Below are 111,033 nucleotides of genomic sequence, written 5' to 3' on the forward strand. Positions count from 1 at the left end.
ACCACCACGTTTACGCCAACGTCGAACATTACGACCTGGATACCGAAGAGAACGGCTTTTTCCGCCAGACACCGTTCCAGCGCTGGCGACCGCATATGCGCTATCAGCATCTGTACTGGCCGCTGATCGCCGCGCTCTCGCTGCCCTATATCGCGTGGATTTTCGATTGGTCCGATCGGCTCGATAAAACGCCGCTGCGGGAAAAACGCGTGCTGGCCGGGCGCGGCGGTTGGGCGCTGTTCGTGCTGTGCAAGCTCGCGCATTTGGCGCTGGTGCTGGTGGCGCCGCTGGTCGTGGGCCACTTGCACGGCATCGGCTGGGGCTGGGTGTTGCTGGCCTACGCGCTCAGCCAGATGTGCGCCTCGCTGCTGGTGGTGTTCTTGCTGCTGGGCACCCATTGGGCGCAGGCCGAGTTTTACCCGGCGCCGACGGGCGACAGCATGCCGCAAGGCTGGTATCGGCACAATTTCGCCACCGCCTGTGACTGGCAGCCCGAGCCGCGCTGGCTGGAGCACCTGACCGGCGGGCTGAACTATCACCTGACGCATCACCTGTTCCCCGGCTGGAATCATCGCCATTACCCGGCGCTGGCCGCTGCGGTGGCGGAGGTGGCGCAGCGGCACGACATGGCGTACCGCTGCATCGGCTATCGCGAACTGCTGGCGCAGCAACAGCGCTTCTTGCGCCTTATGGGACAGCCATGAAACCGCTGCGTCCGTTAGCCTATCGGCGCGACGACAACGGGTTGCACCGCGCGCTGATGCAGGCCGCCCAGCATTATCTGGCGACCCACGGCGATCACCGTTTCGCCGACGGCGGCATGCTGGCGAAGGTGGCGCTGCTGTTGGCGCTGTGCGGTCTGTGTTACGGGCTGAGCCTGCAGCAGCATAACGGCTGGGCGTTTTTCGCCTGCTATTTCGGTTTTATCTTTATCGGCATGTTCCTGACGGTGAACGTGGTGCACGATGCCTCGCACAACGCGTTTTTCCGTCGCCCCTGGGCCAACCGCGGGTTGAACGCCCTGGTGAGCGTGCCACTGGGGTTGGATCCCGACTGTTGGCGCGTGCGGCACGTGCTGTTCCATCATGCCCATAACAACATCGAACATTACGATCCCGACATCGACGCCAACGGCGTGCTGCGGCAAACGCCGTTCCAGCGCTGGCGGCCCTTTATGCGCGCGCAGCGTTACTATTGGCCGCTGGTGGCGGCGTTGACTTTTCCGTACTACATCTGGCTGTTCGATTGGTTGGACAGGGCGGGCCGCACCCGCGTGGCGGCGCGCATGGCGCAGCAGGGCGTACGCGGCTGGATCGGGTTTCTGGCGGGGAAGGCGGCGCACCTGCTGCTGGCGCTGGCGATCCCATGTTGGCTGTTGCCGCCGGCTATCGGCATCGGGCAAATTCTGCTGGTCTATTTGCTGAGCCAGATGCTTTCTTCACTGCTGTTCGTGATGCTCATCATCGGCACCCACTGGGCCAAGGCCAACTTCTACCAGGCGCCAGAACAAGGCGCAATGCCGCACGGCTGGTATCATCATGTGTTCGCCACTACCTTCGACTGGCTGACCCGGCCGCGCTGGCTGGGGTACTGGCTCGGCGGGGCGAACCTGCATTTGACGCATCATCTGTTCCCGCACTGGAGCCACCGCCATTACCCGGCGTTGAGCCGCATTATCGGCGAGGTGGCGCCGCGTTTCGGCATCGACTACCGGCTGCTTGAGCTAGAGGAAATGTTGCGTCTGCAGCAACGCTTCCTCAGCGCGATGGGGCGCAAGCCGCACTAGCGTTGCATGCGGGTTATGCGAGGCGTTACGCAGTTCACTAATTGAACGATATTTACCCTTCCAGTAGACTTTCCCCTGGTGAATCAACGGCCACAGGAGGTGGAGTATGCGGAGTTTACCGATTCGGTTATCCAATGAAATCGACGACAGTTTGAACGATATTGCCCGGCGTCACGGGATGGCCAAAACCGACGTCATACGCCTGGCGTTTGCTTTAATGACGATTGCCGACCGTGAGTGGATGAAACAGGATGGTTCCCGCCTCGGTATCGTGCGTGAAAGCGACGAGGGGCTGGAGGCAGTCGCCGTGGTGGTGGGGATTTTTCCATGAAGCCGCAACATGAGCGCCCGCAGCTCGATGCTGAAAGGTTGTATTTGGATCCTTCGCTGGTCTTCGACGAAATGGAGCGGCTGCGCCTGGCGCGCCAGGTACTGTGCGGGATATTTGCGGTCAGCGTGGGCGTATTCGCCGCCCACGCGTATTGGGACAAAAACGAAGCGCTCGGTCAAGTGTTCGAGCTGGTGAAGATCGGCGCCTTGCCGCTGGTCACGCTGGTGGTCTCTTTTTACTTTCCCAACAGCGCGTCCAGATAAGGCGCCGCGTTAATGCGATTTCATGCCCGCCGCGGTCATCAGCAGGCGGAACAGTGAGGCGACCACGAACAGCCCCAGCACGCTGGCGCTCCAGATGATCACCAGCCAACCGATGCGTTTCCACCAGGGCGCCGGAGCGGCGGCTGCCGTTTTATCTTGCATAGCGTCCTCCCTCCTCAGTGATAGCCGTGCTCATGGCTGATCTTGCCGCGGAACACGTAGTAGCTCCAGAAGGTGTAGACCAGGATGATCGGGATGATGAACAGCGCGCCCACCAGCATAAAGCCGAGGCTCTGCGGCGGCGCGGCGGCGTCCCACAGGCTGATGGCCGGCGGGATCAGGTGCGGCCAGATGCTGATGCCAAGCCCGCTCAGGCCGAGGAACACCAGCAACAGCGTCAGCATGAACGGCGAGTAGTGCGCGCCGCGTTTCACCCCGCGCTGAATGCCCCAGGCGCTGAGCAGCACCAGCAGCGGCACCGGCAGCAGCCAGAACAGGTTCGGCAGCGTAAACCAGCGGGCGGCGATTTCCGGATGCGCGATCGGCGTCCAGATACTGACTGCGGCCAGCACCAGCAACAGGATCGCCAGCAGCGGCGTCGCCAGGTAATACATGCGCGCCTGCAGATCGCCGGCGGTTTTCATCACCAACCAGGTGCAACCGAGCAGGGCGTAGGTTACCACCAGCCCCAGCCCGCAGAACAGCGCGAACGGCGTCAGCCAGTCCAGCGCGCCGCCGGCGTAGGTGCGGCCTTCGACCGGGAAACCGTTGATCACGGCGCCCACCACCACACCCTGGCTGAAGGTGGCGAAGAGAGAGCCCCAGATGAACGCTTTGTCCCAGATATGGCGCTTCTGCGGCGTCGCCTTGAAGCGAAACTCGAAGGCCACGCCGCGGAAAATCAGCCCGATCAGCATCAGCGTCAGCGGGATCGCCAGCGCGTCAAGGATCACCGAGTAGGCCAGCGGGAAGGCGCCGAACAGCGCCGCACCGCCCAGCACCAGCCAGGTCTCATTGCCGTCCCACACTGGGGCGACGGTGTTCATCATCAGATCGCGATCGCCGCTCTCTTTCACCCACGGAAACAGGATGCCGATGCCCAAATCGAAACCGTCCATCACCACATACATCATGGTGCTGAACACGATGATCACAAACCAAATCAGCGGAAGATCGATACCCATGTTCAGCTCCTGTCGTCCAGAGTGTCGTTGACCGCGGACAGCGGACGCGCCGGGCGGCCCTCGGTATTGTCTTCTTGGTGCTCATGCGGCTGCGGCCCTTTGCGGATCAGACGCATCATGTAGGAGTAGCCCACGCCGAATACCGAGCAATAGACGATGATAAACGCCAGCAGGCTGATGCTCATGTGCAGATCGCCGTGCGCGGAGACCGCATCCTTGGTGCGCAGCAGGCCATACACCACCCACGGCTGGCGGCCGATCTCGGTGGTGAACCAGCCCGCCAGCAGCGCCAGCAGTCCGGATGGGCCCATCCACAGAATGAAGTACAGGAACGGGCGCGACTGATAGAGCCCGCCGCGCCAGCGCAGCCACAGGCTCCACACCCCGGCCAGGATCATCAGCATGCCCAGCCCGACCATGATGCGGAACGACCAGAACACCACGGTGGAGTTGGGGCGATCCTCCGGCGGGAAGGATTTGAGCGCCGGCACCTGCTCGGTCAGGCTGTGCGTCAGGATCAGGCTGCCGAGATAGGGCACCTCCAGCTTGAAGCGGGTCTCTTCACGCTGCATGTCCGGCCAACCGACCAAGATCAGCGGCGTGGCTTCGCCCGGCGGGTTTTCCCAGTGGCCTTCGATGGCGGCGATCTTCGCCGGCTGGTGTTTCAGCGTATTCAGGCCGTGCGCATCGCCGATCAGCGCCTGCACCGGCGCGACGATCAGCGCCATCCACATCGCCATCGACAGCATCTTGCGCATCGCCGGCGTATCGCGGCCGCGCAGCAGGTGCCAGGCGGCCGACGCGCCGACGAAGAACGCCGAGGAGAGGAAGGCGGCGGTGGACATATGCAGCAGGCGATACGGGAAGGACGGGTTGAAGATCACCTTCAGCCAGTCGACTGGCACCACCTGGCCGTTGATGATTTCGTGTCCCTGCGGGGTCTGCATCCAGCTGTTGGAGGCCAGGATCCAGAAGGTGGAGATCAGCGTGCCGAGCGCCACCATGCAGGTGGCGAAGAAGTGCAGCCCTGGGCCGACGCGGTTCCAGCCGAACAGCATCACGCCGAGGAAACCGGCTTCGAGGAAGAAGGCGGTCAGCACTTCGTAGGTCAGCAGCGGCCCGGTAATGCTGCCGGCGAACTCGGAGAAGAAGCTCCAGTTGGTGCCGAACTGGTAGGCCATCACCAACCCGGAAACCACGCCCATGCCGAAGTTAACGGCGAAAATCTTTGACCAGAAATGGTAAAGCTCACGATAGGCTTCATTGTGCGTTTTCAACCATAATCCCTCCAGCACCGCCAGATAGCTGGCTAAGCCGATGGTGATGGCGGGGAAGATGATATGGAAAGACACGGTGAAGGCGAACTGTATTCTGGCGAGTTCCAGTGCATCAAGACCCAGCATGGCGCCTCCTAGGGTTGAACATAAATTAACCTCTTGAGTATAGCTGTCATTTTTATGTGAAAAGCTTGGCGTGAAGTTAATCACGAAGTACAGTGACTATAATAGTGACAGTTATTTTACTTTTTCATATAACAGTTAATGGTTATGACCCGATACGAACAGCTTGCGCAGCAGATTAGAGAACAGATCCAGAACCGGGTGTGGCGGGCGGGCGACAAGCTGCCTTCGCTGCGCGAGAGCGGCAAACGCGCCGGATTAAGCTTGATGACGGTGGTGCAGTCTTACCAACTGCTGGAGAGCCAGGGGTGGATCGTCGCCCGGCCGCAGTCGGGTTACTACGTGGCGGCGCGCCCGCAGCCGCTGCCTCAGCCTTCGCGCGGCGAGAAACTGTTGCTGAGCGAGCAGGTGGACATCAACGCCTTTATTTTTGACGTGCTGCAGGCCTGCAAGGATCCGGACATCGTGCCTTTCGGTTCGGCCTTTCCCGACGCCACGCTGTTCGCCCAGCCGAAGCTGGCGCGGGCGCTGAGCAGCGTAGCGCGCAAGTTCACGCCGCACAGTTCGCTGGCCAACCTGCCGCCGGGCAACGACGCGCTGCGGCGGCACATTGCCCAACGTTATGCGCTGAGCGGCATGCAGGTTGCGCCGGACGAAATCGTTATCACCGCCGGGGCGATGGAGTCGCTCAGCCTCAGCCTGCAGGCGGTGACCCAACCGGGCGACTATGTGGCGATCGAGTCGCCGGCGTTTTACGGTGCGCTGCAGGCGCTGGAACGGCTGCGGCTGAAGGCGGTGGCGATCGCCACCCATCCGCAGGACGGCATCGATCTGGACGCGTTGCAACAGGCGGTGGAGCAGTATCCGATCAAAGCCTGCTGGCTGATGACCCACTTCCAGAACCCGCAGGGCGCCACCCTGCCGGAGGCCAACAAACAGCGTCTGGTGGCGCTGCTGCGCGAGCGGCAGATCTCGCTGATCGAAGATGATGTCTACGGCGAGCTGTACTTCAGCGCCGAACGGCCGCTGCCGGCCAAGGCGCTCGACAGCGGCGGCCAAATCCTGCACTGCTCGTCGTTTTCCAAATGCCTGGCGCCGGGTTTTCGCGTCGGCTGGGTGGCGGCGGGGCGTTATGCGCAGCAGATCCAGCGTTTGCAGCTGATGAGCACCGTTTCCACCAGCGTGCCGACCCAGATGGCGCTGGCGGATTATCTGCTGCACGGCGGCTACGACACTCACCTGCGGCGGTTGCGCCGCCTGCTGGCCCAGCGCCAAAGCGCGATGCGTCAGGCGATTGCCCACCATTTCCCGCCGACTGTGAAAGTCAGTCAGCCCGACGGCGGTTACTTCCTGTGGCTGGAGCTGGATCCGGCGCTGTCGTCGATGGAGCTGTACCGGCGGGCCCTTTCCCGGGGTATCAGCATCGCGCCGGGGCGCATGTTCACCACCGGCGACCATTTCAACCACTGCTTCCGTCTCAACGCCTCTTTTGAATGGAATGATCGCTTTGAAGAGGCGATCAAAACCTTAGCCAAACTTATCCGGGGGCTGGCGGCGGCCGGTTGAGCCGCGTTTTCCACGCCGCTTCGCCCCAGAAAAATTCATAATGCTTTTTTCGGCAATGGAATGCCGGTTTCGTTGTTAGACAGCCCTCCAGCCGCCCATTACTCTGCGATAAATTTTGTCACATTTTTATCAACGGGTAGACGAGGGGCAGTGGGTGAGTAGAATAAAAAACAAGCTAAACAAACTGTTGCGTTATCGGTTGACGCCGCTGGCGTTGATCTGCGCGCTGGGATTGAGCGCCGGCGCGCAGGCGGAAACGCTGGCCGAAGGCATCACGCCGGCCAGCGACGCCAGCCGGGTGCCAGCCGCCGCCAAGCTGCGCAAAGACACCGTGGTGGCGGGCATCTCGGAACCGCAGGGGATTTTCAACCCGTATCTGTTCACCAACGGCTGGGACGAGAACGTGACCGACGTGATCTTCAGCCGCCTGATCGGCCTGGACAGCCAGGGCAAGCCGGAAGGGCGTCTGGCGGAGTCCTGGCAGGTCAGCCCCGATAATCTGACCTACACCATCAAGCTGCGGCCGAATCTGGTCTACAGCGACGGCTCGCCGCTGAAGGCTGACGATATCGCCTTTACCCTGACGCTGTTGCACGATCCGGCCTATGACGGCGACACTGACATCACGCCGGCGCACATTCAGGGTGGCGCCGAGTATAAAAACGGCACCGCCGCCGGCATCAGCGGCCTGAAGGTGATCGACGATCGCACCATTCAGATCGTCACCACGCAACCGGGCGCTACCACGCTGCAACTGATCGGCGGCCCGGTGCTGTCGCGGGCTTACTACGGCAAAAACTATCAGCGGGGCAAGCTCGACGGCGTGCGCGCCTTGAACGGCAAACCGCTCGGTAACGGCCCCTATATTTACGACAAGTACGTGCCGGGGCAGGAGATCCGCTTCCATGCCAACCCGAACTTCTACCTCGGCCCGCCGCCGATGGCGCGCTTTATCTATCGCGTCACCAACCCGGCCACCAACTTCCAGCTGTTCCAGACCGGTGAGACCGACTACGACGCCTTTACCGCCAAGCCGGACGATATCGAACAGCTCAAGCTGCTCGGCTTCGCCAATATCAACCTTTACAGCTCGAGCGATTACAGCCGCATCGACTTCAACCTCAAGCGTCCGGCGCTGCAGGACAAGCGGGTGCGCCAGGCGTTGATTTACGGCCTGGATCGGCAAAAGCTGATCGCCGTGGTGTATCAGGGGTACGGCAAGGTCGCCAACCAGCCGATTTCGCCGATCTCCTGGGCCTATGACGCGAATGGCATCAATCCTTACGCTTACGATCTCGATAAGGCCAAAAAGCTGTTGGACGAGGCCGGTTGGCAGGTGGGCGCTGACGGCATCCGGCAGAAAGACGGTAAAAAGCTGGAGCTGACGCTGCTGGTGACCAAAAAGCTGATCAACGACGCGCTGGTGCCGATCGCCAAGGATAACTACCGCCGGCTCGGCGTGGTGCTGAAACCGCAGGTATTGGATTTCAACGCGCTGCTGGCGCAGCGCAAGGCGGGCAATTACGACCTGGCGTCTCTCAGCACCAGCACGCTGAACGATCCGCACGACGGCGTACGCGATTTCATCAGCCGCGAGAGCGAGACCGGCTATCACAACCCTCAGGTGGACGGGCTGATCGCCAAAGCCAATGCCACGCTGGATATCGCGCAGCGTAAGCCGCTGTACCATCAGCTGTATCAGGCGCTGGCGGACGATCCGCCGGTGATCCTGCTCGGCAACCGCGAGATTTTGAGCGCCAGCAGCGCGCGCGTCACCGGCTTTAAACCGGATATCTACAACGGACTGGTCGGCAGCCTGCCGAACGTCAAACCGGCGCCGTAACGCCCTGACGCCGCCGCGCCATTCCGGGCGGCGGCGATGGAACCCGCGATGAGAAATTTTATCCTGCGTCGTCTGCTGCAGACGATCCCGATGCTGCTGTTGGCTTCCTTGCTGATTTTTTGCATTTTCGCCCTGGCGCCCGGCGATTTTATCGACGGCAACATCAATCTGACCGCGCAACGCGCCGCCGAGCTGCGGGCGCTGTACGGGCTGGATCAGCCGTTGTTCAGCCGCTATCTGCACTGGCTTGGCCGGCTGCTGCAGGGCGACCTCGGCTTTTCACTGCAGTACCAGATCCCGGTCAGCACGCTGCTGAACCAATACATCTGGAATTCGTTCCTGCTGGCGGCGGTGGCGATGGTGTTGTATTGGGGCATCGCGCTGGCGGTGGGAGTGATCTCGGCGATGAAACCCTATTCGCTGTTCGATCATCTGATCACCGTGGCGGTGTTCGCCGCCATGTCGTTTCCGACGTTCTTCCTGTGCCTGTTGCTGATCAAATGGTTCGCCGTCGATCTGCACTGGCTGCCGGCGGGCGGCATGCTGCGCACCGGCAGTGAGGCGAGCGGGTTGGCCTGGGCGCTGGAGGTGGCGGCGCACCTGCTGTTGCCGGTGCTGGCGCTGGTGATGCTGCAGGCCGGCAGCCTGACGCGCTATTTCCGCGCCAGCATGCTGGAGGTGATCCGCATGGACTATATTCGCACCGCGCGCGCCAAAGGGCTCAGGGAGAAAACGGTGATCCTCAAACACGCGCTGCGCAATGCGCTATTGCCGATCATCACCCTGCTGGGGTTCGAGCTGCCGGGATTGTTCTCCGGCGCGCTGATCACCGAAAAAATCTTCAACTGGCCGGGCGCCGGACACATCCATATCGATTCGCTGGCGGCACGTGATTACCCGGTATTGATGGGGTTCACGCTGTTTCTGGCCGCCTTGACCATTCTCGGCAATCTGCTGGCGGATATTCTGTACGCCTACGCCGATCCACGCATTCGCTTGAGGTAACACGATGTTGGCTACGTTGTTTTTCGGCCGCCGTCGCCGCTGGCGCCAGGCGCAACTGCCGGCGCTGGCGCAACTGTCGCCACCGCCCGCAGCGCAGGCCTGGCGGCGGCTGCGCCGCCACCGGCCGGCGATGATTTCGCTGGCGTTGCTGGTGCTGTTGGCGTTGCTGTGCCTGATTGGGCCGTCGTTGTCGCCGTGGCGCGACGATGCCGGCGATGTGCTGAATATCAATCAGGCGCCGAGCGGCGCGCACTGGTTGGGCACCGACTTTCTCGGCCGCGATATCTGCACCCGGCTGCTGCTGGCGGGGCGGATATCGCTGACCATCGGCCTGGTGTCGATGTTGCTGTCGGTGACGCTGGGCTACGTGCTGGGGGCGCTTTCCGGTTATCTGGGCGGCGTGGCGGACCGGCTGATCATGCGCTTCGCCGATCTGCTGATGACCATTCCCGGCCTGCCGCTGTTGATCATCATGGGCGCGATGCTGACCGAACTCGACGTGTCGCCGGACTACCGCATCTACATGGTGATGATCATGCTTAGCCTGCTGGGATGGCCGTCATTGGCGCGGCTGGTGCGCGGCCAGATCCTGTCGCTGCGCGAGCGGGATTTCATGCTGGCCACCGAGGTGCTGGGTCTCTCCACCCGGCGACGCCTCTTCGGCCATCTGCTGCCCAACACCGTACCGATTCTGGTGGTGGTGGCCACCATGGCGGTGGCCAACGCCATTCTCAGCGAATCGGCGCTGAGTTACCTCGGGCTGGGCGTGGTGCCGCCGACACCGTCGTGGGGCAACATGATGGACGCCGCCAACAGCCTGATCGACTTTCAGCGCCGGCCCTGGCTGTGGATGCCGCCGGGGCTGGCGATCTTCGTCACCGTGGTGGCGATCAATATCCTGGGCGACGGCCTGCGGGACGCGCTCGATCCGAAAATGAACGGAGTAACACGATGAGTCAACCGCTGGTGGCGTTCGACCGACTGTCGGTGTCGTTTCAGGGCGAGCAGGGGCCGGTGCGGGCGGTGCAGCAGGTCAGTCTGGAACTGCAGGCCGGGCAAACGCTGGGGATCGTCGGCGAATCGGGCTGCGGCAAAAGCGTGACCGCCATGGCGCTGATGGGGCTGTTGCCGCAGCCGCTGGCGCAGGTAGACGGCGGCGAGATTCGTTTTGAAGGACAAAACCTGCTGTCGCTGCGGGCGGCGCAGATGGCTGATTTGCGCGGCAACCGGCTGGCGATGATCTTTCAGGAGCCGATGAGCGCGCTCAATCCGGTGCTGACGCTCGGCGAACAGCTGCTGGAGCCGCTGATTCGTCATCTGGCCCTGTCGCCGAAAGCGGCCTGGCGTCAGGCGGTGCAACTGCTGGAGGAAGTGGGATTGGCGCGCGCGGAGGCGCTGATGCGCTGCTACCCGCACCAGCTTTCCGGCGGCATGCTGCAGCGCGTGATGATCGCCATGGCGATAGGGTGCCGGCCGGCGCTGCTGATCGCCGATGAACCGACCACGGCGCTCGACGTCACGGTACAGGCGCAAATCCTGGCGTTGCTGCGCGAGCAGAGCCGGCGACACAATATGGCGATGATCTTGATCACCCACGATCTTGGGGTGATCGCACAAATGGCGGATCGGCTGGCGGTGATGTACGCCGGGCGCGTCGTCGAGCAGGGAACGACGCGGGAAGTGCTGGCCGAACCGCGGCACCCTTATACTCAGGGGCTGATCGCCTCGCGGCCGGTGCCGGGGCAGCGGCGTCGCCGTTTGTACTCCATTCCCGGCCAGGTGCCGGATCTGGCGCGGCTGCCTGAACACTGTGCGTTTGCCGAGCGTTGCGCGCAGGCCACCGCGCGCTGCCGCGACGGCATCCCGCCGCTGTACGGGACTCAGCAGCGCCAATCCGCCTGCTTCCTCAACGCCGGAGGGCGACTGCATGTCGACTGAACCCTTGGTGGAAGTGAAAGGATTAAAGAAATATTTCCCGCTGCGCGACGGGCTGTTCGGGCGAACCACCGGCCAACTGAAGGCGGTGGACGACGTCAGCTTCAGCATTCGCAAGGGCCGCGTTTTCGGGCTGGTGGGCGAGTCCGGCAGTGGCAAAACCACCGTCGGCCGCACGCTGCTCGGCCTGCACGATAAAACCGCCGGCGAGGTGATGTTCAAAGGGCAGGCGCTGGATAGCCTCAGCAAAGACGCGCTGCGCGCCCTGCGGCCGAAAATGCAGCTGGTGTTTCAGGATCCGTACAGCTCGCTGAATCCGCGTCTGCGCGTGGGCGACGCCATCGGCGAAGCGCTGTTGCAGCATGGCCTGGCAAGCAAGGCGGAACTGCGTGAACGGGTGCTCGATACCCTGGCGATCTGCGGGCTGTCGCCGCAGCATTACGGGCGGTTTCCACATGAGTTTTCCGGCGGCCAGCGGCAGCGCGTCGGCATCGCGCGCGCGCTGATCCTGCAACCGGAATTTATCGTCGCCGATGAACCGATATCGGCGCTCGACGTGTCGATTCAGGCGCAGATCATCAATCTGTTTTCCGATTTGCAGGAAAGGCAGGGGGTGACGCTGCTGTTTATTTCGCACGATCTCGGCGTGGTGGAGCATCTGTGCCAGGACGTGGCGGTGATGTATCTGGGGCAGATCGTCGAGAGCGCCGACCGCGATTCGCTGTTTCGCCAACCGCTGCATCCCTACACGCAGGCCTTGTTGGCGGCGGTGCCGACGCTGGATACGCACCGTTCGCCGGCGTGGGTGGCCGGGGGCGAAGCGCCCAATCCCGCCAACCCGCCGCGCGGCTGCCGTTTCCATCCCCGCTGTCCGCTGGCCACGGCGCAATGCCGTGAACAGGCGCCGCATCTGCGCAGCGTGGCGCCCGGCCATCAGGTGGCTTGCCACGTGGTTGGCTAGCGTCAGGACAGGTAGTGCTTCAACGCGCGCCCGGCCTGGTGGATCGCCGAATGCACCGCCGGGACGTGGGCGAGCGGGTTCAACAGGCCGTAGTCGTGGATCAGGCCGTTGTAGCGGGTGGCGGTGACCTCGACGCCGGCGGCGTCAAGCAGACGCGCGTAGGCTTCGCCCTCATCGCGCAACACGTCCAGTTCGGCGGTCTGCACCAGCGCCGGCGGCAAGCCCCGCAGCTGTTCCGGCGTGGCGTTGAGCGGCGAGGCGTAGATCTCTTTGCGCTGCGCCTTATCGGGCGCATAGCTGTCCCAAAACCACTTCATCATGTTGCGAGTCAGGAAATGGCCTTCGGCAAACTGATGATAGGAATCGGTATCAAAGTGGGCGTGCGTGACGGGCCACAGCAGGATCTGGCAACGCAATGCCGGTATGCCTTTCTCTTTGGCCATCAGGCTGACCACCGCCGCCATATTGCCGCCGACGCTGTTGCCGACCACCGCCAGCCGTGACCCATCGACATTGATTTTTTCGCCGTACTCGGCCACCCATTCCGTGGCGGCGTAGGCCAGATTAATCGCCTGAGGGTAATGCGCTTCCGGGGAGCGGGGGTAGTTGACGAATACCGCCGCCGCGCCGGAGCTGTAAACCAGATCGCGTACCAGTCGTTCATGAGTGGGGAAATCGCCCAGCACCCAGCCGCCGCCGTGAAAGAACATGAATACCGGCAACGCCTCCTTGACCCTGGCCGGCCGCACCAACTGCAGCAGAATATCCTGGCCCTCAACGTGGATGGTTTTCTCGCTGATTTCCACCTCGCGCAGCGGCACCTCGACGCTGCGTTGCACGTCCTCCAAAACCCTGCGCGCTTCTTTGGGCTTCAGCTGATCCATGGGTTTACCGCCACCGGCATTCAGCGCGTCGAGAAACGCGCGGATGTCGTGTTGGGCGTGCGGCTGGCTGAGATCGACGGTTTTCTTGGGCATGGTGGCTCCTTGTGCGCAGAAGAGAAGGGGCGGTCAGGATCACAGTGTAGTCGCTGGCGTACAAAGCACGAATCGCGGTCAGCGCGGCTCCTTTTTCGCGAGTATGGCGGGTGGCGCCTCTGCGTCGCTGCCGCGTTGCACCATGCTGGCGCGCCGCTGCACCCGATGGGGGCAAAAAGTGTGATAGCGAGCAAATTGGGGGAAATTATTTTTGCGAGCCCGATCAGAAATCCTGAAGTTTTTCGTAATTGAATAGGATTTCGCACGCAATGATGATTTTAGGCCTTATTTTTTAATTTATGCATTACCAATGCATAGAAAATGAATAAATATTCATTATAAGCCGTTGTTTTAACGTAAAAAATAGCAAAATCCGGCAAAAATCCCGTTTTGGCACGATAGCTGCTCTACACTCTTTATCAAACGACATGTATTTTAACTGCTCGTTAACATTTACTCCCCGCTCAGGGACCGGATATACGCCATAAATAGTGAAAAACCGATTTTATGTAACAGATTTGTTTCTAAATCAGCGGTAAGGGACAGCATTTTCTCCGCCGCGAAAGTCGGTTTTGAACAACGGTTTTTTTGCATTGTGGCGGTCTAACCGGGCTTGAGCGGCCCTTACAGTCAAAATTCAGCCTTTGCTGAGATTATGAGGTCACTATGGAACAGCCAATCGCAGTTACCCGCCAGTCTTTCGATGACTGGATGGTCCCGGTTTATGCCCCTGCCGATTTTATTCTGGTGCGTGGCGAAGGATCGCAGGTGTGGGATCAGCAGGGTAAGTCTTACATCGATTTCGCCGGCGGCATCGCGGTTAACGCGCTGGGCCATGCGCACCCGGCGGTCAAGGCGGCGCTGGTGGAACAGGCGGGCAAACTGTGGCATCTGGGCAATGGCTATACCAACGAACCGGTGCTGCGTCTGGCCAAAAAACTGATCGACGCCACCTTCGCCGACAAGGTGTTTTTCTGTAACTCGGGTGCAGAAGCCAACGAGGCGGCGCTGAAACTGGCGCGTAAACACGCGCACGACCAGCACGGCGCCGGTAAAGATCAGATTGTGGCGTTCAACAACGCGTTCCACGGCCGCACGCTGTTCACCGTTTCCGCCGGCGGCCAGCCGAAGTATTCGCAGGATTTTGCGCCGCTGCCGGGCGGAATCACCCACACGCCGTATAACGATCTGGCCGCAGCGGCCGAGCTTATCAACGATCGCACCTGCGCGGTGATCGTCGAGCCTATTCAGGGCGAGGGCGGCGTGCTGCCGGCGGAGGCCAGTTTCCTGCAGGGGCTGCGTGAACTGTGCGATCGTCATAACGCGCTGCTGATCTTCGACGAAGTGCAGACCGGCGTCGGCCGCACCGGCCATCTGTATGCCTACATGCAGTACGGCGTGGTGCCGGACGTGCTGACCACCGCCAAAGCGCTGGGCGGCGGCTTCCCGATCGGCGCGATGCTGACCACCGATGCGCTGGCGAAAACGCTGGGCGTCGGCACCCACGGCACCACCTACGGCGGCAACCCGCTGGCGACGGCGGTGGCGGGGGAAGTGTTCTCCATCATCAACACGCCGGAAGTGCTGGAAGGCGTCAAACAACGTCACCAGTGGTTCATCGACGGGTTGAACGATATCAACCGTCAGTACCCGATCTTCGCCGAGATCCGCGGCGGCGGTTTGCTGATCGGCTGCCAATTGAAGAAAGATTATGCCGGCAAAGCGAAGCAGATCACCCAACTGGCCAACGAAGAAGGCGTTATCGCGCTGATCGCCGGTCCGGACGTGGTGCGTTTCACGCCGTCGCTGATCATCCCTGAGCAGGATGTGAAAGAGGGGCTGGCGCGATTCGCGCGCGCCGTGGCGCGCATTTGCAGCTAATCAGCGGGCTGCGCCTTCACCGGCGCAGCCTGATTCAGAAGAGGTTCGCATTATGATGATTATTCGCCCTATAGAGCGTCGCGATCTGGCGGATTTACTGACGCTTGCCGGTAAATCCGGCATCGGTCTCACTTCACTGCCGCAGAATGAAGATACCTTGTCGGCGCGCATTGAGCGGGCGTTAAAAACCTGGCAAGGCGAACTTCCGCAAAGTGACCAGTGTTATTTGTTCGTGTTGGAAGACAGCGAGCGCCGGCAGGCGGTGGGGGTCTGCGCAATTGAAGTGGCCGTCGGCCTGGCGGAACCCTGGTACAGCTTCCGCGTCGGCACGCAGGTGCACGCCTCCAAACAGCTGAACGTCTATAAATCGGTGCCGACGCTGTTCCTCAGCAACGACCATACCGGCCATTCGGAGTTGTGTACGCTGTTCCTCGATCCGGATTATCGCCACGGCGAGAACGGCAAGCTGCTGTCGAAGGTGCGTTTCCTGTTTATCGCCGCGTTCCGTGAACGCTTCTCCCGGCGCCTGATCGCCGAGATGCGCGGTTTCTCCGATGAAAACGGCCGTTCGCCGTTCTGGGAGAGCGTCGGTCACCGTTTCTTCTCCATCGAGTTCGCCAAGGCGGACTACCTGAGCGGCACTGGGCAAAAGGCGTTTATCGCCGAGCTGATGCCGAAACACCCGTTGTATGTCGATTTCCTGGCCGAAGATGCGCAGAAAGTGATTGGCGAAGTGCACCCGCAAACCCTGCCGGCGCGCCGGTTGCTGGAGGCGGAAGGCCTGAGTTATCAGGGCTACGTCGATATCTTCGACGGCGGCCCGACGCTGGAAGCCGAGATCGACCATATCCGCGCGGTGAAGCAGAGCCGCCTGGTGAAAGTGGTGCTGGATGACACGCCGATGCGCGCCGATGCGCCGGTGCATCTGGTGGCCAACGACAACTATCAGAATTACCGCGCACTGTTGGTCAATGCCGATCTGTATGACGACCGCCTGCATATCAACGCCGCCACCGCTGCGGCGCTGGGCGTCGAGCAGGGCAGCCCGGTGCGGGTGCTCCCCCTTATTGCACAGGAGAAAGCATGATGTCCCATCCTGCTCTGTTGATTAACGGCGTCTGGCGGCAGGGCCGCGGCGCCGAGTTCGGCAAGGCCGATCCGGTCGGCAACCAGCCGCTGTGGCGCGCTAACGCCGCCGACGCCGCCGACGTCGCCGCTGCCTGCGAAGCCGCGCGCGCCGCGTTCCCCGCCTGGGCGCGCACGCCGTTCGAGCAGCGCGAACAGCTGGTGAAACGCTTCGCCGCCTTGCTGGAAGAACATAAACAGTCGCTGGCGGAAACCATCAGCCGCGAGACCGGCAAACCGCGCTGGGAAACCCTGACCGAAATTCAGGCGATGATCGGCAAGGTGGGCATTTCACTGCAGGCCTATCAGGCGCGCACCGGTTTTAGCCAGACGGCGATGGCCGACGGCGCTTCGGTGCTGCGCCATCGCCCGCACGGCGTGCTGGCGGTGTTCGGGCCTTACAACTTCCCCGGCCATCTGCCGAACGGCCATATCGTGCCGGCGCTGCTGGCCGGAAACTGCGTGGTGTTCAAGCCGAGCGAACTGACGCCGCTGACCGCCGAGGAGACCCTGAAGCTGTGGCTGAAGGTCGGTCTGCCGGACGGGGTGATCAATCTGGTGCAAGGCGGCCGCGAAACCGGCGAAGCCTTGGCGGCCAGTGCGGATATCGACGGTCTGCTGTTTACCGGCAGCGCCGGCACCGGCTACCATCTGCACCGCCAATTGGCGGGGCAGCCGGAGAAGATCCTGGCGCTGGAGATGGGCGGCAACAATGCGCTGATCGTCGACGGTTTCGAGGATCGCGACGCGGCGGTCAACCTGGCTATCCAGTCGGCATTTATCTCCGCCGGTCAACGTTGCACCTGTTCGCGTCGCATTCTGGTGAAGCAAGGGGCGGAAGGCGATGCCTTTATCGCGCGTTTGGTTCAGGTGGCGGGCGAACTGCGCGTCGGCCGTTGGGATGCCGAACCGCAGCCGTTCATGGGCGGGGTGGTGTCGGCTGCCGCGGCGGAAAACATGCTGAAAGCGCAGCAGCGCTTGCTGGCGTTGGGCGGCAAATCGCTGCTGGCCATGCGTCTGCTGGAGCCGGGCAGTTCGCTGCTCAGCCCGGGCATCATCGAGCTGACCGGCGTGGCCGGCGTGCCGGACGAAGAGTACTTCGGGCCGTTGACCACCATCGTGCGTTACCGCGATTTCGACGAGGCTCTGCGGCTCGCCAACCAGACGCGCTACGGCCTGTCGGTGGGATTGGTCTCGCCGCAGCGCGAGCTGTTCGAGCGGCTGTTGCTGGAAGCGCGCGCCGGCATCGTCAACTGGAACAAGCCGCTGACCGGGGCGTCCAGCGCGGCGCCGTTCGGTGGCGTGGGGGCCTCCGGCAACCATCGCCCAAGCGCCTTCTATGCGGCGGACTATTGCGCCTGGCCGATGGCTTCGCTGGAAAGCGAAAGCCTGTCGCTGCCGGCGACGCTCTCGCCGGGCTTGTCGTTCCGTTAATCGTCTGCGGCGGCGCGATGGCGCTGCCGCACGCTATCCCCAGGGGATAAACATGTCAGGATATGAAGTCAATTTCGACGGTTTGGTGGGGCCGACGCACCACTATGCCGGGCTGTCGTTCGGCAACGAGGCATCGACGCAGCATCAAAACAGCGTATCGAACCCGAAGCTGGCGGCGAAACAAGGTTTGCTGAAAATGAAGGCGCTGGCCGATCTCGGTTTCCAGCAAGGGGTCTTGCCGCCGCAGGAGCGGCCGCATTTGCCGATGCTGCGTCGCCTGGGTTTCAGCGGCAGCGATGAGGCGGTGCTGGCGCAGGCGATGCGTCAGTCGCCGCGCTTGCTGTCGGCGCTCAGCTCGGCATCGTGCATGTGGACCGCCAATGCGGCCACCGTGTCGCCTTCGGCGGACAGCGCCGACGGCAAGGTGCACTTCACCGCCGCCAACCTGAACAACAAATTCCACCGCGCCATCGAAGCGGAAACCACCACCGCCGTATTGCGGGCGATGTTCAGCGACGATCGGCATTTCGCCCACCACGAGGCGCTGCCGCAGGTGGCGTTGTTCGGCGACGAAGGGGCGGCCAACCATAACCGTTTGGGCGGCGACTACGCCAGGCGCAGCGTGCAGGTGTTCGTCTATGGTCGTCAGGAGTTCGGCGGCGAAACGGCGCCGGCGCGTTATCCGGCGCGCCAGACGCGCGAAGCCGGCGAGGCGATCGCTCGCCTGCACCAGTTGGATGAACAGCATACGGTCTTCGTGCAGCAAAACCCGGCGGTGATCGATCAGGGCGTGTTTCATAACGACGTGATTGCGGTCAGCAACCAGAACGTGCTGTTCCATCATCAGCAGGCGTTTTACCGCCAGCAACAGGCGCTGGATGAAGTGCGCCGCAAGATGGCGACGCTGGACAGCGAGCTGGTAGCGATCGAAGTGCCGACAGAGCGCGTCTCGGTAGCGGACGCGGTGGCGACCTATCTGTTCAACAGCCAAATTCTTACCAAACCGAACGGCAAGATGATGATCGTCGTGCCGGAGGAGTCGCGTCAGCACGCCGGCGTGTGGCGTTACCTCAACGACATGGTCGGCAGCGGCGGCCCTATCGATGAAATCCGCGTGTTCGACCTGCGTGAAAGCATGCGCAACGGCGGCGGCCCTGCCTGCCTGCGGTTGCGGGTGGCGCTCAACGAACAAGAGTTGAGAGCGGTCAATCCACGCGTGATGATGAACGATCGGCTGTTCGCAACGTTGAACGAGTGGGTCGATCGTCATTACCGCGATCGCCTGACGCAGGATGACCTGGCCGATCCGCTGCTGCTGCGCGAAGGGCGCGAGGCGCTGGATGCGCTGACGTCGATCCTCGGTCTCGGCGCCATTTATCCGTTCCAACGCTAAGGGAGGCAGCATGATCGATCTACTGCCCCTGACGCTGGAAGGGAACGAACCCGTCGAATGGCAAGGTGAAATACCGCAGCTGCGGTGGCGCTGGCAGGGGGAAGGGGTGCTGGAGCTTACGCCGCGACAGCCTTACCGCCAGGCGATGGTGATGTCGGCGGGCGTGCACGGCAATGAAACCGCGCCGATTGAACTGCTCAATCAACTGGTCGGCGATCTCCTTGCCGGCCGGTTGCCGCTGACGGTGCGACTGTTGGTGGTGCTGGGCAACCCGGCGGCGATGCGGGCCGGCAAGCGTTATCTGCACAGCGATATGAACCGCATGTTCGGCGGCCGCTACCGCAACTTCGCCGCCAGCGGCGAAACCGTGCGCGCGCAGCAGTTGGAGCGTGCGCTCGCCGCCTTTTTCGATGGGGAGCAGGCGGCGCGTTTCCATTACGATTTGCACACCGCCATCCGTGAATCGCGTTTGCCACGTTTCGGCATTCTGCCCTTTCAGAAACGCCCGTACAGTGAGCCGATGTTGAAGCTGCTGGATGCCGCCGATCTGGATGCGTTGGTGGTACACAGTGCGCCGGGCGGGACTTTTAGCCATTACTCCAGCGAACATCTCAATGCGGCGAGCTGTACGCTCGAGCTGGGCAAGGCGCGGCCGTTCGGCAGCAACGATCTGCAGCAGTTCGCCGCCATCGATCGCGCTCTGCGGGCGGCGGTCAGCGAAGGGGCGCTGCCGACGCGTGCGGGCGCCGAGATTCGGGTTTTCCGTGTGATGCACTCGTTGATCAAGCACAGCGAAGATTTCAAACTGCATCTGGACGATGACACGGCCAACTTCACCGAACTGCAACCGGGTATGTTGCTGTGCGAGCAGCCGCAGGAGGACTATCGCGTGGGCCAGGAGGGGGCGTGGATACTGTTCCCTAACCCCAGTGTGGCGTTGGGCCTGCGTGCCGGTATGTTGTTGAGCGAAGTTTCCCGCTCTACGCTGTATTGATTTATCCACGGTGGCGCCGTCAGCGCGCCGCCGTTATTCCTTTCATTATTTTAATCTGCTATTTCCCGCTATTTTTATTCCCGTAAGGCGAATTTTATTCGTCACTAATCCGCGTCTTTATGCGAATGAATAGAAGGCAGTGTCAGGTCGTTATCTGAAAGCCTTAATTGCCTGGTGAGTTTGTTAAGATAAAAATGTGAAATAAGTAACGTTTTTAATAACCATGCTAATCTTGTTGTTACTTTTGAATCGCGCAGAAAGCACGCAAAACGAAACCGAATTGTACTATCTTGGTGCAATGCACCGTTTTGGTTATAACTTATGTGATAAAAAATTCTTATATTCAATGAGTTGAGTAATTTCTTTTTTGACATATTCAGTTACAAATAAACATGCTTTCTCCTCGTTGTTTCATGAACTTTTTGATTTTAAGTTTTGATTCATGATGCTAATGTCACATCACCCCGGCATTAGGGGAGCTCATAAAATACCAAAAGATAAAATCACAGCCCAAATTATAAATTGGGCGTGACGGGCAGGGTTCTAATTATAATATCTAGGAAAATAAATGATGAAACGCAGTGTATTAGCCTTAGCTGTCGCCCTCGGGGCGATCACCTCCTTCGCCAACGCGGCTGAAATCTACAATAAGGATGGCAATAAACTCGACCTGTACGGCCGCGTTAACGCCAAGCATTATTTCAGCGACAGTAAGTCCAACGACGGTGATATGACCTATGTTCGCCTGGGCTTCAAAGGCGAAACGCAAATCAATGACCAGTTGACCGGCTACGGCCAGTGGGAATACAACGTCCAGGCCAATCACGACGAAGCGCAGGGCACCGCCGGCACCAAAACGCGTCTGGGCTTCGCGGGGCTGAAATTCGGCAACTACGGTTCTTTCGACTACGGCCGTAACTACGGCGTGGTGTATGACGCCGAGGCTTACACCGACATGCTGCCGGAATTCGGCGGCGACTCCTACAGCTATACCGATAACTTTATGACCGCCCGTTCCAACGGTTTGGCCACCTACCGCAACCGTGATTTCTTCGGTTTGGTGGAAGGCCTGAATCTGGCGCTGCAGTATCAGGGTAAAAACGACGGTGACGGCCGCAGCGTGACCAAGCAAAACGGCGACGGTTACGGCCTGTCTCTGGACTACCAGGATATCGGCGGTTCCGGCATCGGCGTAGCGGCGGCGTTCTCCGATTCTAACCGCACCAGCGCTCAGAAAGCGCTGCAGTATGGCAAGGGTGACAGCGCTACCGCCTGGACCACCGCGGTGAAATACGACGCCAACCAGGTTTACCTGGCTGCGATGTATGCCGAAACCCGTAACATGACGCCGATCAGCGTCAACGGCACTTCCGGCTTCGCCAATAAAACGCAAAACTTCGAAGTGGTGGCTCAGTATCAATTCGAGAACGGCCTGCGTCCTTCCGTGGCCTACGTGCAGTCCAAAGGCAAGGATATCGAAGGGATCGGTGATGCCGACCTGGTGAAATACGTGGAAGTGGGGGCGACTTACTACTTCAACAAAAATATGTACACCTACGTTGATTATCAAATCAACCAGTTGAGCGACGACAACAAACTGAAACTGGCTAACGATGATATCGTGGCCGTCAGCTTGACGTATCGCTTCTAAGCGGCTCCATTCATTGTTATCAGTCAGCAACAGGGACACTGCTGCCTGATAATGAAAGGTATTACCTTCTTCCTGTGTCGGGAAAAAGCGGCTTGTCCTTCATAGTGAAAGCTCGGATGAGGTTATCGCGGGCAATGGGGGGCAAGCCTTCCTTGTAATGCGCATCATGCTTTAATCCGCACGGCTGATTATCGGCAAATTTTGACCGTCATGTCCCCTTGGTCATCGGACTGAACATGGCGATTAGCGCTGATGACACCGAAAAATGTAAAGCTGGGGCTGAGGAGCGTACGTAACTATTAGAGATTATTTACTAAATCTTTACACATGAGATTCTGGTGATAGTATGAGAAGCTTGGTATCCATGGGGTCATAAGAATGTCCACTTCTCTAGTGTTTTTTTTCGCTTTTTTATTAGCGATAGTATTAAGTTACATTACTGTATCAATTAGCAAATTCACCCCGTTAAACATCAGACTCCCCGAAGGGCGTCGGTCTGGCTGCATTGATGGCCTGCGCGGCTATCTGGCGTTAATGGTGGCCGCACATCATTATTTTATATTTTATGGCTGGCTGCAAACTGGGCAGTGGTTGCCACCAAAAATTAATTTTATAAATAACTTCGGCAAGGTTGCTGTTTGTTTATTCTTCATGATTACTGGTTATCTTTTTATTGGGAAAGTCTACAAAGATAAACAGGCGTCAATTAAAATCTCTTGGGCTAAAATCTATATATCTCGGGTATTTAGAATTTTCCCACTGTACCTTGTGGCTGTTGCCGTGACGATACTTTATACGTTCATCGTGCATGGGTATCAGTTGAATGTAACGTTGCCCCAGCTTGCAAAAGAAATTGTCAGTTGGTTGCTATATATCGGTGACTCGGTTAATGGCGATCCTGATGCAAAAAGAATCACTGCCGGCGTGACCTGGACCTTAAAGTATGAATGGCTTTTCTATCTTTCGTTACCATTGCTTGCCGTTTTTTTCAGTAAGAAAACCACCACTGCGTTGCTTGTAGTGCTGGCAATAGCTATTTATTTCAGTGGATTACATGTTAAAGGGATTGATTGCAAATATATTATTTTCTTTGTTCTCGGTGGTTTAGCCTTTGCGATAGAGCAACGTTATGGTGAAGTGCTGCGTTCCGTCATAAATAATTCAGCGATATCAATGATAAGTGTTTTTGCTATATCTTTTGCGGTGTTTTTTGTTAAGGATCCGCTCGGGTTGTTGGGTGTGATGAGTATGTTTTTATTTTTTGTTCCTGTTGTAATGGGGAACTCTGCTTTCGGTTCTTTGTCCGGGGTTGGAGCAGTCAAGTTAGGTGAGATTAGTTTTAGTCTCTATCTGCTGCATGGCATTTTAATGTATACAATCTTGGTTTTCTCTATCGACAGCAGCCAATTAGGTAGTATGAACGGCTATCTTATTTTTATGCCGTTAGTTATGAGTGCGTTAGTCATTCTTTCATTGATTACGTACAAAATGATAGAAAAACCGTTTATTAATTTTGGCAGAGCATTGGTTAACGGGAACAGTTTAAAAAAAAATCTGTCGAAGGTCCGCTGAGATACGGGACATATCGATAAGGGCCAAAATGCGATGAAAAACGCCAATCAGTGTAATCTGATTGGCGTTTTTTATTACTGCTTACATGCGCGGTTTTACAGTAAGAAATGCTCAATCTCTACACAACGCGAGTGGGTTAGCCTTTGGGCGCCAACCCAACCAGCTCAATGGCGGAACGCAGCGCGGCGAAACGTTGTTGATCCTGCTCACGCTCTATTTCGGTCACCAGCTGTGAAAGAATATTGCCGCCGGATACTCTTTTATGGTTTTTGATTAACTGCAACACTGCGTCGCCTAACGCCAGGCTGACGTCGCGCAGCAGAGTTTCATATTGCTCGTTGGAATGAGCTGATACTGGCATGACCTTTCTCTGTCTCTCTCTTCTTCGGGAGCCGCAATTTAGCAAAACAGCGGCCTTATGCCTCGGAGGAAGACGAAGTTTCTGATGAAATCAGAAATTCCTCAGTATCGTGCGGGAAGGGGATTAAAAATCCGAATATTCGCTGGCTGGCAACCAGAAGCCGTCGATAAACTCTTCCATGGGATAACAACCGGCATGTCGCAAGTTCTGTTCCTTCATCGCGACCAGGCATTGCGGCTCGTCGCGCAATATATCGACCACCATTTCACTGCAGCCGCCATCCAGATAACAGACAAACATCACCAATGCGTACATCGTCGCACGCCTCCTTCGTCGAGTTGCCTTGTCTGCAACAGTGTAGGTAGAAAAGCGCGATTTTTCAGCATCATTGCACGATTAATCGCCATGGAAACGCCGCTGACGACACTTTCGGAATACTCTACCCGTTTCTGACGCCCTGAGCGGATGGCATATCCTTTTGTCGATGCTAAGCTTAACAAGCCTTACTTAAACGCATTACTGCAACCATCAAAAGGAGTGAATATGGGCTTGTTTAACTTCGTCAAAGAAGCGGGCGAAAAACTGTGGGATACAGTCACCGGCAATGCCTCCGCCGAAGATCAAAGCGCCAAACTCAAGGAGCATCTCGATAAGAGCGGCCTGCCGGGCACCGACAAAGTGAATGTGCAGGTGGTCGATGGTAAAGCCGTAGTGACCGGCGACGCCGTCAGCCAGGAGTTAAAAGAGAAGATCCTGGTGGCTATCGGCAACGTGGCGGGTATCAGCGGTGTGGAAGACAAGGTGGCGGTAGCGCAATCCGACGCCGAGAGCCGCTTCTATACCGTGAAGAAGGGCGACACGCTGAGCGCGATCTCTAAAGAGATGTATGGCAACGCCAATCTGTACAACAAGATTTTCGAAGCCAACAAGCCGATGCTGTCGAGCCCGGACAAGATTTATCCGGGGCAGGTGTTGCGTATCCCGCAATAACGCGTCGGTTTACCCTGGCCCGGTTACGTACCGGGCTTTTTTTTGTCCTCTGCAATCCGCGTCTCTTATTTCCTTGCGCTCTCCATGCCAGTTACATCTCCCCTGTGTACTTGCTCGCTCACCGGCAGGCGCGGTGTTGACCCTGATGGGGAAAATTGATAGCGTCATCCCCCGGTTGAGGCCGGAGCGACCAAGTCAGCGACGTTGGCGCCTTATTCTGAGGGGATGTTTTGCCCCGCCAAACAGCAACGCAGCAGTTGAACGAGTGAAAACCGATTTAGTGAAACAAGAGCGTAACGCCTCAACGGATAAAAATTATCGAGAAACCTTGGGTGATGCGCAATTTGCGATCGTCGTGTTGGCGGTGGCGTCCTGCTCACTGATTATCTTTACGCTGGCGGTCACGCTGTGGGTGACCTGACGCGATTAACTAGGGGAGATAAAATGGAGCCTAATCTCCATGATGAAACCAAACTGCTGGCGATCATCGGCCTGTTGGTGTCCGTGCTGCTGGTGGTATCAATTCTCTTTGGCGTGACCTATTTCTCCGATCTCAGGCACGCGCATGACGAGATAGACATCAAGAGCTGCTATATCAAAGCACCCTGAACCGCGCGAACGTGTCTGAGCGTCACCGCTCTGTGGGGGCTGTCCTGTGTTAAGCTTGGGGGATTACCCTTGGCGAATCGGCGCCATTCAGGAGGTCTTTGCGATGAGTCAGTCACGTCCTACGCTCTTTTCACCTTCACGCGAATGCCCCGTCGTTGACGGCGTGCGCCAGATACAACGTATTGACGTGCGTAATGCCGAAGTGGGGGGCATCCCGATCAACCGTGCGTTGCCAACTCGGGAGCGGCGCACCGTCGGCGCCTGGTGTTTTCTCGATCACGCCGGGCCGACGGTATTCAACGGCACTTCGCCCGGCATGGATGTGGGGCCGCATCCGCACATCGGGCTGCAAACGTTCACCTGGATGATCGAGGGTGAGGTGCTGCACCGAGACAGCCTCGGCAGTGAACAGGTGATTCGCCCAGGGCAGGTTAATCTGATGACCGCAGGGCGCGGCATTGCGCACACGGAACAGTCGGTGGGCGAGCAGCGGCGGTTGCATGCCGCACAATTATGGATCGCGCTGCCTGCCGAACATGCCGACATGGCACCACGCTTCGATCATTATCCTGATTTGCCGCAATGGCAGAATAATGGCGTGAATCATCGTTTGTTGGTCGGAGAATTTGGCGCTTATCGTTCACCGGTGTTCACTCTTTCGCCATTAATCGCCATTGATCTGGAATGGGAAGAAGCGGCAAGAATCGAATTGCCGTTGCGCGATGATTATGAAATTGGCTTTTTGCCCCTTATTGGTGCGTTTGAACTTAATGGTGAAACTTTTTCACCTGACGAATTCGCCTATTTAGGTGTGAAGAATAACTCTATTGGGTTAAATGCGCGAAAGGGCAGCCGGGGATTATTAATCGGTGGAGCACCACTGAACGAAGAGATCCTTATCTGGTGGAATTTCGTAGGACATACCAAGGCTGAAATTACTCGGGCTCAGCATGATTGGGAGCAAGAGGCGCCGCGTTTCCCGGCGGTTGAAGGTTATTCTGGTGAGCGTATGACCGCACCACGCCTGCCCTGGAGCGATGTTTGATAGCGTTAGGATATAATCACCGCGATTATTCGGCTTATTTCGCTCTAATAAGGCGCAATTAATGTGATCGCGGCTCCAGCTTTTACGACAATATAAGGTTTCTCGACGGAAAAGTGATCTGGCGCATATAATGACAACGAGAAGAAGTTTAGGATATTCCTCAGGAAGTCAGGTTGTCTCCCATTAGTCAGATGTCAGTGAGGTCATTATGAGCCAGGTACTCTATCGTGCAAGACTGTCCCATGTCGTGGTTGCCACGGCGCTGTTTTGGGTCTCTGTCGCGGCATTGTTGGTCGCCGTATTAAACTAACCTCAAAAAATGACTCCTGCATAAACCCGCTTCGGCGGGTTTTTTTATCTCCGCCGATGGGGAGGCGAGCGAAGGCGTTTATAATTGATGGCATCTTCAATAAACGACTGGAACCATCATGAAGTTCTTTGCCGATATTTTGCTGCTGCTCATCGCAGCGCTCCATCTTTATATCCTGGTGCTGGAAATGTTCCTGTGGCGTACGCCCCTCGGCAGGCGCGCATTCGGCACAACGGCGGAGTTCGCCGCAGCCACGCGGGTGTTGGCCGCCAATCAGGGGTTGTACAACGGCTTTCTGGCGTTGGGGTTGGTATGGAGCTACTGGCGTGGGGATATGGCGCTGCAGCTGTTCTTTCTCGGGTGTGTGCTGGCGGCCGGGGTGTTCGGCGGGTTGAGCGCCAGCCGCAAAATTCTGTGGGTGCAGGCGCTGCCGGCCGCGATCGCGATGCTGGCGGTCTGGGGGGCGCGTTAACCCGCCGACTTGCGGCGAGCTTCAGGCGGATTTTTGGTGAATGACGTGCAGCGGCGGATCGATGTGCAGATCAACGCTCAAATCCTGGCGGAAATCATAGGGTGTGATATTAAAACGCTTTCTGAACATGTAGGTGAAGTGGGACTGTGAACCGAAGCCAAAGTCCAGGGCGATGTCGAAGATCGACGCTTCACTGCTGCGCAGTTGATAGACTGCGCCGGCCAGACGGCGTTCGCGAATGTATTTACCGAGCGAAATCCCTGTCGCTTCTTTGAACAGCTTCTGCATGTGCCACAGCGAGTAGCCGGAATACTCGGCCAGCTCTTCGAGATGGATCACTCGTCCGAGGTGAGTTTCGACCCATTTGCTGAGGGCGCAGACCAACGAGAGGTGGTGTTCTTGTATCATCAGTGCGTCAGTGTGAGACCTACATAGCGGTGAAGTATACACAACTTGCCGCCGTGGACAAAAATGCCGCCGGTGACGGGGGACAATTATTCGGAAAAACCGTTTGACCGCCGCTTGTCAGCCGAAAGGAAAAACGGCTAATCTGAGACTGCCGCCGCCGCGGTGGGGGACGCAAAGAAAGCCGCAGCAAGAACCGCCAAAACAGAGTCAGCCGTAACAACTCAACGTTGATGGGGTGATCGCATGTTAATGACAGTGATTATTACTCTGGTTGTAATCGTGGGCGTCGGCGCTTTTATGGCGACGCCGGTGATGAGCATGAAGAATGCGGAAGGTGTGGGAGGTGAAGAACCGTGAGAGCAAGAAGACATGCACGCCGCTGAGCGGGGCGGGCGCTAATCGGGAAAGCCTGGGTCAGAAACCCGGGCTTTTTGTTGCGTAACCGCTCAAACGTTTTTCCGCTCGACGGTTTCCTCTCCCCAATAAAGCTGGTCGGCGGTGGTTTTGGCAAAGGCCTTCTCCAACGCCTCATCACTGCCTTCTTCCCAGATTTTCTGCGCCAACACTTCATCGTTCCTTGCCAGCTCAAAAATGGCTTCGGCGATTTCCACCGAAGTTTCACGCACTGTCGCCCAGGATTTCACATTGTGATTCGCCATAACTTTCTCCTGTTGGTTGTGGCTTGCGGGTGGTTTTTACCACCGCCATGCAGCAAGTATAGGCCAATCCGCCGCAGGCTTTTGCCCGCCGGTGCGCAGAATGGGGAAAAAGACGGGGAGTGCGGGCAATGGCGCGGACGCCATGCTATTCTGTGCGGCGTTTGAATCAAGAAGGAAATTTATTATGTCTGACATGCTGAGCAACGAGCAGGAACTGGCTTCCGATCTGGTCGCTTGCCAACTGGTCATCAAACAGATTCTGGACGTTATCGACGTCGTTGCGCCGACCGAAGTGCGCGACAAGATGGCGGGTCAGCTCAAAAGCATCGATTTCTCCACGCATCCTGCCGGCGCCGATCCGGTGACCCGCCGAGCGATTGACAAGGCGATTGCGCTGATCGAGATGAAGTTTACCCGCAACTGAGGCGGGGCCGCCGCAGAGCGGCGGCGTCGGGCGGTGGCGGTTAATCCACCACCGTTTCGATTTTCTTGAACAGCGGGCAGTCGGCTACGCCGATGAAACCGTTGTCGCCATTCACGTACTGGGCGATCGCCACGTTGCGCGCCGTCAGGTATTTGCACTGCAATCCCAACCCGCCAACGTTTTTGTTGCTGCCGATCAGCACGCCGTAGCCCGAGATCAAAAAGCCGCCGTAAATGACCGCCAACACCAATACCCACTTAATCAATTTGCTCATCGTATTTCCTCGTTATCCCTGAGGGGGCATCTAGCCACGGCGCCTATGCGAGGGCAAGAGTAACAGTCTGAAAACCGGGCGATAGCCAGAAATCTAAACGGAAGTTAAACTTCGTTTAACTTCGCTGTGATAACATGCGCGATAGATTACCAAGATAACAATGAGGCTGCTAAATTTGTTACGAAAAAAAATCCTCGTGATAATGACGGCCGTCGCTGCCTGCCTGTTTTTCTACCTGCTGGCGCTGGACAGCTATTGCGACGATGGTGGAAATTTTGCGTTGGGCATCTGTTCGGTGACCCGCTTCGTGCCCTGGTAAGCAATTTTTGGCAGGGATGTTCGCACGGCTGCCGCGAGTGTTAAGATGGCGGCCTGAATTTCGCAGTAGATAGGGTTGTCCATGTACGATTTAGGTTTTGGCCAGAATGGCCTGTTGTCGCTGGCCCTCGCCGCCGTGGCGTTGCTGGCCGGGCTGTGGGTCTGGTTCCTGGTGAACCGCGCCAGCGTGCGCGCCAATGAGCAGATTCGCCTGCTGCAGGAGATTGCCGAGCAACAACGCCAGCAAACGGCGCTGTTGAAGCGTATGGCGCACCGCGCCGGCGCAGACGGCGCCGCTGCTGCTGACGACGATCTCAACCCCGCGCTGGATTTCAAAGGTTTCATCCCCGAACGTTGAGCATGATGCCCCGGCCGACGGCAGCGTCGCCGGGGCGCCTCAGTAAAACACCATGTCCTGATACGGCTTTTCCCGGCATGCCGCCAGGCGGCTGGCCAAATCGCCGGCATGGATCTCCAATTGATGCCCATCGGGATCGAGAAAATAGAGTGATTCACCTTCGCTGCGATTGCTTTTCCACTCTTCGACGCCGGCCTGGCGCAACCGCTCGCTGACCTGCTCAATGTGTTCCGGCGCGACGCTGAAGGCGTAATGGGTGTAATCGCGCTCACGTTGTTGCATGCGCGTTTCATCCAGCGACAGGCATAGCCACAACGGCCCTAACGACAGATAGGCGCCGCCTTGCCAGCGGGCGTGCGGGATAAATCCCAACAGATGACGATAAAAATCGAAGCTGCGATCGATATTGCTGACGGCGAGCGTCAGATGGTTAAGGCCGGTCAACATGCATGCGTTCTCCGGGCGCTGAATAGGGAGAAAAGTTTACGCAGACGCTAAGGAAAGATAAAGGGGATAAAGCATTAGTAGAGATAATGTGAAAACCGGCGGCGCTGTCATAAAACTGTCGTACAGACATCGTAATGTAGCGCGAACCTTACGAAAGATGGATGAAGCCGATGATTAAATGGTACGAAGAAAGCGATGCCGAAGTGAACCGCAGCATTGCGCTGTTGACCGGAGAGAACCCGGACAAGTGGTATCCCTACGGTGGTGTGAAAGGTAAAGATTACTGCAAGAATCCCTCCGATGCCTGGCCGATCATTTGCGCCAACAAAATCAGTCTGAACCCCGACAACCAAAGCGACAGCCCGCAGTGGCAGGCGCGCATGAGCACTCAGGGCGGTGAATGGCAGGCGGACAGCGCCAGCCCGCTGCGCGCGGCGATGATCTGCTTCCTGATGAGCCGACAGGCTAACTGAGTCGAACAATACCGGTGATTGGTAAGAGTTTCTCCTTTTTCTAATAACAGAGCTGTCGTTGGCGGAGGCTGTTTATGAAGCGCATTATCAAAGGTGATAAAAACTTGTCTCATCTGGTGATTGCCCATGCGGCGATCGATCGTCATGCCGAAAGCTTCGGCCAGCGCCGTCAGGGCTGGCCCTCGACCTACCTGATAAAATATCAAAACGATCGCGTGGCGGTGGAAGTGGTCACGCGTAGCCAATCTTATGTCGCCACGCTGATGATCGGCGCGCGCAATCTGACCAAACTGTGCGGTATGCCTGGCTAAACGCTGCCGTTATCCGCTTTCTCGCGGTAAAAAAATCGCGCTCCGGCCTGCCGTCTCGGGGCGCTTCTCCTTGATGCTCACGGGGTTAAGTGTTAAAAAGCCGCCCGCAGATACATTTATTGATTGGTGAAATCTTGGCCGATAACGGCAAGGGTATACGCCATATGAGGATAAGATGGGCGGTCAGCATCAGGATACTCCGCTAAAACGCGGTTTAAAAAACAGACACATACAGCTTATTGCCCTTGGGGGCGCCATCGGTACCGGTTTATTTCTCGGCATTGCGCAAACCATTAAAATGGCCGGCCCCGCCGTGCTGCTGGGCTACGCCATCGGCGGTTTTATCGCGTTTTTAATCATGCGCCAGCTGGGTGAAATGGTGGTGGAGGAGCCGGTCGCCGGCTCTTTCAGTCACTTTGCCTATAAATACTGGGGCGATTTCGCCGGCTTCCTTTCCGGCTGGAACTACTGGGCAATGTTCATTCTGGTCGGCATGGCGGAATTGACCGCCGTCGGCATCTACATTCAGTACTGGTGGCCGGAGATCCCCACCTGGGCCTCCGCCGCGCTGTTTTTCGTGCTGATCAACCTGATTAACCTGGTGAACGTGCGCCTGTACGGCGAAACCGAGTTCTGGTTCGCCATCATCAAGGTGGTGGCGATTGTCGGCATGATCGTCTTCGGCGCCTGGCTGTTGGCCAGCGGTAACGGCGGGCCGCAGGCCAGCATCACCAACCTCTGGCAGCAGGGCGGCTTTATGCCGCACGGCTTCTCCGGGCTGGTGATGGCGATGGCGGTGATCATGTTCTCGTTCGGCGGGCTCGAGATGGTCGGCATCACCGCGGCGGAAGCCGCCGATCCGCGCCGCAGCATTCCCAAAGCCACCAATCAGGTGGTGTACCGCATCCTGATCTTCTATATCGGCTCGCTGACCGTGCTGCTTTCGCTCTATCCGTGGGGGCAAGTGGTGGAGGGCGGCAGCCCGTTCGTGCTGATCTTCCATGCGCTGAACAGCAATCTGGTGGCAACGGTGCTCAACGTAGTGGTATTGACCGCCGCGCTGTCGGTCTACAACAGCGGCGTTTATGCCAACAGCCGCATGCTGTTCGGGCTGGCCAGCCAGGGCAATGCGCCGCAGATGCTGACGCGCGTGAATAAACGCGGCGTGCCGGTGCTGTCCATCGCGCTGTCGGCGTTGATTACTTCAATCGGCGTGCTGATCAACTACCTGATGCCCGGCAAGGCGTTTGAGCTGCTGATGGCGCTGGTGGTGTCAACGTTGGTGATCAACTGGGTGATGATCTGCCTGGCGCACCTGAAGTTCCGTGCCGCCAAGAACCGCCAGGGCGTCATCCCCAGCTTTAAGGCGCTGTGGTATCCGTTCGGCAACTACCTGTGTCTGGCGTTCCTCGGCCTGATTCTGGTGATCATGTATTTCAGCGAAGGGATCCGCATTTCGGTGCTGCTGATGCCGGTATGGGTTGCGGTGCTGTGGTGCGGGTTCATGCTGACGCGCCGTAAAGGCGCCAAGCGTTAATCTGCGTGCTGCGGAGGCGTATTGCCCGCCTCCGCTTCTTTTCTCGTTAGCCGCGCGGCATAAAGGCGCGGCTCTCACCGTGACCCCGCCCCAGCAGTTTCCGGCACAGCAGCAGCAGGGTGCTGATGACGTCGATGGCGACTACGCTGAGCATCAGCAGAGTCAGCATGAAGAACCCAAGCAGCGAACCGCCCAGCAGCACCAACGGTGCAGGCACGCGCAGCCGGCGCAGCTTCATGGCGAAATACATTTTCCAGTATTGCTTCTGCGCCAGCAGCGCGCTGCGAATTCGACGCCCCAGGCCGATGCCTGATTTGCGGGATGTAGAACGACTCATAACTTCTCCTTTTCTGTATGCCCTACAAGTCAATCACAAAGATCTTAAGAGAGTCTTAACGGGCTCTTGGCGGCCCTGGCTTTCCACCGGAGTGAGACAACAGCATACGGCAAAAGGTCCCGAGATGCAGCGCACGGCTGACAAAGTGCGAGCTTCATCGGGTTTGTTACACTGAAAGTCATGCCCGTGCAGGGCGCTGTGGTCGGGAGAAAAGGCAGGATGAAAAGAATCAACCGTTATTACGACGCGGCCAAGGCGCATCATACGCCGGAGGGATTTCGCAACCTGGAACCTTCGCGGCGTCAGGAGGGCGATCTTCGGCGTTGGCAAGATGAACGCAAGCGGCAGGGGTTGCCCAGGCCGCCGCAGCAGGGTTACGCGCAATTTACCCAGCGCTGGTGGCAACCTGCCGATCTCAGTGGCAGCGACGACAGCGTCTGGTGGTTGGGGCATGCCTCGATGCTATTGCGATTGAGCGGCCGCTATATCCTGATCGATCCGGTATTGTCCGAACGTGCATCGCCGCTGAGCTTTTACGGCCCAAAGCGCAGAACGCCGCCGCCGTTGACGGTGGGGCAACTGCCGGCGGTGGATGTGGTGCTGATCTCCCATAACCATTATGACCACCTCGACAGGCGCACGGTGCGGCAATTGGCGCGGCGTTTCCCACAGGCCGAGTTCATCGTGCCGTTGGGGTTGAAGCGCTGGTTTCGCCGCTACCGGCTGAAGGTGCATGAACTGGACTGGTGGCAGAGCCTGTCACTGGGCGAGCTGACGGTCTATGCCACGCCGGCGCGGCACTGGAGCATGCGCACGCTGTGGGATCGCAATCGCTCGCTGTGGTGCGGGTGGGTGATCCACCATCCGGCGCTACGGTTTTATTTTTCCGGCGACAGCGGTTATTCGGAACGGCTGGCGGAGATCGGTCAACGGCTGGGGCCGTTCGACGTGGCTGCGTTGCCGATCGGCGCCTATGCGCCGCGCTGGTTTATGCAGGAGCAGCATATGGATCCGCAGCAGTCGGTGGCGCTGTATCGCGAACTGAATCAGCCGCGAGCCATTCCCATCCATTGGGGAGTATTTGAATTGGCGGATGAATCGCTGGACGAACCGCCGCAGCAGCTGAACCTGGCCCTGAGCGAGGCGGGGTTGGAGCAGCATCAATTCCTCCCGCTGAAGATTGGCGAGCGCATCGCGTTGCAGGGCTCATCGCCTGCGTTACCTAATCACCCGGCGGCGCAGCGGGATGAATAAAGTCAATGGTTTGAAAGCGCAGCTGTAATTAGCAGAATTGATAAGTGCGGGTGGTAATTCAAATAACCCCCGTATTTTCAGGATTTAATTCAACGTTGAATTTTCGTTATTGATAAGATTATTCCGGCTATTGAGGTTAATGACATTCGGATTATTTATGATGAAACCACAGACAGCGGAAGATGTGCCGGCGCTTTGCATGCTTATGCATCCGTTGTGCAGGGCGGAGACGTCGCCGCCGACCCGTGCGCCGTTCTCGACAGCGCCGTTTGGCGGCAGGGCGGAAAGCCGATGATGAATGGGCTTTTCGGCGGTAAATGGTCGGAGGAGCGATGAATAAATTGGCCCCCGTTCATCGATATTCAGATGTTGCATATCAAATTCCATAAAGATTCAAATTTTTTAACGCTATAAGCGGCAAAAAAGCGGAAATGGTGAGACGCAAAGGCGTCAAGACGATGAAAGTTTTGTTAAAACTCCAGCAGAATGCGGGGTCTGGCGCAGTGATTTTGGCAAGCAGAAAATAGCCGATGCTTCAACATCTTTTGGCCTATTTAAGCAAATGTGGCGCTCGACCGTTTCAAATATGTGCGACATGTCGTTCAGTGATTAAAAATGGCTTGCCATCGCATACAGAGTATGTGATAACGCATCTGGGTAAAACGAGGTACAGTTCTGTATATGTGTGGCATTTTCAGTAAAGAAGTTCTGAGTAAAGACGTTAGCGTTGAATACCGCTTCTCTGCCGATCCTTATCTTAGTGCCTCAAGCAGTAACGACTCTAGTTTGTCTATGTAACGCCCTCGGGCGGTTTAAACAATCCAAAGGAAATACTCAAGATGGCAAAGATCAAAGGTCAAGTTAAGTGGTTCAACGAGTCTAAAGGTTTCGGTTTCATCACCCCGGCTGACGGCAGCAAAGACGTGTTCGTACACTTCTCTGCAATCCAGGGTAACGGCTTCAAAACCCTGGCTGAAGGCCAGAACGTTGAGTTCGAAATCCAAGATGGCCAGAAAGGCCCATCTGCAGTAAACGTTACTGCTATCTAATCAGCGTCAGCTGTACAAAAAGCCCGCCTTCGCGCGGGCTTTTTCGTTTCCGTCATCCGGCGGCGATGATGATGCCGGCGTACTGGTTGCGGCCTTTGATCCCCGGATGCGTCGGATCCTGCGCGCGCCGGTGGCTGTTGCGGCGATAGCTGGTGTATTTGAAGCGCTGCGGCCGCTGTGGGTCGACGTCCGGCGTGCAGATGGTGCAACTGCCGGCGCGGTCAACGGCGGCGAAGCCGAGCGCCGCCAGCTTGTATTCGGCAATTGCGGCCAAATCGAGATGCCGGTAATGCGGGCTGATCAACGTGGCGGGCAGCGGCAGCCGCTGTTTAAAACTCTCCACCAGCGCTTCATCGACTTCGTAGCAGCACGGGCCGGCGGCAGGGCCGATGGAGACGACCCAATCGGCGGTGTCGCCGTCCTGGCGAATGCGTGCTGCCATCTGTTCCAGAATGCCGTCCAGCAGCCCGCGCCAGCCGGCGTGCACCGCAGCGATGGCGCCTCCGTCACGGCGGCTGAACAGCACCGGCAAACAGTCCGCCGTCAGTACGCTGAGCAGAATGCCGGGCTGGCGAGTATAGAAACCATCGGCCTCGCCGCATGCCTGCGCCGGCTGCAGCACATCGACGATGCGGGTGCCGTGCACCTGTTTTTTTTCCGGCAGCGTGGCGCTGTAGGGCAGCAGATGCCCGGGCAGCAGCGCGAGTTTGCTGCCGAAGCCGTGCTGAATGTGGGGCACCGCATCGAGCAGCGCGGAACGATCGCTCATAAGTTATGTTCACCTGCATGAGAAAACAGACTCTCAGTGTAGCCAGCTTTTTCCCCGCTTGACTAGGTGTTGTTGGCGGCGAAAGCGAGCGGGGATGCGCCTTGCATCAAGCCGACGCCTTCTTTAGACTAGCCGCGCCCTGTCTTTCTGGAAGCCCATTCATGTCTTATCACTGCCCCCTGTGTCATCAACCGCTGCATTTTTCATCACAACACTGGCGTTGTGACGGCAATCATCAGTTCGATCAAGCCAAAGAAGGCTACGTGAATCTGCTGCCGGTGCAGCACAAACGATCGAAGCAGCCGGGAGACAGCGCGGAAATGATGCAGGCACGGCGCGCGTTTCTCGACGGTGGATATTATCAGCCGTTGCAAGCGCAGGTAGCCGAGTGGCTGGATTCGGCGCTGGCGGCCGATGCAGGCGCGTTATTGGACATAGGCTGCGGGGAAGGGTATTACACCGCCGCCGTGGCCGCACGGCTGGCCCAGGAGCGCAATATGGCGTTCTATGGGCTGGACGTCGCCAAGGTGGCGATCCGTTATGGCGCCAAACGTTATCCGGCGGTCTCGTTCTGCGTCGCCTCCAGTCACCGTTTGCCGTTCGCCGACGGGGCGCTGGACGCGGTCTTGCGCATTTATGCGCCTTGCAAGGCGGAGGAGCTGGCGCGGGTAGTGAAACCGGGCGGCGTGGTGCTGACGGTTTCGCCGGGCCCGCGTCATCTGTACCAGCTGAAAGAGCAGGTGTACCAGCAGGTGCAGCTGCATGCCGAACAGGATGAACAGTTCGACGGATTCGACTGCGAGCGCAAAGAGGCGCTGGCCTATACGATGACCCTACCGGGCGCGCAGGCCGCCAATCTGCTGCAGATGACGCCGTTCGCCTGGCGCGCTACGCCGGAGGTGCAACAGCGGTTGGCCGAGGGCGGCGAGTTTGTGTGCGAGACGGATTTCGTGTTGGCGTTGTACCGACGTCGCGCTTAAGGGGCCTTGAACTCAGAAACAAAAAAACCTGCCGCGGCAGGTTTTTTTTGCAGTTCGGTCGCCTCAGGCCAGGTAGCCGAGGTGCTCCAGCAGGATGTTGACGCCGATGCCGATCAACACCACGCCGCCGAGAATTTCGGCGCGTTTGCCCAGCAGCGGGCCGATAAAGCGGCCGATCATCATGCCCAACGTTGCCATGATCATGGTGGCGCAGCCGATGGCCATTGCGGTGTGCACGATGTTCACCTGCAGGAAGGCCAGACCGACGCCGATCGCCATGGCGTCCAGGCTGGTCGCGATAGCGGTGGCCACCAATATCCAGAAGCCGTGGCGTTTGACCTTCTCTTCTTCGTCGGGCCTGTTGCGCACCCCTTCGACGATCATGCGCATGCCGAGAATGAACAGCAGCGAGAAGGCGACCCAGTGATCCCATTCCATGATGTATTGGCTGGCGAACAGGCCGATGGCCCAACCGATGAGCGGGGTGATTGCTTCGACCACGCCGAAGATCAGACCGGTGCGGATCGCTTCGCGAAAGCGCGGCTGATGCAAACTGGCGCCTTTGCCGATAGAAGCGGCGAACGCATCCATGGACATGCCGAAAGCGAGAATAAGCGTTGCTGAAAGGTTCATGTGAAATAGCCTCGGCCGGGTGGCTCCATATACACGTAACCCACCCCCAACCAAACGACGGAGTTACGTGTCTATGGTCTCGCCAACCTTACCTGGCTGCCCGCACCACGTTTCATACGGCGAAACGAGTATGTTGATACGGGCGTTTCTGGCGTTTTATTCTCCAGAAACCGGCTACTCCCCAATGACGGCGCAACCATACCATATTATTTCCGGTACCGACAACTTTATTCTGGCGCGATTTTTGTTCTTAATTGAGACTCGTTTTCATTAATCTGATTTCATGTGGGAATATAATGTAGACGCGGGTAACAATGTTGCAGAAATAATAGTCAGAAATGAAATGGCGCTGCCGATTAATTATCCACAGACAGCGCAAGGTTTGAGCGAGAATAAAATTAATTTTCCATTATTTATTGATTATCAACGAAAAAGTTGTATATCTTCTCCAGGTCATCCAGGTGTGTCACCTGAACCAACAGCCGGCGCTGCTCCAGGTCGATGGCCAGAATGCCGTCCTCCGATAAATTCATGGCTTTAATGCGGTTATATTCGACAAAAACATTGGCGAAGAAAAAACCGTGCGCTTTAAACACCATTTTGGGCGAGCGGATATAAGCAATATAGATGGCGAGCAGCGCCAAAGAAATAAGCAGATAAGTGGTTAATAGCGCGCCGTTGGCGGTGACGTTACGGTAAATCAGAATGGCGATCAGGCCGACGAAAATCAGGCTGTCGAGGCGGTTGCGGCGTTTGAGCGGCACTTTGAGCCGCGTTTTGCCTTTCAGCAGATCCATGCCGAATTCGTCGTACAGCGAATACAGCAACAGCAGGGCGATAAACAGCATCAGTACGGCGTCGGTCAGTGACATCTCTTGCTCCACACATAAAAAAGCCGGGGGTTGCCCCCCGGCCGTTTCGAACGATTACAGGCCCAGCAGGCCAATCCAATAGCCAAAGATACCGATGACGAAGAAGCCGATGATGATCCACAGCGCGTTGACTTTCTTGCGCAGCAGCCACATACAGGCGAAGGTCAACAGCAGCGGCACCAGGCCCGGCATCAGCTGGTCGAGGATGGTCTGCACCGTGGTGACGTTGGTATGCCCGGTCTGGTCGGTTATCTTGGACACCACCAGCGGGATATTCACGTGCGTCCACTTGTTGACCAGCGCCCCCATGACAAACAGGCCGAGAATGGACGCTCCTTCCGTCAGTTTCTGCAGGAAGCCGCCGCCCATGTCGTTGACGATATCCACCCCTTTACGGTAACCGTAGGCCACGCCGTAATAGCGGGTCAGCAGGCGCACCAGGTTGAACAGCACGAAGAACAGGATCGGTCCGAGCAGGCTGCCGCTCATGGCAATGCCCGCCCCAAGCGCGGCGAATACCGGCCGCACGGTGCCCCAGAAGATCGGGTCACCGACGCCCGCCAGCGGCCCCATCAAACCAACCTTGATGCCGTTGATTGCGGCGTCGTCGATCGGTGCGCCGTTGGCGCGTTGCTCTTCCATCGCCATGGTTACGCCGAGCACCGGCGCCGCCACGTAAGGGTGGGTGTTGAAGAACTCAAGGTGGCGCTTGATCGCCTGTTTGCGATCGTCATTGTTTTCCGGATACAGGCGGCGGATCACCGGCACCATCGAGAAGCAAAAACCCAGCGCCTGCATGCGTTCGAAGTTCCATGAACCCTGGAACAGGTTCGAGCGCAGGAATACGCCGCGAATATCGGCCGGCGTGAGTTTCTTTTGAGCAGTTGTATCAACCATTTCTCTCACCTATTCCTAGTCGAGTTCGTTATCGAGATCGTTCGCGTTAGCCGGGCCGGCCTGGACAACCTGAGACTTGTTGTATTTCGGGCTGAGCTGGATATACAGCACGGCCATCACCACGCCGATGACGCCGAGCGCCACCAGGTTGAAGTTGGTGAAGGCGGCGGTAACGAAACCGAGATAGAAGAACGGCATCAGGTAGCCGGCGCGCATCATGTTAATCACCATCGCGTAACCGACCACCACGATCATGCCGCCGGCGATGTTCAGGCCGCTGGTGACCACTTCCGGGATCGAGTTGAGCAGGGCGTGCACCCCGGCGGTGCCCACCGAGATGGCGACGATGACTGCCGGGATGGCGATACGCATTGCCTGCAGCAGCAGGGCGCCGACATGGATCCAGCTGATGGCGCGCAGGCTGCCGCGCTCCGCCGCGCTGTCCGCTGCGTGCTGGAAGGCCACGGTGAGGGTTCGCACAATGATGGTTAACACCTGGCCGGCCGCCGCCAGCGGAATGGCCAGGGCGATACCGGCGCCGACGCTTTGCCCACCGGCGATGACCAGGATGGTCGAGATGATGGACGCCAGGGCGGCATCCGGCGCGACCGCCGCACCGATATTCATCCAGCCAAGCGCGATCATTTCCAGCGTACCGCCGATGATGATGCCGGTTTTCATATCGCCGAGAATGAAGCCGATCAGGGTACAGGCGACCAGCGGACGGTGGAACTGGAACTCGTCGAGGACGGAACCCATCCCGGCGATACAGGCAACGATAAATATCAGCACAATCTGAAGAGTGGTGATCTCCATTGCACTTCTCCTATGACCAAAAAAGCTCTGAGTAAAATAATCAGCGGCTGGCGCCACTAATTGAGTTTGTTAATCAGGTCCATCATTTTTAGCCGGCTGTCGGACGAGACCTTACGCACCTCCAGCTCGATACCGCGATCGTTCAGTTTCTTAAACGCTTCGATATCTTTTTCATCGACGGAAACGGCGTTGTTCACCTGGGTTTTCCCCTGGCGGAACGCCATGCCGCCGATATTGACGGATTGAATATCCACGCCGCCCTCCACCAGACGCCAGACGTCGGTCGGATTGGTAAACAACAGCATCACGCGGTCGTTGGCGTATTTGGGGTTGTTCCAGACGCGGATAGCCTTCGCCACGTCCACCACGTGGGCGGTGACGCCCGGCGGGGCCACCTGAGTCAGCAGGGTTTTGCGCACATGATCGGCGGCGACTTCATCGCTGACGACGATAATGCGGCTGACATTGGTCTCTTTGGTCCAGCGGGTAGCCACCTGGCCGTGGATTAAGCGATCATCGATGCGCGCCAGGCCGATTTTCATGTGGTCGTTCGGCCCCAGCGGCGCCTGAGGGGCAGCGGCTTTGGCGACGGGCGCCACGGTTTTTGCAGGTTCTTCCTGCGGTTTTTTCAGCGCTTTCACGCCTTCTCGGCCGGTTTCCAACGCCAGCGCCACCAGTTCATCGAAAGCGGGGTTGTCGTCCCGCGCCATGAAGGTTTCCACCAGCATCGGGATGTTGACCCCGGTGACGACCTCATAGTTTTCTTTGTCGACCGCAATGCGGCTGGCGGCGTTGAACGGGCTGCCGCCCCAGGTATCCACCAGGAACAGCACGCCGCCGCTGGTATCCAATCCACTGATTTTTTCGTTGTATTTGACGATTAACGTTTCGGCATTCTCACCGGGAACGAAGTCTATAAAGGCGACGTTGTCCTGCTCGCCCAATAGCATCTCCGCCGTTTTCAGCAGTTGTTCCGCTGCAGCCCCGTGTGTGCCGATGATAATAGCTATTGCCACTCGCTACCTCCTCGTTGAACTCCAGACGCGGTTTGTGTCGTTTCTCCGCGCCGTCTTGGCAGTCACTTCCGCGGTTCAGATACATTATGGTAGAAAAAAAGAAACGCACGCCTAACATTTCTCACGCAGTATCAAATGCCTGTGCGTGATACTTCACGAACGCGAGATTTATTTTAGTGAGTGAAAAAATATTTTTTGTGACGCTGCTCCGCTATTGAATGCTCGGAGAAATCTTAGCTGTCGCAGACGATATGGCGTGGTGTCACCCTAAACCGCCGTTGAAAAAGCCGCTTTGTCCCCCAGAAAAATCCTGATACAGTAATTTCCTCTTTCATCACTAAGGAGTGAAGGGCCTCAGCCCTCCCTATGGACTGTCACCGAAGTAACTGTTTTTCCAGGTTTCACCCGCCACCTGCTGGCGTTGCATATGCTGTTCGGCCCTTCGGCCATCTCCCGGTAATCCCATCCCGTCACTTTGCTATTGTCGACTGCGCCCATGCAGCGGCGGCATCGTCATGTCTGAGCGGCGTGCGCTCATTCCCACTTTTTTCTGGAGTCTGATATGGAATTTTTAATGGACCCCTCTATTTGGGCGGGGTTGCTTACGCTGGTGGTGCTGGAAATCGTGCTGGGCATCGACAACCTGGTGTTCATCGCCATTTTGGCCGACAAGTTGCCGCCGAAGCAGCGCGATAAAGCGCGCATCATCGGCCTGTCGCTGGCATTGCTGATGCGTTTGGGCCTGCTGTCTGTTATCTCCTGGATGGTAACCCTGACCACGCCGCTGTTCAGCGTCGGCGATTTCAGCTTCTCCGGCCGCGATTTGATCCTGCTGTTCGGCGGGGTATTCCTGCTGTTCAAGGCCACCATGGAGCTGCATGAACGGCTGGAAGGGCAGACGCACCAGGATGGCGCCAACCGCGGCTACGCCAAGTTCTGGGCGGTGGTGGTGCAAATCGTGATCCTTGACGCGGTGTTTTCGCTCGATGCGGTGATTACCGCCGTGGGCATGGTGAACGATCTGCCGGTGATGATGGCGGCGGTGGTGATTGCGATGGCGGTGATGCTGCTGGCGTCCAAACCGTTGACCAACTTCGTCAACGCGCACCCGACCATTGTGGTGCTGTGCCTGAGCTTCCTGTTGATGATCGGTCTGAGCCTGATCGCCGAAGGCTTCGGCTTGCATATTCCTAAAGGCTATCTGTACGCCGCGATCGGCTTCTCGATCCTGATTGAATTGTTCAATCAGATCGCGCGTCGCAACTTTATCAAGCATCAGGCGCGTCGCCCGATGCGCGAGCGCACCGCGGAAGCGATCATGCGCCTGATGGGGCAGCAGCGCGCGCAGCAGGCGGACGATGCGGTCGCCTTGCCGCGGGATGAAACCTTTGCGGCGGAAGAGCGTTATATGATCAGCGGCGTGCTGACGCTGGCCTCGCGCTCATTGCGCAGCGTGATGACGCCGCGCACTGACATCTCCTGGGTCGACTGCGAGCGCTCCCGTGAGGAGGTGCGCGCACAGTTGCTGGATACGCCGCACAGCCTGTTCCCGGTGTGTCGCGATTCTGTGGATGAGATCGTCGGCGTGGTACGCGCCAAGGATCTGCTGGTGGCGCTGGAGCAAGGGGACGATATCGCCGAGTTTGCCGCCCGCACGCCGCCGATCGTGGTGCCGGAAACCATGGATGTCATCAAGCTGCTGGCGGTGCTGCGCCGCGCCAAAGGGCGTCTGGTGGTGGTCACCAACGAGTTCGGCGTGGTGCAGGGGCTGGTGACGCCGCTGGATGTGCTGGAAGCGATTGCCGGCGAGTTCCCGGACGAAGATGAAACGCCGGATATCGTGGCGGAAGGCGACGGCTGGCTGGTCAAAGGCGGGACCGACCTGCACTCGCTGGAACAGGCGCTGGCCTGCGATGACCTGGTCAGCCCAACCGCAGACTACGCCACTCTGGCGGGGCTGCTGTTAGCCCACTACGGCCAGATGCCGGTGGTGGGGGACACCATTGAACTGAACCACCTGCGTTTCGATATTGTCGAGGTCTCCGACTATCGCATCGAGCTGGTGCGTGTCACCCGTGTCGTCTTCGACGAACCGGCGCATTCGTAACCCACCCGCCGGAGGCTCAGGCCTCCGGCGTATTCTCTTCCGTTTTCCTGACGCGCGATTCGTACTGCTGCAACCACAGCGGGAAAACGTGGATCGGCATCGGCTTGGCGAAATAATACCCCTGCAGGGCATTGACCTCGCGTGAGCGCAGATAGTCGGCCTGTTCCGCCGTTTCTACCCCTTCAGCCACCAGCTTCAGCTTCAGGCGCTGCGCCAGCGTAATGATGGTGTCGGTCACCGTGGCGTTGACCGCGTCGGTGCCGATGGCCGCGGTAAATCCGCGGTCGATCTTTAACACGTCCGGGCTAAGGTTCTTCAGGTAGCTCAGCGAGCTGTGGCCGGTGCCGAAATCGTCGATGGCCAGCATGATCCCCATGTCTTTCAGCGTCCGGATCTGGTCATGCTGGATCGCCGACAGCGCGGTGCGCTCGGTCAACTCCAGCATCAGTGACGGCATCGGATGCGCCGGCAGCCAAATCCGGCGGATATCGTCGATGATGTTGAGCGTTTTAAAGTGTTCGGCGGCGACGTTGATGCTGATGTAGAACGACGGTCGCGGCGGGAACAGCTGCAGATTTTCCGTCACGGTGTGCATCAGATAACGGGTCAGCGGAATGATCAGCTCATGCTGCTCGGCCAGCGGAATAAACACGTCGGGGGAGATCCACCCTTGTCGCTTCTTTTTCCAGCGCAGCAGCATCTCGACGCCGGCGCAGCGCCCGGTGTCGCTATGGATGATGGGCTGGCAATAGACGCGGAACTCGCGATGGGTGATGGCATGGCCGATGTGATAAGACAGGCTCATGCGGTTAGCGGTGAGCAGATAGACCACATAGGCGGCCAACAGGCTGATCAGCAGCGCCAGCGGGATATGGCGCGGCAGTGCGGAAAGCGCCAGCATGCCGATCTGCGGGCCGAACAGCGAAATCGAGAACGGGTATAGCGCAGAGCCGGCGGTGTAGCGCAGATCGTTGGTCAGGGTGTCGCGGCTCAGGATTTCGCGTCGGCCGTATTCCAGGCTGCTGTCAGCCACGTTCAGCACCACGCGCTGAACGTAAGGCTCCTGCGGCTCGAGTAAAAAGTTGGACAGCAGCTCGATATTAAACACGTGCAGCACGCCGCTGGTTTTATCGTGGGGGGATGGCGTCCACATCACCAGCGTGGGCAGGCCTTTGCTCACCGCCAGCGAGGGGCGCAGCGCCAGTCTGGCGTTGCTGTTGACGAAGGTCGGCATTACCGCGGCCAGCTGATAATGACGGGAACCAAACAGGCTGGAGCAGTAAATAATGCCGTTTTTTACCAGCAACATGGCGCGTAGCGCCTGATTCTGCGCGGCGCGAAAGCGCAGGGTCGACGAAACGTTCTCGCAGGGCTGGTCCAGCATGTCCATGCTGCGCTCCGCCTGCAGCTGAGCCGGCGTCAACAACTGGTTGAGCTTGCCGACGGTGCGGGTGGCCAATGTCTGCTGGCTCAGCTCGATACTTTTGACCTCTTGATAGTAACGGGTATACAGCGATACCAACAGAATAGCCGCGCCCACCGCTCCGGCCAGCAGCCAACGGTAATAACGATATCGGGACGCGGCGAGGTGGGTCATCAACATCCGGTAAATCCTTGTTCGGTAATCCAGTCCCGAGTCACGGTCAGGTCATAGATCCTTAAGTTACGCTCGGCTAATTCTAGCCTGAGGTTATACAAGATTGATGGTAACTCAGTAAATTATTTCGATTTGGCAAAACAGAAGGTCAATTTGCAGGCTAACCGCCGGATCGATGAGAGAAATGCAGAATATTTTCTGGTGACATTGTCACAAAATGCGGCCAATAAATTGATTACCCATAAAAAACCCCGCCGGGTGGCGGGGTTGTCTGTCAGTCGCATTGCACCTTGATTGCCAGGCCGCCGCGTGACGTTTCGCGGTACTTGGCGTTCATGTCTTTGCCGGTTTCGTACATGGTCTCGATCACCTTATCCAGCGAAACGCGCGGCTCGCTGGTGCGGCGCAGGGCCATGCGGGCTGCGTTGATCGCCTTGACCGAAGCGATGGCGTTGCGCTCAATGCACGGCACCTGCACCTGGCCGGCGACCGGGTCACAGGTCAGACCCAGGTTGTGTTCCATGCCGATCTCCGCCGCCACACAGACCTGCTCAGGGCTGCCGCCCAGCAGTTCGGCCAGACCGGCCGCCGCCATGGAGCAGGCAACGCCGACTTCACCCTGGCAACCGACTTCGGCGCCGGAAATGGAGGCGTTCATCTTGTACAACGCGCCGATCGCACCCGCCGCCATAAAGTAGCGGATGTAGATATCCGGGCTGACGGACTCGATGAAGTGATCGTAGTAAGCCAGCACCGCAGGCACGATGCCGCAGGCGCCGTTGGTCGGCGCGGTGACCACGCGGCCGCCGGCGGCGTTTTCTTCGTTAACCGCCAGCGCGAACATGTTGACCCAGTCGATCACGTTCATCGGATCGCTGGACAGTTTGTCCGACGCCACCAGCATGCGGCGCAGCGCGGAGGCACGGCGCGGTACGCGCAGCGGCCCCGGCAGTACGCCTTCGGTGTTCAGACCGCGATCGATACAGGCGCGCATGGTTTGCCAGACGTTGCCGAAGTAGGTCTCGATCTCTTGCTTGCTGTGCAGCGCCAGTTCGTTCTGCATCACCATGCCGGACAGCGACAGGCCGGTCTCGCGGCAGTGGTCGAGCATTTCGCGCGCGGAGTTGAACGGATATGGCATTTGCAGTTCTTGCTCGGCGGCCTTGCCGAAATTCTCCTCGTCGACGATGAAACCGCCGCCGATAGAGTAATAGGTCTTGCTGTACACTTCTTTATCGCCGGCGAAGGCGTGGATCTGCATGCCGTTTTCGTGCAGCGGCAGGTTGTCGCTGCGGAAGACCATGCCGCCGTCGCGCGGGAAATCGACTTCATGCAGGCCGTTGGCCAGCATCAGGCGTTGACGTTGTTCTACATCGCGAATAAAACCCGGAATGCTATCGATATCGACGGTGTCCGGCATGTTGCCGGCCAGGCCGAGAATGATGGCGATATCGGTATGGTGACCTTTGCCGGTCAATGAGAGTGAGCCGTAAACGTCTACGGCAACACGCGTGATAGAAGGCATCAGGCCTTTATTTACCAGATCGTCGACAAACTGTTTGCCGGCTTTCATCGGTCCAACAGTATGAGAGCTGGACGGGCCGATGCCGATCTTAAACATGTCGAAAACGCTAATCACGCTAAAACTCCTTAAAGAGACGTATTGTTATGGCTGCGGCGGTCAAAAACCGCGCAGGGAACAGCGATATTGTAAAAGGGCCGTGCGGGTTCGGCTGCCTTTTTCGCATGAAATTAAATAATCCGTGGTGTCGCTTTTTTTACTGATTACCCGGGGCGACCCCTTGTGCGGGGTATCCGCTTTCGCCCAAGCTCCATTAGCGGTAATCGCGTCAGCTTTCCGTGCTGAACGCCGCCGGCTTAATCCCTGTTTCTACAGTGGTTTATCTCGGACGGTGGTATTTTACAGGTATTTCGTAAGGTTTAAGAGAGGGTTTACAGTTTTTTTAAAACCATTCAAACGGAACGGTAGTTGAAAAAGCGATCAAATGAAGTGATAGCGATCGCTTTACCCGCCGCGGAGGTCGGCAACCGTGCCAGATTGCGAGTCAGATCACGTAATGCGGGCTAAATACTGACCTGTTGCGCCAGGCGCCGAATGATAGCGGCGGTCAGCCCCCAGATAAACTGGCTGTGATACCAGGAGAGGTAGATGCGGTGCGTATGGCCGGCGCGATGAATATCCAGCGGATAGTAACGCGACAGGGTCAGCGCTTCCCGCAGGGGCATCTCGAACACGTCCGCCACTTCGCCTTCATTGGCGTGGAACTGCACGTCCGGCGGGATGAGGCCGACGATAGGGGTAACCTGAAATCCGGTGCTGCTGTCGAGCGGCGCCATTTGGCCGAGGACAGTCACCGCTTGCGGCGGTATCGCCACTTCTTCCTGCGCTTCTCGCAGCGCCGTGACGATCGCCGATCCGTCTTCGGCGTCGGTTTTGCCGCCGGGGAAGGCCACTTGACCGGCATGTTTGCGCAGCGAGTCGGCACGGCGGGTCAACAGCAGCGTCGGCTCGGCGCGGCAGACGATCGGGATCAGCACCGCCGCCGGGCGCACATGGTGCGAAATCTGCGTCGCCTGTGGCAGCTGCAGTTGAAAACGGCTGATAAAGGCGTGCAGTGAGGCCGGTGAGTTCGATGGGATCACGACAGGGCATACTCCCCTAACTGCGGCAAAATGCGGCCGACCTTGTCGAAGGTCTCCTGGTATTCCGCCTGCTCCTGGCTGTCCGCCACGATGCCGCCGCCGGCGGAGCAGTGGATGCGACCGTTTTCGGTGACGAGCGTGCGAATGGTGATATTGGTGTCCATGGTGCCGCAGGCGCTCAGGTAACCGATGCTGCCGCAATAGGCATTGCGGCGCTGCGGCTCCAACTCTTCGATGATTTCCATCGCGCGCACCTTGGGCGCGCCGGTGATCGAACCGCCGGGGAAGCAGGCGCGCAGCAGTTCGGCCGCCGAGGTATGGTTTGGCAGGGTCGCGGTGATGGTGCTCACCAGGTGATGCACGGCGGGGAACGGCTCCACGGCGAACAGTTCCGGCACCCGTACGCTGCCAGGCTGGGCGACGCGGCCGATATCGTTGCGCAGCAGATCGACGATCATCAGATTTTCAGCGCGATCCTTGGGTGAATCGGCCAAACGGCGAGCCTGCGCGGCGTCCTGTTCCGCGTCCGCCAGCCGCGGCAGCGTGCCCTTGATCGGGCGGGTTTGGATACGCTGCTGCTCCAGCCACAGGAAGCGCTCGGGAGAGACGCTCAGTACGCTGTTGTGCGGCAAGCGCAGGAAGGCCGAGAACGGCGCGCGGTTGCAGGCGCTCAGGCGGCAGAACGCCTGCCATTCATCCCCCTGATAGTCGGCGGAGAATCGTTGTGCCAGATTAATTTGGTAACAGTCGCCGCTGCGCAGGTAGTGCTGAATACGTTGGAATTTCTCGCCGTATTGTCGCCGGCTCATATTGGCGCGCCAGTCGCTCAGCAGCGTGAAAGGGCGTTCTGCAGGTGCGGTTTGGCTATTGAGCCAGCGCCAGCGCTGCTCCACATCGCCATAGCTGAGCAGCGTCAGGGTTTGCAATTGGTGGTCGGCGATCGCTGCCCAGTCATAAATGCCCACTGCCATATCCGGTAAAGCGAGGTCGGCTTCGGCCAACTGCGGCAGGGTTTCCACCCGCCGCCCAAGATCGTAGCCGAACAGTCCCAGAGCTCCGCCCTGAAACGGCAGGTCCGGATTAAACGCCGGCTGCCAGCCTTGCGCCGCCAGTTGCTGCTGCAGCAAGGAGAACGGATCTTCCTGCGACTGAATGGTGACGCCGTCACTTTCGATTTGCGTGTCGGCACCCTGGGTGGTGAGTGTCACGCGCGGTTGTGCGACCAGGATATCGAAGCGGTTGTGCGAATGGTCGGCAAAGCCCGAATGCAGCAGCATCGCCCAAGGCTGCGATGAAAGCGGGGCGAAAAGCGTCATCAGGGCACGGCGGCTGTAGGGCAAAGATTTTATGTTTGGGGCGGTTACGCTCATGAACGTCAATAAACCTGGCTGTGAGGACGGCGATATCTGGCGGCTAGTGTGCCATAGACGGCCACGTCATGCATGTTTTGCCATGCGCGACATGCAGCACAGTTCACATAAACGGCAGCTCAATAAACCTGAAATAAGGCATTTTTTGCGCCATTGATTATACTTCGATATGTTAAAAATTTAACGTCAAATGCACTGGAAGCCTATTCATCGAGGGCGCAATACCCGAGAAATATAAAAAAAGATTCGTTAATTTCATAAATTTATTATTTCTGCTTGTTATTAGAAGCGGGGGGGATGTTGCTATGCCCGATTTTAGCAACGTCGCCGCCCTTTGGAATTAATGGCTTAATTACTCAGCGCTTTTCTGGCGCGGGTTTGAGAAAGAAAGGCCAGTTCGGTCCCATTAGCCAGCGCGGGAATTTGCAGTGTTTCACGCTTATCCCAAGCCTACGCAGGCCGAATGAGTCTTTTAGAAAAATAAAATTATTATTTTGTTACATTATCATTGAAGAGCTGACTATGTCGTTAATGCTGAGCGTGATCGTCCCGATGCACAATGCGGGGGAATTATTGGAGCCTTTCCTGGCCTCGCTGCTGGCCCAGCGCGAGCAACGGTTGGAGGTGATCATCGTCAACGATGGTTCCACTGACGGTTCAGGAGAGATTGCGCACCGTTACGCGGCGGTACATCCGCATATTCGTGTGATCGATCAGGCCAATGCCGGTGTTTCTAACGCGCGTAATACCGGGCTTGCCGTTGCACAAGGTAAATATGTGGCGTTTCCCGATGCCGACGACTTGCTGGCGCCGGAGATGTATTCCACGCTGCTGGAACAGGCGGAAAAACACCAATTAGACGTGATGCAATGTAATGGCGAGCGCTATTTCACCAGCCAAGATGAATTGCAGCCGATTTTTCCCGAGGCGCGTTTGCGTACCACCGATGTTATCAGTGGCGTGCAGTGGTTTGAACGTGCGCTGAAATCGCGAAAGTTTATTCACGTTGTATGGCTGGCAATATATCGCCTCGACTTTATTCGCCAGCATCGGCTTTATTTCGAGCCGGGGTTACATCACCAGGATATTCCCTGGACGACAGAAGTCATGTTTAATGCCAAACGAGTCAAATATTTAAGTACGCCGCTGTACCGTCAACGGGTGCACGACAAGTCGATCAGTAATCGTCGTCGCATCGGTAAGGCGAACGTGGAGTATCAACGCCACTATATGAAAATCGTCGAAATGCTGGAGCGGCTCAACCAGCGCTATGCGGGCACTATCGTCATTCGTCCGGCTTTCCATTGGCAAATCACCCGCGAAGCGCTGGGCATTTGCCACAGCATTCGTCGCGAGCCGGAACCGGCCGCTCAGAGTCAGATCACCGAAGAGTTCTATCAGCGCGGTATCGATAGAGCGATGTTCGCCAATGCGCGCGGCCTGAAGCAGGGGTGGCATGTCATGCTGTGGCGGCATCGCCTGAAGCAGTGGCGCAACGATAACGGCTGTTCGCAACCGGCCTGACGCACCAGACGTTGGGATCTGCCGCGTTAGCGCGTATACTCCTTCTCCCTTTTGCCGGAGAGAACGACACATGCATGCAGGTATGCCATTACTGAATCACGCGGAGCAGCAGGAAGCGGCGGATCGCATCCATCAACTGATGGAGCAGGGCATGAGCAGCGGTGAGGCCATTGCTCGCGTTGCGCAGGAAATTCGCGAGAAGCATCAGGGTGCTCAGGTTGCGGTATTGTTCGATGACGAAGACGAGCAACATGAGGCCGCACCGGAGGCGTCGCGGGATGACGATGCTGAAGAAGACGAAGACTATTGACGTTATCGGGGCCGCGCAAGCGGCCCCGTGAGTATCAGCCGTTGACCGTCACGGCGGCGGCGGCTTGTTTCGCTTGCTCCACCGCCAGTTCCGTCGTGTTCGCCGTCGCCAGCGCTACGCCCAGACGACGTTGCCCGGCGATCTCCGGTTTGCCGAACAGGCGCAGCTGGTTGTGCCCGCGCAGCGCATTTTCCAGTCCGCTGAAACGCACATCGCTGCTGGTGAGTTGCGGCAGGATCACCGCCGAAGCGGAAGGGCCGAACTGGCGGATGGCGCCAATCGGCAACCCGAGAAACGCGCGAACGTGCAGGGCGAACTCGGACAGATCCTGTGAGATCAACGTAACCATGCCGGTATCGTGCGGCCGCGGAGACACTTCGCTGAAGATCACGTCGTCGCCGCAGACGAACAGCTCCACGCCGAACAGGCCGAACCCGCCCAGGGCTTTCACCACCTTCTCCGCAATAGTCTGAGCACGGCTCAACGCCGTGGCTGACATGCGCTGCGGTTGCCAGGATTCGCGATAATCTCCGTCTTCCTGACGATGGCCGATCGGCTCGCAGAAATGTACGCCGTCCACGGCGCTGATGGTCAGCAACGTAATTTCAAAATCAAATCTTACCAACCCTTCGACGATCACCCGGCCTCCGCCGGCGCGTCCACCCTGTTGCGCGTAATCCCAGGCGCTTTGCAGCTGTTCAGGCGCGCGGATCAGGCTTTGTCCTTTGCCGGAAGAACTCATCACCGGTTTGACGATGCACGGGTAGCCGATGTGTTCGACCGCCTGCCGGAAAGCCGCTTCGCTGTCGGCAAAGCGATAGCTGGAGGTGGGCAGGCCAAGTTCTTCCGCCGCCAGACGGCGGATGCCTTCGCGGTTCATGGTCAGGCGCGTGGCTTCGGCGCAGGGCACCACGCGGTGGCCCTGACGTTCAAGCTCCACCAGCATGGCGGTGGCGATCGCTTCGATTTCGGGAACGATATAGTCCGGCCGCTCTTGTTCGATAACGGCTTTCAACGCGTCACCGTCCAGCATATTGATGACGTGACTGCGGTGCGCCACATGCATGGCGGGGGCGTCGGCATAGCGATCGACGGCGATCACTTCCAGACCGAGGCGCTGGCATTCAATGGCGACTTCTTTACCCAGCTCCCCGGAGCCGAGCAACATAACGCGGGTGGCGGAAGGGCGCAGGGCGGTTCCAATCGTTAACATAGTTTCGTACCTGGATCGGTGAAAGTAAGCGGATTGATGATCGGCGGGCAGTATATACGAAAACGATTGCGTTCACAGCCGCCGCGCCAGGTTTGTTGCTAACTTACTGTTTTTATAACAAGCAGAAATATTTGCCCTGCCTGGGCGATTGTGCGTTAATAAGCGACGGCGAAAGAAGGCCTATATATAGCAAGGTTTTCGCGTCTCGTGCCGTCAAGGCAGGTTTATCAAGTAAAGGAAACACAAATGAGCAAGATCACTGGTCACGTTAAATGGTTCAACGAAAGCAAAGGTTTCGGCTTCATCACGCCTGCCGACGGCTCTAAAGACGTTTTCGTTCATTTTTCCGCTATCGTTAGCGATGGTTTCAAGACTCTGGCTGAAGGCCAGCAGGTTGAATTCTCCATCCAGGACAGCCAACGTGGCCCAGCTGCAGCCAACGTCGTTGCGATTTAACGACTGAGCCGCCAAGAAACCCGCCGCCGGCGGGTTTTTTTATGCCCGCTGCCCGTAACGCCGCCCATCTCTGTTATCATTTACCGCTGATTCGGCGCCAACCTGCGGGTGCGCCGCCATTCCATTCGTCATATAAGAGTTATCGCCGTGAGCACAGTTTCTTTTTCTTCCCTGCCTCTGCCAGCCGAACAGTTGGCCAACCTCAACGAACTGGGGTACGCCAAAATGACGCCGGTGCAGGCCGCCGCGTTGCCCGCTATCCTGCAAGGGCGAGACGTGCGCGCCAAGGCGAAAACCGGCAGCGGCAAAACGGCGGCATTCGGCATTGGCTTGCTGAATAACATCGTCGTTACTCAGGTTGCCACGCAGGCGCTGGTGCTCTGCCCCACTCGCGAGTTGGCCGATCAGGTGAGCAAAGAGCTGCGTCGCCTGGCGCGTTTCACGCAAAACATCAAAATTCTGACGCTGTGCGGTGGCCAACCGATGGGGCCGCAGCTCGACTCGCTGGTGCACGCGCCACACATCGTGGTGGGGACGCCGGGGCGCATTCAGGAGCATCTGCGCAAGAAAACGCTGCTGCTGGACGAGCTGAAGGTGTTGGTGCTGGATGAGGCCGACCGCATGTTGGATATGGGTTTCGCCGACGATATCGACGATGTGATCAGCTACACGCCGCCGCAGCGTCAGACGCTGTTGTTTTCCGCCACTTATCCGGCGGGCATCGAACGCATCAGCGAGCGTGTTCAGCGTCAGCCGCTGAGCGTCGAAGTGGACGATGACGAAGCGCAGACCGCTATCGAACAACGCTTTTATGAGACTACGCGCGAGCAGCGTCCGGCGCTCCTGGTGTCGGCCATTCGCTACCATCAACCCGCGTCCTGCGTGGTGTTCTGCAATACCAAGCGCGATTGTCAGACAGTGCTTGAGGCCCTAGAGGCCCGCGGCATCAGCGCGCTGGCGCTGCATGGCGATCTGGAGCAGCGCGACCGCGATCAGGTGTTGGTGCGCTTCGCCAATCGCAGTTGCCGAGTGTTGGTGGCGACCGACGTCGCCGCTCGCGGGCTGGACATCAAAGAGCTGGAGCTGGTGGTTAACTACGAACTGGCGTTCGATCCCGAAGTGCATGTGCACCGTGTCGGCCGCACCGGCCGCGCCGGCATGAGCGGGCTGGCGATCAGCCTGTGCACGCCGCAGGAGATGGCGCGGGCGCATGCGATTGAAGACTACCTGCAGATGACCGTCGATTGGGCGCCGGTGTCCGAGCTGAGCGGGGCGGCCAACGGCTCGCTGGAGGCAGAGATGGTGACGCTGTGCATCGACGGCGGCCGCAAGGCGAAGATCCGTCCCGGCGATATCCTTGGCGCGCTGACCGGCGATGCCGGGCTGACGGCGGCGGAAGTGGGCAAGATCGACATGTTCCCGGTGCATGCCTACGTCGCGATCCGTAAAGCCAGCGCGCGCAAGGCGTTGCAACAGCTGCAACAGGGCAAAATCAAAGGCAAGAGCTGCAAGGTGCGGCTGCTGAAATAAGCCGAAGGCGGGCGGCGGTTTGCCCTCCCGCCATTATCTATTTATACTGTATATAATTACAGTTATTTGAGTATTTGAGGACGCACGCATGGCGGTTGAAGTTAAATATGTGGTGGTGAGAAACGGTGAGGAAAAAATGACTTTCGCGAGCAAGAAAGAAGCCGACGCCTACGACAAAATGCTGGATCTGGCGGATAACCTCGGAGAGTGGCTGCAACAGGCGCCGCTGAACCTGGACGACGAACAGCGCGAAGGGCTGAGCTTCTTCCTGGCAGAGAATAAAGATGCGCTGGGTCTGATTCTGCGCGGCGCTTCACCGGCGGAAACCCTCAAGAAACCGGCGGAAGCGAAAGCGAAAAAAGCGGCCTCTAACTCAAAAGAGGGATCTGCGTCAGAAAAGCAAGCGGCATAATGACTTATGTTGCGGTGTTGTGATGAAAAAGGATCTAAAATGAGCCGTGAAATAACTTTCTTCAGCCGCTTTGAGCAAGATATTCTGGCCGGGCGCAAAACCATCACCATTCGGGATGCCAGTGAGTCGCACTTCGAACCGGGCGAGGTATTGCGTGTAAGCCGCAATGAAGACGGCGTATTTTTCTGCTTTATCGAAGTGCTGTCGGTAACGCCGGTGCGCCTGGACGCGCTGACTGAACGCCACGCACAGCAGGAGAACATGTCGCTCGGCGAATTGAAGCAGGTGATCAAGGAAATCTATCCGGGCCTGGATGCGCTGTTTGTCATCGAGTTCGTCAAACGGTAAACCCTTTGCCGAAACCCTGTTGTGAGCCAGGGATGGGCGCCCGGATAGCGCTAATCACAACGGGAGGAGATATGAAAAAAACGAGTTTGGCTATCGCCTTGTTGGCCATGATGGGAGCATCGACTGCGGTGTGGGCGCAGGATCACGAGCAGCGCGCCGCCAAGGTGGGGCAGTGTGCGGGTCTGCAGCCGGCGGATATCGCCGCCCAGGTCAAGCGCGACTTCTTGCAGAACCGCATCACGCGCTGGGAATCGGACAAAAAGCTGCTGGGTACCGCCACCCCGATCGCCTGGGTCAGCCCGGATGCCATCACCGGCAAGGATCAGGTGTGGCAGGTGCCGTTGACGGTGCGTGGCACCAAGGCAGATAAAACCTACAACGTGACGCTTAACTGCAACACCGGCGAAATCGCCTACAGCGCGCCGCAGTAACGCTTTTTGGCAATAAAAAGCCCGCCGAGCGGCGGGCTTGATGTCCCCAGACGGCGTCAGTCGCTGAACGGTATCACCAACTCACCCGGTTTCACTTCCAATCCCTTCGCCAGTTTTTTCGCCAGCGCTTCGGTTTTGCTGTTGTCAGGATTCAGCACATAAGCCGGCTTTTGGTCGAAGTAAGACTTCAGTGACTGGTTCAGATATGGCGTCAGCGCTTTCATCACCGTCTGCATTTTTTCCGGCTGCACGCTGTAATCGGTCAGTTCCATGTCTTTCAGGTAAATGGCGCCCTGTGCGCGGTCGTAAACCGGCTGCGCTTTCAGCGTCAGCTTCAGATCCGCCGCCTGCGGGCCGAGAATCGACGTGATGTTGACCTTGGCGTCGCCGGAGAGGGTGACTTTACCCGGCTCGCTGCGGCCGATCTGGCTTTGCAGCTGCGTCAGCACGATGTTGGCGTCCACCAGGCCGGGCACGCCGATCTGCTTCTGATAGTCGTTATGTTTCTGCAGGTAATCATTCACTTCCTGCTCGCTCAGGGTGTACTGGGTCAGTTGATTGCAACCGGCCAATACGCCGGCGAACAGCAGGGCGGCTGCGCCCATCAGGATCTTCTTCATTAATGCCTCATTGCGACTGCTGGCGAAAAGTGCTGCAGATAATTGATTAATCATTATAAACGTTCCGCCTGCGCGTGAAAACGGCAGGCGGCGATGTGCAGAGGATAGTGCGCGCAAAAACGGGCGACACCTATCGGATAACGCCGAAAGCGTCAGCGCCGCAATCGCAGCGCCAGGAGGATCACGCCGGCCAGGCAGGCCGCGGCCCCCAACAGCGGGAACAGCGGAATGCCCCACAACTGCAGTGAGGAGTGCATCAGATAAGGCGCCAGGCCCAGGGTGAAAGCGGCGGTGACAATGGCGATAGCCAGGGTGACGGCGGCGCGTTCCAGCGCTTTGCTCAACTGGCCGAGATTACTGACGTTGATATCGGCATTGAGCTGCCCGCGTTTTAGGCGGCGCACCAACAGCCGCAGGGTTTGCGGCAGTTCTTCCCCGGCGTCGAGCGCTTCCCCGCCCAGGGCCAATAACCGTTGGCGCACGGCGTCAGGGGCATAGCGTTGCAGCACCGTTTGTTGCAGCATCGGTTTGAGCGTGGCGACGATGTCGAAGGCGGGATCCAATCGGTGCAGCACGCCGTCGGCGGTGATTAACGCCTTGAACAGCAGCACCAGATCGGGCGGCAGCGCCAACTGGTGTTCACGCGCCATCACCAGTAGGTCGGTCAGAGCCTTGCCCAACGTCAGGGTGGTGGCGGCCTGTTTGTCGAGAAAGTTTTGCGCCGCCAGCTCCAGATCCATCAGATCCAGCGGTTCGCTGTCCGACCAGGCGATCAGCGTGTTGACGATGCCTTCGGACTGACGATCGGCAATGGCCTGCAGCAGCAGAAGCAACTGATTGCGCCGCCGCTCAGACAGTTGGCCCACCATGCCGAAGTCGATAAAGCCGACGCGGTCACCGCTCAGCGCCATGACGTTGCCGGGGTGAGGATCGGCGTGATACAACCGATGCTCCAGCACCATGCTCATAAAGGCGCGCGCGCCGCGTTGCGCCAGCAGCGGGCCGTCAAAGCCCGCCGCCGCCAATTGCTGAGGGTTCTCCGGCGCGGTGCCGGGCAAGTACTCCTGCACTAACAGGCGCGGAGAAGACCATTGCCAATAGATTTTCGGCACGACCACATCGGGTTCATGCGCGAACATCTTGGCGACGCGATCGCAGTTATGCCCTTCGTGAGTTAAATCCAGCTCGTGATTGAGTGCCGTCGCCAGCGCTCGGACCATCTGCCGCGGCCGATAGCGTGCCAGCGTGGGGCTCTGCTGCTCCACGGTTTCCGCCAGCGAGGCCAGCAGCCGCAGATCGGCGTGGATGGTTTTCGCCAAACCGGGCCGCAGCACTTTCACCACTACCTGTTCGCCGCTGTGCAAGCGGGCGCGGTAAATTTGCGCCATCGATGCCGCGGCCAGCGGCGTGCGATCGAATTCGGCGAACTGCTGCTCGGGCTCTCCCCCCAGATCGGCGATGATTTGCGGCGCCAGTGTTTCCCATGGCAACACCGCTGCCTGGCTGTGCAGGCGATCCAGTTCGTTGGTCCAGGCCGGATCCAGAAGATCAGAACGCGTGGCCAGGATCTGGCCGAATTTGACGAAGGTCGGGCCCAGCGCCTCGAGCGCTTCGCGCAGCCGCTCGGGCAGGGTTTGTGCGTCCTGTTGGACGGATCCTGCGCGGGCGCCGCGCAGCAAAGCCCCCAGGCCCAGCAGACGCAGAACGTCTTGCAGGCCGTAACGAATCAGAACGGAGGTAATTTCCTTCAGCCGCGCCCGATCGCGAGCGGTGGCGAGCACCATTTTCAGCATCAGTACGCTCTATCCTTTGGGTTATTCAAACGTTATTGTTCCATGTCCAGCAGCAACGGCACCTCGCTGCGCTGCGCCATGCGGTTGCGGTAGGTTTCCACGTTCTCCGGCAGCGCAACCCCGGCGACGATCGACAACGAGCGCAGCAGCGGGAACAGGTGGATATCGTCCTCGGACAGTTCGCCGTTTACCGCTTCGGCGGAAACGATCAGCGGGGACAGGGTTTGCAGATCGGCCTCCAACTGGGCGATCAGATCTGCGCTGTTGGCGAGATGCTCGGCGAAATCACCGATTGACGCCTGCTTTTTATCGATAAAATAACGGCGGGCGCTGTCGGTGGCGAACTCTTCGAAATCGGCATGCGCAATACGCGGCAACAGCAATTTTGCGCTGTACTCGCCGACCCGCTGCAGCCACTCGGCAATGGCCGGGTTGGTGCGGCCGGTCAGCACCGGCTTGCCGTCCAGGTTATCGACATAGCGCACGATATCCAGGCTTTCCGGCATCGCTTCGCCGTTGTCTTTGACCAGGATAGGCACCATTTTTTGGCCGATCAGGTTGAACGGAGTCGTCTCATCGTCGTTGAGCAACGTGACCAGGCGAATCGGCAGACGTTTCAGGCCAAAAATCATGCGGGCTTTAACGCAGAATGGGCAATGATCGTAAATGAACAGTTTCATGCTTGCTCCGGGTTGTCAGGTTTTAACAGCAATAGTTACCACAGCTTATCGAGGCTGTCTTGACGTGCGTGTGTTGGATGGTGCGTTATTGCGATATTGCCCGCGCACCGGCGCGGGCTAGGGGGCGTTATTTCTTGGCCGGTACCGAGTTGAGCACATCGATCAGGTGAATGCGAGCTTCTTCCAGGTCGATTTTGTCACGTTCGTTGGCGGCGGTGACGACCTGCAGCTGTTTGATAATATCGTTTTTCAGGCCGGCGTCGCTGGCGAGGATATGGGCCAGGGCCTTTTCCACCAGGGTGGAACGCGCATAAATCATGCGCAAGTTCAGTATCATATGTTCGAGTAGTTGCGGTAATTTTGCTTCTTCGCTCATGCCGACGGGCTCCTGTGGGGGGTTTTTACTAACAGGATAGCAGCTGTTGCCGATTCGGCCGGATTTCTATGGCGTTAACCGCCGCGCAGCATCATCGATGCACTGCGTTGCGGGCTGAACTGCCAGTACAGCGCCAGCAACGTAGCGAAGCCCACTGCCCCAAGCAGCAACCAGGGTAGCTCCGGCATGTTCATCGTGCGTCCGGTATCGTACATCCAGCCGCCGCCGGTGTAACCTAACGCGCCACCCAGCGCCAGACCAAGGCGGCTAAAGCCCATATAGCTGCCACGCGCACGTGGATCGGCCAGCGAAGCGCTCAGCGTCTCGCGCGCCGGTTCGGCGATGATCGAACCCAGGTAGAAACAGCAGATCAGCGTGAACACGCCTTGCAGGCTGCTGGCGAGGCCGATCGGCAGCAGGCTGAGCGTCATCAGCAGCAGGCCCGCCATCAGGCGCTGCTCAAGCCGGAAGTGTTTTTCTCCCCAACGCGCCAGCGGATAGAGCAGCGACAACGACAGCGCCGCTTCAATCGCATACATCCATTTCACCGCCGCCGGTGAGCCGGCAATTTCATTGACCACGATCGGCAGCATCAGCATCACCTGTACCGCCAGCATATAGTAGCCGGTCAGCGTCAGGACATAGGTGAGGAAGCGGCGATCGCGCACGACCCGCAACATGCCTTCTTTCATCGGCACGCGCACGGTGGAGATGCGGTAAGCCGGCAGTAACCAGGCGTTCCAGCCGGCGGCCAGCACGAAGATCGCCGCCCCGACCCAGCAGACAAAGTGGAAATCGTACTGCAGCAGCCAACTGCCGATCAGCGCGCCGACTACCGCGCCGGCGCTGTCCTGCATCATCAACAGCGAGAAAAAGCGGCCGCGTTCGTGCGGACGGGTCAGTTTGATCACCAAAGCGGTGCGCGGCGGATCGAACAGCGTGCCGCCGAGGGCGGACAGCGCGCAGGAGAACCACAGGATCCACGGCGCATCGGCCATCGCCATGGTGGCGAAACCGGCGGCGCGCAGAAGCATGCCGGTGACGATCATCGGCTTGGCGCCAAAGCGATCGGCGACCGCGCCGCCAAAGATGCCGAGCCCTTGTTGCAGCAGTTGACGCAAACCCAGCGCGATGCCGACGATCAGCGCCGCCCATCCCAATTGATCGACGAAGCGGATCGAAATAAGCGGGAACACGACAAAGAAGCCTAAAACCACCAGCAGGTTGTCGAGCAACAGAAAATATTTACCCAAGCTGCGCGCTTGCGACACCAGAGACATGCATCACCATGAGCAATTAAGAGAGAGGGGGAAGGCAACCCCACCATTCTCTACTCAATTGCCGGACGGCGACAGGGGCGGAGTAGATAATATTTTTTTATCGTCAAGGTGTTACCTGTGCTGCAAAATGGGCGGAAAAACGCCGTAAAACGCGTATTCGGCGATTTACTGAGCGACCGAGGTTTTACCTCGGGGGCGGGCTACGGTTATATTGAATGCAGGGAAGTGCGGTTCTGAAGCGCTATTGGCAAAATAAAATCATGCCATCAGATCGGCATCGGATGATTATCCACGCGGCTTCCCAATAAATACTTCTTATCGAACCGTTTTGACTGCGGGGGAAATGATGTTCGGCTACCGCTCTGCATCGCCAAAAGTACGTCTTACTACCGACCGGATGGTGGTCCGTTTAGTGCATGAACGGGATGCCTATCGTCTGGCGGATTATTATGCCGAGAACCGAGCCTTTCTCAAACCCTGGGAGCCGGTGCGCGACGAAAGCCATTGTTATCCTTCCGGCTGGCAGGCGCGTCTGGGGATGATCGCTGAAATGCAAAAGCAGGGCAGCGCCTACTATTTTATCCTGCTCGATCCAGAAGAGCAGGAAGTGCGCGGCGTGGCGAACTTCAGCAACGTGCTGCGCGGTTCGTTTCACGCCTGTTTCCTCGGTTATTCGCTGGGGGAGAAATGGCAGGGGCAGGGGCTGATGTTCGAAGCCTTGCAGTCCGCCATCCGCTATATGCTGCGCCAACAGCGCATGCACCGCATCATGGCCAACTATATGCCGCACAACCAGCGCAGCGGCGCATTGCTGACGCGTCTGGGATTCGAACGCGAAGGTTACGCCAAGGATTACCTGCTGATCGACGGCCAGTGGCAAGACCACGTTTTGACGGCATACACCAATAAAGAGTGGCTACCCCCACGTTGAGGCCAAACGATGAAATATGAATTGAACGCCAAAGAGGCCCGGGTCATCGGCTGCTTGTTGGAAAAACAGGTGACGACGCCGGACCAATACCCGCTTTCGCTTAACGCCATTACCCTGGCCTGTAATCAAAAGACCAACCGCGAGCCGGTGATGGATCTGAGCGAAAGCGAAGTGCAGCAGCTGCTCGATCTGTTGCTGCGCAAACATTTCCTGCGCACCCTCAGCGGGTTCGGCAATCGGGTTGTGAAATACGAGCAGCGGTTTTGCAATTCCGAGTTCGGCCAACTGAAGCTCTCTCCCGCCGAACTGGCGGTGATCGCCACCTTACTGCTGCGCGGCGCGCAAACGCCGGGCGAGCTGCGCACGCGCACCAACCGAATGCACGAGTTCAGCGATGTCAGCGAGGTTGAACAGGTGCTGCAACAGCTGGCCACCCGGGAAGATGGCCCGTTTGTGGTGCGCCTGGCGCGTGAGCCGGGCAAGCGCGAAAGCCGATTCATGCATCTGTTCAGCGGCCAGATTGATGAAGCGCCGCCGGCGGCGTTCGAATCCGAGTTCGATGGCGAACTGAGCGCCAGGGTTAGCGCATTGGAAAGCGAAGTGGCGGAACTGAAACGGCAGTTGCAACACCTGTTGGTGAGGGATGCGAATGACTAAATTGCGTGTAGGCGTGGTGGGATTGGGCAGTATCGCGCAGAAGGCTTATCTGCCAATCCTCAGCCAGGCGGCGGACTGGACGCTGGTGGGCGGTTTTTCGCCCAATCAGCAAAAAGCGCAGCCGCTGTGCGACAGCTACCGCATGGCCTGTTTCTCCCGGCTGGACAGCCTGGCCGAACAGTGCGACGCGGTCTTTGTTCACAGCAGCACCGCCAGCCATTTTTCGGTAATAGGCGAGCTGCTGAACCGCGGCGTGCACGTTTACGTCGATAAACCGCTGGCGGAGACGCTGGAGCAGGGCGAGCAGTTGCTTGAGCTGGCCGAGCGGCGAGGCAAAACGCTGATGGTGGGGTTCAACCGGCGTTTCGCGCCGCTTTACCGGCAGCTCAAGCAGCAAATGAACCAGCCGGCCTCCATTCGCATGGATAAACATCGGGCGGACAGCGTCGGCCCGCACGATCTGCGTTTTACCCTGTTGGATGATTATCTGCACGTGGTGGACACGGCGCTGTGGCTGGCGGGCGGCGGCGAGCAACTGCTGAGCGGCAGCGTGCGCACCAACGCCGCAGGCGAAATGCTGTACGCCGAGCATCACTTCGCCTGCGGCGATACGCAGGTGACGACCAGCATGCATCGCCGCGGCGGCAGCCAGCGCGAAAGCGTGCAGGCGGTGACAGACGGCGCGCTGTATCAGTTGACCGATATGCGCCACTGGCTGCGTGAAGATGCGCAGGGCGAGTTGGAACAACCGGTGCCGGGCTGGCAAAGCACGCTGGTGCAACGCGGCTTCGACGGTGCGGTGCGGCATTTCCTTGATGCCGTCGCCAATCAGAGCGCGCCGGAAACCGGCGGCGAACAGGCGCTGCTTGCCCAGCGGGTGGTCGAGCGTTTGCTGCGGGATAACTCTATGTAACATCTGGCGGTAGCTATTCTTTTCCGGATGCGTAAACTGAGCCGATTGTTTCACTGACGCCTGCTGTTGCAGGCGTTGATATTTACGGTACCTATCAGACAACCACATGAACCTACTCAAATCCTTGGCTGCCGTCAGCTCGATGACGATGTTTTCGCGGGTGTTGGGCTTTGCCCGCGATGCGATCGTCGCGCGGGTGTTCGGGGCCGGCATGGCAACGGACGCCTTCTTCGTGGCGTTCAAACTCCCGAATCTGTTACGCCGTATCTTTGCCGAAGGGGCATTTTCGCAGGCCTTCGTGCCGATCCTGGCCGAATACAAAAGCCAGCAGGGCGACGAGGCGACACGCACTTTTATCGCCTATGTCTCCGGGCTGCTGACGTTGGTGCTGGCGGTGGTGACGGTGCTGGGGATGTTGGCCGCGCCCTGGGTTATCTATCTCACCGCGCCGGGCTTTACCGATACGCCCGACAAGTTTGCCCTGACGTCGGCGCTGCTGCGCATCACATTCCCCTATATTCTGTTGATCTCGCTGGCGTCGCTGGTGGGGGCGATCCTCAATACCTGGAACCGCTTCTCGATCCCGGCCTTTGCGCCAACGCTGCTTAACGTCAGCATGATTGGCTTCGCGCTGTTCGCCGCGCCGTATTTCCACCCGCCGGTGCTGGCGCTGGCGTGGGCGGTGGTAGTGGGCGGCGTGCTGCAACTGGGCTACCAGCTGCCGCACCTGCGCAAGATCGGCATGCTGGTGCTGCCGCGCATCAAATTGGGCGATGCCGGAGTCTGGCGGGTAATGCGTCAGATGGGGCCGGCGATCCTTGGGGTGTCGGTCAGTCAAATCTCGCTGATCATCAACACTATCTTCGCATCGTTCCTGGTATCCGGCTCGGTGTCCTGGATGTACTACGCCGACCGCCTGATGGAATTTCCTTCCGGCGTGTTGGGCGTGGCATTGGGCACCATCCTGCTGCCGTCGCTGGCCAAAAGCTTCTCGAGCGGCAACCACGACGAGTATTCGCGCCTGATGGATTGGGGGCTGCGCCTGTGTTTCCTGCTGGCGTTGCCGAGCGCCATCGCGCTGGGCATTTTGGCCAAACCGTTGACCGTCTCGCTGTTCCAGTACGGCAAGTTCAGCGCCTTTGACGCGGCGATGACGCAACGCGCGCTGGTGGCTTACTCGGTGGGGCTGATGGGGCTGATCGTGGTTAAAGTGCTGGCGCCGGGCTTCTATTCGCGGCAGGACATCAAAACGCCGGTCAAGATCGCTATCATCACGCTGATCATGACGCAGGTGATGAACCTGGCGTTTATTGGTCCGCTGAAGCATGCCGGCCTGGCGTTGTCGATCGGCTTGGCGGCTTGCCTGAACGCCTCGCTGCTGTATTGGCAGCTGCGCAAGCAGAAGATCTTCCAGCCACAGCCGGGTTGGGCGCTGTTCCTCACTAAGCTGGTGATCGCCGTGCTGGCGATGTCGGCGGTGCTGATTGGCGTGATGTGGCTGATGCCGGCCTGGGATCAGGGCAATATGCTGGAACGTTTGCTGCGTTTGGCGGCGGTGGTGGTGGCCGGTGTCGTGGCCTACTTTGGCGTGCTGGCCGGGTTGGGTTTCCGCCCGCGTGATTTTGCGCGCCGCGTCGCCTGAGTCGAATGCAAGAACAAAAAAAGGTCGCCTTGGCGACCTTTTTACTTTCCGCGCGGTGCGGCTTACATACGTTCGACGGTTTCGATGCCCAGCGTATCCAGGCCGGTTTTCAGCGTTTTAGCGGTCAGCAGCGCCAGCTTCAGGCGGCTCTGACGGGTTTCTTCGCTGTCGGCGTTCAGGATCTGGCAGTGCTCGTAGAAGCCGGAGAACAAGCCGGCCAGATCATACAGGTAGCTGCACATGACGTGAGGCGTGCCTTCACGTGCGACGGTGGTGAGCACCTCTTCGAACTGCAGCAGGCGGGTAGCCAGCGCAATTTCACGCTCTTCGGTCAGCGTCAGCGGCAGTGTCAGGCTGCTTTCGTCGATCCCGGCGCGCTTGAATACCGATGCCACACGGGTATAGGCGTATTGCATATAAGGCGCGGTATTACCCTCGAAGGCCAGCATGTTGTCCCAGTCGAAGACATAGTCGGTGGTGCGGCTTTTCGACAGATCGGCGTATTTCACTGCGCCGATGCCGACCACGCGGGCCACGGTCTTCATTTCGTTTTGCGGCATGTCCGGGTTTTTGCCGGCGATCAGCTGTTCGGCGCGTTCGATGGCTTCATCCAGCAGATCGGAGAGCTTCACCGTGCCGCCCGAGCGGGTTTTGAACGGCTTGCCGTCTTTGCCCAGCATCATGCCGAACATGTGGTGTTCCAGCGAGACGGACTCCGGCACATAACCGGCCTTGCGCACGATGGTCCAGGCCTGCATCAGGTGCTGATGCTGACGGGAGTCGATGTAATACAGAACGCGGTTGGCCCCCAGCGTTTCGTAGCGATACTTGGCGCAGGCGATATCGGTGGTGGTGTAGAGGTAGCCGCCATCCTTTTTCTGGATGATGACGCCCATCGGGTCGCCGTCCTTGTTCTGGTATTCGTCGAGGAACACCACGGTGGCGCCTTCGCTTTCCACCGCCAGCCCTTTGGCTTTCAGATCGGCGACGATGCCCGGCAGCATCGCGTTATACAGGCTTTCGCCCATCACGTCGTCTTCGGTCAGCGTGACGTTGAGGCGGTTATAGGTCAGCTGGTTTTGCGCCATGGTGATGTCGACCAGCTTGCGCCACATTTTCAGGCAGTACTGATCGCCGCCCTGCAGCTTCACGACGTAAGCGCGCGCGCGCTCGGCGAACTCGGCGTCTTCGTCGTAGTGTTTTTTGGCTTCGCGATAGAACTGTTCCAAATCGGACAGGCCCATGTCGCTGGCGTTTTCGTTCTGCATTTTTTCCAGGTAGGCAATCAACATGCCGAACTGAGTGCCCCAGTCACCGACGTGGTTGGCGCGAATCACTTTATGGCCCAAAAATTCCTGGGTACGCGCCGCGGCGTCGCCGATGATGGTGGAACGCAGGTGGCCGACGTGCATCTCTTTCGCCACGTTCGGTGCGGAGTAGTCGATAACAATGGTTTGGGGCTCAACCGGCGCAATGCCCAGCTTCGGCGCGTTCAGCACCTGATCGGCCTGGCGGGCGACCCAATCGCTGTTCAGGAAAATGTTGATAAAGCCGGGACCGGCGATTTCCACTTTACCGGCGACGTCGCCGAGATCCAGCAGTTGCACCACTTTTTCCGCCAGCTGACGGGGCGGCATGCCCAGCTTTTTGGCGACTGACATCACGCCGTTGGCCTGGTAATCACCAAACTGCGCCTTGGCGGAAGGGCGGACCTGCGCTTCGCAATCGGCTGGCGCGCCAGCGGCGATCAGCGCCTGGCTGACTTTATCTGAAAGAAGAACCTGAATATTCACCGGGTTACCTTAATGACGAACGAGGGGCTGAAGCCAGCCCCTGCGGGATTCAACGGTGGCGGGCGCGATGGGCGACCGCCACAAAACAGCCTGTAATTGTAACCGATCTGACGGAGCCCGTCAGCAGTTGGCGTAAGTCGGTGCGCGGGCGAGAGGAGAGTAAGCGGCGGGGAGAAAAAAAGCAGGTGTCGAGAGAAAGAGTAAAATACGGATGCTGTATGATTCAGCGCTTTTTATTTCTGCGTCCGTTTCCCAGCGTGTTTGTTTGACGCTGTTTTATGTGACGATAAATAGCATACGCGGCGATAGCGAGCAGAGGCAGAGACAAAAGTAAAAGAAGCATGGCGATATCCGATATTGAATTTCAATCTAAAATAACGGAGCCGTTATTATGAATCAATGCGTTGGCTGTCATTTAAGATAACCCTTAGGATGAATGAGAGTGCTTTGATTTCTCACAGGATATCTCAAAATTCGGCATCATTTATTTTGCACGACGGCGAATGCTTTTTTCCCTTTTTGATCAATGCCATGCGGTGTTCATTACCGCAGTCACGGGGTGGTGACGCTTCTTTGCCGCCGTAAGATTAATGTTTCTTTTCATAGGAATATACCTCGATTTAGACCGAGAGTGCGCTATTTGGCGGTTTATCCTCAGGCATGCACCGCCGCGCCAGCATTACGGCGAAAGGATGCGAAACAGGTAAAATGCGCGCATAGGCCGGGTAAAGATGGTGGGCGGCGGTGCGGTCGTGTAAATTACGCCGTCTGAACAACCGCTATTCCTGAGTATTGAGGATTTTATGGCCATCTTGTCGACCGTTGCCGAACTGAACGATCTGACGCTCGATTTGCCGCGTTTCGAGCAGGCGCTGCATCAATTTGCCGCTAAATTGCGGCTTGATCTGGCCGCGTTCACCGCCGATCACATCTCCCTGCGCTGTCACCAGAATGCCACCGCCGAACGTTGGCGCCAGGGGCTGATGCAGTGCGGGACACTGCTATCCGAATCGATGATAAACGGGCGGCCTATCTGTCTGTTCGATTTGTCTCAGCCGCTGGCCGTAGGGCCGTGGCGGATAGACTGCATCGAGCTGCCGTATCCTGGGGAGAAGCGCTATCCGCACGAAGGCTGGGAACACGTCGAATTAGTGCTCAGTGGCGATCCTCAGACGCTGTACGCTCGGGCGTTGAGCCACCTTGCCGATGAGGCATTGTTGGCGCCGGGGATCAAGCTGAAGCAAAGCTCGCCAAAAGGCGAGGGCGAGCGGCTACCGAACCCGACGCTGGCCATCACCGACGGAACGGTCACGATCAAGTTTCATCCGTATTCCATTCGAGACATCGTCGCCAGCGAACAAAGTTAGCCAGGCAGCGCCGCACAGGCTCGCGCCATGCGCTCGAGCGCTTCATCGAGCAGGGCCCATCGGCAACCAAAGTTAAGCCGTACAAAGCGCCGATCGCCGAAGTCCAAGCCGGTGCTTAACCCAACGCCCGCACGTTCGAAGAACTGATGCGGGTTATCTACCGGCAGCGCGCTGCAGTCTATCCAGGCCAGGTAGGTGGCCTCGACGGGCAGCAACGTCAATCCCGGCATGGCGTTGATACGTTTTGTCAGCCGATCGCGATTGGCGCGCAGATAAATCAACTGCTCATCCAGCCAGGGTTGTCCGTATTGATAAGCCGCCTGCGCCGCCGCCAGCGCCAACAGATTGACCTCCGGCACGATGCCGCTGCGCGCGCGTTTCAGCTTTTGTCGCAATGCTTCGTTGGGAACGATCGCCATTGAGGCGCCGAGCCCGGCGAGGTTAAACGTCTTTGACGGTGACATCAGCGTCACGCTGCGTTGGGCCGCGTCTTCATTCAGGGTGGCGAAGGGGATATGCCGCGCGCCGGGCTCAAGCAGCAGTTCGCAGTGGATTTCATCCGAACAGACGATTAAATCATGTTCGCGAGCGAATTGATGGTGCTGCAACAACTCCTCTCGGCGATACACGGTGCCACCGGGATTCTGCGGGTTGCACAGCAACAGGAGTTTTTCGTTGCCGTTGAGCTGATCATGCATCGAGGAAAAATCCAGTCCCCAACGCTGGTTGACCGCTGTTAGCGATACCGGAAGGTGTTTACGCCCGGCGAATTTGGCCGCTTTGCGAAACGGCGGATAAATGAGCGAGGGGGCCAGCGTGCTCTGATGTTCTTCGGTGCAGGCCCGCACGCACAGGTTCAGGCCGCACACCAGGCCAGGCAGGAAAATGATCCATTCAGGCTTGATGTGCCAATCATAGCGCTCTACCATGCGGCGGGTAAAAACCTCAATAAGATCAGGGGATGGGTGGGTGTAGCCGAATACGCCGTGTGCTACGCGGCGCTGCAAGGCTTCGATCACCGCCGGCGGTGAGGTGAAATCGCTGTCGGCGACCCAAAGCGGGATGATGTCGCTGCCGCGATATTTATCCCACTTAACGCTGTCACTGTGACTGCGGTCTACCCATTGATCAAAATTGAATGCCATAGTGATAACCCTGAGCCGGTTTATGCCTATGCATGAGCCTACGTGAGAAATGAAGAAATGAACAATTGCCGCCGTATGTTGGCCGTTATCTGGGGGTGACAATGATAAAACTGGAAGTTTGTTGCTTTAGCGTCGACTGTGCGCTGACGGCCGAACGGGCGGGCGCCGATCGCATCGAGTTGTGCGCCAGCCAGAGCGAAGGGGGATTGACGCCGAGCTATGGCACGCTGCGTCTGGCGCGTGAGCGGGTTGCGATCCCGGTGCATCCGATCGTTCGCCCGCGCGGTGGCGATTTCTGCTACGGCGCGGTGGATTTCGAAGTGATCAAACAAGATATCCGCCAAATTCGCGAGATGGGGTTCCCCGGCGTGGTGGTTGGCATGCTGGACGACGAAGGGCACATCGATCTGCCGCGCATGCGCGAAGTGATGAGGCTGTGCGAGGGCATGGCGGTGACCTTCCATCGCGCGTTCGACATGTGCCAGAACCCGATGGTGGCGCTGGAGCAACTGACCGAGCTGGGGGTGGCGCGCATTCTGACCTCCGGCCAGCAGCAGAGCGCCGAACTTGGCCTGCCGCTGCTGCGCGATTTGTGCCAGGCCAGCCAGGGCCCGGTGATCATGGCGGGTGCCGGCGTGCGCCTCAGCAATCTGCACAAGTTTGTCGATATCGGCCTGCATGAACTGCACAGCTCTTCCGGCCATCTGGTGCCGTCGACCATGCGTTATCGCAAGGCGGGCGTCACCATGTGCTCCGATAATGAGTTTGACGAATTTAGCCATTATTGCGTGGATGGCGAAATGGTGGAGGCGATGAAAAACGCGCTGGCCTTGGTTGATCCTCTGGCGCAAAGCGCATAAGCACGCAGTTAGCCGCGTTTGACAACCGGTTTCCGGGCCGTAAGACCCCTTTGCGTGTCACTGAGCCCTCGGCGATCACGCAAGTACCAGGCCCCGGCGTTTTGCCGGGGCTTTTTTTATGTTTTGTAAAGACCATTCGCCCGTTTCAACGCGGTATCTCGGTCGACCAACCCCCCATCTCTTCTTGCGATCGTCATGTCCTGCTGATAAGTTTGTGAGTTAAAATCCTTTTAATATCATAATATTAAATGATTTTTTGATATGTATTGATGCAGTAAATGATTGGCGCCATGCCTCTCAATGCTGCGTCTGCATTTTCATGTCCGAACACAGCTTGGCTGATGGCCGGAACATCACAGCATCAATGAGGAGAGCCGTCAGCTCGACTGCAGAGCGCGTTGGCGGCAGACTTAACAAGGAGATAATGATAATGACCCGAACGGCACACTGTTGGATCGCGGCGCTTTTACTGACGTTGGCCCTGACCGGCTGCCAGACCGCCAAGCGGCCCGTTTCTACATTGAGTAAGCCGCCCAGCGCAGAAGAAGTTGCGGAGCAAGATAAGCGGCAGCGTGAGGCCGAGCGCATGCAACAGTGCCAGCGCGAACTGGATGCCATGCGCGGCATGGATAACGAGAAATATCAGAAATTCAAACGCGAGTTCGATACCTTGATGAGCGGCGCCGCGCAGTATGCCGGGGTACGTCAGCGGGTCAACACGGGCACGCAGGAAACCGTCGACGCGCTGTATCGTTATCGCACCAGCCGTCTCTGCGCAGACATCAGTTCTGCCATGATGACCGGCCTGGCTGAGCGCGGAGAACGCGCCCAATGACCCCTCGTGCAAGAAAGGCATTATTGAGCCTGATGATACCGCTGGCGTTTGCGCCGGCGGTGGCCGCGGCGGATGACGATGTGCCGGCGTTATTGCAGTTTGCCGAGCGTTATCAGCGGCAGGACGCACCGGCGGCTGATACCGTGGTTACCCCATCTCAGGAAACCCAAAAGCCGGCGTCCCGGCCGGTTCAGATTCGTGAAACGGCTGCGCAGAGAAAGCAACTGACGCAGTTGCAAAAGGCGCTGCGTGAGAAAGAGACTCGATTGGAACAACAGCAAGCCGCTATTCAATCACTGCAGCAGGAGCTGACCGCGCTGCGCGTTGCGTCATCCCTGACGGCTGCCGATAAACCGGCACCTGCTCCCGATCTGAGCGCCTTGAGCGACTTCGCCAGCGGCGTGCGACAGGCGCTGAATCTGACGCCGCAGGAGCGCAAGGCTCAGGCGCAGATCGCCGAAGCGCAAGCCGCGTTAGCGCGGCAAAAGCAACAAACCGCGGAGCGAGATCGGCGCATTGCCTTGCTGGAACAACGGCTGGCGGCCTTGCCTAAACCGGCGGAAAACGCTCGGCAGCAGGTTTGGGAGGAGAAGCTGGCGGCGGCGCAAACCGCCAACGATAAAGCGCGTCAGCTTTATGAGCAGGACAAAAAAGCGGCCGCCGCTGAGCTGGAACGACAGAAGGCCGAAGCCGCCAAGTTGACGGGGGAACGGCAGCGGCAGCTGGCACAACTGCAGAAAGAACAGGGTGTCCAACGCCAACAGGCCGAACAACAGGAGAAAAACCTGAAGATGGCGCTGGAGCAGCAAAAGATCGAGACCGCCAAAGCGACGGGGGAACTTCAGCAGCAACTGGCAGCGCTGCAAAAAGAGCGTGATGACCAACGCCAGCAGGCCGAGCGGCAAGAGAACAGCCTGAAGGCGGCGCTGGCAAAGCAGGCGATAGAAGCCGCCAAAGCGACGGAGGAACTGCAGCGGCAGTTGGCGCAACTGCAGGAAAAAAACAAAACGCAAACCGAGCAGGCCAAAACGCTGGAACAACGTCTGGCGGCGGTGATGGCGGAAAGCGCGCAGGCAGCGCAGAAGAGGGATGAAGCGACGCAACGGGCGGATAAAACGGCAACGGAGCTGGCTGCCGCCCATCAGGCTCAGCAAGCTTTGCAAGACGAACTGAGCGGGCTGAGATCGCGGGCCAAATGGTTGCCGGAGGTGAAAACACTGAAGAAAAAGCCGGAACAACAGAGCTATGCTGCCGGCGTCGCCCTGGGGCGCGACATTCAAACGATGCTGGCGGAGCGTAAAAATTGGGGCATCACACCCGATAAAACCGTGCTGCTGGCGGGCGTAATTGATACCTTCAACGGCCATTACCAGTTAAGCGATGCGCAGCTGGCCAGCGCATTGGCGGAGTCGGAAAAAGCGGTGAACGACGCCAGAAGCCAGGCGGCGAAGACGCAAACCAGCAAAGGCGAAGCGTTCGTTGCCGAGTTCAAAAAGAAGAAGGGCACGCAGAAATCGCCAGCCGGCTTCTGGTATCGCATCGATTATATGGGGGATGAAACCATTGCGGAAAACGCGCGGGTGGATATCGTGGTGAAAGAGAGCTTGACCGACGGCAGCGTGATTCAGGATATGGATCGCAGTGGAAAGGTGATGTCTCAGCCGCTTTCCGCCTATCCGCCGTTATTCCGTGAGGCGATCGGCCATCTGAAAAATCATGGCACATTGACGATGGTGGTGCCGCCGGAGTTGGCATACGGTGAAACGGGCTATGCGCCGCAGATCCCGCCGAACGCGACGATGGTGTATGAGTTGCGCATCGCAGACGCCGGCAAGCCGTAAACACGGCGGCTCAGGGGCAGCGCTGCCAGCCCCTGAGCGCCAAAATCGGGCAGGGGGAAACCTGCAACGTTCAACGGTTCTCTTTCAACGAAATGACTTTGTAAATGCCGACCTCGTTGATTGAATACATATCCCGATCCAAAACCTGATTTTCCTGCGTCACTCCTGCCAGGGCGAGATTGAAATCTTGTTGCGGCGGCATTTTGGTTCCCTGCAAAAATACGTTATGTTCAAGCGCCGTGTAACTCCATATCCAACGTATCAGGTTCCGTTGAATCAAGGCTTCGAGAATGGGAAATTTTTCGATGGAATGAGCGGTGACCACGGCATAGGGGGCTTTGCCCGTGATGATCACTTTGTCGCGTTTGACGTCATATTTCAGCGTATATAAATCTTCAGCGATGCGCCGGGCGAGGTAGGTTTCCAGATCGCGCTGTTTCTGCAACGCCGCTGAATAGCTGTAGGCCAGACTGGTAAGCAACATAAACAGCGGCAACACCAGCAGCGGCGCCGCAGAACGATACCGTTTGGCGAACAGGCTCGCTACGCCGTAGAGAATGAAAAAGATGACGGAGACAAACCCCACCAAGACGCGTGGTGAAAGAACCGGCATTTTGAGAAACAGCAAAACGCCGGAGGTGCTGAGCAGAAGCAACGGCGGCGACGCCAGGATGGCGCCGGCGATGGCGAGCGTGGCGATGCCCGCGCCGTTGTTTTTCAGGTAACGCACGGCGATGATGCCTACCGCGATGACGATCAGCGCCAAATACAGTGCAAACAGATACAAGAAGCCGGCGTTTTTGAACAGGCCCAGCGCTTGAGCGTTATAGGCCGTAAAGTTGGCGAATAAGGTGTGTATGTCAAAGGTAGCTTCGCTGTGCTCAATGCTGTAACTGCCGGAGATGGTTTTTCGCACGATGAGCTTGGAATAGATTAAAACGCCGAGGGCGAGCGCCGCTAAGGATTTTAGCAGGGTGCTGAAGATGACTTTTGGCGCCAGATTTTCTCTGGCTTGATGAACAAGCAAGATCACTGTAAATGCGAGATAAATGTTGATTGATGCCTGGTAGAGCGAAAGCACCAATATAAGCAACGCGGTTTTAAATGAGATCTCAATGGCGGCGGCGTATCGGGTTTGTAACGTGGCTGAGAATATCGCTAGGGCGATACTCAGGCTCATGGTTAACGCGTCAAATCGATAGGACAAATTTTCCAGCAGGTAGGGGCTGGCGATTAACGACAATGCCGCCAACGCGCTAAGCAGCGTGTTGCCATCAAAAAAAGTTTTTCCGACATGCCGGCCGACAACGATGAATACCATCACCGCCATCAATTGGGGTAAAGGGGATGTATCGGTCAGCGGCATACCGGCGTTTAACAGAATCATTATCATATCGGCGGCGGGGCGGCCGTTAGCGGTCCAGTGAGCGAAACCGTGAATGGAACGGCCGAGATCATCGATATAATAGCCATCGGAAATAAGGAGCGGGAAGGTATAGAACAAACAAAAAAAGCTGGCCAGCAATAAATAGTTCCGCGTCATTTGATCCATTTCACCCATCCGATATTTCATTATGCTATCGCGTCGTTCTTCGGTTCGCCCTGAAGGTGAGCTACGCCTGTCGGTCCAGCAGTATAGGCAGAATAAAACCGGTGATATATAAGAATATTACAGGTTTTCTCGCTATTTAGGATTAGTTCCAGCCGCCAAGAAGCGGCATTATCGACCTCCGGCGCTTATTGCTTATCCTTATCATCCGGCTCATCTTCAATAATATACCGGGGCCGCCCTTTGCTTTCGATGTAGATCCGGCCGATATATTCACCGAGGACGCCGATGCCGATTAGTTGCACGCCTCCGAGAAAGAGGATGGAAACCAGCAATGAAGGGTAGCCTTTTACCGGGTTGTCCCAGATAAGCTTGTCGATAATCATATAAGCGCCATACAAAAAGGACAGCGTTGCGACGGATAAACCGATGTAAGACCATACCCTCAGCGGCACGGTAGAGAAGCTGGTGATGCCTTCAAGCGCCAGGTTCCACAGGCGCCAACCGTTGAATTTTGAGGTGCCGGCGCTGCGTGGCGCCCTGTCGTACTCGACGATATCAGTTTTACCGCCCACCCAGGAGAGGATCCCTTTCATGAAAAGGTTGCGTTCCGGCATCTTTTGGATGTTTTCGACGGTGCGGCGCGAGAGCAGCCGGAAGTCGCCCACGTTTTCTTCGATCCGCGGTTTACTTATTTTGTTGTGCAAGAAATAGAACCATTCCGCCATAGTGCGTTTGAAAAGACCGTCGCGGTTGCGGGTACGCCTTTTCGCCAGCACGATGTCTGCGCCTTTTTCCCAACGTTGCAGCAACAGAGGAATGACTTCGATCGGATCTTGCAGATCGACGTCGATGGGGATCACAACATCTCCGGACGCGTGCTCCAGGCCAGCGAACAGCGCCGCTTCTTTACCGAAGTTGCGTGTAAAGTTGATTTTGGATACCAGACGATCGTTTTTCGCCAGCGTGGCGACGATCGCTGCCGTGCTATCTCTGCTGCCGTCGTTAACAAAAATGATTTCAACGTCGTAGTCGTGTAGCGGCGTAAATTCCCTGACCGCCCGATAGAATTCGTTTATCGTCGCTTCTTCATTAAAAACAGGAACAACCAATGAGATCCGCATCATTTCATTTCCTTGAAGACGAGATATCGTGAATAGAAAAATCCTAAGCACAGGCTGAGAGCGGAAAAGCTCACCAAAGTCACGACAGGCGGAAAATTGAATTTATCCGAAGTCATGCCGGTCGCGAAACTTAACGCACCCAGAAACACAACATACATGAGATAACGACCGAGGGTCGCGTGGGATTTGAATGTAAATCTGCAGTTGGCAAAAAAAGAAAACGTTACGGCGATGCAGAATGCGATCAAATTGCTGCTGCCTTGATTCACGGCGGCACCATAGACAAAAATCGCAAAAACGCACCAATGAATTAGCGTATTGAGTAGGCCAACAGAAATATAACGAGAAAGCTGTTTGAGCATGTCTTTTCTGCAGGGCGCTATTAATGGAATAGTTAGCGATTCTGCCGTCGTTTATGGTTCAAGGCAAGTAAACATTCGCGGCGGACCGCACGCTTTACACGGCGGGCAGAATCAACACCCGAGGCGGGGCGAAGAAAAATAGAGGGGCAGGACGCGCCGACGGGAGTGACCGGCGCATCGACGTTTAAGGTTTTTTGGCAACCAACACGGCGCGCAGCGGCGCAGGATAGCCTTCAACCGTTTTGCTGCGGTCGTTCGGGTCGAGGAATTCAGCCAGCGACTCGCTGGTCATCCAGTCTGTACGGCGCTGTTCTTCGAGGCTGGTGACGCACATATCGGCGATTTTCACGTCGACGAAGCCGCATTTCTCCAGCCAGCATTTCAGCGCTTCGGCGGAAGGAATGAAATACACGTTGCGCATCTGCGCATAACGGTCGCCCGGCACCAGCACCTGGTGGCGATCGCCTTCCACCACCAGCGTTTCCAGCACCAGTTCGCCTTCAGCTACCAGCTGATTTTTCAACTGATACAGATGATCGAGCGGCGAGCGGCGATGATACAGGACGCCCATCGAGAACACGGTGTCGAACGCCGCCAGTTCCGGCAACTGCTCGATGCCGAGCGGCAGCAGGTGGGCGCGCTGATCGCCGCCCAACAGTTTGCGCACCGCTTCAAACTGGCACAGGAACAGCTGCATCGGATCGATGCCTACGGCAAAGTGTGCGCCGGCGCCGATCATGCGCCACAGGTGATAACCGCTGCCGCAGCCGACGTCGAGAATGGTGCGTCCGGCCAACGGGGAGATATGCGGCAGCACGCGATCCCACTTCCAGTCGGAATGCCATTCGGTATCGATATCGATGCCATACAGCGAGAACGGCCCTTTACGCCACGGCATCAGGGTGCGCAGCATTTTCTCGACGCCTTCAAGCTGGCCCGGCGACAGGCCAGGCTCCATCTCAGCGCGCACGCCGTGCAGCAGATCGAGACGGGTGGGGGTCAGCGTCGGCAAATGCTCCACCGAGTTGAACCACTGCTTGAATTTGCCGTGCAGCGATTCGCGTTGCCAGGCGCTCAGCTGCGCGGGCAGCGTATCCAGCCAGTGGCTGAGGGGGCTCTTGGCAATGCGCTGATAGAAATCACCGAATTCGATCATTGCGCATCCCCCGCTTTCAGGGCGATCAGCGAACCGAAGTTGAAGCACTGGAACCACACTTCGGCATGCTCGAATCCGGCCTGTTGCAGACGCGCCTTGTGCGCCTCCACCGAATCGGTCAGCATCACGTTTTCCAGCATGCTGCGTTTTTGGCTGATCTCCAGCTCGCTGTATCCGTTGGCGCGTTTGAAATCGTGGTGCATGTTGAACAGCAGCTCGCCGACTTCGGCGTCTTCAAAGCTGAATTTTTCCGACAGCACCAGCGCGCCGCCCGGGCGCAGGCCACGATAGATTTTCTCCAGCAGGCGCAGGCGATCGGCCGGCTCGAGGAACTGCAGCGTAAAGTTCAGTACCACCATCGAGGCGTCTTCGATGTCGATGTCGCGAATGTCGGCTTCGATAACCTCAACCGGCGTGTCGGCGCGGAAGGCGTCAATATGGCGGCGGCAACGTTCCACCATCGCCGGCGAATTGTCGACGGCGATGATATTGCAGCCGGGCACCTTGATATTCCGCCGCATTGACAGCGTCGCCGCGCCCAGCGAGCAGCCCAGGTCATACACCCGGCTGTCGGGTTGCACAAAACGTTCGGCCAGCATGCCGATCATCGAGATGATGTTGGAATAGCCGGGAACGGAGCGTTGGATCATGTCGGGGAACACTTCGGCGACGCGTTCGTCGAAGGTCCAGTCGCCCAGTTTGGCGATGGGGGCGGAGAAAAGAGTATCGCGGTTTGGCATAGCGGCAAATCAGTTCAGAATTCGAAGCTGCGTAGTCTAACAGAAAAGCGCAAAAAAGCGGAGCGGAAGCAGGCGGCGCGGCCGCCTGATGATAAAACGGGATCAGTGCAGGCTGAAAATCAGATCCCAAGGCAGATAGAAGATATTTGCCAGAACCATCAACAACAAAGAGATATAGGTCGCGGCCATACCTGAACGGCGCCAGCGCACCTCGCGGTTGCGTAAACCGTAGTAATGCACCAGCCGTCCGGCCATCAGCATCAGGCCGCAGAGGTGAATCATCCAGATTTCCGCGCCGTTCATTTCCATGATCACCAGCAATACGGCAGCGATAGGAATGTATTCAACGGCGTTGCCATGCACGCGGATGGCAGTCTGCAATTCGTAGAAACCGCCGTCGCCGTAGGCTACGCGGTACTGCATCCTTAACCTGACTACGTCATAAGAGAGTTTGATCAACAACAATGCGCCGAGCACCACATAAAGCGCGCTTACCATTTTTAACTCCGTTCCCTAACCAAAACTGGCAGCCAGCATCATAGCCGTCATTGTATTCACTGTCGCGGGGAAATATTTGATGTTATTGGTCAGATTAATAGGTCAAAACAGAGCATCTTGTTCTGGCCAGTCTGGCGGCGCAGGCAAATCAGGGATCGCCAGGCGCAACTGCTGCCAAATTTTTTGCGCCTGCTGGGGCGAATCGCCGTTGTCCGGCGTATGAATAAACAGATAGGGCTGATGCTGTTGCTGCCACAGCGGCAGTTTTTGTTGCCAGGCTTCGAACCAGCGCAGGTTATCGGCCAGTTGGTCACCGCCGATAAAGCGCACCAACGGTTGGTCGGCGGTGACCAGAGCGTGTACCGGCAGCTTCGGTTTTTTCTGCTGGGCATCGCGCACGGCGGCGGTATTGGGGGCGGCGTGATGCACCGGGCGGCTGTCGAGGATCACCCGATTGATGCCGCGCTGGTGTAACCCCTGATTCAACGCGCGCTCTTCCTCGCCCTTGGCGAAAAACGCCGGATGACGCACTTCTACGCCGTAGGTGAACTCCTGCGGCAGGCTTTCGAAGAACTGCCACATGCGCGGCAGCTCATCGGGGCCGAAGGCGGCGGGCAGCTGCAGCCACAATTGGCCGATGCGCTGATGTACCGGGCTCAGGCAGTGGTAAAACGCCTGTAGCTCGGCGGCGCAGTTGCGCAGGGCGGCCTTGTGGCTGATGTCCGACGGGAATTTGAAGCAGAAGCGAAAATCGTCGCCGGTCATGTCGCGCCAGCGCTGCACGATTTCCAGTTTCGGCAGCGCGTAGAAGGTGGTGTTGCCTTCCACGCAGTTGAAGTAGCGGCTGTAATCCGCCAAATCACGCAGCCCGATACGATTCCAGGCTGAATGTTGCCACTGCGGCAGTCCGATGTAGATCACGGCGTCGTCTTCCTTTACTTGTGCTTGGCTTATCAGGCTACAACTTAACGTTACCGCTCGAGCGCGGCAAGAATTTCGCCGGTGTCGCGCACCCGCGCCAAACGCGGGAAGATGTGTTCGAACGCGAAACGGTGCATTTCCGCGTTCTGCGCGCTGCAGACGTCTTCGGCGATCACCAGCTCATAGCCGTGCTCCCAGGCGGCGCGGGCGGTGGATTCCACGCCGATATTGGTGGATATGCCGCCCAAGACTACGGATTTGATGCCGCGGCGGCGCAGCTGCAAGTCCAGATCGGTGCCGTAGAAGGCGCCCCATTGGCGCTTGGTGATCAGAATATCGTTGTCGCAGACCGCCAGCGGCGCGGGGAATTCCCACCAGCTGGCCGGCAAACCGCCGGTGGGCGCGGGAGCCGGTTTATCCACCGGCTGTTTCAGCGCTTCGGCGAAGGAGTCTGACCAACCGACGCGCACCAACAGCACCGGCGCGCCCAGCATGCGAAAACGCGCGGCCAGCAGGGCGGCGTTCGCCACCACCTGGCCGGCGCTGTGCGGGCCGCCGGCGTAGGGCAGAATGCCGTTTTGCAAATCGATCAGCACCAGAGCGGTGGTTTGGGCGTCAAGTTTCAGCATGGATTTCATCTCGTTGCGAAGTGGATAAAAACTGTTCGGCGCAAAACCGGGGGAGAATCAGGCTACGTGAAAAAACTGTCGCAGGTTAATGGGAAATTTGTTAACCGATGTGTTGATTCGAACAAAAACGCGCCATTTAGTGCAGTAACAATGCTGTGTTCGCACTTATCGGGCGGATGAATTTCCTTTATAATGACTCCCTTTTTTCAACACTCTTTAATCCAACGACCTATGCCGATTTATGAATATGCATGTGGTGCTTGCAACCATCGGTTAGAGAAATTGCAAAAATTTTCCGATGCGCCGCTGGCTGACTGCCCGGCGTGTGGGCAGCCCGCGTTGACCAAGTTGATTTCATCTTCCGGTTTCCAGCTTAAGGGCACCGGCTGGTATGCGACGGATTTTAAACCGGGCAACAAGTAGAATTTATCAGATAACAGCCGCGCGACAGGGGCGCAGTAGCCCAGCGCGGCATCGGCTGTGTAAAAGGATAGCGTATGCGTACTGAATATTGCGGGCAGTTGAATCTGTCCCACGTGGGCCAGGAAGTCACTCTGTGTGGTTGGGTCAATCGTCGTCGCGATCTGGGCGGCCTGATCTTTATTGATATGCGCGACCGTGAAGGCATCGTGCAGGTGTTCTTCGATCCGGACCAGAAAGTCGCGTTCGACAAGGCCTATGACCTGCGCAATGAATTCTGCATCCAGATCGTCGGCACCGTGCGTGCGCGTCCGGACAGCCAGATCAATAAAGATATGGCCACCGGCGAAGTGGAAGTGTTTGCCCACGCGCTCGAGATCATCAACCGCTCCGAGCCGCTGCCGCTGGACTCCAACCAGGTCAACAGCGAAGAAGCGCGCCTGAAATACCGTTACCTCGATCTGCGTCGCCCGGAAATGGCCGAGCGTCTGAAGACCCGCGCCAAAATCACCAGCTTCGTACGTCGCTTTATGGACAGCCACGGTTTCCTCGACATCGAAACGCCGATGCTGACCAAAGCGACGCCGGAAGGCGCCCGCGATTACCTGGTGCCGAGCCGCGTGCACAAGGGCAAATTCTACGCGCTGCCGCAGTCTCCGCAGCTGTTTAAACAGCTGTTGATGATGTCCGGCTTTGATCGTTACTACCAGATCGTCAAATGCTTCCGCGACGAAGACCTGCGTGCGGACCGTCAGCCTGAATTCACCCAGATCGACGTCGAAACCTCTTTCATGACCGCCGAGCAGGTGCGTGAAGTGATGGAGAAACTGGCGCGCGAACTGTGGCTGGACGTGAAGGGCGTGGATCTGGGCGATTTCCCGGTCATGACCTTCGCCGAAGCGATGCGTCGCTTTGGTTCCGACAAGCCGGACCTGCGTAACCCGCTGGAGCTGGTGGACGTGGCCGACCTGGTCAAGGACGTCGAGTTCAAAGTGTTCTCCGGCCCGGCCAACGACGCCAAAGGCCGCGTGGCGGCGATCCGCGTACCGGGCGGCGCACAGCTGACCCGCAAGCAGATCGACGAGTACGGCGCTTTCGTCAACATCTACGGCGCCAAAGGCCTGGCCTGGCTGAAGGTCAACGACCGCGCCGCCGGCATGGAAGGCGTGCAGAGCCCGATCGCCAAATTCCTCAGCGCGGAAGTGCTGGAAGCCGTCCTGGCGCGCACCGACGCGCAGACCGGCGACATCCTGTTCTTCGGCGCAGACAGTGTCAAGATTGTCACCGATGCGATGGGCGCGCTGCGCCTGAAGCTGGGTCGCGATCTGGGCCTGACCCAACTCGACAGCTGGGCGCCGCTGTGGGTGGTTGACTTCCCGATGTTCGAAGAAGACGAAGAGGGCGGTCTGGCGGCGATGCACCACCCGTTCACCTCGCCGCGCGATATGAGCCCGGAAGAGCTGGCCGCCGCGCCGGTCAACGCCATCGCCAACGCCTATGACATGGTGATCAACGGTTACGAAGTGGGCGGCGGTTCGGTGCGTATTCACCGCAGCGAAATGCAGCAGACGGTGTTCAGCATTCTGGGCATCGACGAACACGAACAGCGCGAGAAGTTCGGCTTCCTGCTGGACGCGCTGAAGTATGGCACGCCGCCGCACGCCGGTCTGGCCTTCGGCCTGGACCGTCTGGTGATGCTGCTAACCGGCACCGACAACATCCGCGACGTCATCGCCTTCCCGAAAACCACCGCGGCGGCCTGCCTGATGACCGACGCACCGAGCTTCGCCAACCCGGCGTCGCTGCAGGAGCTGGCGATCAGCGTGGTAAAGAAAGCCGGTGCGGAACAAGAGAGCGAGTGATGAGTTATAAGCGCCCTGAATCTATCCTGGTAGTGATTTACGCGAAATCCAGTGGTCGGGTGCTGATGTTACAGCGGCGCGACGATACCGAGTTCTGGCAGTCGGTCACCGGCAGCCTGGAACAGGATGAGTCGCCGCCGCATGCCGCGCGGCGTGAGGTCATGGAAGAAGTGGGCATCGATATCGAAGCAGAGCACCTGCCGTTGTTCGATTGCCAGCGCTGCGTGGAGTTTGAACTCTTTGTCCATTTGCGACATCGCTATGCGCCGGGAACCACGCGCAATAAAGAGCACTGGTTCTGTCTGGCGTTGCCCGAGGAGCGCGATCCGGTGATTACCGAGCATCACGCTTACCAATGGCTTGAGGCGGCCGAGGCCGTGAAGTTGACCAAGTCGTGGAGCAATCAGCAGGCGATTGAAGAGTTCGTGATCAATTCAGTCCAGTAGTTTTTTTCGGAGATTTTTTATGGCAGGTCATAGTAAGTGGGCCAACACAAAGCACCGTAAAGCGGCGCAGGACGCCAAGCGCGGTAAAATTTTCACCAAGATTATTCGTGAGCTGGTCACCGCCGCCAAGCTGGGTGGCGGCGATCCGGATTCCAACCCGCGTCTGCGCGCGGCGATGGACAAGGCGCTGTCGAACAACATGACGCGCGACACCATGAACCGTGCAATCGCGCGCGGCGTGGGCGGCGATGATGATACCAATATGGAAACCATCATCTATGAAGGCTACGGCCCTGGCGGCACCGCCGTCATGATCGAATGCCTGAGCGACAACCGCAACCGCACCGTGGCGGAAGTGCGCCACGCCTTTACCAAATGCGGCGGCAACCTCGGCACCGACGGTTCCGTGGCTTATCTGTTCACCAAGAAGGGCGTGATCACCTACGCACCGGGCCTGGATGAAGACAGCGTAATGGAAGCGGCGTTGGAAGCCGGTGCGGAAGACATCGTGACCTATGACGATGGCGCCATCGACGTGTTCACCGCTTGGGAAAGCCTGGGCGCGGTGAAAGACGCGCTGACCGCGGCGGGCTTCGAAGCCGAAGCGGCGGAAGTGTCGATGATCCCATCGACCAAGGCCGACATGGACGCGGAAACCGCGCCTAAGCTGTTGCGCCTGATCGATATGCTGGAAGACTGCGACGACGTGCAGGAAGTTTACCATAACGGTGAAATCTCCGACGAAGTGGCGGCGACGCTGTAATCCGGTAAAACGGGCGCCGCCGTTCGGCGGCGCCGTGCATGCAAGGTGGATGTAGATATGGCGATCATACTCGGTATCGATCCCGGCTCGCGCGTCACCGGCTATGGCCTTATCCGCCAGCAGGGGCGCCAGTTGAGCTATATCGCCAGCGGCTGCATCCGCACGGTGGTGGACGACATGCCGACGCGGCTGAAGCTGATTTACGCCGGCGTCAGCGAGATCATCACCCAGTTTCAGCCCGATTTCTTCGCCATCGAACAGGTGTTTATGGCCAAGAACCCGGATTCGGCGCTCAAGCTCGGCCAGGCGCGCGGCGTCGCGATCGTGGCGGCGGTGAATCAGAACCTGGAAGTGTTCGAGTACGCGGCGCGGCAGGTCAAACAAACCGTGGTCGGCACCGGCGCGGCCGAAAAGGCGCAGGTACAGCACATGGTGCGCTCGCTGCTCAAACTCTCGGCCAACCCGCAGGCGGATGCCGCGGATGCCCTGGCCATCGCCATCACCCACTGCCACCTCAGCCAGAACGTGCTGCGAATGAGCGAAGGGCGGCTGAACCTGGCGCGCGGGCGTTTGCGCTGACGCGAAACGATGATTGCTCAGGCTGGATATTCATCCAGCCTTTTTTATGTTATAAGCTTTACCAGCAACGGCATGGCAGGGCGCCATGCCCGGTAATTCTGCAGGAGGGTAAATGATAGGTCGTCTCAGAGGAAATATTCTGGAAAAGCAGCCGCCGCTGGTGTTACTGGAGGCGAACGGCGTGGGTTATGAAGTGCACATGCCGATGACCTGCTTTTACGAGCTGCCGGAACTGGGGCAAGAGGCCATCGTGTTTACCCACTTCGTGGTGCGTGAAGACGCGCAGCTGCTGTACGGTTTCAACGACAAGCAGGAGCGCGCGCTGTTCCGCGAGCTGATCAAGGTCAACGGCGTCGGGCCGAAGCTGGCGCTGGCCATCCTGTCCGGCATGTCCGCGCAGCAGTTCGTCAGCGCGGTGGAGCGTGAAGAGATCACCGCGCTGGTCAAGTTGCCGGGCGTGGGCAAGAAAACCGCCGAGCGCCTGGTGGTAGAGATGAAAGACCGCTTCAAGGGGCTCAACGGCGATCTGTTCAACAGCAGCGAGATCAGCCTGCCGGCCGCCGCCGACAAAACGCCGGAAGCGGACGCAGAAGCCGAAGCTGTCTCGGCGCTGGTGGCGCTGGGCTATAAGCCGCAGGAAGCCAGCCGCATGGTCAGCAAGATTGCCAAGCCGGGCGCCGACTGCGAAACCCTGATCCGCGACGCGCTGCGCGCCGCCCTGTAAGGCCGAAAAGGGGTAGATAATGATTGAAGCCGATCGCCTGATTTCCGCCGAACCGATCAACGAAGAGGAGATCCTCGATCGCGCCATTCGTCCCAAGCTGCTGACTGAATACGTCGGCCAGCCGCACGTGCGCGAGCAGATGGAGATCTTCATTCAGGCGGCCAAGCAGCGCGGCGACGCGCTCGACCATTTATTGATCTTCGGCCCGCCGGGGCTGGGGAAAACCACCCTGGCCAACATCGTGGCCAACGAAATGGGCGTAAATTTGCGCACTACTTCCGGCCCGGTGCTGGAGAAGGCGGGCGATTTGGCGGCGATGCTGACCAACCTCGAGCCGCACGACGTGTTGTTCATCGACGAAATTCACCGTTTGTCACCGGTGGTGGAAGAAGTATTGTATCCGGCGATGGAAGACTACCAGCTGGATATCATGATCGGCGAAGGGCCGGCGGCGCGTTCGATTAAGCTCGATCTGCCGCCGTTTACCTTGGTGGGCGCCACCACCCGCGCCGGTTCGCTGACCTCGCCGCTGCGCGATCGCTTCGGCATTGTCCAGCGGCTGGAGTTTTATCAGGTGGCGGATCTGCAGCACATCGTCTCGCGCAGCGCCGGGTGCCTGGGGCTGGAGCTGTCCGACGAGGGTGCCCATGAAGTGGCCCGCCGCGCGCGCGGCACGCCGCGTATCGCCAACCGCCTGTTGCGCCGGGTGCGCGATTTCGCTGAAGTGCGCGCCAACGGCGTGATCAGCGGTTCGGTGGCGGCGCAGGCGCTTGATATGCTCAACGTCGATGCCGAAGGCTTCGACTATATGGATCGCAAACTGCTGCTGGCGATTATCGACAAGTTTACCGGTGGCCCGGTCGGGTTGGATAATCTGGCGGCGGCGATCGGTGAAGAGCGCGAAACCATTGAAGACGTGATTGAACCGTTTCTGATCCAGCAGGGCTTTATCCAGCGCACGCCGCGCGGCCGTCTGGCGACGCAGCACGCCTACCGGCACTTTGGTCTCGAACGCGAAGAGTAAATTTTTAATCCGCCAATAAAAAAGGGCCGCAGATGCGGCCCTTGTCATATCCGGGCTTTAATCAAGCCTGTTGTTTTTTGAACAGGCTCAGCGTGAACAGCACGGCAGCGCAGAGCACCACCGAAGGGCCGGCCGGCGTATCGTAAAATGCCGAGAAGGCCAGGCCGCCGGTGACCGCCACCATGCCGAGCAACACGGCGACGCCGGCCATCTGCTCCGGCGTGCGCGCGAAACGGCGAGCGGTCGCCGCTGGAATGATCAGCAGCGAGGTGATGATCAGCGCGCCGACGAATTTCATCGCCAGGCCGATGGTCAACGCGGTGACCAGCATCAGCACGGTGCGAGCCCGCGCCAGATTGACGCCGTCGACGTGCGCCAGCTCCGGGCTGATGGTCATCGACAGCAGATCGCGCCATTGCCACCACAGCACCAACAGCACCACGGCGACGCCGCCGGCGATCATCACAATGTCGCTCAGCGTGACCGACAGCAGATCGCCGAACAGATAGGCCATCAGATCGACCCGCACGTTGGACATCAACGCCACCACCACCAGACCCAGCGACAGGGCGCTGTGGGCCAGAATGCCGAGCAGGGTATCCACCGAAAGCTGCGGGCGGCGTTCCAGCCACACCAGGGCCAGGGCCAGCAGCAGCGTAATGGCGATCACCGCATAGAAAGGATTGATGTCCAGCAACAGGCCAAAGGCGACGCCGAGCAGCGAGGCGTGCGCCAGGGTGTCGCCGAAGTAGGACATGCGGCGCCAAACCACAAAGGAGCCCAGCGGCCCGGCGGCGCTAGCCAGCAACACCCCAGCCAGCCAGCCGGGAAGTAACAATTCGATCATGCTTCGCGGCTCCCGGTTTTCTTCAAGACAATTCTTCCCTGCAGGTCGTGGCGGTGGTTGTGATGGTGGCGATACACCGCCAGCTGCTCTGCGCCGCGGTTGCCGAACATGGCGATGAATTCGGGATGCATCGAGACCACCTCCGGCGCGCCGGAGCAGCAGATATGCTGATTGAGGCACAACACCTCGTCGGTTTTCGCCATCACCAGATGCAGATCGTGCGAGACCATCAGTACGGCGCAGCCCAGTTCCTTGCGCAGCTGATCGATCAGGTCGTACAGCGCCAGTTGGCCGTTGACGTCCACCCCTTGCGTGGGTTCGTCCAGCACCAGCAGCTGCGGTTTATTCAGCAGCGCTCGCGCCAGCAGTACGCGTTGGTTCTCACCGCCGGAGAGCTTTTGCATCGGCTGGTCGAGCAGGTGGGCGGCGTGCACGCGCTTGAGCGCCGGCAGAATGTCGGCTTTCTTTACGCCGGGTTTAAGACGCATAAAGCGGCTGACGGTCAGCGGCAGGGTGGCGTCGAGGTGGAGTTTTTGCGGCACGTAGCCGATGCGCAGGTCGGGCTCCCGCTCCAGCGTGCCGGCGGTTGGTTTGACCAATCCCAGCACCACGCGTACCAGTGTGGATTTGCCCGCGCCGTTCGGGCCAAGCAGCGTGAGAATACGGCCGGGCTGCAGGCTGAGGGAAATGTTCGACAGCACCTTGCGGCTGCCGAAGGCGACGGAGATATTTTTTAGCGTTATCAGTGTAGACATCTCGAGATTACAGGTTGCAGAACGAAGCGGATGTTATAATATCACGCCTTGTTGATGAAAACGATGGGATTACTGATGATGGCACAGAAAAATAAATGGCTGCAGCGCACGCTGCTGGCCAGCGCACTGTTGATGGCCGGCCCGCTGAGCAGCGCTTCCGCTGCGGTGGTGACCTCGATTCGCCCCTTAGGCTTTATCGCTTCGGCCATCGCCGACGGCGTGACGCCGACCGAGGTGTTGCTGCCGGACGGCGCTTCGCCGCACGATTTTGCGTTGCGTCCTTCCGATCTCCAGCGCTTGCGTTCCGCTGACCTGGTGTTGTTGGTCGGGCCGGACATGGAAGCGTTCTTGAACAAGGCGCTGGTGCCGATCTCGGCGACGCGAAAGCTGGCTATCAGTGAACTGCCGGCGGTGAAGCCGCTGCTGATGAAAGGCGAAGAGGACGACGATCATGAACATGCAGGCGAAGCGCATAACCATGCCGATGACGATCATGGGCATCATCACGGCGAGTACAATATGCACGTTTGGCTGTCGCCGGAGATAGCAAAAGTGACCGCGATCGCGATTCACGACAGATTGTTGGAACTTATGCCGCAAAATAAGGACAAATTAGACGCAAACCTGCGCCAGTTCGAGAATCTGCTGACGCAAACTGACAAAAATGTTGGTAACATGCTTACGCCTGTGCAAGGTAAGGGTTATTTTGTTTTTCATGATGCTTACGGCTACTTTGAAAAACACTACGGTTTGAGTCCGCTGGGCCATTTCACCGTCAATCCCGAAATTCAGCCTGGAGCACAGCGCCTACACCAAATTCGAACACAGTTGGTTGAGCAGAAAGCGGTATGCGTTTTTGCTGAGCCACAATTCAGGCCGGCCGTAATCAATGCCGTCGCCAAGGGTACCAAAGTGCGTTCCGGAACGCTGGACCCGCTGGGCATCGGCATCGCGCTGGGGAAGGACAGCTACGGGAAATTCCTGACTCAGCTGTCAAACCAGTACGTGAGCTGCCTGAAGTAAGCTTATGAGGATAATATCGAGTGCAGCAGATAGTCCGAACTATCGCTCTGGCGTATAACAACCTGCCACGGCCCCACCGCGTCATGCTGGGGTCGCTGACAGTCGTCACATTGGCCGTCGCTGTTTGGCGGCCTTTTGTTTACCACCCAGAACACAACCCCATCGCCAAGAGCGTCGAGTTAGAATCCAGCCAGATGCGGTCATTGCTCCCTGAAGCCAGTGAACCGATAGATGTCGACCAACCCACCCCCGATGACGAAATCCCGCAGGATGAGCTGGACCAGAAGGATGCCGGCGATGATGGCGTGCATGAATATGTGGTTTCCACCGGCGACACCCTTGGCAGCATTCTGACGCAGTACGGCATCGATATGTCGGATGTCACCTTGCTGGCTTCGCAAAACCGCGATCTGCGTAACCTGAAGATCGGCCAACAGCTGTCGTGGACCGTGAACGACGCAGGCGATTTGCAGCAGTTGACCTGGGAGATTTCCCGCCGCGAAACTCGCACCTATGATCGCGTCGGCAACAGCTTCAAGGAGTCAAAAGAGGCGCAGCAGGGCGAATGGCGCAACAACGTGATCAGCGGCCGGGTCAACGGCAGCTTCGTCAGCAGCGCCGGCGACGCCGGGCTGAGCCGTAACGAAATCAACTCGGTGATCAAGGCGTTGCAGTGGCAGCTCGATTTCCGCAAGCTGCGCAAAGGCGATCAGTTCTCCGTGCTGATGTCGCGTGAGCATTTCGACGGTAAGAAATCGCAAAGCCAGCTGTTGGGCGTGCGTTTGCGCACCGGCGGCAAGGATTACTATGCGATCCGCGCCGAAGACGGCAAATTCTACGATCGCCAGGGCTCTGGCCTGGCGCGCGGCTTCATGCGTTTCCCGACCATGAAACAGTTCCGCATCTCCTCCAACTTCAACCCGCGCCGCGTGAACCCGGTGACCGGCCGCGTGGCGCCGCACAAGGGCGTCGATTTCGCCATGCCGGTCGGCACGCCGGTGCTGGCGGTCGGTGACGGTGAGGTGGTGATCGCCAAACGCAGCGGCGCAGCGGGCAACTATGTGGCGATCCGCCACGGTCGTCAGTACACCACGCGCTATATGCACCTGAAAAAACTGCTGGTGAAACCAGGCCAGAAGGTGAAACGCGGCGATCGCATTGCGCTCTCCGGCAACACCGGCCGCTCCACCGGGCCGCATCTGCACTTTGAACTGTGGACCGGCCAACAGGCGGTGAACCCGCTGACGGCCAAGCTGCCGCGTTCCGAAGGGCTGGGCGGCAAAGACCGCAGCGATTATCTGGCGCAGGTGAAGGAAGTGGTTCCTCAGCTGCAGTTGGATTAACACCCCCTTTTTCCGGCGCTTCGGCGCCGTTAATTTCATCGGCCTGATTGCGGGCCGATGCTGTTTTATCTGGGCGGTTCGCGGTTGTTAATTGCAAAATCGGTGCTGGCAATTATGATTAGCCGAATCGCTAAGCCAAGAGCATGTGCATGCAAAACGAGAAGAAATCGAACGTAGAGTTCATTCCGCAGTTTCAAAAAGCCTTTTTATACCCGCGCTACTGGGGCGTGTGGTTGGGAACCGGTCTAATGGCCGGCATTTCGCTGGTGCCTGCGCGCCTGCGCGATCCGGTGCTGGGTGCGGTCGGCAAACTGGCCGGCAAGCTGGCGAAGGGCGCGCGCCGTCGTGCCCGCATCAACCTGCTGTATTGCTTGCCGGAATTGCCGGAAAGCGACCGTGAGCACATTATCGACCAGATGTTCGCCTGCGCGCCGCAGTCGATGGTGCTGATGGCGGAGCTGGCCTGCACCAAGCCCGAGAAAGTGCTCAAGCGCGTGCGTTGGCACGGTGAAGAGGTGTTGGACAAGATCCGGGCGGAAGGGCGCAACGTGATTTTCCTGGTGCCTCACGGCTGGGCGGTGGATGTGCCGGCGATGTTGATGGCCGCGCGCGGCCAACCGATGGCGGCGATGTTTCACAACCAGCGCAATCAGCTGATCGACTACCTGTGGAACGCCGTGCGTCGTAAATTCGGCGGCCGCATGCACGCGCGCAATGACGGCATCAAACCGTTTATCAGTTCAGTTCGCCAGGGGTATTGGGGTTATTATCTGCCCGATCAGGATCACGGCGCTGAGCACAGCGAGTTTGTCGACTTCTTCGCCACCTATAAGGCGACCTTGCCGGCGGTCGGGCGGCTGATGAAGGTATGCCGTGCGGCGATCGTGCCGTTGTTCCCGGTGTACGACGGCAAAACCAGCATGCTGGATATCTATATTCGCGAGCCGATGGACGATCTGGCCGAAGCCGATGACCCACGGATTGCCCGCCGTATGAATGAAGAAGTGGAAAACCTGGTGGGCCCGAACCCGGAGCAGTACACCTGGATCCTCAAATTGTTGAAGACGCGCAAAGAAGGGGAGATTGAACCCTACTCGCGCGACGATCTGTATCGTTAATCCTTTCTACCGCTAACGCCGGCAGGGTCACAACCCGACCGGCGTCTATTCAGATGTGTACCCTACAGCCGCGCGCCCGCAGGATGTCGACGACTTTCGGCGTGTGGGTGAAATCGTTCCAGCGCAGATCAAGCTTGCGCAGCCGGCTCAGTTCGCCGAGGCTTTCCGGCAGATCGCTCAGGCGGTTGGCGCGCAGATCCAGGCTTCTCAGCGCCGTCAGCTCACCGATATTTTCCGGCAGGCGCGTCAGCTGGTTGAAACGCAGGTTCAACTCGCTCAACCGCGGTAGCCGGCAGAAGGCTGCCGGCAGTTCGGCGATGGCGTTGCTGGCCGCGTCGAGTATCTCCAGCTCACCGAGCTGTGCCATTACCGCCGGCAGCGCGGTCAGGGCATTTTTCATGATATGCAGTTCGCGCAGCGCGCGCAGTTGCCCGATTTCGGCGGGCAGGCTGCCGATGCGGTTGTTGTATAAACGCAGCTCCTGCAACGCCGCCAGACTCGGTATTGCCTGCGGCAAGGCGGTCAGTTGGTTATCGGTCGCGTTGAGGTAAACCAGCTGCTGTAGCTGCGCCAGCGAGCGCGGCAGATCGCTAAAGCCGTTGTCGCTCAGGTAGAGGTATTTCAACCGATGCAGTTGCCCCAGTTCCTCGGGGAGTTCGCTGGCGCGATTGTGGCCGAAGTCGAACATCTCAAGCTGTTGCAACTGGCCAATCTCCGGCGGCAGGTGGCCGATCTGATTGCAGGAGATGTTCAGTACCTGCAGGTTGCGGTGTTGCAAGATGGAGGCGGGGAAGGCCGTCAGCTGATTGTCGTACAGGCTGATTTTGCGCAGCGCATGGCCGGTTAGCTGCGATTCGTCGAGCTGCGTCAGACCGCGCCCATCGAGATCGAGCGCATCACCGGTCGAGGCTGGATTGCGTTGGTGGAGCATGGCGTTCTCCGTCGTTTATGGCGGTGTCAGGGCAAAAAAAATGCCGGCCAACGTGAGCCGGCCGGCATGTCGTCTGCGGCGTGGATTACTCGACGCGCAGAATACGGCTGGTATTGGTGGTGCCGACGGTTTCCATCACGTCGCCCTGGGTGACGATCACCAGATCGCCGGAGACCAGGAAGCCTTTGTCACGCAGGCGATTGACGGCTTCATTGGCGGCGATCACGCCGTCTTTGTGGCTGTCGAAATACACCGGCGTCACGCCGCGATACAGCGCGGTCAGGTTCAGCGTGTGCTCATGCCGCGACATGGCGAAGATCGGCAGGCCGGAGCTGATGCGCGACATCATCAGCGCAGTGCGGCCGGATTCGGTCATGGCGATCAGCGCGGTGACGCCTTTCAGGTGGTTGGCGGCGTACATCGAAGACATGGCGATCGCCTCTTCGATGTTGTCGAACTGTACGTCCAGGCGGTGTTTGGAAACGTTGATGCTCGGGATCTTCTCGGCACCCAGACAAACGCGCGCCATCGCCGCCACGGTTTCCGCCGGGTATTGGCCAGCGGCGGTTTCCGCCGACAGCATGACGGCGTCGGTGCCGTCCAGCACGGCGTTGGCTACGTCCATGACTTCGGCGCGGGTCGGCATCGGGTTGGTGATCATCGACTCCATCATCTGGGTCGCGGTGATCACCGCGCGGTTCAGGGTGCGGGCGCGGCGGATCAGTTTCTTCTGAATGCCGACCAGTTCCGGATCGCCGATTTCGACGCCCAGGTCGCCACGGGCCACCATCACCACGTCGGAGGCCAGAATAATGTCGTCCATCGCTTCGTCGGTGCAAACCGCTTCGGCGCGCTCAACCTTGGACACGATCTTGGCGTTGCAGCCGGCATCGCGCGCCAGGCGGCGGGCATAGTTCAGATCTTCACCGGTACGCGGGAAGGAGACCGCCAGGTAGTCGACGCCAATCTTGGCGGCGGTCACGATGTCCGCCTTGTCTTTTTCGGTCAGGGCTTCGGCCGACAGGCCACCGCCGAGTTTGTTGATGCCCTTGTTGTTGGATAGCGGGCCGCCGACGGTCACTTCGGTAAACACTTTCATGCCCTGAACTTCGAGCACTTTCAGCTGAACGCGGCCGTCATCGAGCAGCAGGACGTCGCCCGGCACCACATCGGCTGGCAGGCCTTTATAGTCGATACCAACTTTTTCTTTATCGCCTTCGCCTTTTGACAGGTTGGCGTCCAGCAGGAATTTATCGCCCACGTTGAGGAAGATTTTGCCTTCCTTGAAGGTGGATACGCGAATTTTCGGCCCTTGCAGATCGCCGAGGATAGCGACGTGACGCCCCAGCTTGGCAGCAATTTCGCGTACTTTGTCAGCGCGAGCCTGGTGATCTTCCGGGCTGCCGTGGGAGAAGTTAAGCCGAACTACGTTGGCGCCGGCGGCAATGATCTTTTCCAGATTATTGTCGCGGTCTGTAGCCGGACCCAGGGTGGTAACGATTTTGGTTCTTCTGAGCCGTCTGGACATGTATTACTCCGTTGACTGGTGAAGCAAATATTGGTGTTGCGATAACGTCGGATAACGAAACCAGGCGTGAAATGTAATTTTACAACACTGATATTTCACCCGGGTTACCCGTATGAGCATGTTAACAGGGTACCGCCTCTGATGCCGTCATTCAAATGTCTGTTGAACGGCGATTTTTTCTTCGTCGGGTCACGAATCAAAACTGTTGGGAATGACCACGCCTTTATCAAAGCGCGATTCTTTGAGCGCTTCTTTGACCCGCTTCAAGTTATCTCTGAATTTAGCCCCTCGGCGCAAGGTAAATCCGGTGGCGAGCACGTCAATGAGCGTTAATTGCGCGATCCGCGACACCATCGGCATGTAAACGTCGGTGTCTTCGGGCACGTCGAGCAGCAGGGCCAGGGTCGCCGCCTGGGCGAGCGGGGTGTCGCGCGAGGTGATAGCCAGTACCGTGGCGTCGTTCTCCCGCGCCAGGTGGGCCATCTCCACCAGATTCTTGGTGCGGCCGGTGTGTGAGATCAGCACCACCACGTCGCCTTCGCTGGAGTTCATGCAGCTCATGCGCTGCATGACGATGTCATCAAAGTAGACCACCGGAATGTTGAAGCGGAAAAATTTGTTCATCGCATCGTGCGCCACCGCCGCGGAGGCACCCAGCCCGAAGAAAGAGATCTTTTTTGCCTGGGTGAGCAGGTCAACCGCACGATTGATTGCGGCAATATCCAAATTTGCCTTTACTGTATCGAGGCTGGCCATTACCGATTCGAAGATCTTGCTGGTATAGGAATCGACGCTGTCATCTTCCTCAACGTTACGGTTTACGTAGGGCGTGCCGTTAGCCAGGCTTTGGGCGAGATGCAGTTTGAAGTCGGGAAAGCCTTTGGTATCAAGGCGGCGGCAAAAACGGTTGACGGTAGGTTCGCTGACGTCGGCCATGCGCGCCAGCGTGGCGATGCTGGAGTGAATGGCGGTCTGCGGGGAGGCCAGGATCACCTCGGCGACTTTCCTTTCAGATTTGCTCAGGCGTTCCAGATGGCTCTGGATTTTGTCCAGCGTATTCATATAACGAGAGTCACTCATGGTTTTATCCCTGTGGCTTTCAAGCAACAGCGTCGAATTTCGCCCGTGTTCGCCGTGCGAGCAGACGCCAAACGAGCGGCTGTAACCTGGAATCGATAGGGTATGTCGATTTCAAACAAAGGAGAAATCAATGCCGGTTTAGTGAAAATATACTACGTGCTGGTAACCGTTGGCAGTCTCGACAGGGTGTATGCAGGCTTTTTTCACCAGAATATGACCTGTGTCTAACTTTCATAATGGTAACAGAGCGTCAAAAAAGACGAAAAGTTACAGTTTTGCCCACCTGCAACGGCTCTGCCGCGCAGTGGCGCTTACCACTGGAATCTTTGGGGCTTTTTTTCTGCTTTTGCACCGGGTTTGCTGGCCGTAGTCAAACAGAGTACATTAGTAATGTAAGAAAATTACAAATATCCTGCAACGAGGAGATGAACATGGCGGTAACCTCTACAGCCCAGGCGTGTGACCTGGTTATTTTCGGCGCGAAAGGTGATTTGGCGCGCCGTAAGCTGCTGCCTTCCCTGTACCAGTTAGAGAAAGCCGGACACATCCACCCGGATACGCGGATCATCGGCGTCGGCCGCGCGGAGTGGGATAAACAAGCCTATACCGAAGTGGTCAAGGAAGCGCTTGGCACCTTCATGAAGGAAAAACTGGATGACGAACTCTGGGCCACGCTAAGCGCGCGCCTGGACTTCTGCAACCTGGACGTCAACGACAGCAAGAACTTTACCAAATTGGGTAAAATGCTGGATCAGAAGCACCGCACCACCATCAACTACTTTGCCATGCCGCCAAGCACCTTTGGCGCCATCTGCAAAGGGCTGGGCGAAGCCAAGCTGAACCATGAGCCGGCGCGCGTGGTGATGGAGAAACCGCTGGGCACCGATTTGGCGTCCTCACGCGTGATCAACGATCAGGTGGCGGAGTACTTCAACGAATCCCAGGTTTACCGTATCGACCACTATCTCGGCAAAGAGACAGTGCTGAACCTGTTGGCGCTGCGTTTCGCCAACTCGCTTTTCGCCTCCAACTGGGATAACCGCACCATCGATTCGGTGCAGATCACCGTAGCGGAAGAGGTGGGCATCGAAGGGCGTTGGGGTTACTTCGACCAGGCCGGCCAGATGCGCGACATGATCCAGAACCACCTGCTGCAGATCCTGACCATGATCGCCATGTCGCCGCCGGCGGATCTGACCACCGACCGCATCCGCGACGAGAAGGTGAAGGTGCTGCGCTCGCTGCGCCGCATCGATCAGACCAATGTCCGGGAAACCACCGTGCGCGGCCAGTATACCGCCGGCTTCGTCCAGGGCAAGAAAGTGCCGGGTTATCTGGAAGAGGAAGGGGCGAACAAGAGCAGCAGCACCGAAACCTTCGTCTCTATCCGCGTGGATATCGACAACTGGCAGTGGGCCGGCGTGCCGTTCTACCTGCGTACCGGTAAACGTCTGCCGACCAAATGTTCGGAAGTGGTGGTGTACTTCAAAAACCCGCCGCTTAACCTGTTCAGCGATTCTTACCAGCAGTTGCCGCAGAACAAGCTGACCATCCGCCTGCAGCCGGACGAAGGCATCGAAATTCAGGTGCTGAACAAGGTGCCGGGGCTGGATCACAAGCACCGCCTACAGACCACCAAGCTGGACCTGAGCTTCTCGGAAACCTTTAACCAGGAGCACGTGGCGGACGCCTACGAGCGCCTGCTGCTGGAGACCATGCGCGGCATTCAGGCGCTGTTCGTGCGCCGCGATGAAGTGGAAGAAGCCTGGAAGTGGGTCGACTCCATCATGGACGCATGGAAAGCCGACAACGAGGCGCCTAAGCCTTACCAGGCGGGCACCTGGGGGCCGGTGGCCTCGGTGGCGATGATCACCCGCGACGGCCGCTCCTGGAACGAGTTCGAATAATGCGTAATGCCGGCAGCTTGTCTGCCGGCTTTTTTTTGCCTGCGATCTGCGCGTGGGCCACATCACTTACGGTACGGCCGGACGTCCGCGCATTTGTGCGGAGCCCTGTGGCAGGGGCGTGCCATTGTTAACCGCGAGTAATGGAGAAATAACGATGAAAAACTGGAAAACCAGCGCCGAGCAGATCCTGACGGCGGGGCCGGTGGTGCCTGTTATCGTGATCAACAAGCTGGAGCAGGCGGTGCCGCTGGCGAAAGCGCTGGTTGCCGGCGGCGTGCGGGTATTGGAGGTGACGCTGCGCACCGCCTGCGGGCTGGAGTCTATCCGCGCTATCGCCGAAGAGGTGCCGGAGGCGATCATCGGCGCCGGTACGGTGATCAACCCGCAGCAGCTGCGGCAGGTGACCGAAGCCGGGGCGCAGTTCGCCATCAGCCCAGGGCTGACCGAGGCCTTGCTGCAGGCGGCGACGGCGGGACCCATCCCGCTGATCCCGGGCATCAGCACCGTGTCTGAACTGATGCAGGGCATGGATCACGGTCTGCGGGAATTCAAATTCTTCCCGGCGGAAGCCAACGGCGGCGTGAAGGCGCTGCAGGCGATCGGCGGCCCGTTCCCGCAGGTGCGTTTTTGCCCGACCGGCGGTATTACGCCAAACAATTACCGCGATTATCTGGCGCTGAAAAGCGTGCTTTGCATCGGCGGTTCCTGGCTGGTGCCGGCGGACGCGCTCGAAAAAGGCGACTATGCGCGCATCACTGAATTGGCGCGCAGCGCCGTCAGCGGCGCCGCGTTGTAACCCGCGCCAGGCCTGGCGTTGGCGCTTATTTGCTCACCCGCGGATATCGCAAGGCTCAACGCTCCGTTGAGCCTTTTTTAATTTTTATCGCGATTAACTTTCTTATTTTTAACCCGTTTTTTTCTGCTTTTTGATGAAAACGGCAGTTTGCTTTCTTATTTTGGCTGTGGTAAAAATATCTCAGTTGAAAATTTTACTTTTATGAGGATATTGGGCAAATCGCACGGTGTGCGGCTGATAATAGAGAACTATTATGATGACTATTAACGGAACTACCCTCAGAACCTCTACGTGCCAACTCTTCCTGTCTGCGATCCTTGCCAGTGAGCATCACTGGTGCAGCGAGCTATAGCGTCTTTCTCCCTTAACCGGTGCGGGTAGCGGGCTTAGGCCTTCGTTCTACCGTTCAGCCGGGCAAACATTCTTTTTGCGTTTGGGTCAGTTTATCCCCAGGGATCTCTGCGTCTTGCGCGCCGTACTGCGGCCGTTCGACGAGATAAATCGGGATAAATATGCCTTGGCGCGTGTTATTCGCCGTTTGGGAGAAAAATTATGATTTATTGGATCTTTTTAGGTTTGGCCATCATGACCGAAATCATCGGTACCTTGTCGATGAAATACGCCAGCGTCAATGGCGGCATGATCGGGCATATCGTGATGTACGTGATGATCACCGCGTCTTATGTGCTGCTGTCGGTGGCGGTAAAACGCGTGGCGTTGGGCGTAGCCTATGCGCTGTGGGAAGGTATCGGCATTCTGTTCATCACCCTGTTCAGCGTGCTGTGGTTCGACGAGCCAATCTCGGCGCTGAAAGTACTGGGCCTGGCTACGCTGATCGCCGGCATCATGCTGGTGAAATCCGGTACCCGCAAAGAGCGAAAACAGGTCAGCCCGCGAGGTGACAACCATGCAACAGTTTGAGTTGTACCACATTGGGTTTCTGGGGCTGGCCATCGTGCTGGAAATCATCGCCAACATCTTCCTGAAGATGTCGGACGGCTTCCGTAAAATTTGGCTGGGATTGCTGTCGCTGCTGTCGGTGCTCGGCGCGTTCAGCGCCCTGGCGCAGGCGGTGAAGGGCATCGATCTGTCGATCGCTTATGCGTTGTGGGGCGGTTTCGGTATCGCCGCCACTATCGCCGCGGGCTGGATCATGTTCGGCCAGCGGTTAAACGCCAAAGGCTGGATCGGCCTGGCGCTGTTGCTGGCGGGGATGGTGATCCTTAAACTGTCCTGATAGCGGGCAATAAAAAACCGCAGGCGTTGCCGTCTGCGGTTTTTTTTCGTCTGCGCTCAGGCTTACAGCGCGGCGATGATTTTGATTTCCACTTTATATTTCGGATTCATCAGCTGCGCCTGCACGGTGCAACGTACCGGCGCGCTGCCGGCAACGACCCAGGCGTCCCAGGCGGCGTTCATCGCGGCGAAGTCGGCGGTATTGGCCAGGAAGATGGTGGCGTCCAAAATGCGGCTTTTATCCGAGCCTACGCGCGCCAGCAGCACGTCGATGGCTGCAAGCGCGTTGGCGGTCTGCGCGGTCGCGTCATCATCCAGGTTCTCCGGCACGCTGGTGTAGTAAACGGTCTCGTTGTGCACCACGGCTTCGGACCAGCGCTGATCGGGATCAATTCTTTCGATATTCATTTGCTTATCTCCATATCATAGTCCCGCTCAGGGTAGCACAGCCGGTGATGAAAAAGCGCGGCGATAAAGTGGGTGGTAGCCGGGCGGCAGGCTTGGCATAATCACCGCTGAATGACACCGGCAGAGAGACAGCGTGACAGACGATTTTGCAACAGACGGCGCATTGGCGCAGGCTATCAAGGGATTCAAACCGCGTGAGCCGCAGCGGCAGATGGCGCAGGCCGTCACCGAGGCGATCAATTTCAAGCAGGAGCTGGTGGTGGAAGCCGGCACCGGCACCGGCAAAACCTTCGCTTATCTGGCGCCGGCGCTGCGCGCCGATCGCAAAGTGATCATCTCCACCGGTTCGAAAGCGTTGCAGGATCAGCTGTATGCGCGCGATCTGCCCACCGTCGCCAAGGCGCTGAAGTACAAAGGCAAGCTGGCGCTGCTGAAGGGGCGCTCCAACTACCTGTGCCTGGAGCGGCTGGAGCAGCAGTCGATGGCCGGCGGCGAACTGGCGGGGCAGACGCTGATCGATTTGGTGCAGCTGCGCAAGTGGTCGTCGCAGACCAAAGAAGGCGACATCAGCACCTGCAGCGAAGTGGCGGAAGACAGTTTCGTCTGGCCATTGGTGACCAGCACCAATGACAACTGCCTGGGCAGCGACTGCCCGCTGTATCAGGATTGCTTCGTGGTTAAAGCGCGCCGCCGCGCGATGGATGCGGATGTGGTGGTGGTGAACCATCACCTGTTCCTGGCGGATATGGTGGTGAAAGAGGGCGGTTTCGCCGAGCTGATCCCGGAAGCCGAGGTGATGATTTTTGATGAGGCGCACCAAATCCCCGACATCGCCAGCCAGTATTTCGGCCAGCAGCTTACCAGCCGCCAGTTGCTGGATCTGGCGAAGGACATCACCATCGCCTACCGCACCGAGGTGCGCGATGCCGCTCAACTGCAAAAAAGCGCCGACCGTCTCAGCCTGAGCACGCAAGATTTTCGCCTTAATCTGGGAGAGCCGGGTTTTCGCGGCAATCTGCGCGATGTGCTCGGGGAGCCGAACGTGCAGCGCGCTTTATTGCTGCTCGATGACGCGTTGGAGCTGTGTTACGACGTCATGAAACTGTCGCTGGGGCGTTCGGCGCTGCTGGATGCCGCTTTTGAGCGCGCCACGCTGTATCGCGCGCGCCTTAAACGGCTGAAGGCGGTGACGGAGCCGGGCTACAGCTATTGGTATGAATGCAATTCACGCCACTTCGTGTTGGCGCTGACGCCGCTGACGGTGGCCGATCGGTTCCGCGAAATGCTGGACGAGAAGCCGGGCAGCTGGATCTTTACCTCGGCCACGCTGTCGGTCAACGATCGGTTGGGCCATTTCACCGAACGCTTGGGGCTGACCAAGGCCAAAACGCTGCTGCTGCCGAGCCCGTTCGACTATGCCAAACAGGCGTTGCTGTGCGTGCCGCGCTTTTTGCCTTCGCCGAATCAGCCCGGCGGGGCGCGCCAACTGGCGCGCATGCTGCGGCCATTAATCGAAGCCAACAACGGCCGCTGCTTCTTCTTGTGCACCTCGCACCAGATGATGCGTGAGCTGGCGGAAGAGTTTCGCGCCACGATGACGCTGCCGGTGCTGTTGCAGGGGGAAACCAGCAAAGGCCAGCTGTTGGCGCAGTTTGTCGCCGCCGGTAACGCGCTGCTGGTGGCGACCAGCAGTTTCTGGGAAGGGGTGGACGTGCGCGGCGATGCGCTGTCCTGCGTCATCATCGATAAACTGCCGTTCACGTCACCGGACGATCCGTTGCTGAAGGCGCGTATTGAAGATTGCCGCCTGCGCGGCGGCGATCCGTTCAATGATGTGCAGTTGCCGGATGCGGTCATCACCCTGAAACAGGGCGTCGGCCGTTTGATCCGCGACACCGACGATCGCGGCGTGCTGGTGATTTGCGATAACCGTCTGGTGATGCGCCCTTACGGCGAGGTGTTCCTCAATAGCCTGCCGCCCACGCCGCGCACCCGCGATCTGAAGCAGGCAATCGCCTTCCTGCAGGCCGCCGACACGTCGGCCACGTGAAAGATGAAGGGCTTACGGGGCTGTGCTACAATGCGCGCCCTGTATGAAAAACCCAGTTTTATTCCCGCCAGAGGTTGGCATGTCCACGCGAATTTTAGCGATCGATACCGCGACGGAAGCCTGTTCCGTCGCCGTCTGGAATCAAGGCGAAATCCACGCCCTGTTTGAGCTGTGCCCACGCGAGCATACGCAACGAATTTTACCTATGGTGCAGCAGGTGCTGGCGGAATCCGGTCTGGCGCTCAACCAGCTCGATGCGCTGGCCTTCGGCCGTGGCCCCGGCAGCTTTACCGGGGTGCGCATCGGTATCGGCATCGCTCAAGGCCTGGCGCTGGGCGCCGATCTGCCGATGATCGGCGTTTCCACGCTGCAAACCATGGCGCAGGGCGCCTGGCGCGTCAGCGGCGCGGAGCGTGTGCTGGCGGCGATCGATGCGCGCATGGGTGAAGTTTACTGGGGGCAGTTCGAACGCCAGGCGGACGGCCGCTGGTGGGAAAGCGAAAGCGAGGCCGTGCTGTCGCCGGCGCAGGCGCTGGAGCGTGCGCAGCGCCTGCAGGGCGAATGGGCCCATGTTGGCACCGGGTGGCAAACCTACCCCGATCTGGTCAAGGGTTCCACGCTGAGCGTGCGCGACGGCCAGATGCTGTTGCCGCAGGCGCAAGACATGCTGCCGCTGGCGCTGCAGGCCTGGCAAGAAGGGCTGGCGGTAGCGGTGGAAAATGCCGAGCCGACCTACCTGCGCAATGAAGTGACCTGGAAAAAACTGCCGGGCCGCGACTGATCGCGGCGTATTGTGCTGATGTTGATGCCGGGCGATGAAGGCCTGCAACTTGAACGATGAAACGCGGTCAAAGTTACAGCCATTTCAGGAGATTGCGACCATGTTAATCCGCACTGCAAGTAAAAAGCTGTCGCTGCTGGCCGTCGCCTGCGGCGCGCTGGTTTTATCCGGGTGCGTCACCGTACCGGATGCGATCAAAGGCTCCAGCCCTACGCCGGTGACTCAGCTTTCCTCGGTACAAAATGCACCCAACCTGTTTACCGGTGCGGAAGCCCGCTTCGGCGGCACCGTGGTGAACGTCGCCAACGAACAAGGGCGCACGGTGCTGGAGATTGCGGCGGTGCCGCTCGACAGCGGTGCGCGGCCGATATTGGGTGAACCCTCGCGCGGCCGCTTGCTGGCCACGGTAAACGGTTTCCTCGAGCCGGTTGATTTCAAAGGCCAACTGGTGACCGTTGTCGGCCCCATTACCGGCCTGAAAGAGGGGCGGATCGGCATGACGCCGTATCGCTTCGTGACGATGAACGTGACCGGTTTCAAACGCTGGCATCTGGTGCAACAGGTGGTGATGCCGCCAGCGCCGATGGGGCCCTGGGGCTGGCGCGGAGGTCCGTGGGGACCCGGTTGGGGCGCAGGCTATGGCTGGTACAACCCTGGCCCGGCGCAGGTGCAAACCATCGTAACCGAGTAGCATACGCTTGATGTGAACAAATTTGACAGGGCGGCTCAGGCCGCCCTTTTGCTTTTTGGGATAAGGAATATCCGACAATTAGTGACGTACATCGCAACCTGAATAATGTTTAAAACCCGAACTGGTCTGCTGAGTTAAAATATTGTTATGGTTAGGCTGCGAGTTTGAGGGCTGCGATGATAATTAGTAATGATTTCAGGAGTAATACCTTGGATAAGGTCTGGTTAAAACGGTATCCGGCAGATGTGCCCGCAGAGATTGATGCCGATCGCTATTCGTCGTTGATCGAAATGTTTGAGCATGCCGTGCAGCGCTATGCCGATCAGCCCGCCTTTATCAATATGGGCGAGGTGATGACCTTCCGCAAACTGGAAGAACGCAGCCGGGCTTTCGCGGCTTACCTGCAAAATGAACTGGGCCTGAAGAAGGGCGACCGCGTCGCACTGATGATGCCTAACCTATTGCAATACCCCATCGCCCTGTTCGGCATTCTGCGCGCCGGCATGGTGGTGGTCAACGTCAACCCGCTGTATACCCCGCGTGAGCTGGAGCACCAGTTGAACGACAGCGGCGCCAGCGCCATCGTCATCGTTTCCAACTTTGCCCATACGCTGGAAAAAGTGGTGTTCAACACTCAGGTCAAGCACGTGATCCTGACGCGCATGGGCGATCAGCTGTCGGCCGCCAAAGGCACGCTGGTCAACTTCGTGGTCAAGTATGTCAAGCGTCTGGTGCCGAAATACAACCTGCCGGACGCCATTTCATTCCGCAGCGCGCTGCAGCGCGGCCGCCGCCTGCAGTATGTAAAACCGGACATCATTAATGCCGATCTGGCCTTCCTGCAATATACGGGCGGCACCACCGGGGTGGCGAAGGGCGCGATGCTGACGCACCGCAACATGCAGGCCAACCTCGAGCAGGCCAAGGCCGCCTATTCGCCGCTGTTCCGCGAAGGGCAGGAACTGGTGGTGACGGCGTTGCCGCTGTATCACATTTTCGCGCTGACGGTGAACTGCCTGCTGTTTATCGATCTGGGCGGGCGCAATTTGCTGATCACCAACCCACGCGACATTCCTGGGCTGGTGAAAGAACTGGGCAAATATCCGTTCACCGCCATGAGCGGGGTGAATACGCTGTTCAACGCGTTGCTGAACAACGAAGAGTTCCACAAGCTCGATTTCTCTACGCTGCGTTTCTCGGTCGGCGGCGGCATGTCGGTGCAAAAAGCGGTGGCCGAGAAGTGGGAGAAAACCACCGGTAAACACCTGCTGGAAGGTTATGGCCTGACGGAGTGCGCGCCGTTGGTGGCCGGTAACCCTTACGATCTGAAACACTACAGCGGCAGCATCGGCCTGCCGGTGCCGTCGACGGACATTCGTCTGGTGGACGACAATGGCCAGGATGTACCGCCGGGCGAACCGGGCGAACTGTGGGTCAAAGGGCCGCAAGTTATGTTAGGCTATTGGCAGCGCCCGGACGCCACCGACGAAGTGCTGAAAGATGGCTGGTTGGCGACCGGCGATGTGGTGACCGTAGATGAGCAGGGGTTCGTGCGCATCGTCGACCGCAAGAAAGACATGATCCTGGTCTCCGGTTTCAACGTTTACCCGAACGAGATCGAGGACGTGGTCAGCCAGCATCCGAAAGTGCTGGAATGTGCGGCGATCGGTGTGCCGAGCGAGGTCTCCGGCGAAACGGTGAAGATCTGCGTGGTGAAGAAAGACGCCTCGCTGACCAAGGAAGAGCTGTTGACCCATTGCCGTCGGCACCTGACCGGGTATAAAGTGCCTAAAATTGTTGAGTTCCGCGATGAACTGCCGAAGTCTAACGTCGGCAAGATTTTGCGGCGAGAACTGCGCGATGAGCTAAAAACGCCGAAGCCGGCCGATGCCGCCTAGGTGTCGCTCTCGCGCCTGACTATCAACAACGCCGGTGAATGCCGGCGTTGTTGTGTTTGAATCCTACAAGAGAATGATGTTTTGAATTATCAGTTGATCACTACCGATGCCGGATTGCAGCAGGTCTGCGAGCAGGCGAGAAAGCATGCCCAGATTGCGCTGGACACCGAGTTTGTCAGAACGCGCACCTACTATCCGCAGCTGGGCCTGATCCAGCTCTACGACGGTGAACAACTCTCCCTTATCGATCCTCTGCCGATCAAGCAATGGCAGCCGTTTGTCGACCTGCTGGCCGACACCGCCGTGGTGAAGTTCCTGCATGCCGGCAGTGAAGATCTCGAAGTGTTTCTCAACGCCTTTAAAACGCTGCCGACGCCGATGGTCGACACTCAGATCCTGGCGGCCTTTACCGGCCGGCCGCTCTCCTGTGGCTTCGCGACGCTGGTGGCGGAGTACATGAAGGTTGAGCTGGACAAGAGCGAGTCGCGCACCGACTGGCTGGCGCGCCCGCTGACCGAAAGGCAATGCGTGTACGCGGCCGCCGACGTGTTCTATCTGCTGCCGATGGCTAAACAGTTGGTGCAGGAGACCGAAGAGGCCGGTTGGACCGCGGCGGCCAATAACGAGTGCCTGCTGCTGTGCCAGCGCCGTAGCGAGACGCTGGCGCCGGCATTGGCCTACCGCGAAATCAGCAACGCCTGGCAGCTGCGCCCGCGTCAGCTCGGTTGTCTGCAGAAGTTGGCGGAATGGCGGCTGCGCCAGGCGCGTGAGCGCGATCTGGCGGTGAACTTTGTGGTGCGTGAGGAGAACCTGTGGCAGGTGGCGCGCTATATGCCGTCTTCGCTGGGAGAACTGGATTCGCTGGGTCTGAGCGGGCCGGAGATCCGTTATCACGGTAAAACGCTGCTGGCGCTGGTGGCGGAGGCCGAAGCGCTGGACGAGTCCGAGTTGCCGGCGCCGTTGGCCAACCTTATCGATCAGCCGGGCTACAAGAAGGTGTTCAAAGACATCAAGGCGGCGATCGCTACCGTCAGCGAGCAAAGCGGGTTGAGCAGCGAGCTGCTGGCATCCCGTCGCCAAATTAACCAATTGTTGAACTGGCATTGGAAACTGAAGGACGGCGAGAGTCGCCCTGAATTAATCAGCGGCTGGCGCGGCGATTTATTAATGGTGCCGTTGCAGGACATCCTGAAAGATTATTAATCGCTGGTTATCACCAGGGCAGGGTAGGGAAACTCTGCTCGGGTGAATATAGGCAGGAAATAATGCGTTGAAGGTAAATCTGGCCAGAATTTACTTTAAACGAGGTGGCGGCAAAGTTAATTGGGAATTGTCCCAAAGGGGAAAATCGATTTTTTGCTGCCGATAATGCTTAATAACTGGATGCACATACAGTTACCCCCTGCATAAAATATACAGGGGGTAATTAATGCGTCGCAATCATTTAGCTGCTTCTTCCGATTCCGGTAATGTCACGTTAAGTTCAAGTACCGAAATATCGTCCCCTTTCTGCTCGAACTGCACATGCAGCATTTCAGGATCGATCTGAATGTATTTGCAAATAACCGCCAGAATATCGCGTTTCAAATCAGGCAGATACGGGGGCTCACTGTCCCCGCGACGACGCTCTGCGACGATAATCTGCAGCCGTTCCTTGGCTATATTGGCTGTCTGTTTTTTGCGGGACAGAAAGAAGTCTAATAAGGCCATGGTTTATCCCCCAAAAAGGCGTTTCAGGAAACCCTTCTTCTCTTCTTCAATGAAGCGGAATGGGCGTTCTTCCCCCAACAAGCGGCAAACGGTATCGTCATACGCCTTACCGGCGTCTGACTCGGCATCCAGAATGACAGGCTCACCCTGGTTGGAAGCGCGCAGCACGGACTGGTCTTCCGGGATTACGCCCACCAGCGGAATGCGCAGGATTTCCAGCACGTCTTCCATGCTCAGCATGTCGCCACGGCTGACGCGGCCCGGGTTGTAACGGGTCAGCAGCAGGTGTTCCTTGATAGGCGATTCGCCTTTCTCAGCGCGGCGTGATTTAGAAGAGAGAATGCCCAGGATACGGTCGGAGTCGCGTACCGAAGAGACTTCCGGGTTGGTGGTGATGATAGCTTCGTCGGCGAAATACAGCGCCATCAGCGCACCGGTTTCGATACCGGCCGGTGAGTCGCAGACCACGAAGTCAAAATCCATCTCGCCGAGATCGTTGAGGACTTTTTCAACGCCTTCACGGGTTAACGCGTCTTTGTCGCGCGTCTGCGAAGCCGGCAGGATATAGAGGTTTTCAGTGCGTTTGTCTTTGATCAACGCCTGATTCAGCGTGGCATCGCCCTGAATCACGTTCACGAAATCATAAACTACCCGACGTTCGCAGCCCATGATCAGGTCAAGATTACGCAGACCGATATCGAAATCGATCACGACGGTTTTCTTGCCTTTCTGGGCCAGGCCGGTAGCGATGGCCGCGCTCGAAGTGGTCTTGCCAACGCCCCCTTTACCCGATGTAACAACAATAATGCGTGCCATGAAATGGATTCCTTGTCAAAAGGGCTTAATTTAAAGGTTGTATGGTTAAAGCGTTATCCAACAGGCTGAGTCGTACGGCCTGCCCGACGTAATCGGACGGGATTTGGTCGCTCAACCAGTACTGCCCTGCGATAGAGACTAGCTCAGCCGCCAGGTGGGTGCAAAAAATCTGACATTGCGTGTCGCCTGACGCGCCTGCCAGTGCGCGACCGCGCATCATGCCGTAGACATGAATATTGCCGTCGGCAATCAACTCGGCGCCGGCGCTGACGCTGCTGGTCACGATAAGATCGCTGTTGCGGGCGTAAATCTGTTGGCCGGAGCGGACAGGCGTACTGATGATGCGCGTTTTGGCGGGGGCGTTATCCGCCACCACGGGCGCTGGTGCAGGCTCCGGCGCCGCCATTTTCTGGCCTTTGCCTTCGCTCAGCAGCGGCAGCCCGGCGCGGGCTATCGCGCGCTTTTGACGCTCATCTCTGCAACCGCTGATACCCACAACGCGCAGACCTGCTGCCGCGACAGCCTGTTGAAGTTCTTTCCAGTTCGCATCGCCTTCCAGCGTTGCGACGTTGATAACAACAGGGGCGTTTTTCAGAAAAGCGGGCGCTTGCTCAACTTTTTCCTGTAACGCCTGGCGTATTACCTCGGGCTGCGAATTATGCAAATGAACAACCGATAGGGTAAAACTGCTGCCTTTTAGCTCAATTGGCGATTGTGACATCTATCCTGACTCAGTCTCAGCAACTTTAAATCCCCGGAATACCACTCGGGGTGCGATATTCCGATGTACTATAAGCATGTTATAGTCAGAGTTATATCCAGGCAAGACGCTCCCTCAATTAAATAGAGTTAAAAAAATGCTTTGTGTGATCTATAGAAGCCCGAAACGCGATCAAACTTATCTTTATGTCGAAAAAAAAGACGATTTCTCTCGTGTGCCGGAAGAGCTGATGAAAAGTTTCGGCGTGCCGCAATTCGCCATGATGCTGTCGCTCGATGAGCGCAAAAAATTGGCCTCGGCGGATATCGAAAAGGTGAAGCAGGCGTTGAAAGACGAAGGCTATTATCTGCAGTTCCCGCCGCCGGTTGAAAACCTGCTCAATCAGCATCTGGCGGGCGATAAGGCCTGAGACAGTCGCCACGGCCAGGGGAGGCGCGATGACACGTTCGGCGAGAAAGACCGTATTGGCCGCCTGGTTGGCGCTGGGCGGGGTGCTGATGCCCGGCGCATCGCAGGCGGCGCAGGAGACGACGCTGGCGGTGAGCGGCCGCGATCCGGCGCAGTTCCCGGCGTATGTCGATCAACTTAAGCGCCGGGCGCGGGAACAGGGCATCAGTCAGGCCACCCTTGATCGCGCGTTTGCGCAAATCCATTTCGTCGATCGGGTGATCAAGGCCGATCGCAATCAGCCGGAGCAGAAGGTAACCCTGGACGACTATCTACGGCGGGTGATGTCGCCCGCCAAGGTGCGCCAGGGGCGCGAACTGTATCGGCTGCGCCATGCGCAATGGTCGCGGGCCAGCGAGCGCTATCGGGTGCCAGGGCGTTATATCATCGCGCTGTGGGGGATGGAGAGCGCCTACGGCAAGATTCAGGGGCGGGAAGACGTGGTGTCTGCGCTGGCGACCTTGGCGTTTGAAGGGCGCCGTGAAGCTTTTTTCAGCCAGGAACTGATGGCGGCGCTGCAGATAGTCGAGCAGGGGCACGTCGGCGATACGCCGCTGAAAGGCTCCTGGGCCGGCGCGATGGGGCAATGCCAGTTTATGCCGAGCTCCTTCTTGCGCTACGCTGCGGATGGCGACGGCGACGGGCGCATCGATATCTGGAATAACATTGACGACGTTTTCGCGTCTACAGCCAGCTACTTGTCCAAAGAGGGTTGGCAGCCCGGCATCGGTTGGGGGCGCGAGGTCAAATTGCCCGCCGGTTTCAACCGGGCCGAACTGGGTCTGAAAGACGCGCAGGCGCGCAGCGTCAACGACTGGCAAAAACGCGGCGTGCGCCGCGCGGATGGCAGTGCGTTGCCGCATGCTGTGCAGCGCGGTTGGATTATCGCGCCGGATGATCTGCAGGGGCGGACGTTCCTGGTCTATGATAATTTCCGCACCCTCATGCACTGGAATCGTTCTTACTATTTCGCTCTCGCCGTGGGTATGATGGCAGACGCGATCGGGCATTGATCCGGCACACCAATAATCGGCTTGGCGCGCCAAGCCTCTACAGTTTGGGAGAAGCGGTATGTATCAACATAGAGACTGGCAGGGTTCGCTGCTCGATTTCCCGGTGAACAAGGTGGTCTGCGTCGGCAGCAACTACGCCGATCACATCAAGGAAATGGGCAGCGCGGTGTCCGTCGAACCGGTGGTGTTTATCAAACCGGAAACGGCGTTGTGCGATATCCGCCAGCCGGTGGCTATCCCCAAAGAGTTCGGTTCAGTGCACCATGAGGTCGAGCTGGCGGTGCTGATCGGCACGCCGTTGAAACAGGCCAACGAAGATCGCGTTGCGCGGGCGATCGCCGGTTACGGTGTGGCGCTCGATCTGACGCTGCGCGATCTGCAAGCGGGCTTTAAAAAGGCCGGTCAGCCGTGGGAAAAGGCCAAGGCCTTCGACGGTTCCTGCCCGATGTCGGGATTTATCCCGGTGGCGGAATTCGGCGATCCGCAAAACGCCGAGCTGTCGTTGACCGTCAACGATCAATTGCGCCAGCAGGGCAATACGCGCGACATGATCACGCCAATCCTGCCGCTTATCAGCTACATGAGCCGCTTCTTCACGCTGCGCGCCGGCGACATCATCCTGACCGGCACGCCGCAGGGCGTGGGCCCGATGGCTTCCGGCGACATGCTGAAAATCAGCCTGAACGGCAAAACGCTCAGCACCCGGGTGATCTGATTTCTCCTTGCCGCCGGCATCGTCGGCGGCAAAGCTTGCATCTTGTGGCTAAAATGTCTATATAGTCCCCCCTCGAACCTGCGCGCAGGTGACTTATCCATTTACCGAAACCGGACGCTAACATGTCACAACTCGCTTTTTGGCAACAGAAAACGCTGGCGGAAATGTCAGAACAAGAGTGGGAATCGCTGTGCGACGGGTGCGGGCAATGCTGTTTGAATAAGCTGATCGACGAAGATACCGACGAGATTTATTTTACCAACGTAGCCTGCAACCAGCTCAACATCAAATCCTGCCAATGCCGCAACTACGAGCGGCGCTTCGAGCTGGAAGAAGACTGCATCAAACTGACGCGCGAAAATCTCACCACCTTCGATTGGCTGCCGCCTACCTGCGCCTATCGTCTGATTGGCGAAGGCAAGCCGCTGTTCCCCTGGCACCCGCTGATCAGCGGCTCCAAAGCGGCGATGCACGGCGAGCGCATCACGGTGCGGCATATCGCAGTGCGCGAGAGTGAAGTGGTGGACTGGCAGGATCATATCCTCAACAAGCCGGACTGGGCCAGATAACGCCGGCCCCCTTGCGCAGCAAGACGCGTTTTCATGCAAGAGGGCGGCGTGTCAGGACACGCCGCCCTCTGCAATTGCGCTAACCGGCAGGCGTGAGGTTATCGCATAAGCCGTCACTTCACTCTTTTTTGTCGCGGCGGCGCCAATTGGCCAGATTTTTCAGCGGCTGCTTCACGTAAGGGCTGGCTTTAATCAGGCTGAACAGCAGTTTATTTACCGCCGTCCCCACTTTGTCCATCGGCCGGTCGATATCGAGAAACAGCACCGCACGCAGTTCGTCGGTATCATTGCGCACCTCGTGTTCATAAGAGTCATCAAACAAAATGACCTTGCCTTCATCCCAGTGCAGGATCTGATCGTCGACGCGGATCCAGAGCTTGTCCCGATCCTTTGGCACGATCAATCCCAAATGCGCGCGCACCACGGCACGAGTCGGACCTTTGTGGGGGACGATGTGATAGTGCGGCTTAAGGATCGAAAACATGGCGGTGCGCATGCCGGGGATCTCGCTGACCGCCTGTGCGGTGTGCGGGCAAATGGCGCAGTTCTCATCAACGCGCTGTCCGTAGACAAATAGCCCGAAGGTTTTCCAATTATCCCCTTTGGAGATGCGTTTCTGATCCGGTGATATTTGATGGAACGCGGGGATGTCCTCCGGGTGCTCCAGTAACCGATCCAACTCCTGGCGAATGGCTGGCCAACGGGCTTCCAGCGCCGTCACCCAATTAAATTCATGATTACCGATCCGCGGCGTGGTGGAGATGAGCGAATGGCGAGTTTGAAACTCGCCGTTCCAGCGCAGGAATTTTTTCCCTGCTTTGAGCAGCATGCGCCGCAGGAACGGGCGCTGAGACGTGGTGGGAAAGGTGCTATCCGGCATAAATCGTGTCCTTGATGTCATTGGCCTACTGCTTTCAGCATAAGGAAAGAATCACGAACGATTTTAATCATTAGTGCGCGAGTGATGGCCGATGAGTGATACCGCGCAGAGTTAAATTTGAATGATTTCTTTAAAGACAGCGGGGACTGACGGTTGGGGGAGAAGGAAAAAAGCCCCTGCAAAGATGAGGGGCAAGACACACAACAACACCAGGGAAATCGGTAGTACTCACTTTGCCGATACTATAAGGATTTTATGGGTAAACTTCACCAAAATATTGTGCTCTGAATGTGACAAAGGTGCAGTCGTTCATAAGTAACGGTAATTTATTGATGCTCGAAGGCTGAAAGGAATGAGCCAGAGCGGCCAGTTTTTAGTCGCCGATATCGCAGAAGTTTAATGTTATGTAAATTACTCGCTTAATTGTGCCGGGATGCTTCTTTTTAAACGATAAGTTGGGTAATTTGGCCGCTCTCCCGCAAGTTCGAGAGTATAACAATGAAAATGATCCGCCTGTTTGCCGTAGCTGGAGCGCTGATCGTGCTCGTTTACTTCCTTACACATACCTGAGGTGGCTTTATCTCGGAATGTGGCAGCAATACCTAAAAAAACGGCGCCTTCCGGCGCCGTTTTTTGTTTGTCTGCCGTTCAGCGGCCGAACAGGTCGCGGCGGCGTGGGCGAACAAACTGCGCGATCAGCACAATCAGCGCCACCAGCAGATAGGCGCCGAAGATGCCGACCAACCATTGCGGCATTTCCAACGTCAGGAATTGCCATTGACGCACGGAGCAGTCACCGGAAGCGTGGAACACCGCCGGCAGCCATTTGTCCAGCGGCAGCCAGGACGGGAAGCTGACGAAGAAATCGCAGGTATTGAATGGCGAAGGATGCAACTGGATCATGGTGTGCTTCCACGCCAGCTGTACGCCTTCCCAGGCGCTGTAGATCCACAGCAAGATCGCCGCGTAGCGCAGCGGCGTTTTCGGCGCGATGGCGCCCACCAGCGAGGCGCCGAGGATACCGAACAGCGCGCAACGCTCGTAAATGCACATCACGCACGGCTGCAGCAGCATAACGTGCTGGAAATAAAGCGCGACCAGTTCCAACACCAACGCTGTCAGGGCCATCAGCAGCCAGGCGCCGCGTCCTTGTGAACAGCGGTTAAAGAATTGCAACATATCTAGATTCTTCCATGCAGTAAGCAATTGAACCGGCAGTGTAAACCAATTCCTCTTCGCTGCCAGCCACCTGGGCCGGATTCAGCGTAAAAATAGTCGGTTCACCCTGCCGACGCCGTCTCAGTGGCCGACGGCGTCGATGGACGGCAGCGTCAGCCAATGCCACTGCGTCAACAGCT

The 111,033-nt window shown here is 58.2% G+C and carries 121 protein-coding genes and 1 riboswitch (2 of these 122 cut by a window edge); of the genes, 71 read left to right on the plus strand and 50 right to left on the minus strand.

The window, feature by feature from the left end; genetic code table 11:
* The 4 genes from ACMGF7_RS17780 to ACMGF7_RS17795 all read left to right on the plus strand — a co-directional run.
* Positions 1-704: the 3' portion of a fatty acid desaturase family protein gene (locus tag ACMGF7_RS17780; protein ID WP_049240557.1), read on the plus strand. The gene continues 379 nt to the left of window position 1, outside the view; only the last 704 of its 1,083 coding nucleotides appear in the window; the start codon falls outside the window, past its left edge; the stop codon is at positions 702-704.
* A complete protein-coding gene (locus tag ACMGF7_RS17785) occupies positions 701-1,786 on the plus strand; it encodes an acyl-CoA desaturase (RefSeq protein WP_049240555.1) in 1,086 nt (361 codons plus the stop codon). Before ACMGF7_RS17780 ends, ACMGF7_RS17785 begins: the two co-directional genes overlap by 4 nt.
* Positions 1,787-1,892: 106 nt before the next feature.
* On the plus strand, positions 1,893-2,117 hold the full coding sequence (locus ACMGF7_RS17790) for a hypothetical protein (protein WP_004934623.1): 225 nt from the start codon (positions 1,893-1,895) through the stop codon (positions 2,115-2,117).
* A complete protein-coding gene (locus ACMGF7_RS17795; RefSeq protein ID WP_033632804.1) occupies positions 2,114-2,380 on the plus strand; it encodes a hypothetical protein in 267 nt (88 codons plus the stop codon). Before ACMGF7_RS17790 ends, ACMGF7_RS17795 begins: the two co-directional genes overlap by 4 nt.
* Positions 2,381-2,389: 9 nt before the next feature.
* Here ACMGF7_RS17795 and ACMGF7_RS17800 read toward each other — a convergent pair whose 3' ends face one another.
* The 3 genes from ACMGF7_RS17800 to ACMGF7_RS17810 are packed head-to-tail and all read right to left on the minus strand — an operon-like array spanning position 2,390 to position 4,967.
* Complete coding sequence (locus ACMGF7_RS17800; RefSeq protein WP_004934619.1) at positions 2,390-2,542, minus strand: DUF2474 domain-containing protein; 153 nt, start codon at positions 2,540-2,542, stop codon at positions 2,390-2,392.
* Positions 2,543-2,556: 14 nt separating this feature from the next.
* Positions 2,557-3,564: a cytochrome d ubiquinol oxidase subunit II gene (cydB, locus tag ACMGF7_RS17805; protein WP_004934617.1), complete on the minus strand. Its 1,008-nt coding sequence runs from the start codon at positions 3,562-3,564 to the stop codon at positions 2,557-2,559.
* 2 nt (positions 3,565-3,566) lie between these two features.
* The gene (locus tag ACMGF7_RS17810; RefSeq protein WP_004934615.1) at positions 3,567-4,967 is read right to left on the minus strand and encodes a cytochrome ubiquinol oxidase subunit I; all 1,401 of its coding nucleotides are present in this window, start codon (positions 4,965-4,967) and stop codon (positions 3,567-3,569) included.
* Between the two features lie 144 nt (positions 4,968-5,111).
* Here ACMGF7_RS17810 and ACMGF7_RS17815 point away from each other — a divergent pair, with 144 nt between their 5' ends.
* From ACMGF7_RS17815 to ACMGF7_RS17840, 6 genes are all read left to right on the plus strand, one after another.
* Positions 5,112-6,530: a PLP-dependent aminotransferase family protein gene (locus ACMGF7_RS17815; RefSeq protein ID WP_004934613.1), complete on the plus strand. Its 1,419-nt coding sequence runs from the start codon at positions 5,112-5,114 to the stop codon at positions 6,528-6,530.
* Positions 6,531-6,717: 187 nt separating this feature from the next.
* Positions 6,718-8,373 carry an ABC transporter substrate-binding protein gene (locus tag ACMGF7_RS17820; protein ID WP_164094982.1) on the plus strand — a complete coding sequence of 552 codons (1,656 nt, stop codon included), beginning with the start codon at positions 6,718-6,720 and terminating at the stop codon, positions 8,371-8,373.
* Positions 8,374-8,421: 48 nt separating this feature from the next.
* Entirely contained in the window at positions 8,422-9,378 is a 957-nt protein-coding gene (locus tag ACMGF7_RS17825; RefSeq protein ID WP_004934604.1) for an ABC transporter permease, read from the plus strand.
* A 4-nt stretch (positions 9,379-9,382) separates the two neighbouring features.
* The gene (gene opp4C / locus ACMGF7_RS17830) at positions 9,383-10,333 is read left to right on the plus strand and encodes an oligopeptide ABC transporter permease (RefSeq protein ID WP_004934600.1); all 951 of its coding nucleotides are present in this window, start codon (positions 9,383-9,385) and stop codon (positions 10,331-10,333) included.
* Positions 10,330-11,316: an ABC transporter ATP-binding protein gene (locus ACMGF7_RS17835; protein WP_033632808.1), complete on the plus strand. Its 987-nt coding sequence runs from the start codon at positions 10,330-10,332 to the stop codon at positions 11,314-11,316. The genes opp4C and ACMGF7_RS17835 overlap by 4 nt, the downstream gene beginning before the upstream one ends.
* Complete coding sequence (locus ACMGF7_RS17840) at positions 11,306-12,274, plus strand: ABC transporter ATP-binding protein (protein ID WP_197799662.1); 969 nt, start codon at positions 11,306-11,308, stop codon at positions 12,272-12,274. The genes ACMGF7_RS17835 and ACMGF7_RS17840 overlap by 11 nt, the downstream gene beginning before the upstream one ends.
* A gap of 2 nt (positions 12,275-12,276) precedes the next feature.
* Here the strand turns inward: ACMGF7_RS17840 and ACMGF7_RS17845 are convergent, their stop codons facing one another.
* Positions 12,277-13,251 carry an alpha/beta hydrolase gene (locus ACMGF7_RS17845; RefSeq protein ID WP_049240549.1) on the minus strand — a complete coding sequence of 325 codons (975 nt, stop codon included), beginning with the start codon at positions 13,249-13,251 and terminating at the stop codon, positions 12,277-12,279.
* Positions 13,252-13,917: 666 nt separating this feature from the next.
* Here ACMGF7_RS17845 and ACMGF7_RS17850 point away from each other — a divergent pair.
* From ACMGF7_RS17850 to ACMGF7_RS17880, 7 genes are all read left to right on the plus strand, one after another.
* Positions 13,918-15,132: an aspartate aminotransferase family protein gene (locus ACMGF7_RS17850; protein ID WP_015378175.1), complete on the plus strand. Its 1,215-nt coding sequence runs from the start codon at positions 13,918-13,920 to the stop codon at positions 15,130-15,132.
* Positions 15,133-15,184: 52 nt separating this feature from the next.
* The gene (gene astA, locus ACMGF7_RS17855; protein ID WP_004934585.1) at positions 15,185-16,219 is read left to right on the plus strand and encodes an arginine N-succinyltransferase; all 1,035 of its coding nucleotides are present in this window, start codon (positions 15,185-15,187) and stop codon (positions 16,217-16,219) included.
* Complete coding sequence (astD, locus tag ACMGF7_RS17860) at positions 16,219-17,691, plus strand: succinylglutamate-semialdehyde dehydrogenase (RefSeq protein WP_197799778.1); 1,473 nt, start codon at positions 16,219-16,221, stop codon at positions 17,689-17,691. Before astA ends, astD begins: the two co-directional genes overlap by 1 nt.
* 52 nt (positions 17,692-17,743) lie before the next feature.
* Positions 17,744-19,084: an N-succinylarginine dihydrolase gene (astB, locus tag ACMGF7_RS17865; protein WP_015378173.1), complete on the plus strand. Its 1,341-nt coding sequence runs from the start codon at positions 17,744-17,746 to the stop codon at positions 19,082-19,084.
* Positions 19,085-19,094: 10 nt separating this feature from the next.
* Positions 19,095-20,078 (plus strand): succinylglutamate desuccinylase, encoded by a 984-nt coding sequence (gene astE / locus ACMGF7_RS17870; protein WP_049240547.1) that lies wholly within the window; start codon positions 19,095-19,097, stop codon positions 20,076-20,078.
* 568 nt (positions 20,079-20,646) lie between these two features.
* On the plus strand, positions 20,647-21,729 hold the full coding sequence (locus ACMGF7_RS17875; RefSeq protein ID WP_049240546.1) for a porin: 1,083 nt from the start codon (positions 20,647-20,649) through the stop codon (positions 21,727-21,729).
* A gap of 378 nt (positions 21,730-22,107) precedes the next feature.
* A complete protein-coding gene (locus tag ACMGF7_RS17880) occupies positions 22,108-23,301 on the plus strand; it encodes an acyltransferase family protein (protein WP_164094863.1) in 1,194 nt (397 codons plus the stop codon).
* A gap of 136 nt (positions 23,302-23,437) precedes the next feature.
* Here ACMGF7_RS17880 and ACMGF7_RS17885 read toward each other — a convergent pair whose 3' ends face one another.
* Both ACMGF7_RS17885 and ACMGF7_RS17890 read right to left on the minus strand, forming a co-directional pair.
* The gene (locus ACMGF7_RS17885; protein ID WP_049240272.1) at positions 23,438-23,662 is read right to left on the minus strand and encodes a biofilm development regulator YmgB/AriR family protein; all 225 of its coding nucleotides are present in this window, start codon (positions 23,660-23,662) and stop codon (positions 23,438-23,440) included.
* 123 nt (positions 23,663-23,785) lie between these two features.
* Positions 23,786-23,977, minus strand: coding sequence for a YebW family protein (locus ACMGF7_RS17890; RefSeq protein WP_004934567.1), 192 nt, complete (start codon positions 23,975-23,977; stop codon positions 23,786-23,788).
* Between the two features lie 228 nt (positions 23,978-24,205).
* Between ACMGF7_RS17890 and lysM the strand changes: the two genes are divergently transcribed.
* From lysM to ACMGF7_RS17915, 5 genes are all read left to right on the plus strand, one after another.
* Positions 24,206-24,652, plus strand: coding sequence for a peptidoglycan-binding protein LysM (gene lysM, locus ACMGF7_RS17895; RefSeq protein WP_015378169.1), 447 nt, complete (start codon positions 24,206-24,208; stop codon positions 24,650-24,652).
* A gap of 265 nt (positions 24,653-24,917) precedes the next feature.
* Positions 24,918-25,073, plus strand: a complete 156-nt coding sequence (locus tag ACMGF7_RS17900; RefSeq protein WP_004934560.1) for a hypothetical protein — start codon at positions 24,918-24,920, stop codon at positions 25,071-25,073.
* Positions 25,074-25,096: 23 nt separating this feature from the next.
* Positions 25,097-25,261 carry a hypothetical protein gene (locus tag ACMGF7_RS17905; protein ID WP_170310328.1) on the plus strand — a complete coding sequence of 55 codons (165 nt, stop codon included), beginning with the start codon at positions 25,097-25,099 and terminating at the stop codon, positions 25,259-25,261.
* Positions 25,262-25,364: 103 nt separating this feature from the next.
* Positions 25,365-26,306, plus strand: coding sequence for a pirin family protein (locus ACMGF7_RS17910; RefSeq protein ID WP_049240274.1), 942 nt, complete (start codon positions 25,365-25,367; stop codon positions 26,304-26,306).
* Between the two features lie 428 nt (positions 26,307-26,734).
* The gene (locus ACMGF7_RS17915) at positions 26,735-27,088 is read left to right on the plus strand and encodes a DUF1304 domain-containing protein (RefSeq protein WP_044031053.1); all 354 of its coding nucleotides are present in this window, start codon (positions 26,735-26,737) and stop codon (positions 27,086-27,088) included.
* A gap of 21 nt (positions 27,089-27,109) precedes the next feature.
* Here the strand turns inward: ACMGF7_RS17915 and ACMGF7_RS17920 are convergent, their stop codons facing one another.
* Positions 27,110-27,496, minus strand: coding sequence for a helix-turn-helix domain-containing protein (locus ACMGF7_RS17920; protein WP_004927697.1), 387 nt, complete (start codon positions 27,494-27,496; stop codon positions 27,110-27,112).
* A gap of 446 nt (positions 27,497-27,942) precedes the next feature.
* On the minus strand, positions 27,943-28,155 hold the full coding sequence (locus ACMGF7_RS17925) for a YccJ family protein (RefSeq protein WP_420286559.1): 213 nt from the start codon (positions 28,153-28,155) through the stop codon (positions 27,943-27,945).
* Between the two features lie 184 nt (positions 28,156-28,339).
* Between ACMGF7_RS17925 and ACMGF7_RS17930 the strand changes: the two genes are divergently transcribed.
* A complete protein-coding gene (locus ACMGF7_RS17930) occupies positions 28,340-28,579 on the plus strand; it encodes a DUF2766 family protein (protein ID WP_420286561.1) in 240 nt (79 codons plus the stop codon).
* A gap of 40 nt (positions 28,580-28,619) precedes the next feature.
* Here ACMGF7_RS17930 and ACMGF7_RS17935 read toward each other — a convergent pair whose 3' ends face one another.
* Positions 28,620-28,853 (minus strand): YobH family protein, encoded by a 234-nt coding sequence (locus tag ACMGF7_RS17935; protein ID WP_004927690.1) that lies wholly within the window; start codon positions 28,851-28,853, stop codon positions 28,620-28,622.
* Positions 28,854-29,013: 160 nt separating this feature from the next.
* On the opposite strand from ACMGF7_RS17935, the gene ACMGF7_RS17940 reads away from it, so the two are divergent.
* Together ACMGF7_RS17940 and ACMGF7_RS17945 are read left to right on the plus strand one after the other, a co-directional pair.
* The gene (locus tag ACMGF7_RS17940; protein ID WP_004927688.1) at positions 29,014-29,172 is read left to right on the plus strand and encodes a PhoP/PhoQ regulator MgrB; all 159 of its coding nucleotides are present in this window, start codon (positions 29,014-29,016) and stop codon (positions 29,170-29,172) included.
* A gap of 81 nt (positions 29,173-29,253) precedes the next feature.
* On the plus strand, positions 29,254-29,529 hold the full coding sequence (locus ACMGF7_RS17945) for a YebO family protein (RefSeq protein ID WP_033640075.1): 276 nt from the start codon (positions 29,254-29,256) through the stop codon (positions 29,527-29,529).
* A 39-nt stretch (positions 29,530-29,568) separates the two neighbouring features.
* Here ACMGF7_RS17945 and fos read toward each other — a convergent pair whose 3' ends face one another.
* Positions 29,569-29,976 (minus strand): fosfomycin resistance glutathione transferase, encoded by a 408-nt coding sequence (fos, locus tag ACMGF7_RS17950; RefSeq protein WP_049240276.1) that lies wholly within the window; start codon positions 29,974-29,976, stop codon positions 29,569-29,571.
* Positions 29,977-30,146: 170 nt separating this feature from the next.
* Between fos and ACMGF7_RS17955 the strand changes: the two genes are divergently transcribed.
* The 3 genes from ACMGF7_RS17955 (at position 30,147) to ACMGF7_RS17965 (ending at position 32,297) form a co-directional block, all read left to right on the plus strand.
* On the plus strand, positions 30,147-30,449 hold the full coding sequence (locus tag ACMGF7_RS17955) for a phage protein NinX family protein (protein WP_004927682.1): 303 nt from the start codon (positions 30,147-30,149) through the stop codon (positions 30,447-30,449).
* Between the two features lie 74 nt (positions 30,450-30,523).
* On the plus strand, positions 30,524-30,760 hold the full coding sequence (locus ACMGF7_RS17960) for a DUF4060 family protein (protein ID WP_004927680.1): 237 nt from the start codon (positions 30,524-30,526) through the stop codon (positions 30,758-30,760).
* A gap of 175 nt (positions 30,761-30,935) precedes the next feature.
* A complete protein-coding gene (locus ACMGF7_RS17965) occupies positions 30,936-32,297 on the plus strand; it encodes an amino acid permease (protein WP_049240277.1) in 1,362 nt (453 codons plus the stop codon).
* Positions 32,298-32,343: 46 nt separating this feature from the next.
* Here ACMGF7_RS17965 and ACMGF7_RS17970 read toward each other — a convergent pair whose 3' ends face one another.
* Positions 32,344-32,634, minus strand: coding sequence for a hypothetical protein (locus tag ACMGF7_RS17970; RefSeq protein ID WP_004927675.1), 291 nt, complete (start codon positions 32,632-32,634; stop codon positions 32,344-32,346).
* A 219-nt stretch (positions 32,635-32,853) separates the two neighbouring features.
* Here ACMGF7_RS17970 and ACMGF7_RS17975 point away from each other — a divergent pair, with 219 nt between their 5' ends.
* Positions 32,854-33,888: an MBL fold metallo-hydrolase gene (locus ACMGF7_RS17975; RefSeq protein ID WP_015378161.1), complete on the plus strand. Its 1,035-nt coding sequence runs from the start codon at positions 32,854-32,856 to the stop codon at positions 33,886-33,888.
* An 84-nt stretch (positions 33,889-33,972) separates the two neighbouring features.
* Here the strand turns inward: ACMGF7_RS17975 and ACMGF7_RS17980 are convergent, their stop codons facing one another.
* A complete protein-coding gene (locus tag ACMGF7_RS17980) occupies positions 33,973-34,263 on the minus strand; it encodes a hypothetical protein (protein WP_197799011.1) in 291 nt (96 codons plus the stop codon).
* Between the two features lie 306 nt (positions 34,264-34,569).
* Here ACMGF7_RS17980 and ACMGF7_RS17985 point away from each other — a divergent pair, with 306 nt between their 5' ends.
* Positions 34,570-34,686, plus strand: coding sequence for a DUF2627 domain-containing protein (locus ACMGF7_RS17985; protein WP_002211058.1), 117 nt, complete (start codon positions 34,570-34,572; stop codon positions 34,684-34,686).
* Positions 34,687-34,727: 41 nt separating this feature from the next.
* The gene (cspE, locus tag ACMGF7_RS17990; RefSeq protein WP_002221949.1) at positions 34,728-34,937 is read left to right on the plus strand and encodes a transcription antiterminator/RNA stability regulator CspE; all 210 of its coding nucleotides are present in this window, start codon (positions 34,728-34,730) and stop codon (positions 34,935-34,937) included.
* Between the two features lie 52 nt (positions 34,938-34,989).
* Here the strand turns inward: cspE (ACMGF7_RS17990) and pgeF are convergent, their stop codons facing one another.
* Entirely contained in the window at positions 34,990-35,706 is a 717-nt protein-coding gene (gene pgeF / locus ACMGF7_RS17995; protein WP_004927619.1) for a peptidoglycan editing factor PgeF, read from the minus strand.
* 161 nt (positions 35,707-35,867) lie between these two features.
* On the opposite strand from pgeF, the gene rlmA reads away from it, so the two are divergent.
* Positions 35,868-36,686, plus strand: a complete 819-nt coding sequence (gene rlmA / locus ACMGF7_RS18000) for a 23S rRNA (guanine(745)-N(1))-methyltransferase (RefSeq protein ID WP_049240278.1) — start codon at positions 35,868-35,870, stop codon at positions 36,684-36,686.
* A 63-nt stretch (positions 36,687-36,749) separates the two neighbouring features.
* Here rlmA and mntP read toward each other — a convergent pair whose 3' ends face one another.
* From mntP to manX, 5 genes are all read right to left on the minus strand, one after another.
* The gene (gene mntP, locus ACMGF7_RS18005) at positions 36,750-37,319 is read right to left on the minus strand and encodes a manganese efflux pump MntP (protein WP_004927615.1); all 570 of its coding nucleotides are present in this window, start codon (positions 37,317-37,319) and stop codon (positions 36,750-36,752) included.
* Positions 37,320-37,326: 7 nt separating this feature from the next.
* Positions 37,327-37,514, minus strand: a riboswitch (yybP-ykoY riboswitch).
* Between the two features lie 218 nt (positions 37,515-37,732).
* Positions 37,733-38,191, minus strand: coding sequence for a DUF986 family protein (locus ACMGF7_RS18010; protein WP_004927610.1), 459 nt, complete (start codon positions 38,189-38,191; stop codon positions 37,733-37,735).
* Positions 38,192-38,245: 54 nt separating this feature from the next.
* On the minus strand, positions 38,246-39,088 hold the full coding sequence (locus tag ACMGF7_RS18015; protein ID WP_015378157.1) for a PTS mannose transporter subunit IID: 843 nt from the start codon (positions 39,086-39,088) through the stop codon (positions 38,246-38,248).
* A 15-nt stretch (positions 39,089-39,103) separates the two neighbouring features.
* The gene (locus tag ACMGF7_RS18020) at positions 39,104-39,904 is read right to left on the minus strand and encodes a PTS mannose/fructose/sorbose transporter subunit IIC (RefSeq protein ID WP_015378156.1); all 801 of its coding nucleotides are present in this window, start codon (positions 39,902-39,904) and stop codon (positions 39,104-39,106) included.
* 56 nt (positions 39,905-39,960) lie between these two features.
* Complete coding sequence (gene manX, locus ACMGF7_RS18025) at positions 39,961-40,920, minus strand: PTS mannose transporter subunit IIAB (protein WP_049240280.1); 960 nt, start codon at positions 40,918-40,920, stop codon at positions 39,961-39,963.
* A 562-nt stretch (positions 40,921-41,482) separates the two neighbouring features.
* Here manX and ACMGF7_RS18030 point away from each other — a divergent pair.
* Positions 41,483-43,027, plus strand: coding sequence for a TerC family protein (locus ACMGF7_RS18030; protein ID WP_060559773.1), 1,545 nt, complete (start codon positions 41,483-41,485; stop codon positions 43,025-43,027).
* Between the two features lie 16 nt (positions 43,028-43,043).
* Here the strand turns inward: ACMGF7_RS18030 and ACMGF7_RS18035 are convergent, their stop codons facing one another.
* The 4 genes from ACMGF7_RS18035 to pabB all read right to left on the minus strand — a co-directional run bounded on the left by ACMGF7_RS18035 (position 43,044) and on the right by pabB (position 48,658).
* On the minus strand, positions 43,044-44,630 hold the full coding sequence (locus tag ACMGF7_RS18035; protein WP_049240284.1) for an EAL domain-containing protein: 1,587 nt from the start codon (positions 44,628-44,630) through the stop codon (positions 43,044-43,046).
* 268 nt (positions 44,631-44,898) lie between these two features.
* Positions 44,899-46,263, minus strand: coding sequence for an L-serine ammonia-lyase (gene sdaA, locus ACMGF7_RS18040; protein ID WP_004927589.1), 1,365 nt, complete (start codon positions 46,261-46,263; stop codon positions 44,899-44,901).
* Positions 46,264-46,709: 446 nt separating this feature from the next.
* The gene (locus tag ACMGF7_RS18045) at positions 46,710-47,288 is read right to left on the minus strand and encodes a CoA pyrophosphatase (RefSeq protein ID WP_004927587.1); all 579 of its coding nucleotides are present in this window, start codon (positions 47,286-47,288) and stop codon (positions 46,710-46,712) included.
* The gene (pabB, locus tag ACMGF7_RS18050; RefSeq protein ID WP_049240341.1) at positions 47,285-48,658 is read right to left on the minus strand and encodes an aminodeoxychorismate synthase component 1; all 1,374 of its coding nucleotides are present in this window, start codon (positions 48,656-48,658) and stop codon (positions 47,285-47,287) included. Before pabB ends, ACMGF7_RS18045 begins: the two co-directional genes overlap by 4 nt.
* A gap of 522 nt (positions 48,659-49,180) precedes the next feature.
* Between pabB and ACMGF7_RS18055 the strand changes: the two genes are divergently transcribed.
* Positions 49,181-50,182, plus strand: coding sequence for a glycosyltransferase (locus ACMGF7_RS18055; protein ID WP_049240285.1), 1,002 nt, complete (start codon positions 49,181-49,183; stop codon positions 50,180-50,182).
* Positions 50,183-50,252: 70 nt separating this feature from the next.
* Positions 50,253-50,492, plus strand: a complete 240-nt coding sequence (locus ACMGF7_RS18060; protein ID WP_015378151.1) for a YoaH family protein — start codon at positions 50,253-50,255, stop codon at positions 50,490-50,492.
* Positions 50,493-50,526: 34 nt separating this feature from the next.
* On the opposite strand, the gene purT is transcribed toward ACMGF7_RS18060, so the two are convergent.
* Entirely contained in the window at positions 50,527-51,705 is a 1,179-nt protein-coding gene (gene purT, locus ACMGF7_RS18065; RefSeq protein ID WP_049240286.1) for a formate-dependent phosphoribosylglycinamide formyltransferase, read from the minus strand.
* Between the two features lie 246 nt (positions 51,706-51,951).
* Here purT and cspE (ACMGF7_RS18070) point away from each other — a divergent pair, with 246 nt between their 5' ends.
* The 5 genes from cspE (ACMGF7_RS18070) to yebF all read left to right on the plus strand — a co-directional run bounded on the left by cspE (ACMGF7_RS18070) (position 51,952) and on the right by yebF (position 54,882).
* A complete protein-coding gene (gene cspE / locus ACMGF7_RS18070) occupies positions 51,952-52,161 on the plus strand; it encodes a cold shock-like protein CspC (protein ID WP_004927572.1) in 210 nt (69 codons plus the stop codon).
* A gap of 147 nt (positions 52,162-52,308) precedes the next feature.
* Positions 52,309-53,691 carry an ATP-dependent RNA helicase DbpA gene (dbpA, locus tag ACMGF7_RS18075; protein ID WP_164094865.1) on the plus strand — a complete coding sequence of 461 codons (1,383 nt, stop codon included), beginning with the start codon at positions 52,309-52,311 and terminating at the stop codon, positions 53,689-53,691.
* Positions 53,692-53,779: 88 nt separating this feature from the next.
* Positions 53,780-54,103: a YebG family protein gene (locus ACMGF7_RS18080; RefSeq protein ID WP_004927565.1), complete on the plus strand. Its 324-nt coding sequence runs from the start codon at positions 53,780-53,782 to the stop codon at positions 54,101-54,103.
* 39 nt (positions 54,104-54,142) lie between these two features.
* The gene (yqfB, locus tag ACMGF7_RS18085) at positions 54,143-54,451 is read left to right on the plus strand and encodes a N(4)-acetylcytidine aminohydrolase (RefSeq protein WP_004927562.1); all 309 of its coding nucleotides are present in this window, start codon (positions 54,143-54,145) and stop codon (positions 54,449-54,451) included.
* 71 nt (positions 54,452-54,522) lie between these two features.
* Positions 54,523-54,882, plus strand: coding sequence for a protein YebF (gene yebF / locus ACMGF7_RS18090; protein ID WP_164094866.1), 360 nt, complete (start codon positions 54,523-54,525; stop codon positions 54,880-54,882).
* Positions 54,883-54,938: 56 nt separating this feature from the next.
* Here the strand turns inward: yebF and ACMGF7_RS18095 are convergent, their stop codons facing one another.
* From ACMGF7_RS18095 to mdtH, 5 genes are all read right to left on the minus strand, one after another.
* Positions 54,939-55,502 carry a lipoprotein gene (locus tag ACMGF7_RS18095; RefSeq protein WP_004927555.1) on the minus strand — a complete coding sequence of 188 codons (564 nt, stop codon included), beginning with the start codon at positions 55,500-55,502 and terminating at the stop codon, positions 54,939-54,941.
* Positions 55,503-55,654: 152 nt separating this feature from the next.
* Entirely contained in the window at positions 55,655-57,295 is a 1,641-nt protein-coding gene (locus tag ACMGF7_RS18100) for an ABC1 kinase family protein (RefSeq protein WP_049240290.1), read from the minus strand.
* 32 nt (positions 57,296-57,327) lie between these two features.
* Entirely contained in the window at positions 57,328-57,975 is a 648-nt protein-coding gene (gene grxB, locus ACMGF7_RS18105; protein ID WP_164094868.1) for a glutaredoxin 2, read from the minus strand.
* 127 nt (positions 57,976-58,102) lie between these two features.
* Complete coding sequence (locus ACMGF7_RS18110) at positions 58,103-58,351, minus strand: hypothetical protein (protein WP_004929632.1); 249 nt, start codon at positions 58,349-58,351, stop codon at positions 58,103-58,105.
* 74 nt (positions 58,352-58,425) lie between these two features.
* Positions 58,426-59,631 carry a multidrug efflux MFS transporter MdtH gene (mdtH, locus tag ACMGF7_RS18115; protein WP_164094869.1) on the minus strand — a complete coding sequence of 402 codons (1,206 nt, stop codon included), beginning with the start codon at positions 59,629-59,631 and terminating at the stop codon, positions 58,426-58,428.
* 346 nt (positions 59,632-59,977) lie between these two features.
* On the opposite strand from mdtH, the gene rimJ reads away from it, so the two are divergent.
* The 4 genes from rimJ to murJ all read left to right on the plus strand — a co-directional run bounded on the left by rimJ (position 59,978) and on the right by murJ (position 63,774).
* The gene (gene rimJ, locus ACMGF7_RS18120; protein ID WP_004929636.1) at positions 59,978-60,562 is read left to right on the plus strand and encodes a ribosomal protein S5-alanine N-acetyltransferase; all 585 of its coding nucleotides are present in this window, start codon (positions 59,978-59,980) and stop codon (positions 60,560-60,562) included.
* Between the two features lie 9 nt (positions 60,563-60,571).
* Positions 60,572-61,219 carry a YceH family protein gene (locus tag ACMGF7_RS18125; protein WP_049240294.1) on the plus strand — a complete coding sequence of 216 codons (648 nt, stop codon included), beginning with the start codon at positions 60,572-60,574 and terminating at the stop codon, positions 61,217-61,219.
* Positions 61,212-62,132 (plus strand): Gfo/Idh/MocA family protein, encoded by a 921-nt coding sequence (locus ACMGF7_RS18130; protein WP_164094870.1) that lies wholly within the window; start codon positions 61,212-61,214, stop codon positions 62,130-62,132. The genes ACMGF7_RS18125 and ACMGF7_RS18130 overlap by 8 nt, the downstream gene beginning before the upstream one ends.
* A 106-nt stretch (positions 62,133-62,238) precedes the next feature.
* A complete protein-coding gene (gene murJ, locus ACMGF7_RS18135) occupies positions 62,239-63,774 on the plus strand; it encodes a murein biosynthesis integral membrane protein MurJ (protein ID WP_015378142.1) in 1,536 nt (511 codons plus the stop codon).
* A 62-nt stretch (positions 63,775-63,836) separates the two neighbouring features.
* Here the strand turns inward: murJ and argS are convergent, their stop codons facing one another.
* A complete protein-coding gene (gene argS / locus ACMGF7_RS18140; RefSeq protein ID WP_049240298.1) occupies positions 63,837-65,567 on the minus strand; it encodes an arginine--tRNA ligase in 1,731 nt (576 codons plus the stop codon).
* Between the two features lie 803 nt (positions 65,568-66,370).
* Here argS and ACMGF7_RS18145 point away from each other — a divergent pair.
* On the plus strand, positions 66,371-66,934 hold the full coding sequence (locus tag ACMGF7_RS18145) for a VOC family protein (RefSeq protein WP_049240299.1): 564 nt from the start codon (positions 66,371-66,373) through the stop codon (positions 66,932-66,934).
* Here ACMGF7_RS18145 and ACMGF7_RS18150 read toward each other — a convergent pair.
* A complete protein-coding gene (locus ACMGF7_RS18150; protein ID WP_197799652.1) occupies positions 66,931-68,079 on the minus strand; it encodes a MalY/PatB family protein in 1,149 nt (382 codons plus the stop codon). The two genes, ACMGF7_RS18145 and ACMGF7_RS18150, sit on opposite strands and share 4 nt — an antisense overlap.
* 101 nt (positions 68,080-68,180) lie before the next feature.
* Here ACMGF7_RS18150 and cutC point away from each other — a divergent pair, with 101 nt between their 5' ends.
* The 3 genes from cutC to ACMGF7_RS18165 all read left to right on the plus strand — a co-directional run bounded on the left by cutC (position 68,181) and on the right by ACMGF7_RS18165 (position 71,615).
* Positions 68,181-68,939 (plus strand): copper homeostasis protein CutC, encoded by a 759-nt coding sequence (cutC, locus tag ACMGF7_RS18155; protein WP_049240301.1) that lies wholly within the window; start codon positions 68,181-68,183, stop codon positions 68,937-68,939.
* Between the two features lie 430 nt (positions 68,940-69,369).
* A complete protein-coding gene (locus tag ACMGF7_RS18160; protein WP_049240302.1) occupies positions 69,370-69,774 on the plus strand; it encodes a hypothetical protein in 405 nt (134 codons plus the stop codon).
* Positions 69,771-71,615 carry an FKBP-type peptidyl-prolyl cis-trans isomerase N-terminal domain-containing protein gene (locus ACMGF7_RS18165; RefSeq protein WP_197799017.1) on the plus strand — a complete coding sequence of 615 codons (1,845 nt, stop codon included), beginning with the start codon at positions 69,771-69,773 and terminating at the stop codon, positions 71,613-71,615. The genes ACMGF7_RS18160 and ACMGF7_RS18165 overlap by 4 nt, the downstream gene beginning before the upstream one ends.
* 70 nt (positions 71,616-71,685) lie before the next feature.
* Here the strand turns inward: ACMGF7_RS18165 and ACMGF7_RS18170 are convergent, their stop codons facing one another.
* The 8 genes from ACMGF7_RS18170 to ACMGF7_RS18205 form a co-directional block, all read right to left on the minus strand.
* The gene (locus ACMGF7_RS18170) at positions 71,686-73,176 is read right to left on the minus strand and encodes a glucosyltransferase domain-containing protein (protein WP_049240305.1); all 1,491 of its coding nucleotides are present in this window, start codon (positions 73,174-73,176) and stop codon (positions 71,686-71,688) included.
* Between the two features lie 176 nt (positions 73,177-73,352).
* Positions 73,353-74,288 (minus strand): glycosyltransferase family 2 protein, encoded by a 936-nt coding sequence (locus ACMGF7_RS18175; RefSeq protein WP_049240342.1) that lies wholly within the window; start codon positions 74,286-74,288, stop codon positions 73,353-73,355.
* Complete coding sequence (locus ACMGF7_RS18180; protein ID WP_049240306.1) at positions 74,288-74,650, minus strand: GtrA family protein; 363 nt, start codon at positions 74,648-74,650, stop codon at positions 74,288-74,290. Before ACMGF7_RS18180 ends, ACMGF7_RS18175 begins: the two co-directional genes overlap by 1 nt.
* A 184-nt stretch (positions 74,651-74,834) precedes the next feature.
* Complete coding sequence (cmoB, locus tag ACMGF7_RS18185; protein ID WP_049240307.1) at positions 74,835-75,806, minus strand: tRNA 5-methoxyuridine(34)/uridine 5-oxyacetic acid(34) synthase CmoB; 972 nt, start codon at positions 75,804-75,806, stop codon at positions 74,835-74,837.
* Entirely contained in the window at positions 75,803-76,546 is a 744-nt protein-coding gene (cmoA, locus tag ACMGF7_RS18190) for a carboxy-S-adenosyl-L-methionine synthase CmoA (protein WP_049240308.1), read from the minus strand. Before cmoA ends, cmoB begins: the two co-directional genes overlap by 4 nt.
* A gap of 102 nt (positions 76,547-76,648) precedes the next feature.
* A complete protein-coding gene (locus tag ACMGF7_RS18195; RefSeq protein ID WP_004932387.1) occupies positions 76,649-77,044 on the minus strand; it encodes an MAPEG family protein in 396 nt (131 codons plus the stop codon).
* Between the two features lie 102 nt (positions 77,045-77,146).
* On the minus strand, positions 77,147-77,962 hold the full coding sequence (locus tag ACMGF7_RS18200) for a DUF72 domain-containing protein (protein WP_031299685.1): 816 nt from the start codon (positions 77,960-77,962) through the stop codon (positions 77,147-77,149).
* Between the two features lie 53 nt (positions 77,963-78,015).
* Entirely contained in the window at positions 78,016-78,594 is a 579-nt protein-coding gene (locus ACMGF7_RS18205) for a hydrolase (protein WP_049240309.1), read from the minus strand.
* Between the two features lie 231 nt (positions 78,595-78,825).
* Here ACMGF7_RS18205 and ACMGF7_RS18210 point away from each other — a divergent pair, with 231 nt between their 5' ends.
* From ACMGF7_RS18210 to ruvB, 7 genes are all read left to right on the plus strand, one after another.
* A complete protein-coding gene (locus tag ACMGF7_RS18210; protein ID WP_033632845.1) occupies positions 78,826-79,017 on the plus strand; it encodes an FmdB family zinc ribbon protein in 192 nt (63 codons plus the stop codon).
* 74 nt (positions 79,018-79,091) lie between these two features.
* Entirely contained in the window at positions 79,092-80,876 is a 1,785-nt protein-coding gene (gene aspS, locus ACMGF7_RS18215) for an aspartate--tRNA ligase (RefSeq protein WP_049240311.1), read from the plus strand.
* A complete protein-coding gene (gene nudB / locus ACMGF7_RS18220) occupies positions 80,876-81,322 on the plus strand; it encodes a dihydroneopterin triphosphate diphosphatase (RefSeq protein WP_004932373.1) in 447 nt (148 codons plus the stop codon). Before aspS ends, nudB begins: the two co-directional genes overlap by 1 nt.
* A 19-nt stretch (positions 81,323-81,341) precedes the next feature.
* Positions 81,342-82,085 (plus strand): YebC/PmpR family DNA-binding transcriptional regulator, encoded by a 744-nt coding sequence (locus tag ACMGF7_RS18225; RefSeq protein WP_004932370.1) that lies wholly within the window; start codon positions 81,342-81,344, stop codon positions 82,083-82,085.
* Positions 82,086-82,142: 57 nt separating this feature from the next.
* Entirely contained in the window at positions 82,143-82,664 is a 522-nt protein-coding gene (gene ruvC, locus ACMGF7_RS18230) for a crossover junction endodeoxyribonuclease RuvC (RefSeq protein ID WP_004932367.1), read from the plus strand.
* A gap of 112 nt (positions 82,665-82,776) precedes the next feature.
* Positions 82,777-83,388 (plus strand): Holliday junction branch migration protein RuvA, encoded by a 612-nt coding sequence (gene ruvA, locus ACMGF7_RS18235; RefSeq protein WP_046896685.1) that lies wholly within the window; start codon positions 82,777-82,779, stop codon positions 83,386-83,388.
* 19 nt (positions 83,389-83,407) lie between these two features.
* Entirely contained in the window at positions 83,408-84,412 is a 1,005-nt protein-coding gene (ruvB, locus tag ACMGF7_RS18240) for a Holliday junction branch migration DNA helicase RuvB (protein ID WP_004932364.1), read from the plus strand.
* Between the two features lie 61 nt (positions 84,413-84,473).
* On the opposite strand, the gene znuB is transcribed toward ruvB, so the two are convergent.
* Positions 84,474-85,259, minus strand: coding sequence for a zinc ABC transporter permease subunit ZnuB (znuB, locus tag ACMGF7_RS18245; protein ID WP_015378131.1), 786 nt, complete (start codon positions 85,257-85,259; stop codon positions 84,474-84,476).
* On the minus strand, positions 85,256-86,014 hold the full coding sequence (znuC, locus tag ACMGF7_RS18250) for a zinc ABC transporter ATP-binding protein ZnuC (RefSeq protein ID WP_004932357.1): 759 nt from the start codon (positions 86,012-86,014) through the stop codon (positions 85,256-85,258). Before znuC ends, znuB begins: the two co-directional genes overlap by 4 nt.
* A 78-nt stretch (positions 86,015-86,092) precedes the next feature.
* Here znuC and znuA point away from each other — a divergent pair, with 78 nt between their 5' ends.
* From znuA to lpxM, 3 genes are all read left to right on the plus strand, one after another.
* On the plus strand, positions 86,093-87,037 hold the full coding sequence (gene znuA / locus ACMGF7_RS18255; protein WP_197799774.1) for a zinc ABC transporter substrate-binding protein ZnuA: 945 nt from the start codon (positions 86,093-86,095) through the stop codon (positions 87,035-87,037).
* 20 nt (positions 87,038-87,057) lie between these two features.
* Entirely contained in the window at positions 87,058-88,380 is a 1,323-nt protein-coding gene (gene mepM, locus ACMGF7_RS18260; RefSeq protein ID WP_049240312.1) for a murein DD-endopeptidase MepM, read from the plus strand.
* A gap of 149 nt (positions 88,381-88,529) precedes the next feature.
* Complete coding sequence (lpxM, locus tag ACMGF7_RS18265; protein WP_004932345.1) at positions 88,530-89,498, plus strand: lauroyl-Kdo(2)-lipid IV(A) myristoyltransferase; 969 nt, start codon at positions 88,530-88,532, stop codon at positions 89,496-89,498.
* Between the two features lie 49 nt (positions 89,499-89,547).
* Here lpxM and ACMGF7_RS18270 read toward each other — a convergent pair whose 3' ends face one another.
* The 3 genes from ACMGF7_RS18270 to ACMGF7_RS18280 form a co-directional block, all read right to left on the minus strand.
* Positions 89,548-90,429, minus strand: a complete 882-nt coding sequence (locus ACMGF7_RS18270; RefSeq protein ID WP_049240316.1) for a leucine-rich repeat domain-containing protein — start codon at positions 90,427-90,429, stop codon at positions 89,548-89,550.
* Between the two features lie 85 nt (positions 90,430-90,514).
* The gene (pyk, locus tag ACMGF7_RS18275) at positions 90,515-91,957 is read right to left on the minus strand and encodes a pyruvate kinase (RefSeq protein ID WP_004932339.1); all 1,443 of its coding nucleotides are present in this window, start codon (positions 91,955-91,957) and stop codon (positions 90,515-90,517) included.
* A gap of 189 nt (positions 91,958-92,146) precedes the next feature.
* The gene (locus ACMGF7_RS18280; protein ID WP_021503871.1) at positions 92,147-93,019 is read right to left on the minus strand and encodes a MurR/RpiR family transcriptional regulator; all 873 of its coding nucleotides are present in this window, start codon (positions 93,017-93,019) and stop codon (positions 92,147-92,149) included.
* Positions 93,020-93,468: 449 nt separating this feature from the next.
* Between ACMGF7_RS18280 and zwf the strand changes: the two genes are divergently transcribed.
* The 4 genes from zwf (at position 93,469) to mdtI (ending at position 96,977) form a co-directional block, all read left to right on the plus strand.
* Positions 93,469-94,944 carry a glucose-6-phosphate dehydrogenase gene (gene zwf / locus ACMGF7_RS18285; RefSeq protein ID WP_004932333.1) on the plus strand — a complete coding sequence of 492 codons (1,476 nt, stop codon included), beginning with the start codon at positions 93,469-93,471 and terminating at the stop codon, positions 94,942-94,944.
* Between the two features lie 154 nt (positions 94,945-95,098).
* A complete protein-coding gene (locus ACMGF7_RS18290; protein ID WP_004932329.1) occupies positions 95,099-95,740 on the plus strand; it encodes a bifunctional 4-hydroxy-2-oxoglutarate aldolase/2-dehydro-3-deoxy-phosphogluconate aldolase in 642 nt (213 codons plus the stop codon).
* Positions 95,741-96,292: 552 nt separating this feature from the next.
* A complete protein-coding gene (gene mdtJ, locus ACMGF7_RS18295) occupies positions 96,293-96,661 on the plus strand; it encodes a multidrug/spermidine efflux SMR transporter subunit MdtJ (protein WP_004932327.1) in 369 nt (122 codons plus the stop codon).
* Positions 96,648-96,977, plus strand: coding sequence for a multidrug/spermidine efflux SMR transporter subunit MdtI (gene mdtI / locus ACMGF7_RS18300; protein ID WP_004932324.1), 330 nt, complete (start codon positions 96,648-96,650; stop codon positions 96,975-96,977). The genes mdtJ and mdtI overlap by 14 nt, the downstream gene beginning before the upstream one ends.
* Positions 96,978-97,039: 62 nt before the next feature.
* On the opposite strand, the gene ACMGF7_RS18305 is transcribed toward mdtI, so the two are convergent.
* Positions 97,040-97,384: a RidA family protein gene (locus ACMGF7_RS18305; RefSeq protein ID WP_015378124.1), complete on the minus strand. Its 345-nt coding sequence runs from the start codon at positions 97,382-97,384 to the stop codon at positions 97,040-97,042.
* A gap of 133 nt (positions 97,385-97,517) precedes the next feature.
* Between ACMGF7_RS18305 and ACMGF7_RS18310 the strand changes: the two genes are divergently transcribed.
* The 5 genes from ACMGF7_RS18310 (at position 97,518) to rnd (ending at position 104,007) form a co-directional block, all read left to right on the plus strand.
* Positions 97,518-99,434, plus strand: coding sequence for an ATP-dependent DNA helicase (locus ACMGF7_RS18310; protein ID WP_049240318.1), 1,917 nt, complete (start codon positions 97,518-97,520; stop codon positions 99,432-99,434).
* 79 nt (positions 99,435-99,513) lie between these two features.
* On the plus strand, positions 99,514-100,215 hold the full coding sequence (gene tsaB, locus ACMGF7_RS18315) for a tRNA (adenosine(37)-N6)-threonylcarbamoyltransferase complex dimerization subunit type 1 TsaB (RefSeq protein ID WP_164094874.1): 702 nt from the start codon (positions 99,514-99,516) through the stop codon (positions 100,213-100,215).
* A 100-nt stretch (positions 100,216-100,315) separates the two neighbouring features.
* On the plus strand, positions 100,316-100,906 hold the full coding sequence (locus ACMGF7_RS18320; RefSeq protein ID WP_049240321.1) for a Slp family lipoprotein: 591 nt from the start codon (positions 100,316-100,318) through the stop codon (positions 100,904-100,906).
* 209 nt (positions 100,907-101,115) lie between these two features.
* The gene (gene fadD / locus ACMGF7_RS18325; protein ID WP_004932309.1) at positions 101,116-102,804 is read left to right on the plus strand and encodes a long-chain-fatty-acid--CoA ligase FadD; all 1,689 of its coding nucleotides are present in this window, start codon (positions 101,116-101,118) and stop codon (positions 102,802-102,804) included.
* An 81-nt stretch (positions 102,805-102,885) separates the two neighbouring features.
* Complete coding sequence (gene rnd / locus ACMGF7_RS18330; RefSeq protein ID WP_015378121.1) at positions 102,886-104,007, plus strand: ribonuclease D; 1,122 nt, start codon at positions 102,886-102,888, stop codon at positions 104,005-104,007.
* A 237-nt stretch (positions 104,008-104,244) separates the two neighbouring features.
* Here rnd and minE read toward each other — a convergent pair whose 3' ends face one another.
* The 3 genes from minE to minC are packed head-to-tail and all read right to left on the minus strand — an operon-like array spanning position 104,245 to position 106,051.
* Complete coding sequence (gene minE / locus ACMGF7_RS18335; protein ID WP_004932303.1) at positions 104,245-104,514, minus strand: cell division topological specificity factor MinE; 270 nt, start codon at positions 104,512-104,514, stop codon at positions 104,245-104,247.
* Between the two features lie 3 nt (positions 104,515-104,517).
* The gene (minD, locus tag ACMGF7_RS18340; RefSeq protein WP_004932300.1) at positions 104,518-105,330 is read right to left on the minus strand and encodes a septum site-determining protein MinD; all 813 of its coding nucleotides are present in this window, start codon (positions 105,328-105,330) and stop codon (positions 104,518-104,520) included.
* A 25-nt stretch (positions 105,331-105,355) separates the two neighbouring features.
* Complete coding sequence (gene minC, locus ACMGF7_RS18345) at positions 105,356-106,051, minus strand: septum site-determining protein MinC (RefSeq protein WP_004932297.1); 696 nt, start codon at positions 106,049-106,051, stop codon at positions 105,356-105,358.
* A 136-nt stretch (positions 106,052-106,187) separates the two neighbouring features.
* Between minC and ACMGF7_RS18350 the strand changes: the two genes are divergently transcribed.
* The 4 genes from ACMGF7_RS18350 (at position 106,188) to ACMGF7_RS18365 (ending at position 108,795) form a co-directional block, all read left to right on the plus strand.
* Positions 106,188-106,460, plus strand: a complete 273-nt coding sequence (locus ACMGF7_RS18350; RefSeq protein ID WP_004932294.1) for a YcgL domain-containing protein — start codon at positions 106,188-106,190, stop codon at positions 106,458-106,460.
* Positions 106,461-106,548: 88 nt separating this feature from the next.
* The gene (locus ACMGF7_RS18355; RefSeq protein ID WP_239504276.1) at positions 106,549-107,511 is read left to right on the plus strand and encodes a lytic murein transglycosylase; all 963 of its coding nucleotides are present in this window, start codon (positions 106,549-106,551) and stop codon (positions 107,509-107,511) included.
* A 58-nt stretch (positions 107,512-107,569) separates the two neighbouring features.
* Positions 107,570-108,226: a fumarylacetoacetate hydrolase family protein gene (locus ACMGF7_RS18360; protein WP_025159804.1), complete on the plus strand. Its 657-nt coding sequence runs from the start codon at positions 107,570-107,572 to the stop codon at positions 108,224-108,226.
* Between the two features lie 122 nt (positions 108,227-108,348).
* Positions 108,349-108,795, plus strand: a complete 447-nt coding sequence (locus ACMGF7_RS18365) for a YcgN family cysteine cluster protein (RefSeq protein WP_004932284.1) — start codon at positions 108,349-108,351, stop codon at positions 108,793-108,795.
* Between the two features lie 118 nt (positions 108,796-108,913).
* Here ACMGF7_RS18365 and ACMGF7_RS18370 read toward each other — a convergent pair whose 3' ends face one another.
* From ACMGF7_RS18370 to nhaB, 3 genes are all read right to left on the minus strand, one after another.
* Positions 108,914-109,675, minus strand: coding sequence for an aspartyl/asparaginyl beta-hydroxylase domain-containing protein (locus ACMGF7_RS18370; RefSeq protein ID WP_048323832.1), 762 nt, complete (start codon positions 109,673-109,675; stop codon positions 108,914-108,916).
* A gap of 648 nt (positions 109,676-110,323) precedes the next feature.
* On the minus strand, positions 110,324-110,854 hold the full coding sequence (gene dsbB / locus ACMGF7_RS18375) for a disulfide bond formation protein DsbB (protein WP_004932277.1): 531 nt from the start codon (positions 110,852-110,854) through the stop codon (positions 110,324-110,326).
* 120 nt (positions 110,855-110,974) lie between these two features.
* On the minus strand, positions 110,975-111,033 hold the 3' end of the coding sequence (gene nhaB, locus ACMGF7_RS18380; RefSeq protein ID WP_033632859.1) for a sodium/proton antiporter NhaB. 1,507 nt of this gene lie beyond the right edge of the window; 59 of the gene's 1,566 nt are visible here — the last part of the coding sequence; the start codon falls outside the window, past its right edge; the stop codon is at positions 110,975-110,977.

The sequence above is a fragment of the Serratia sp. BNK-17 genome, from assembly GCF_048684935.1.
Lineage (GTDB): Bacteria > Pseudomonadota > Gammaproteobacteria > Enterobacterales > Enterobacteriaceae > Serratia > Serratia nematodiphila.

Coding starts and splice junctions, on each gene's coding strand:
- ACMGF7_RS17785 (WP_049240555.1), top strand. CDS start 701: ATGAAACCGCTGCGTCCGTTAGCCTATCGGCGCGACGACAACGGGTTG.
- ACMGF7_RS17790 (WP_004934623.1), top strand. CDS start 1,893: ATGCGGAGTTTACCGATTCGGTTATCCAATGAAATCGACGACAGTTTG.
- ACMGF7_RS17795 (WP_033632804.1), top strand. CDS start 2,114: ATGAAGCCGCAACATGAGCGCCCGCAGCTCGATGCTGAAAGGTTGTAT.
- ACMGF7_RS17800 (WP_004934619.1), bottom strand. CDS start 2,542: ATGCAAGATAAAACGGCAGCCGCCGCTCCGGCGCCCTGGTGGAAACGC.
- cydB (WP_004934617.1), bottom strand. CDS start 3,564: ATGGGTATCGATCTTCCGCTGATTTGGTTTGTGATCATCGTGTTCAGC.
- ACMGF7_RS17810 (WP_004934615.1), bottom strand. CDS start 4,967: ATGCTGGGTCTTGATGCACTGGAACTCGCCAGAATACAGTTCGCCTTC.
- ACMGF7_RS17815 (WP_004934613.1), top strand. CDS start 5,112: ATGACCCGATACGAACAGCTTGCGCAGCAGATTAGAGAACAGATCCAG.
- ACMGF7_RS17825 (WP_004934604.1), top strand. CDS start 8,422: ATGAGAAATTTTATCCTGCGTCGTCTGCTGCAGACGATCCCGATGCTG.
- opp4C (WP_004934600.1), top strand. CDS start 9,383: ATGTTGGCTACGTTGTTTTTCGGCCGCCGTCGCCGCTGGCGCCAGGCG.
- ACMGF7_RS17835 (WP_033632808.1), top strand. CDS start 10,330: ATGAGTCAACCGCTGGTGGCGTTCGACCGACTGTCGGTGTCGTTTCAG.
- ACMGF7_RS17840 (WP_197799662.1), top strand. CDS start 11,306: ATGTCGACTGAACCCTTGGTGGAAGTGAAAGGATTAAAGAAATATTTC.
- ACMGF7_RS17845 (WP_049240549.1), bottom strand. CDS start 13,251: ATGCCCAAGAAAACCGTCGATCTCAGCCAGCCGCACGCCCAACACGAC.
- ACMGF7_RS17850 (WP_015378175.1), top strand. CDS start 13,918: ATGGAACAGCCAATCGCAGTTACCCGCCAGTCTTTCGATGACTGGATG.
- astA (WP_004934585.1), top strand. CDS start 15,185: ATGATGATTATTCGCCCTATAGAGCGTCGCGATCTGGCGGATTTACTG.
- astD (WP_197799778.1), top strand. CDS start 16,219: ATGTCCCATCCTGCTCTGTTGATTAACGGCGTCTGGCGGCAGGGCCGC.
- astB (WP_015378173.1), top strand. CDS start 17,744: ATGTCAGGATATGAAGTCAATTTCGACGGTTTGGTGGGGCCGACGCAC.
- astE (WP_049240547.1), top strand. CDS start 19,095: ATGATCGATCTACTGCCCCTGACGCTGGAAGGGAACGAACCCGTCGAA.
- ACMGF7_RS17875 (WP_049240546.1), top strand. CDS start 20,647: ATGATGAAACGCAGTGTATTAGCCTTAGCTGTCGCCCTCGGGGCGATC.
- ACMGF7_RS17880 (WP_164094863.1), top strand. CDS start 22,108: ATGTCCACTTCTCTAGTGTTTTTTTTCGCTTTTTTATTAGCGATAGTA.
- ACMGF7_RS17885 (WP_049240272.1), bottom strand. CDS start 23,662: ATGCCAGTATCAGCTCATTCCAACGAGCAATATGAAACTCTGCTGCGC.
- ACMGF7_RS17890 (WP_004934567.1), bottom strand. CDS start 23,977: ATGTACGCATTGGTGATGTTTGTCTGTTATCTGGATGGCGGCTGCAGT.
- lysM (WP_015378169.1), top strand. CDS start 24,206: ATGGGCTTGTTTAACTTCGTCAAAGAAGCGGGCGAAAAACTGTGGGAT.
- ACMGF7_RS17905 (WP_170310328.1), top strand. CDS start 25,097: ATGGAGCCTAATCTCCATGATGAAACCAAACTGCTGGCGATCATCGGC.
- ACMGF7_RS17910 (WP_049240274.1), top strand. CDS start 25,365: ATGAGTCAGTCACGTCCTACGCTCTTTTCACCTTCACGCGAATGCCCC.
- ACMGF7_RS17915 (WP_044031053.1), top strand. CDS start 26,735: ATGAAGTTCTTTGCCGATATTTTGCTGCTGCTCATCGCAGCGCTCCAT.
- ACMGF7_RS17920 (WP_004927697.1), bottom strand. CDS start 27,496: ATGATACAAGAACACCACCTCTCGTTGGTCTGCGCCCTCAGCAAATGG.
- ACMGF7_RS17925 (WP_420286559.1), bottom strand. CDS start 28,155: ATGGCGAATCACAATGTGAAATCCTGGGCGACAGTGCGTGAAACTTCG.
- ACMGF7_RS17930 (WP_420286561.1), top strand. CDS start 28,340: ATGTCTGACATGCTGAGCAACGAGCAGGAACTGGCTTCCGATCTGGTC.
- ACMGF7_RS17935 (WP_004927690.1), bottom strand. CDS start 28,853: ATGAGCAAATTGATTAAGTGGGTATTGGTGTTGGCGGTCATTTACGGC.
- ACMGF7_RS17940 (WP_004927688.1), top strand. CDS start 29,014: ATGAGGCTGCTAAATTTGTTACGAAAAAAAATCCTCGTGATAATGACG.
- ACMGF7_RS17945 (WP_033640075.1), top strand. CDS start 29,254: ATGTACGATTTAGGTTTTGGCCAGAATGGCCTGTTGTCGCTGGCCCTC.
- fos (WP_049240276.1), bottom strand. CDS start 29,976: ATGTTGACCGGCCTTAACCATCTGACGCTCGCCGTCAGCAATATCGAT.
- ACMGF7_RS17955 (WP_004927682.1), top strand. CDS start 30,147: ATGATTAAATGGTACGAAGAAAGCGATGCCGAAGTGAACCGCAGCATT.
- ACMGF7_RS17960 (WP_004927680.1), top strand. CDS start 30,524: ATGAAGCGCATTATCAAAGGTGATAAAAACTTGTCTCATCTGGTGATT.
- ACMGF7_RS17965 (WP_049240277.1), top strand. CDS start 30,936: ATGGGCGGTCAGCATCAGGATACTCCGCTAAAACGCGGTTTAAAAAAC.
- ACMGF7_RS17970 (WP_004927675.1), bottom strand. CDS start 32,634: ATGAGTCGTTCTACATCCCGCAAATCAGGCATCGGCCTGGGGCGTCGA.
- ACMGF7_RS17975 (WP_015378161.1), top strand. CDS start 32,854: ATGAAAAGAATCAACCGTTATTACGACGCGGCCAAGGCGCATCATACG.
- ACMGF7_RS17980 (WP_197799011.1), bottom strand. CDS start 34,263: ATGCAACATCTGAATATCGATGAACGGGGGCCAATTTATTCATCGCTC.
- ACMGF7_RS17985 (WP_002211058.1), top strand. CDS start 34,570: ATGTGTGGCATTTTCAGTAAAGAAGTTCTGAGTAAAGACGTTAGCGTT.
- cspE (WP_002221949.1), top strand. CDS start 34,728: ATGGCAAAGATCAAAGGTCAAGTTAAGTGGTTCAACGAGTCTAAAGGT.
- pgeF (WP_004927619.1), bottom strand. CDS start 35,706: ATGAGCGATCGTTCCGCGCTGCTCGATGCGGTGCCCCACATTCAGCAC.
- rlmA (WP_049240278.1), top strand. CDS start 35,868: ATGTCTTATCACTGCCCCCTGTGTCATCAACCGCTGCATTTTTCATCA.
- mntP (WP_004927615.1), bottom strand. CDS start 37,319: ATGAACCTTTCAGCAACGCTTATTCTCGCTTTCGGCATGTCCATGGAT.
- ACMGF7_RS18010 (WP_004927610.1), bottom strand. CDS start 38,191: ATGTCACTGACCGACGCCGTACTGATGCTGTTTATCGCCCTGCTGTTG.
- ACMGF7_RS18015 (WP_015378157.1), bottom strand. CDS start 39,088: ATGGTTGATACAACTGCTCAAAAGAAACTCACGCCGGCCGATATTCGC.
- ACMGF7_RS18020 (WP_015378156.1), bottom strand. CDS start 39,904: ATGGAGATCACCACTCTTCAGATTGTGCTGATATTTATCGTTGCCTGT.
- ACMGF7_RS18030 (WP_060559773.1), top strand. CDS start 41,483: ATGGAATTTTTAATGGACCCCTCTATTTGGGCGGGGTTGCTTACGCTG.
- ACMGF7_RS18035 (WP_049240284.1), bottom strand. CDS start 44,630: ATGTTGATGACCCACCTCGCCGCGTCCCGATATCGTTATTACCGTTGG.
- pabB (WP_049240341.1), bottom strand. CDS start 48,658: ATGAGCGTAACCGCCCCAAACATAAAATCTTTGCCCTACAGCCGCCGT.
- ACMGF7_RS18055 (WP_049240285.1), top strand. CDS start 49,181: ATGTCGTTAATGCTGAGCGTGATCGTCCCGATGCACAATGCGGGGGAA.
- ACMGF7_RS18060 (WP_015378151.1), top strand. CDS start 50,253: ATGCATGCAGGTATGCCATTACTGAATCACGCGGAGCAGCAGGAAGCG.
- purT (WP_049240286.1), bottom strand. CDS start 51,705: ATGTTAACGATTGGAACCGCCCTGCGCCCTTCCGCCACCCGCGTTATG.
- cspE (WP_004927572.1), top strand. CDS start 51,952: ATGAGCAAGATCACTGGTCACGTTAAATGGTTCAACGAAAGCAAAGGT.
- ACMGF7_RS18080 (WP_004927565.1), top strand. CDS start 53,780: ATGGCGGTTGAAGTTAAATATGTGGTGGTGAGAAACGGTGAGGAAAAA.
- yqfB (WP_004927562.1), top strand. CDS start 54,143: ATGAGCCGTGAAATAACTTTCTTCAGCCGCTTTGAGCAAGATATTCTG.
- yebF (WP_164094866.1), top strand. CDS start 54,523: ATGAAAAAAACGAGTTTGGCTATCGCCTTGTTGGCCATGATGGGAGCA.
- ACMGF7_RS18095 (WP_004927555.1), bottom strand. CDS start 55,502: ATGAAGAAGATCCTGATGGGCGCAGCCGCCCTGCTGTTCGCCGGCGTA.
- ACMGF7_RS18100 (WP_049240290.1), bottom strand. CDS start 57,295: ATGCTGAAAATGGTGCTCGCCACCGCTCGCGATCGGGCGCGGCTGAAG.
- grxB (WP_164094868.1), bottom strand. CDS start 57,975: ATGAAACTGTTCATTTACGATCATTGCCCATTCTGCGTTAAAGCCCGC.
- ACMGF7_RS18110 (WP_004929632.1), bottom strand. CDS start 58,351: ATGAGCGAAGAAGCAAAATTACCGCAACTACTCGAACATATGATACTG.
- mdtH (WP_164094869.1), bottom strand. CDS start 59,631: ATGTCTCTGGTGTCGCAAGCGCGCAGCTTGGGTAAATATTTTCTGTTG.
- rimJ (WP_004929636.1), top strand. CDS start 59,978: ATGTTCGGCTACCGCTCTGCATCGCCAAAAGTACGTCTTACTACCGAC.
- ACMGF7_RS18125 (WP_049240294.1), top strand. CDS start 60,572: ATGAAATATGAATTGAACGCCAAAGAGGCCCGGGTCATCGGCTGCTTG.
- ACMGF7_RS18130 (WP_164094870.1), top strand. CDS start 61,212: ATGACTAAATTGCGTGTAGGCGTGGTGGGATTGGGCAGTATCGCGCAG.
- murJ (WP_015378142.1), top strand. CDS start 62,239: ATGAACCTACTCAAATCCTTGGCTGCCGTCAGCTCGATGACGATGTTT.
- ACMGF7_RS18145 (WP_049240299.1), top strand. CDS start 66,371: ATGGCCATCTTGTCGACCGTTGCCGAACTGAACGATCTGACGCTCGAT.
- ACMGF7_RS18150 (WP_197799652.1), bottom strand. CDS start 68,079: ATGGCATTCAATTTTGATCAATGGGTAGACCGCAGTCACAGTGACAGC.
- cutC (WP_049240301.1), top strand. CDS start 68,181: ATGATAAAACTGGAAGTTTGTTGCTTTAGCGTCGACTGTGCGCTGACG.
- ACMGF7_RS18160 (WP_049240302.1), top strand. CDS start 69,370: ATGACCCGAACGGCACACTGTTGGATCGCGGCGCTTTTACTGACGTTG.
- ACMGF7_RS18165 (WP_197799017.1), top strand. CDS start 69,771: ATGACCCCTCGTGCAAGAAAGGCATTATTGAGCCTGATGATACCGCTG.
- ACMGF7_RS18170 (WP_049240305.1), bottom strand. CDS start 73,176: ATGGGTGAAATGGATCAAATGACGCGGAACTATTTATTGCTGGCCAGC.
- ACMGF7_RS18175 (WP_049240342.1), bottom strand. CDS start 74,288: ATGCGGATCTCATTGGTTGTTCCTGTTTTTAATGAAGAAGCGACGATA.
- ACMGF7_RS18180 (WP_049240306.1), bottom strand. CDS start 74,650: ATGCTCAAACAGCTTTCTCGTTATATTTCTGTTGGCCTACTCAATACG.
- cmoB (WP_049240307.1), bottom strand. CDS start 75,806: ATGATCGAATTCGGTGATTTCTATCAGCGCATTGCCAAGAGCCCCCTC.
- cmoA (WP_049240308.1), bottom strand. CDS start 76,546: ATGCCAAACCGCGATACTCTTTTCTCCGCCCCCATCGCCAAACTGGGC.
- ACMGF7_RS18195 (WP_004932387.1), bottom strand. CDS start 77,044: ATGGTAAGCGCGCTTTATGTGGTGCTCGGCGCATTGTTGTTGATCAAA.
- ACMGF7_RS18205 (WP_049240309.1), bottom strand. CDS start 78,594: ATGCTGAAACTTGACGCCCAAACCACCGCTCTGGTGCTGATCGATTTG.
- ACMGF7_RS18210 (WP_033632845.1), top strand. CDS start 78,826: ATGCCGATTTATGAATATGCATGTGGTGCTTGCAACCATCGGTTAGAG.
- aspS (WP_049240311.1), top strand. CDS start 79,092: ATGCGTACTGAATATTGCGGGCAGTTGAATCTGTCCCACGTGGGCCAG.
- nudB (WP_004932373.1), top strand. CDS start 80,876: ATGAGTTATAAGCGCCCTGAATCTATCCTGGTAGTGATTTACGCGAAA.
- ACMGF7_RS18225 (WP_004932370.1), top strand. CDS start 81,342: ATGGCAGGTCATAGTAAGTGGGCCAACACAAAGCACCGTAAAGCGGCG.
- ruvC (WP_004932367.1), top strand. CDS start 82,143: ATGGCGATCATACTCGGTATCGATCCCGGCTCGCGCGTCACCGGCTAT.
- ruvA (WP_046896685.1), top strand. CDS start 82,777: ATGATAGGTCGTCTCAGAGGAAATATTCTGGAAAAGCAGCCGCCGCTG.
- ruvB (WP_004932364.1), top strand. CDS start 83,408: ATGATTGAAGCCGATCGCCTGATTTCCGCCGAACCGATCAACGAAGAG.
- znuB (WP_015378131.1), bottom strand. CDS start 85,259: ATGATCGAATTGTTACTTCCCGGCTGGCTGGCTGGGGTGTTGCTGGCT.
- znuC (WP_004932357.1), bottom strand. CDS start 86,014: ATGTCTACACTGATAACGCTAAAAAATATCTCCGTCGCCTTCGGCAGC.
- znuA (WP_197799774.1), top strand. CDS start 86,093: ATGGCACAGAAAAATAAATGGCTGCAGCGCACGCTGCTGGCCAGCGCA.
- lpxM (WP_004932345.1), top strand. CDS start 88,530: ATGCAAAACGAGAAGAAATCGAACGTAGAGTTCATTCCGCAGTTTCAA.
- ACMGF7_RS18270 (WP_049240316.1), bottom strand. CDS start 90,429: ATGCTCCACCAACGCAATCCAGCCTCGACCGGTGATGCGCTCGATCTC.
- pyk (WP_004932339.1), bottom strand. CDS start 91,957: ATGTCCAGACGGCTCAGAAGAACCAAAATCGTTACCACCCTGGGTCCG.
- ACMGF7_RS18280 (WP_021503871.1), bottom strand. CDS start 93,019: ATGAATACGCTGGACAAAATCCAGAGCCATCTGGAACGCCTGAGCAAA.
- zwf (WP_004932333.1), top strand. CDS start 93,469: ATGGCGGTAACCTCTACAGCCCAGGCGTGTGACCTGGTTATTTTCGGC.
- ACMGF7_RS18290 (WP_004932329.1), top strand. CDS start 95,099: ATGAAAAACTGGAAAACCAGCGCCGAGCAGATCCTGACGGCGGGGCCG.
- mdtJ (WP_004932327.1), top strand. CDS start 96,293: ATGATTTATTGGATCTTTTTAGGTTTGGCCATCATGACCGAAATCATC.
- mdtI (WP_004932324.1), top strand. CDS start 96,648: ATGCAACAGTTTGAGTTGTACCACATTGGGTTTCTGGGGCTGGCCATC.
- ACMGF7_RS18305 (WP_015378124.1), bottom strand. CDS start 97,384: ATGAATATCGAAAGAATTGATCCCGATCAGCGCTGGTCCGAAGCCGTG.
- tsaB (WP_164094874.1), top strand. CDS start 99,514: ATGTCCACGCGAATTTTAGCGATCGATACCGCGACGGAAGCCTGTTCC.
- ACMGF7_RS18320 (WP_049240321.1), top strand. CDS start 100,316: ATGTTAATCCGCACTGCAAGTAAAAAGCTGTCGCTGCTGGCCGTCGCC.
- minE (WP_004932303.1), bottom strand. CDS start 104,514: ATGGCCTTATTAGACTTCTTTCTGTCCCGCAAAAAACAGACAGCCAAT.
- minD (WP_004932300.1), bottom strand. CDS start 105,330: ATGGCACGCATTATTGTTGTTACATCGGGTAAAGGGGGCGTTGGCAAG.
- minC (WP_004932297.1), bottom strand. CDS start 106,051: ATGTCACAATCGCCAATTGAGCTAAAAGGCAGCAGTTTTACCCTATCG.
- ACMGF7_RS18350 (WP_004932294.1), top strand. CDS start 106,188: ATGCTTTGTGTGATCTATAGAAGCCCGAAACGCGATCAAACTTATCTT.
- ACMGF7_RS18355 (WP_239504276.1), top strand. CDS start 106,549: ATGCCCGGCGCATCGCAGGCGGCGCAGGAGACGACGCTGGCGGTGAGC.
- ACMGF7_RS18360 (WP_025159804.1), top strand. CDS start 107,570: ATGTATCAACATAGAGACTGGCAGGGTTCGCTGCTCGATTTCCCGGTG.
- ACMGF7_RS18365 (WP_004932284.1), top strand. CDS start 108,349: ATGTCACAACTCGCTTTTTGGCAACAGAAAACGCTGGCGGAAATGTCA.
- ACMGF7_RS18370 (WP_048323832.1), bottom strand. CDS start 109,675: ATGCCGGATAGCACCTTTCCCACCACGTCTCAGCGCCCGTTCCTGCGG.
- dsbB (WP_004932277.1), bottom strand. CDS start 110,854: ATGTTGCAATTCTTTAACCGCTGTTCACAAGGACGCGGCGCCTGGCTG.